This window comes from Flavonifractor sp. An10, from assembly GCF_002161215.1.
GTDB lineage: Bacteria > Bacillota > Clostridia > Oscillospirales > Oscillospiraceae > Flavonifractor > Flavonifractor avistercoris.
Window position 1 is genome coordinate 55230 of record NZ_NFMB01000005.1, and the last position, 111833, is coordinate 167062.

The window sequence follows — 111833 nt, forward strand, 5'->3', positions numbered from 1 at the left end:
ACCACCTGATCCCCGGCGTAGGAGACGTCCCGCTGAATAAGCTGACCCAGGCAGACCTCCAGATCTTCTTCCGCACCGTGAAAGAGACCGGCCGGAGAATCCATATAGACCAACGTGGAAAGGGGATGGCGGACCGCTCGGTGCGCAGCTGTCACGCCGTGTGTCAGATGGCGCTGGACAAGGCAGTGGAGGAGCGGCTGATCCACAGCAACCCGGCGGTGGGATGCAAGCTGCCTCCACTGAAAGGCAAGGAGATGAAGGTGCTGACCCAGGAGGAGATCCAGTGGTTCCTCATTCAGGCCAAGGCGGAGGGGATGTATGAACTGTTTCTTCTGGAGTTGACCACCGGGATGCGGCGGGGAGAACTGCTGGCCCTTCGCTGGAGTGACCTGGACTTTGCCACCGGGAAACTGCACATCGACAAACAGATCTACCCAGTGGGCGGCAAGCTGGTCATCAGCGAACCCAAGACCAAGGCGGCCAACCGCACCATCATCCTGCCGCCCGCCATGGTGGAGGTGCTGGCGGAGTATAAGAGGGGGATCTTCTCTGACCTGATATTCCCCTCCCGCACCAAGCCAGAACAGCCCATCGACCCGGGCTATGTCCGCAAGCGGCTCCAGGTGATCCTGGGCCGGGCAGGGTGCAAGCGAGTCAGATTTCATGATCTGCGCCATACATTTGCCACCATGTCCCTGGAAAACGGGATGGATGTGAAGACACTCTCGACGATCATCGGCCATGTGTCGTCGGCCACGACGCTGAATACCTACACCCACATTACCGACGAGATGCGGCAGAAAGCGGCGGTGAACATCGACCGGGGGATCGCAAAGGCGGAGGTACAGTCGGAGCCGGAGCAGAAGACAGAGAAGTCCCATGCACAGGAACCATTCACTCCTGTCCTTCCGGCCCGCCGCAGGCCGGGGACCGGATATGTCAAGCAGCTCAACGACCACCTCTGGGAGGGCAGATACTCCCCGGTGTGGCCGGACGGGAAAAAACACTCCCGGAATGTCTACGGCCACACAGAGGCGGAGTGCGAGGAAAAGCTGGCGGAACTGATCCTACAGATGAAGGCGGAGATCGCTGCCCTCCGCTCCGGGGCCAGCACGGAATATCCGGACGGGGTGAGCCCCAAGAAGAACGCCATCGCCGCCTACCTGCGTGAAAATCCCGGCGTGAACAATAAAAGCTATCTCGCAAGGCAGCTGGGCATGGCCATTACCACCGTGCAGAAATACTATGATGAGGTTCGGGCGGAACTCAGGGGCGAGGAAAGTCCGGTACCGCAAACGTAAAACACAAAAATGCCATCTCAGATTTTGCGGGACAGTAAACAAAAAAGAAACCCAACCAGAACAAGAGATCCTCTATTGAGCCATACTGTAGCGAAACAGAAAGCAGGGCCCGCCGATCCGGGAGATCCCGAATCGGCGGGCCCTGTCTGCAATATCATCAGCTTGGGGCCTTATTCAGCACTGTCATCCAGCCGCTCAATTTTGAAGATTACCGGCCTTGTGCCGTCGGAGCAGCAGGTGATCATCACGTTCTCCTGATTCATCCAGCCCCTCATGATAGAGCCGCCCTGCAATCCGGTGTAGATGTACCGGGCAATAGCGTCCCACGCCTCAGAGCAGTGGGGCATCTTGGGGCCGCCGGCTATGGTGTCCGGGTCGGCGCTGGTCTTGACCAGGGTATTCAGGCCCATGTGCCAGAAGTCATCCCGGTCTCCGTCCCGCTCAAAGATGAACTCGTCCCCCACGTTGTAGCAGGAGCAGGCTCCGGCGTTTGGGTCGGCGCAGTACTGCCGCTGCAGCTCCGGGTACAGCTTCTTGTCGATCACGGTGAGCTTCACTCTGTGTTTCATGGATCGTTCCTCCTGTTTGCGGCGCCGCGCATGGAAAAAACGGTTTCCCCGTGGTATAATCGATCCAACCCATTGGAGGACGAGGTAACCGCCATGCTGACGCCAAGATATTATTTTGCGGATGACTTCCGCGCGTTCCACGATTATTTTCTCGCTCAGCCCCACAGGAAAACGGTATTCCACAAGGGGGGCTTCCTGTGGAAGCCCGGCCAGCCTCACGACCGCATCCACTACTTTCTCTCCGGCGCGGCGGTGCATTTTACCCAGCATGAGACCGGCCGGCGAAGGATCATCAGCTTTCACGGCCCAGGGACGGTGTTCCCGGGCTACCATACCACGGATTTCCGGATCGAGCTGTCCCTGACCACGGCGGCGCTGTCGGAGATTCGCGTACTGGAGTTTACCATCCCGCAATTCCAGGCCATGTTCGAATCCAATGCCGCCCTCGCGGAACAGGTGGTCAAGTGGTACGCCATGTATGTCAACCGTTTTCTCTTTGAGACGGTCCACCAGGAGTTCAACTCCTCCCGGGTCAAGCTGTGCAACCTGCTGTATCTGCTGGCCATGAACCAGCCGGCAAACTCCGGCCTGGTCATCGAAATGACCCAGGAGGACCTTGGAGACATCCTGGGGATCAGCCGGGTCCATATCACGCGGGAACTGACCGAGCTGCGGCGTATGGGAGTCCTTGCCACGACACGGGGCCGGCTGACCATCACGGACTTTCCGGCCCTGGCTGGCCTCTGCACGAATGAAACCGTGTAGCGGGGCTGCCATTTGCTTTTATTCTAACCGCTCCGGCTTTTTCTGTCTGCTACCAAGGTTACACAAGTCCACTCTGCTATATTTTTTCTGGGAGGTCTGCGCCGCTGCCAAGATCCTGCAGTTGGAACGCTCTATTCATAGAGAGAAATTTGCAGAAAACTCAAATCCTGCGGGGTAATAAAACAAATAAAGGGCACTCCTTCCGAAAAGGAGGTGCCCTTCCAGTGGTCAAAATAGGAATCTGTCTGTGGTATTTCTGTGGTCAAACGAGAAATCGCCGTGGTTTTTACCACGGCGATTTCCATTTTGGTGGACCTAATCGGGATCGAACCGACGACCTTACGGATGCGAACCGTACGCTCTCCCAGCTGAGCTATAGGCCCATATTACTTGGTATCCAAGGGAATTCATCCTGCCTGGATCGTAACACGTACTTAAATATTATAGCATAATTTTTTGAATTGTAAAGCTTTTTCAAAAAATTTTTCCGGGCATTATTCCGGGCACTTCTGCTGGCGGTAGGGCTGCCGCAACACCGGCCGGAAACCTCGGCGTGCAGGCCATTTTCCGGGATGCCGCCTTCCGGCTGCTCCCGGCGGGCTCGCCTGGGTGCCGGCGAAAGCCGTGAAAAAGCCACCAGCCCTGTCTGTCCAGGGCTGGTGGCTCGGAAAACGCTGCGGACGCGTGATCCGGTTCAGGGCAGGCCGGCTTTACCGCTTGCCCTTGTCGTAGGGGATGCCCTCCGCCTTGGGGGCCCGGGACTTCTTGGAGGTGAAGGCCAGAACCACCAGGGTGACCAGATAGGGCAGCATCCGGTAGATATGGGGGCTGATGCCCAGCTGGGCCAGGAGGAATACCCCGTCGCCGTTGATATCGATGCTGGTGTAGGAGGCGGCGATGCACTTGAACAGGCCGAAGAGCAGGGCCGCGCCGGCGATGTTCAGGGGCTTCCAGTTGCCGAAGATCATAACGGCCAGGGCCAGGAAGCCGAAGCCGGCCACCTCGCCGGTGGAGGCGCAGTTGGCGGTAGTGAGGGCGTAGACGAAGCCGCCCATGCCCGCCAGGGCGCCGGAAATGGTGGTGCCGGCGTAGCGCATCTTATAGACGTTGATGCCCAGGGAATCGGCGGCCTGGGGATTCTCGCCGCAGGAGCGCAGCCGCAGGCCGAAGCGGGTCTTGTAGAGCAGGATGGACAGCACCACGAAGAGGATAATGCAGATGTAGGTGGCCAGGTAGGTCTTGTCGATGAAGGTGGAGCCGAAGAAACCCATGTCATCATTGCGGCCGTAGCCGAACATGCTCTTTTTGATCATGAACCAGCTGGCCGCGTCGCCGGTGTACATCTGAAGGGTGTTCTGGTTGGCGACAATGCGGATGAAGAACAGCACCAGGGCGGGGGCCATCAGGTTGAGGGCGGTGCCGCCGATGGTCTGGTCGGCCTTCAGGTTCACCGACGCGAAGGAGAGCAGCAGGGAGAACAGGGCGCCCAGAATGGCCGCCACCAGCATGGCCAGCAGCATGAAGCCCTGCAGGGCCAGATAGTTGTCGTTCGCCTTGGCGGCGTCAAAGACGCCGGCCTGCTGGGTCAGGTTGACAAAGAGCACGCCCGCGAAGGCGCCGAAGATCATAATACCTTCCAGGGCCAGGTTGATGATGCCGCTGCGCTCGGCAAACACGCCGGCCAGGGCCACGATCATCAGGGGGACGGCATAGATCAGGGTCTGCTGAATGAGGAACGTCATGCCTGCTCCCCTCCTTTCTCCGGGGTTCCATCTCCGCCGTCCGGCGGGGCCGTGCTCACCGGGGCGGGTTCCGCCGCCTTCCTGTGCTTCCGGTGGCTGCCGCTGATGGCCAGCTTGATGACCAGGGAGAAGGCGCTCAGATAGACGATGATGGAGATGATCACATCGGTGATATACTCGTTGTAGGCCGTCAGATTGGTGAGCTGGAGGCCCACGATGTCCAGCATGGACATGAAGCAGCCGGTAAAGATCACCCCGATGGGGTTGCACACCGCCAGCAGGGCCACGGGGATGCCGTTGAAGCCGGTGGCGGGCAGGCTCTGATAGGTAGACCAGAAGAACTCCGTGTTGCCCGCCAGGTAGTACAGGGAGGCCGCCGCGCCGGACAGGGCGCCGGCAATGGCCATGGACAGCACGATGTTCCGCTTGTCGGAAATGCCGGCGTACCGGGCGGCGTGGCGGTTGGCGCCGCAGGCCTTGAGCTCATAGCCCAGGGTGGTCTTGTTCATGAGGATATACATGAGGATGGCGATGACGATGGCGATGAGGATGCCGCCGTTGACCTGGGAGTTGGGGAAGATCAGATCCAGGCCCATCTTGGAGGTCTCCACGCCGTTGAAGCTGGTCTTGTAGATATAGGCGGTCTTGGTGTTCTCCACGGTGTTCTGGAGGTTCTCAAACAGGCTGCCCCTGTCGAACATCCAGGTCACCAGGTTGGCGGCGATCCAGTTGGTCATGATACAGGCCAGCACCTCGTTGATGTTGAGGAAGGCCTTCACCAGGCCGGGGATGCATCCCCACACCGCGCCGGCCAGGCTGCCGCCCGCAAAGGCGATCACCCACACCAGGGGGGCGGGCACCGTCTCGGTGGGGATGGACAGGGCCAGGATCAGGGTGGCGGCGGTGCCCATCAGGTACTGCCCCGGCGCGCCGATGTTGAACAGGCCGGTCTTATAGGCCACGGCCACCGACAGTCCGGTGAGGATCAGCGGGGTGGCCCGGAAGAGCATGTTGCCGATGTTGGTGGGATTGAAGCCGAAGGTGAGCTGGCCCGCGGCGTCGCGGCCGGTGCTGAACAGGCCGCCGAACACCAGGCGGACGCCCTCCCACATGGTGCCCAGGCCCATGGACGGGTTGAGCAGGCCCACCAGCACCACAATCAGCGCGCCCACGGCCATGCCGATGACAATGGAGATCAGCGAGGCCAGAACCGACTTGGTGCCGTCCTTGCCCCAGAGAATGGATAGCTTCTCCTTCATGCGCCCTCGCCCTCCTTTGTCATGCGCTTTGCGCCGGCCATGTAGAGGCCCAGCTCCTGTACGGTGGTGGCCTTGGGATCCAGCTCGCCCACGATCTCCCCCTCGTACATGACGAGGATGCGGTCGGACAGGCTCATGACCTCATCCAGCTCCAGGGAGACCAGCAGCACCGCCCTGCCCTTGTCCCGCTCGGCCACCAGCTGGCTGTGGATGTACTCGATGGCGCCCACGTCCAGGCCGCGGGTGGGCTGCACCGCCACGATCAGCGGCTTCTCCCGGTCTACCTCCCGGGCGATGATGGCCTTCTGCTGGTTGCCGCCGGACATGGAGCGGGCGACGGTCACCGGCCCCTGGCCGGAGCGCACGTCGTACTGCTCAATGAGCCGGTCGGCGTACTCCCGCACGGCGGCGGGCTTGATGAAACCCATGTGCTGGAACCGGGGCTCCCGGAACCGCTGGAGCACCAGGTTCTGCTCCAGGGTGAAGTCCAGCACCAGGCCGTGCTTGTGCCGATCCTCGGGGATGTGGCTCATATTCTCCCCCCGCTGGCGGATGGTGGCGTGGGAGATGTCATGGCCGCAGAGGGTCACGGTGCCGCCGGAGCACTTCTCCAGGCCGGTGAGGCCGTAGACCAGCTCGGTCTGGCCGTTGCCGTCGATGCCGGCGATGCACAGGATCTCCCCGGCGCGGGCCTCGAAGCTCACGTCGTGGACGGCGTCCTTCTTGTGGGTGTGGGAGGGCACGCTCAGATGCTCCACCTTCAGCACCGTCTCGCCGGGACGGGCCTCGTCCTTCACTACCTCCAGCTGCACCGGACGGCCCACCATCATGTTGGACAGGGACTGCTTGTCCGTGTCGCAGGTGTTTACCGTACCCACGTACTTGCCCTTGCGCAGCACGGTGACCCGGTCGGCCACCTCCATGATCTCGTTGAGCTTGTGGGAGATGAACAGGATGCTCTTCCCCTCTTTGGCAAACTCCTTCATGGTGGCCATCAGCTCTTCAATCTCCTGGGGGGTGAGAACTGCGGTGGGCTCGTCAAAGATCAGGATCTCGTTGTCCCGGTAGAGCATCTTGAGAATCTCCACCCGCTGCTGCATGCCCACGGTGATGTCCTCCACCTTGGCGTCCAGATCCACCTTGAGGCCGTACTTCTCCGACAGCTCCTCCACCTTTTTCCGGGCCTCCTTCTTCTGCAGGAAGCCGAATTTGGTGGTCTCGGCGCCCAGGATGATGTTGTCCAGCACGGTGAACACGTCAATCAGCTGGAAGTGCTGGTGCACCATGCCGATGCCCAGGGCCGTGGCGTCGTTGGGGTCGTTGATCTTCACAACCTGGCCGTTTTTCCGGATCTCGCCCGCCTCCGGCTGGTACAGGCCGAACAGTACGCTCATCAGGGTGGACTTGCCCGCGCCGTTCTCCCCCAGAAGGGCGTGGATCTCCCCCCGCCGGAGCTGAAGTGTGATGTCATCGTTGGCGATGATGCCGGGGAACTCTTTGGTAATGTGGAGCATCTCAATGATGTTTTCCGCTTCCATAGTCCTCATCCCGCCTCCTCCGTAAAGATGTTACTATTATATAATAGCCATGGGTAAATTACAAGAAATTTGTCCCTGTCCGCCCGCACATAAAACTTCATGCGCATTGGGCGCACCACGAAAATACGCAAAGATTCGGGCGCATGAAGTTTTTGCGCATGTGGGCCGTCCCGGCCCGCGCGCTGTGATCTCATGGCCGTGCCGCTGCAAGCGGCACATGGCCAATTTTGCTATGCTTTTGCATAGCAAAACAGGGGGAGCGCTTCGGCGCTCCCCCTGTGCAAGGGACATGCGGATGGTTTTAGATGACGGTGAGGGTCAGGTTGCTCCAGTCGGTGGTATCGAGCTTGGTGTAGTCGTCGTCCACCACCAGGGTGCCGTCCACCATCTGCTGGTACAGGGCCTCGTACTTCTCCACAGTGAAGGTCTCGAAGCGCCAGGCGTCGTCGCTGGTGGGCAGGGCAACGGCGTTGTCATTCACGCCCAGGGAGGTGGCGGTGCCGCCGATCTCGTCCCAGGTGCCGTCATAGACATGGCCCACAGCCCACTGCACCGCGTCGGACAGGCCCTTCATGGCGGAGGTGATGACGGTATCGGACTCGCCGGACTGGTCCACGTCCACGCCGATGACATAGCCGTCATTGGCGGAGGCGGCGGCGGAGATGGACTGGAACATGGAGCCGCCGCAGGCGAAGACGATCTGGGTGCCGTTGGCGTACCAGCCGCTGATCATGGTCTGCAGCTCACTGGAGGGCTGGAAGGTGGAGCCGTACTGCCAGGAGTAGTTCATGTCAACGGTGACGTTCTCCTCGGCAGCCGCGGCGTTGGCGCCCTGGACATAGCCATAGCCGAAGCGGCAGCAGGCGGGGTTGGTGCCGCCGCCACCGCCGGAGAAGCCCAGCTTGGTGAAGCCGTCCTTCACGGCGGCGTAGCCGGCCAGGTAACCGGCCTGCTCCTCCTTGAAGGCGATGCCGGCCACGTTGGTCAGAACGTTGCCGCTTTCGTCGCTCAGGGGATAGCCGTCCACGAAGACGAACTTGGTGTCGGGGTTGGCAATGGCGGCGCGGGTCAGGGCAGCCTCCTGCAGATAACCGGCGCACACCACCACGTCGGCGCCGCCGTTCACGGCGGCCTGCATGGCGTCAAAGCGGTCGTCGTCGGTGGCCTCGTTGCCGTTGGCGGGCTGATAGTACTTGTAGCTCAGGTCGTTGGCGGCGGCGTACAGCTTCACGCCGTCATAGGTGCCCTGGTTGAAGGACTTGTCCTTCAGCTGGCCCACGTCGGTGACGAAAGCCACCTGATAGGTGTTGTCCGCGGAGGTCATGTTGTCGTCGATGGAATCGGGGTCGGTGGCAGCCTCACCGGCGGGCTCCTCCGTATCGGCGGGAGTGGTCTCACCCGCGGGCGCGGTGCTCTCAGGCGCGGGGGAATCGCTGGTGCCCTGAGTGCCGCCGCCGCAGGCGGCCAGACCGGCCACCATGCCCAGGCACAGCAGCAGGGCAAGGAGCTTCTTTGTCTGCTTCAATGTAATCTACCTTCCTTTCGCAAAAATAGCACAGTTTGGTTCAGACATGTGATCCGCTCCGCCCTGCGCTTACGGCACCATTATACCTTATCCCCTCTCAAAGGGCAACCATCTTTTACGTAAAATCACAAATTTTTTTACAAAAGTGTTACATGCAAACAAGAGGACTGGCCCCGGGGGCCAGTCCTCAGCGTGTCGAAAAAGTCTCGCAGAGTTCGCGCCCGCAGGCGCGAAAAAATGGGAATCTGTTTTCTCCGGCGACATGTGCGTCGGAGAAAACACTTCTCAGGCCGCAAGTGTGGGATTTGTCCGCCTGAAGCGGACAAATCCTGCGCGCGGCGGACTGCAGCCTGTCGAAAAAGTCTTTTCGACAGGCTGCCGAACTTTTTGAAACTTCAAAAAAGTTTCAAAAAGTTGTTTGATCCAACGCGAAAGGGAACCCTGACGGTTCCCTTTCACACTATCCCTCCCTCCGAATCCTTTGGCTGGAGGGTTTATCGACAACCTGAAGAGGACTGGCCCCTGGGGCCAGTCCTCTTGTTATAGATGGATGCTGTTTCCCGGGCCGCCGGGCTCAATACCCGCTGGCCTGCTCCCCACGAGCCAGCTTCACAATCCGGGAGGTGCCCAGGCGGTCGGCGCCCAGATCCAGGAAATCCTGGGCGTCCTGGAGGGTGGCGATGCCGCCGGCGGCCTTGATCTTTACGCCGGGCCCGATGTGCTGGGCAAAGAGGGCCACGTCCTCCTTGGTGGCGCCGCCGGTGGAGAAGCCGGTGGAGGTCTTGATGTAGTCCGCGCCGGACTCGCTGACCAGCTGGCACATCTTGATCTTCTCCTCCTGGGTGAGCAGGCAGGCCTCCACGATCACCTTGAGGATACGCCCCTGGCAGGAGGCCTTGATGGTCTTGATCTCCCCCAGCACGTCGTCCCAGCGCTTGTCCTTCACCCAGCCGATGTTGATGACCATGTCGATCTCGTCGGCGCCGTTGCGGATGGCGTCCTCGGTCTCAAACACCTTCACCTCGGTGGTGGAGTAGCCGTTGGGGAAGCCGATGACGGTACAGATCTTGAGATCGCTGCCCACGTAATCGTTGGCCTGCTTCACGTAAGAGGCGGGGATGCACACGCTGGCGCAGCCGTACTCCAGCCCCTCGTCGCAGATGGCCTTGATCTGCTCCCAGGTGCTCTCCGGCTTGAGCAGGGTGTGGTCGCAGTGGGCCAGGATGTTCTTCACGTCCATTTGAATCCTCCCTTTCGATTTCTATGGGTTTATTTTACCTCAATCAGCTCGTAGGTGCGGCTGCCGACGCCGATCTTCTCACAATGGGCCAGGCACACCCGCCAGTCGGTGTCGGGCATACTGTTGATGAAGGGGTCGTGGTGGTCGCAGAAGCCCTCCCGGCGGAGCTGCTCGTCCAGATGGGAGCCAGGGATGGGCTGCTGCCGCAGGCAGGCGTCGGCGCAGGCCTGATCCAGGGCCACCGGGTCTGCGGAGGCGAACATGCCCACATCGGGCAGGATGGGCACGTCGTTCTCCCCGTGGCAGTCGCAGTAGGGGGACACGTCGATGACCAGGCTGATGTGGAACTGGGGCCGGCCGTCCACCACCGCCTTGGCGTACTCCGCCATGCGGCAGCCCAGCTCCTCCATGGCGCAGTCGTTTCCGGCCCGGATGGCATCGGTGTTGCACACGGCGATGCACCGGCCGCAGCCCACGCACCTGTTCCAGTTGATGGAGGCCTTCCCCCCATCGTCGAAGGAGATGGCGTCGTGGGCACACTGGGTGGTGCACTTGCGGCAGCCCACGCAGCGGCTGGCCTTCACCTTGGGCTTGCCCTCAGCGTGCTGCTCCATCTTCCCCCGGCGGGAGCCGCAGCCCATGCCCAGGTTCTTGATGGCGCCGCCGAAGCCGGTCTGCTCGTGGCCCTTGAAGTGGGACAGGGAGATCACCACGTCCGCCTCCATGATGGCCTTGCCGATCTTGGCGGTCTGGATGTACTCCGCCCCCGCCACGGGCACCTCCACGTCGTCGTTGCCCCGCAGGCCGTCGCCGATGATCACCTGGCAGCCCGTGGACAGGGGGGTGAAGCCGTTTTCATAGGCGGCGTCCAGGTGCTCCAGGGCGTTCTTCCGCCGGCCGGGGTAGAGGGTGTTGCAGTCGGTGAGGAAGGGGATGCCCCCCAGCTCCTTCACCACGTCGGCCACCGCCTTGGCGTAGTTGGGCCGCAGGAACGCCAGGTTCCCCGGCTCGCCGAAGTGCATCTTGATGGCCACCAGCTTGTGGTCAAAATCGATCTCCCCGATGCCCGCTCTGCGGATGAGCTTTTTCAGCTTGTCCAGCAGGCTCACGCCCGGACGGCACCGGAGGTCGGAGTAGTAGACCTTCGCCTGTTCTGACATGTGTGTATGCCTCCCGTGAAACAGAGTTGTTAAGCGGGTCTTATTTTATACCGCTTTCGCCCCCGCCGCAAGTGTTTTTCCGCCGGAACATCAGCAAAAATGCCGCAAAAAGCAGCAGGCTGGCGGCCAGCACCGCGCGCCGGCCCCACGCCCCGCTGCACCAGGCCCCCAGGGCCGCTCCGGCGCAGAAGAACACGATGATGCCGTAATACCGCCCCGCCCGGCGGAGGTCTTCCCGCTCCCCGGTGAGCCAGCCGCGGTAGAGGGCCTCGGTGCCGCTGCGCAGGTTGCCAGTGCACATGGTGGTGGCAAAGGCGCTGCCCGCCACCTTCCGGAAGCTCTGCACCTGGACGGCACACACGTAGGACACCAGCACGTTGGCCCCGCTGTCCGCCCACCCGGGCAGAAGGGCCACCGCCACCAGCAGGATCATCTCCGCCGCCACGGTGAGCTGCCGCCAGTGGAGCCGCTCCCACCTGCCGCAGCGGGCGTGCACCAGCTCGGCGGTCAGCACCCCGGCGGCAAAGGCCAGGATGGGCACCAGGTAGTGGCCCGCGCCGGCCCAGTCCCCCTCCATCAGCCGTACGCCCAGCAGGACGATGTTGCCGGTCTGGGCGTTGGCGAACACCCCGCCCCGCACCAGGTAGGTGTATGCGTCCAGAAAACCGCCGGCCAGGGCCAGGACGGCCCCCAGCCGGAAGCTCTCCGACATCTGCCGGGTTTCCACCTGCTCCATACGCCTCCTCCTTTCTCCCGCGAAACAGCCTCGCAGAGTTCGTGCGGCCGCAGCCGCGCGAATCCTGTTCAAATCGTTTTCCCCGGGGACATGCGCCTCGGGGAAAACACTGCTCGGCCCGCAAGTGTGAGGCCCGCCCGTCTCAGACGGGCAGGCCTTGCGCGCGGCGGGCCGCAGCTCTTTTCAAACCGGACGGCGGGGCCTTTAAGGAAGGCCCCGCCGTCCGGTTTGCGTTTGACTAAAAGGGCAGGTTCAGCCCGCCGGTGAGCTGCTGCATGGAGGAGGCGGAGTCGCTCTCCGCCGCCCGCAGGGCCTCGTTCACCGCCGCCACGATCATGTCCTGGAGCATCTCCACGTCCTCCGGATCCACAGCGTCGGGGTCGATGACGACCTCCTTGACCTCCCGCTTGCCGGTGACGGTGGCGGACACCACGCCGCCGCCCGCCGCGGCGGTATAGGTCTTGTTCTCCAGCTCCTGCTGCATCTTCATCATGTCCTGCTGCATCTTCTGAACCTGCTTCATCATGTTCATGTTCATGCCGCCGCCGAAGCCGCCCATGCCGCGGCTGTTGAAACCCTTTGCCATCGGTCGCACTCCTTTTATTCCTGAATAATAATGTTGTCAAACTGCCTGCCGAAGGCCAGCAGATCGTCCAAGTTGTCGTGTTCCGCCGGGGCCGCCTGCGGCGGCGGGGCCTTGCCCACCTTCACCGCGCAGCGCACCTCCCCGCCGGTCTGGGCCGAGGCCAGCCGCCCCAGCTCCTCCAGAATGTGGGGGCCGCCCACCATGGTCTTGGTGAACTCGTCCTGCACCCACAGGGTGAGCACGCCCCCCTCCAGCCGCCCCTCCACCGCAGAGGGGTTGCACAGGAAGGGGTAGACCGCCGGGAACTTCTTCCGCACCGCCGCCACCAGCCCGGGCCACAGGTTTATGGAGACTCCGGTGTCAGCCGTACCAAAATCCCCGCCGGGAGGCCGGAGGGGGGCCTCCGGGGGGAACTGGTTCCCCCCGGAAGGCGCATCGCCGGACGCAGTCCGGCCCGTTGTTTCCGCAGAAACAACATGCGCCTTTGGCCCCGGCTCGTACCCCACCGGCTCGCCCGGTTCGTCGGGCAGGGGCGGGCGCTCCTCCTCCCAGGGGGGGCGCTCCTCCCTGGCCGGGGTGGACGGAGCCGCCGCAGGGGGCGGCGCCTGGGTCTGGGCCTGGGCCGGCCGCTTCAGGGGCTTCTCCGGCACCGCGCAGGCGGCGGGGATGCCCCCCGCCAGCAGCTCCTCCACCCGGCTCAGCCGGGCGTTGAGGGCCGCCGTGCTCTCGTCCAGCGCCGGGTCGCACAGGCGGATCAGGCACAGCTCCGCATCGGTGCGGCGGCTGCCGCTGCGGGCCAGATCGGCGATGGTGGTCTGGAGCAGGCCCAGCATCTGCACCAGCCGGACGGTCTGAAACTGGTTGGACAGGCGGCGCATGGTGGTCTCGTCATAGCCGCCGGTGAGCAGGGCCGCGCCCCCCTGGGGGGCGGTCTTGCGCACCAGGAGATCCCGGGTGAGGGCGGACAGCTCCCCCAGCAGGCTCCCCACGTCCTTGCCCGCGCTGTACAGCCGGGCCAGGGTCTCCAGGGCGCCGGCGGTGTCGCCGCCGCCGATGCGCTCCATCAGGCCGGCGGTCTCCAGGTTGCCCGCCAGGCCCAGGGCGTCCAGCACCTCCTGCTCCCCGATGGGGCGGTCGGGCCCGGCGCACTGATCCAGCAGGGACAGGGCGTCCCGCAGGCCGCCGTCGGCCAGCCTGGCCAGCAGCTCCGCCGCATCCCCCCGCAGCTCCATCCCCTCCTGCCGGGCCACGTAGGCCAGGCGGGCGGCGATGTCGCCGGTGGAGATGCGCTTGAAGGAGAACTGCTGGCACCGGGACTTGATGGTGGCCGGCACCTTGTGCAGCTCGGTGGTGGCCAGGATGAACATCAGGTGCTCCGGCGGCTCCTCCAGGATCTTCAGCAGGGCGTTGAAGGCGGCGGTGGACAGCATGTGAACCTCGTCCACGATGTACACCCGCTTGCGCACGGCGGCGGGGGTGTACACCGCCTCGTCCCGCAGGGCCCGAACCTGATCCACGCCGTTGTTGGAGGCGGCGTCCAGTTCCAGCACGTCCAGGATGGAGCCGCTCTCAATGCCCAGGCAGGAGGGACAGGCGTTGCAGGGGTTGCCGTCCACCGGGTGCTCGCAGTTCACCGCCCGGGCCAGGATCTTGGCGCAGGTGGTCTTGCCGGTGCCCCGGGTGCCGGTGAAGAGATAGGCGTGGCTCAGACGGCCGGTGGCCACCTGCCGCTTGAGCGTCTCGGTAATATGGGCCTGGCCCACCACATCGTCAAAGGTGCGGGGCCGCCATTTGCGGTACAGGGCCTGGTACAAACCGGTCACCTCACATACAAATGAAAAATGGAGAGGGGCGGAGGATGCGGAAACGCCGCGTCGCTTCGCCCCTCTCCCGCCGCGTCCGGCGCGTGGCAAGACCGCACACCGGCCTTTGGAGACTGCGCTATGCCCGTTACCCAGGCAGCCGGCTCAGGAGCGGGAACCCCGCGGCACAGGTCGCGGTCCGCTTAGTGCTGCTCGGTTCCCCGCCTGACACGGTTCACGGTGCGGCCTTGCGCGGGACCGATCCATCATCGCTGCTTACCTGGGTCAGACGGCACAACGCAGTTCCGGGGGCCGGGATTCATCCCTGCTGTAGCGGGTTGCAGGTACAGGGCACCGCTAACTCCCCGACTAGTGCGGCCTTGCCGCGGGCCGGGCGCATTCGCGCCGTCCCCGGAAGGCTGGTTTTATTATCATACATCATTTTCGCCCGATTATCAATCCTGTTTTTTGATTTTCTGAAATCCGCATTGTAGGAGTACAATACATATTGGACAGAAGAATAAAAAAGGATGAAGGATAAGGCCTCATCGGTTAAAGTTGGAGTTGCAGACAACAACTTGACGAGAGGGGGCCATATCCTTCATGAGCAAGAGTATAACACAGGACATGGCATATCGGCAATCCCTGATGAAGTACGCGGAGAAATACGGCGTCAGCCGGGCAAGCCGGAAGTATAACAAAAGCCGGTCGTATATCTACTTTTGGAAGAAACGCTGGGACGGCAGAGCAGAATCCCTGGTTTGCCAGTCCCGGCGGCCCCACAGCCATCCAAACCAGCACACAGAAGCAGAACTAAAACTGATCCGGGATATGCGCCGCCGCAATCCGAATCTGGGTATGGTGGAGTTGTGGCACCGGCTGCGGCAGCGAGGCTACACCCGCCGCCCAGAGAGCCTGTTCCGGGTGATGAGAAAGCTGGGGCTGTTCTCACCTAAAGAGAAGAAAACGGCCTACAAGCCAAAGCCCTACCAGCAGATGACCTATCCCGGCCAGCGGGTTCAGGTAGATGTGAAGGTGGTCCCCCGCCGCTGCATCACCGACTCGGAACTCCGCCTGTTTCAGTACACCGCCATTGATGAGTTCACCCGCCTGCGCTTCCTGGCCGCCTACCCGGAGCAGTCCACCTTTTCCTCCGCTGACTTTCTGAAAAAGCTGTCCAAATGGTACGCCCGCCGGGGAATCCGCGTGGAATGTGTCCAGACGGATAATGGCTTTGAATTTACCAATCGTTTCTCCAACAGCAAGCGGGATCTCCCTACTCTGTTTGAGTCCGCCGCCGCCCAACTGGGTATCCGCCACAAGCTCATCCGGCCTTATACGCCTCGCCACAACGGCAAGGTGGAGCGCAGCCACCGTGAGGACCAGAAACGCTTCTATTCCTGCCACAGTTTTTACTCCCTGGATGACTTCGCCAGACAGCTCGCTGTCCACAACCGCCGCTCCAACAACTTCCCCATGAGACCGCTTAGTTGGCTTTCTCCGAACGAATTCACTGTCCAATATGTTTGACAAACCTACAGTTTTTTGATTTTCTGAAATCCGCATACCGGGGAGATCTCCGGTATTTTTTTGCACAAAACGAGCGGGCCGCCCCTCCGGCGGCCCGCTCGTCTGTCCTGTATCAGCTCTGCTCCTCCCGCTCCGTCCGGCCGCCGCGCTGGCGCTCCAGCCCCGGCCAGAAGTGGTTGGCGTCCATGATGTCCTTCAGGGCATCCACATACTTCTCCGACTTGTGAACCACAAAGGCATCGGCATCGATGGGAATGTCCAGCTCGTCCATCCGGCGCACGCTCCAGATATAGAGAATGTCCAGGGCGGGAATGAGCTGCTCCCCGCTGGGGGTGAGCACATACTCCACCTTGGGGGGAACGGTGTCATAGGAAATGCGGCGGATCAGCCCTGCCTCCACCAGCTCCCGCAGCTGCTGGCTGAAGACCTTCTCCGAGATGGGCAGAATCTTGAGGGTCTGATTGAAGCGGATACTCCCGGAGACATAAATCTCGTGGAGAATGGTCATCTTCCACTTCCCGCCAATGCAGTGCAGCACGTAGTGATAGGGGTTCATGGGGGTGTCAAAGCTCTCCGTTCGCAAAACACTCGCCTCGCTTACTGCTATTTAATAGGGATTGGATTGTGATAATTTTATCATACTTTCCCCTGTCCTACAAGTAATAACCTCTTAGTATGTACAGAATTCCACAATCTTTTTTTGCTTATTTTAGGCAGAAGGTACAGTTCAGTCTCCCAAAGTGTCTTACACCAAATAGTTTGCACAATTCCGGCCGCGCCGGTTTATCGGAAGTACACAATTTTCCGCAGAGTTACCGTTTGGTATGTGCAAACTATTTGGTTATCTACTTACTGAATTGTATGTATTGCACAAATTCCCCTTTTTCGTTACACTACGCATTGGAAACGGGGACTGGGAGCCCCCGATGTGAATGTAAATGTAAGAAGGAGCGGATTACAAATGGTCAAGCGTACTGTTGCAGATCTGAAGCCCTATGATGCGGCCGGCCACTTCAAGATGGTGGCCATGCGGATTCACGGCAAGGAGGAGACCGGCGCCCAGAAGTTCTGGATCGGCGTTTCCACCTTCCTGCCCGGCGGCGGCGCCGAGTGGGCCTACGAGGACAACCCGCTTGAGAAGGTCTACTACGTGCTGGAGGGCGAGATGACCGTCACCGATAAGGACGGCAAGAAGTATGTCATCCACAAGGACGAGTCCATCTCCTTCCCCCCCAACGAGGGCCGCGGCCTGCTGAACGAGAGCAACCTGCCCGCCCGCATGCTGGTCATCATCAACTACCCCGAGGCCTGAGCCCGACGGGCTGCATCATGTAAGGAGGAAGAATCGTCATGGTTCCTGTGAAAAAGGATTTTGTGGAGAATATGTTCTCCGTCAAGGGCAAGGTGGCCCTGGTCACCGGCGCTACCGGCGCGCTGGGCTCCGTGCTGTCCAAGGCCTACGGCTACGCCGGCGCCAAGGTCTTCATGACCGGCCGCAACGAGAAGAAGCTCCAGGCCCTGGAGGAGGAGTTCAAGGCCGAGGGCATTGACTGCGCCTACGCCGTGGCCGACCCCGCCGACGAGGAGCAGGTGGACAAGATGGTGAAGGCCTGCGTCGCCCAGTACGGCGAGGTCAACATCCTGGCCGTCACCCACGGCTACAACAAGCCCCAGAACATCCTGGAGCAGTCCGTGGCCGACTGGCAGTACATCATGGACGCCGACTGCAAGAGCGTCTATGTGGTGTGCAAGTACGTGGCCCAGCAGATGGTGGATCAGGGCAAGGGCGGCAAGATCGTGGTGTGCACCTCCCAGCGCTCCAAGCGCGGCATGGCGGGCTACACCGGCTACTGCACCTCCAAGGGCGGCGCCGATCTGATGGTGTCCTCCATGGCCTGCGACCTGACCGCCAAGTACGGCATCAACGTCAACTCCATCTGCCCCACCGTGTTCCGCAGCGATCTCACCGAGTGGATGTTCGACCCCGAGTCCGCCGTATACCAGAACTTCCTGAAGCGCGAGCCCATCGGCCGCCTGGCCGAGCCCGACGACTTCGTGGGTTACACCCTGTTCCTGTCCTCTGACGCCTCCAACTTCATCACCGGCGCCAACTGCGACTGCTCCGGCGGCTACCTGACCTGCTGATTGGGGAAGGAAGTCGAACAGCATGAAGAACATCAAGAACATCCTCATCTGCGGCGCGGGCATGATGGGCAAGAACATCGGCTATGTGTTCGCGTCCAACCCCGACTTCCGGGTGGGCATGTACGACCTGTACCCCACCGATGTGGAGGCCGGCATCCGCACCAACACCAAGCAGCTGCTGGACAAGGGCGTCATCACCGAGGCCGAGCTCAATGACCGCCTGTCCCGCATCTCCTTCACCACCGACATCGACAGTGATCTGGTGAAGAACGCCGATCTGGTGATCGAGGCCGTGTTTGAGGACATGAAGATCAAGCGGGAGACCTTCGCTAAGCTGGAGGCGCGCTGCCGCCCCGACACCATCTTCTGCACCAACTCCTCGGTCATGAGCCCCAGCGAGATCTCCGCCGAGCTCAAGCACCGGGAGCGGTTCGTGGGCACCCACTTCTGGAACCCCGGCCACCTGATCCCCCTGGTGGAGGTGGTCAAGTCCGACGCCTCCTCCGATGAGACGGCCCAGACCGTCATGGAGGTGCTCCGCTCCGTGGGCAAGAAGCCCGTGCTGTGCAGGAAGGACGTGCCTGGCTTCATCGCCAACCGCATGCAGCACGCCCTGTGGCGGGAGGCCATCTCCATCGTGGAGCACGGCATCGCCGACGCCGCCACCGTGGACGAGGCGGTGCGCTACTCCTTCGGCCTGCGGCTGCCCCAGTTGGGCCCCATGGAGAACGCCGACATGGTGGGCACCGACCTGACCTACAACATCCACGACTACATCCTGAAGGATCTGGAGGACTCCCACGAGCCCTCCCCCCTGCTCAGGCAGCTGCGGGACGAGGGCAAGATCGGCTTCAAGACCGGCGAGGGCTTCCAGAAGTGGACGCCCGAACAGGTGGCCCAGTCCAACGCCGAGCTCAACGAGTACCTCATCCGCATGCTCTACGGCAAGTAATCCATTCATCTGATACGTTCTAAAGGAGGAACTGACGATTATGGGCAAGAAAGTTTATGTCGACCTGACCCACCCCTTCAGCGCGGAGATTCCCCGCTGGCCCTACTTTGACAAGCCCGAGATCACCAACGCCCACACCATGGCCAAGGGCGGCGTGCTGACCTCCAAGATCACCTGCACCATGCACACCGGCACCCACTGCGACGCCCCCCGTCACGTGATGGAGTATGAGTTCGACGGACGCCGCGCCCGCTACACCCACGAGATGCCCATCGACGCCTACACCGGCGAGGCCGTGGTGCTGAAGCTGGACGTGGAGCCCTGGACTCTGATCACCGACAAGCACCTGGACGAGGCCTGCAAGAAGTGCGGCGTCAACCCCGACGATCTGAAGGGCAAGGTTCTGTGCCTGAACACCGGCATGCACCGTCTGTTCGACGACTCCAAGGCCTACTACCACTACTCCATCGGCACCGGCATCGACGCCGGCAAGTGGTTTGTCAAGCACGGCGTCAAGTGCGTGGCCATGGACTCCCAGGCCCTGGATCACCCCCTGCACACCGCCATGGGCAACAACGGCATGACCCGCATGAACCTGCTGGGCGCCACCGGCAAGCCCATCACCGAGGAGTACAAGGAGCTCTTCGGCGAGGAGGCCTATGCCGAGTTCGACAAGTTCGAGTACATCCGCATCCACGGCCAGGCCGCCTATGACGAGAAGTTCGGCGAGCTGGAGGATCTGGGCGTCTGGGGCACCTGGGAGCCCTGCCACAAGGAGATGCTGGGCCACGGCATCGTGGGCGTGGAGAACCTGGGCGGCGATCTGGACAAGATCCCCGCCGGCAAGGTGTTCCAGTTCTTCTGCTTCCCCCTGCGCTGGTACATGGGCGACGGCGCCATGTCCCGCTGCGTGGCCCTGATCGACGAGGACGAGATCGACAAGAGCGTGCCCGACCGCACCTACAAGTACGGCGGCACCGGCTACGCCGACGAGTCCGGCCACGGCGACAGCGGCCTGGAGTACATGCGCAAGCTGTTCAACCGCAACAAGAAGTAATCCGCACCTTCTATACCGCGCAGAGCGGCGGGCGCCATGCTCGCCGCTCTGCGTGGCGTTACACCATCGGAAAGGATCTGAATTCCATGAGCGATTTGAAGAATAAGACCATCATCACGGTAGCCACCACCGGCGCCTGGCCCACCAAGGCCAACAACCCCAACGTGCCCATGACTCCCGAGGAGATCGCCGAGGACGTGTACGCCTGCTGGAAGGCCGGCGCCGCCGTGGCCCACCTGCACATGCGGGACGACGAGGGCAAGGGCACCATGGACAAGGAGAAGTTCCGCAAGACGGTGGAGCTGCTCCGCGCCAACCACCCCGACTGCGACATCATCCTGAACATGACCACCTCCGGCGATCTCAACGCCACCGAGGAGACCCGCCAGATCCACCTGAAGGAGCTGCGCCCCGAGATGGGCTCCTACGACTGCGGCTCCATGAACTGGCTGCACACCTCCCTGTTCCTCAATCCCCCCTCCTTCCTGGAGGAGCTGGGCAAGAACATGCAGGAGTGGGGCGTCAAGCCGGAGATCGAGGCCTTTGACCCCGGCATGATCGCCAACGCCGCCTACTACCTGAAGAAGGGCGTTCTGAAGGCCCCCCTGCACTTCCAGTTCTGCATGGGCTGCGCCAACGGCATCCCCGGCTCCATGAAGAACCTGATCTTCATGAAGGAGACCATGGAGTCCCTGTGCCCCGGCTCCACCTGGAGCTGCTTCGGCGTGGGCCACTCCGCCATGGAGATGCTCTACGGCGCCGTGGCCCTGGGCGGCCACATCCGCGTGGGCATGGAGGACAACGTCATGTACTCCAAGGGCGTGCTGGCCGAGAGCAACGTCCAGTTCGTGGAGCGCGCCCGCCGCGTCATCGAGGAGTACGGCAAGCAGGTCGCCACCCCCGCCGAGGCCCGCGAGATCCTCAGCCTGAACAAGTAATCTGCTCCCTCCTGCGCAACCCCCCGGAGTCCGACGGACTCCGGGGTTTTTGCATGCCGTTCCGCGGCCCAGAGCTCAGGCATGTTCCGCACCCCGCCGGCATAAAAAATAGGACAGGAGGTGGGGGCATGGCGTGGGCGGAACGGCTGGGCAATTTCATCTGGAACCCCTGGCTGCTGGGGCTCTTTCTGCTGTGCGGGCTGTACTTCTCGGTGCGCACCGGCTTCTTTCAGATTTTCCGGGCCCCCCTGTGGCTGAAAACCACCCTGGGCGCCCTGCTCCGGCGGGAGAAGCGGCGGGAGGGGGAGGGCCTCACCCGGCTCCAGGCCCTGTCCACCGCCCTGGCCGCCACCATCGGCACCGGCTCCATCGCCGGGGTGGCCACCGCCATCTTCTACGGCGGGCCGGGGGCGGTGTTCTGGATGTGGGTGTCCGCCTTCCTGGGCATGATGACCGGCTGCCTGGAGAAAACCCTGACGGTGCGCTACCGGGAAAAAGACCCCGCCGGGGGCTGGCGGGGCGGGCCCATGTGCTACATGGAGAAGGGGCTGGGCAGCCGGGGCCTGGCCTGCCTGTTCGCCCTGTGCTGCGTGTGCGCCAACCTGGGGGGCGGCAACGTGGTGCAGGCCAACTCCATCGCCGCCGCGCTGGAGGCCTCCTTCGGCTGGGACCGGCTGGCGGTGGGTATCGTGACGGCGGCGGTCACCGGGATCGTGATCCTGGGGGGCATCGGCCGCATCGGCAAGGTCAGCGAGAAGCTGGTGCCCTGCATGGCCCTGCTATTCCTGGGGGGCGGCATTGTGGTGCTCATCGTCCACCGCGCCGCCCTGCCCGCCGCCCTGGAGCGGATCTTCACCGCCGCCCTCACCCCCAAGGCCGCCCTGGGGGGCGGCATGGGCTACGGCATGGCGGCGGCCATGCGCTACGGCGTGGCCCGGGGTGTGTTCACCAACGAGGCGGGCATGGGCACCTCCGCCATCGCCCACGCCGCCTCCAACACCAGAGACCCCGCCGAGCAGGGCATGTGGGGCATCTTCGAGGTATTCATCGCCACCATCTGCGTCTGCTCCGTCACCGCCCTGGTGATCCTCACCTCCGGGGTCTATCAGGAGGAGGCCGCCCTGGCCGCCATCCAGGCGGGCACGGTGACCCGGGCCATGACCGGCGCCCCCCTGTCCGCCGCCGCCTTTTCCACGGTGTACGGCCCCTTTGGCGGGGCCTTTGTGTCGGTGTGCCTGCTGCTCTTCGCCTTCACCTCCCTGCTGGGCACCAGCTACTACGGGGAGCGGGGACTCCAGTATCTCACCGGCTCCGACCGCTGGAAGCTCCCCTTCCGGGCGGCCTTCCTGGCCGCCATCGTGATGGGCAGCGTGGGGGACGTGGCGGTGGTGTGGCAGCTGGCGGACATCTTCAATGGCCTGATGGCCCTGCCCAACCTGTGCGCCCTGCTGGCCCTGTCGCCGGAGGCCCTGTCCCTGCTGAAACGCTGGACGGAGGCTAAAACAGGCGCAGCTGGGAGGCCCGGGCGGAGACACAATCAGCGTCGATGATCTCGTCCTCCGGGCCGGGGATTCCAACCAGCAGGGGGCTGTTGGGGGAGTGCCTGGAGCGCCGGGCGGCGGTGCGGCCTGGTGAGCGGTTGGCGTAGCAGTAGCGGCAGCCGGTAGGGCAGGTGTCATAGGCCCCGATGTCCACGCTCTCACAGCAGCCGCAGCCCGGCCGCTGTCCCCGATCCGGCTTCAGCTCCAGGGGGCAGCCGCACACCCGCTCCAGCCGTACCCGGTCGATGCAGGCGGCCCGGCCGATGCCATAGCGGGCATAGTCCCCCGCCTCACAGCACATCACCGGGGCGAGGCCGAACGCCCGGGCCGTCTCCCCGAAAAATTCCGCCAGCTCCGCCGCCTCCCGGTGATCCGGGGCCCGCAGGCCGTCCATGGGCCGGCCGGGGTAGGAATCCAGAAAGCTGAGGGTCACCTGATCCGTGTACGGCGACAGCCGCTCACAGAGTACGCGGAACCGTTCCCGGTGCCAGTCCACGCCGATGGCGCCGGTCAGCAGAACCGGGTCATACCGCCACAGCACCCGCTCCCGCCCCAGGCGGCGGCCCAGGGCCTGGAAGGCCGCCAGGATCTCCCCCTTGTCCCCCAGGCCGGGCTCGATGTCGGCGCCGTAGGGGGTGAGGGTGAACTGGAACAGTGCCCGGAAGCCCATTCCCTCCAGCTCGTCCAGATGGGGCAGCAGGGGCCGGGGATCTTTTGTCCAGAATACGACGGCGTCCACCCTCTCCGGGGTGAGGGCGTACCGGCGGAGCCGGTGGGGGCGGTAGGGCTCCCGCACCATCACCTCCCCCGCCCGCAGGCGGTTCATCAGCCACGGGGCGTACCAGCGGGGGATATCCGTGCGGCGGGATGCGGATACAATCATGGCAAATTCCCCTCCCAGGTGAAAAACAGGCGGACAGCGTCGCTGTCCGCCTGTGCGGGTTTCCCTTATGCGGCCGCCTCCGGGACGGTCTCCGTGCCGGTCTGGGTATCTGCGGGCTCGGTCTCCTGGCCGGTGACCGGCGGCGCGGGCTCCACCTCCGTGGGGGCGGACTCCTCCGCCCGCTGGTAGGAGGTGATGGTGCCGCCGCTCAGGATGTCGGAGGCGCTCTCCGCATCCGGCACGTCGTGCTCGATGGTGACGGAGTCGCCCGCGTCCAGGATCACCGCCGCGGGGCTCTGCGCCGCGGAGACGGAGTAGAACACATCCTCCCCCTCCAGGCGGAAGAAGTAGTAGGTGTTGCCGTCCAGCACGGCGGAGCGGATCTCGGCGATCACGCCGCTGGCCTCGGTCTGGGGCAGCTCCTCGGTGGTGGTGACGCCGCTCTCAGACAGAAGCTTGATATACTCCTGCTCACACTGGCTGACGGTGCCGCCGGTGGCCACGATCTGGTACTGGGCCACGTTGACCATGGCGTAGCTCTTCACCAGGTTGGTGTTGTCCTTCAGGGGGATGAAGTAGGTGGGCTCCCCGGCGATGTTGAGCAGCAGGGGGAAGGTGCCCTCATAGCCCAGATCCTGCACCTCGCCCTCGGCAGAGGCCTTGGCGGCGTACTCCGTGGCGCCGGGGGCGTCGTAGAACTTGGTCTCCTTGGTGCGCTGGTTGGACAGCAAGAAGCCCAGGTTGGACTGGTCGGCGTTGGCGGAGGTGACGCCGGTGTACACATACACGTCGTCGTTGAGGGCGATGTAGTTGTACCCCTGGGTGGTGACGGTCACGTCCCGCTGGCCGAAGATGGAGTTGATGAAGCCGTTGACATAGGTGCCGTGGTAGTCGTACTGCTGCATGATCAGCTCCGGGGTGAACACGTTGTCCACCCAGGTGGGGATTTCGGAGAGCTCACAATAGGTGCTCTCACCGGTGATGGCGTCGCACAGCACCGCGCCGGCGATGTCGGTGCCGCCGAACAGGCCGATGGTCTTGACCACCCGGGGGGCGATCCAGTAGGGATGGCCCTCCTCGTCGATCTCAAACTGGGGGGTGCCGAACATAAAGGTGGGGTACTGGAAGCGCAGATGGCGGACGATGTTGCGGTTGAGGGGCTCGGAGAAGGAGTACTTCATGCCCTCGCTGAGGCGCACCACCTGGGCCTCCTGGGTCACCATGTCCACCACCACGTAGGCAGGCAGGCCGCTGCCTCGGTTGGTGAACCACTTGATCAGATCGGCGTAGGCGATGGGGGCCACCCGGACGGGCCGGCCCTGGTAGTTGATCTGGGTGGAGTCGTTGGAGTACTCGAACTGGCTCACCATGTCGCTGAGCGTGCCCATCTGGCGGTCGCCCAGGTACTCGGCGGAGGAGCGATCCAGTGTGGGGATCTCATCGAAGGAGATCTGGCTGATGTCCTCGGTGAACTTCCCGTTCTCCACGGTGAGGAGATCCCGGTAGGCCGCCGCCCGGAAGATGGGGGCGGACAGGATGGCGCCCACCAGGGCCACGGCGATCAGGGCCAGAAACAGGATGCCCACGGGGAGGCACTGCTGCTTGATGAAGCGCAGGTAGTCCTTCACCCCGCCGCCGCTGGTGGCCACGTTCATGCCGGAGGTGACCAGGGCGCACAGGACATACACCACGCAGAGGATGCCCACGAAGGTGTAGAAGTCACTGGACTGGAGGTTGATGGGCGGCAGGGCCACATAGAAATAGACCAGGCCCACCACGGCGGTGATGAGCAGGCTGACCAGGATCTTGCCCAGCCGGCTCTTGGGGCCCTTTCCGTGTTTCGTCGGTTTTTGTTCCATAGCTTTGCTTCTCCTTTGCGTCGGTGGGGCGTGTTGAAGGTAGTATACCCTAAATTCCGGAATATGGCAAGGGGCTACCGCCCCACCACGGCCTTGCCCCGCCACCTGCCCCGCAGGTAGGCGGCGGCGCTGATGGCCAGGCCCACGGCCCAGCCGATGGGATAGGCCCAGTACAGCTCCTCCGGGCCGAGGAAATGGGCCAGCAGATAGGCCGCCGGCACCCGCACCACCCACAGGGAGAGGATGGAGGACACCATGGGCACCGTGGTGGCCCCGGCGCCCCGGAGGACGGCGTTGAAGATGAACATCATGGCCAGGATGAACATCATGGTCAGCACCCGGAGCAGATAGGCCTCTCCGGCGGCCACCACATCCGGCTCGGTGTTGAAGAGCATGAGCAGGGGCCGGCGCAGGGGGATCACCACCGCGGTGATGGCGATGCACACCAGCGTGCCCAGGGCCAGGGCCCGGCGGGCCCCCTTCTGCACCCGATCCAGCCGCTCCGCCCCGATGTTCTGTCCCACATAGGTGGTGGTGGCGGTGGAGAAGGACTGGATGGGCATGAAGGCAAAGGTGTCGATCTTGTTGGCCGCCCCGAAGCCGGCGGCAAAGGAGTTGCCGAAGCCGTTGATCAGGGCCTGCATGATCAGGATGCCCACGGAGAACTGGCACTCCTGGATGGCGGATGGGATGCCCAGGCGCACCACCTGGCGCAGCAGCCGGCGATCCAGCTTCATCTGGAAGAACCGGATATGGATGAAGGGGTACTTCCGGTTGATGAAGAAGATGCCGAACACCCAGGAGCTGAACTGGGCGATGATGGTGGCCAGGGCCACGCCGAACACGTCCCAGTGGAAGGCCAGCACGAACAGGAGATCCAGCGCCACGTTGATGCCGCAGGCCACCGCCAGGAAGATCAGGGGGGTCTTGCTGTCCCCCAGGCCCTGGAGAATGCCCGCGTTCAGATTGTAGCCCAGGGAGCCGATGATGCCGCCCAGTACCACCATGCAGTAGATCCGGGCCTGGTCATAGGCCTCCGCCGGCACCCGGATCAGGGTGAGCAGCGGGCCGCTGACCACCACCCCCAGCACCGTCAGCGGCACAATCACCGCCAGCAGGGCGCTGTAGATGGTATCCACCGTGCGGCCCGCCGTCTCCCGGTCTCCGGCGCCGATGTACTGGGCGATCATGATGGTGGCGCCTATGGAGAAGCCGATGAACAGGGAGGACAGCAGGTAGATGATGGGGAAGCCGGTGCTCACCGCGGTAAGGGCGGAGGAGCCCACAAACTGCCCCACCACCACCGAGTCCACCATGTTGTACAGCTGCTGAAAAATATTCCCCACCAGCAGGGGCAGGGAAAAGAGCAGGATCCGCCGGGTCGGGGAGCCGTGGGTCATATCCATGGCCCCGCGGCTCTGCCTTTCGATGTCGCTCATACGCCCTCCAAACCTTCCGTCTCAGTGTGCCGGCCCCTGTCCGGGACAGGGGCCGCGCCTTACCGGTTTTCCGTACTCCGGGCCCGCTCGTAGATGATGCGCAGGCCGTCCAGCACCAGCTGGGGGTCGATCACGTCGATAAGGTCGGTGTTCTCCGCCACCATGCGGGACAGCCCGCCGGTAGCCACCACCTTGACCTGCGGATCCCCCACCTCCTCCCTGGCCTTCCGGATGAGGTACTCAATGGCGCCGATGTAGCCCAGCACCGCCCCGGCCTGGATCTGTCCCACGGCCGTGAGGCCCAGGACGGTGTCCGGCTTCACCAGCTCCACCCGGGGCAGCAGGGCGGTCTTCTGGAACAGGCCGTCGATGGACACCCGCACCCCGGCGGTGATGCAGCCGCCCAGGTAGACCCCCTCCCGGCTCACCGCGTCCAGGGTGGTGGCGGTGCCGAAATCCAGGACGATGACGGGGGCGCCGTACTTGGCGATGGCGGCGATGTCCGCCGCCGCCCGGTCGGGGCCCAGCCGCTCGTCGCTGTCACACTCCACATAGGGCAGGCCGGGATCCAGATCCTCGTCCAGCACCAGGGGGCGCTTTCCCACATAGGTGCGGATGGCCCGGCTCAGGGTGTGCATCACCTGGGGCGCCACCGAGCCGATCACCACGTCCTCCACCTGCCCCAGCTCCAGCCCGAATCGCTGGAAATACTGGCACAGCCAGAGACCCAGCTCGTCGCTGGTGCGGTTGGCGTCGGTCATGAGGCGGAAGCTGCCGATCAGCTCCGCCCCCCGGTAGAGGCCGAACTCCATATTGGTATTGCCCACGTCGATGACTAACAGCACGGCGTTTCTCCCCTTTTCTCAGATGTTGGACAGATAGCACACCGCCCCGTCCCCCTCCAGGACGGCCACGGCGTAGGTGGGCCGGGCGATGCTCCCGGCGGCGCCGGGGTTGACGATCCACAGCCCGTTTTCAAACTCGCACAGGGCCTCATGGGTGTGGCCGAAGCACAGCAGCCGCGCCCCCGCCTCCCGGGCCGCCCGGACGGCCAGGGCGATGCCGGATTTCACATGGTAGGTGTGTCCGTGGGTCATGAAAATTTTGACCCCCTCCAGGGTGAACACCCGCTCCTCCGGCAGATCAGGCCGGCGGCCGTCGCAGTTGCCCGGCACATAGGTGACGGGCAGGTCGGGGAACCGGCGGGCCAGCTCCTCCGCGTCCCGGGCCAGATCCCCCATGTGGAGCACCCGGTCGGGCCGCTCCAGGCGCACCGCGTCCGCCATGTTTGCCACGTTGCCGTGGGAGTCGGAAAAAAGAAGCAGCTTCACGCTATCACCTTTCCCGGGAACGCACATAGAATGGAGCGAACCCTTCTATCAATCATGGAGATGGAGCTGATGGTATGACAGATATCCCGTCCAATCTGGACGAACTCAAGCGGGATCCCAAGGCGGCCGCCCTGCTGAAAAACCGGGAGCTGCTCCAGAGCCTGCTCTCCTCCCCGGACACCCGGCGGCTCATGGAGCTGCTGGGCCGGAACGGCGGGGCGGAGCTGAAAACCGCCGCCGCCAAAGGGGATACCAAAACCCTGGCCGGCATGGTGCGCCAGGTGATGGACACCCGGGAGGGGGCCGCCCTGGTGGAAAAGCTGGGGCGGGCGGTGCCGCCGGGCGGCAAGAAGTAACGTTCAGGAGAGGGGGCGGAGGCCATGGCCGAATTTGAGGATAAACTCCAGGCGATCCTCGGGGATCCCGAGGCCATGGGGCAGATCGCCTCCCTGGCCCAGGCCCTGTCCGGGGGACAGGGCGGGGAGGCCGCGCCGGCGGACGGCGCGGCGGCGGAACAGCCGGAGAGCGGGGCGCCCCCCTCCGGAGAGGATGCCGCCCCCGATCTCTCCGCCCTGCTGGGGGCCCTGGGCGGCGGGGACAGCCCCCTGGCCGGGCTGGATCCCCAGCTGCTCCAGACCGGGCTGCGGCTGTACGCCGAGTACTCTGCCGGCGACGACCGGAAGGCCGCCCTGCTCTCCGCCCTCAGGCCCTTCGTCAAGCCGGAGCGGTACGCCAGGCTGGATCAGGCAGTTCGGATCGCCAGGCTGGCCCGGGTGATCCGGGTGGCCTTCCGGCTCTTCCAGGACAGGGGAAAGGAGGACGCCGATGTATAACCGCTACATTCCCAACGGGGCCTCCTACACCCGCATCCCGGAGGAGGACGCGCCCCCCGTCCGCACGCCGCCGGAGCCGGAACAGGCCCCGGAGGCGGAGAAGAAGGCGGAGCACAAAGCCGCCGGCGGCCTGTCCGGGCTGCTCAAGGGACTCAAGCTGGAGGGCCTGGACACCGGCGACGTGCTCCTGCTGCTGATTCTGCTGTTCCTCTTTCTGGAGGGGGACGACATGGAGCTGGTGATCACCCTGGGTCTGCTCCTGCTGCTGGGGCTGGAGTGAGTCACTCCCCCGCGGTGTGGAGCACCGTGCCGTCGGGCAGCGCAAAGGCCGTGCCCGCCGGGGCGGGCCGCTCCATGGTGTAGGCCGTCATGCGGTAGGTCAGCGTGCCGTCCAGGGTGGTCTCGGCGCTCACCAGCAGGCCGCTGTCCACCGCCACCCAGTATGTCTCCACATAGCCCAGCGCGTCGGGCGCGGTCTGCGCCCAGACGCAGGCCAGGCCCCCCCGCTCCTCATAGCCGGCGGCGGCGATGTCCGCCGTGTCCAGGGAGAGGACGTCCTCATAGGTGGGGATGCGCTGGCCCTCCAGATCCGCCGAGCGGTCGTCAGCCGGGCCGGTGACCGGGGTGCGGTCTCCGTCGTACCAGAGCCAGAACTGCCCCTCCCCCACAATGGTGTGGCGGACGGCTCCCCCGGCCAGGGCGGACTCGGTCATCGTCCAGCCGCCGTCCACCCACACCTGGGCGGTGGTGGTGCTGCTCTCCCCCTCCCCCCAGAAGTCCTCGATGGTGACCTCCCGGAAGTAGCTCTCCGGCCGGGTGAGGGTCTGCCCGATCACGTCCTGCACCGTCTCCGGCGTCACGTCCACCCGCACCACGCCGCTGTCCGCGCCGGGCTCCGTCCCCGGCTGGGCCGAGGCCGCCGGGGTGGGCAGGACGATCTTGGCCGTGTCCGGCACAAAGAGCCGCAGCCCAAAGCTGGCCAGCATAGCCACCACGATGACCGCGGCGATGAGCACCACCATCAGATTGCGCTTTTTTCGCTCCAGGGCCGGACACCTCCTCCTGTGATTGCAGACGGCGCGTCAGGGACGCCGCGCCCTACGCCTGAAATTCGCCGGGCCGCTCCGCCCGCAGGCCGAACTTCCATTCTATCGCATCGGCGATGCGGCGGCAGGCCTGGCCGTCGCCGTAGGGGTTCACCGCGTGGGCCATGGCGTGGTAGGCCCTCTCGTCGCTCAGCAGCTCGGACGCCAGGGAGAAGATCTCCTCCTCCTCCGTGCCGGCCAGCTTGACCGTGCCCGCCTGGACGGCCTCGGGCCGCTCGGTCTCCCGCCGGAGGACAAGCACCGGCCGCCCCAGGGCGGGGGCCTCCTCCTGGAGCCCGCCGGAGTCGGTCATCACCAGATAGGCCCGGGCCATGAGGTTGTGCATCTCGTCGGCGGACAGAGGGTCGATGAGGTGGATGCGGGGGTGGCCGGACAGGTACTTCCCCGCCGCCTCCCGCACCACCGGGGACAGGTGGACGGGGTAGACCAGCTCCACGTCGGGGAAGGCGTCGGCCAGGCGGCGCAGGGCGGTCATGATGTTGGCCATGGGCTGGCCGTAGTTCTCCCGCCGGTGGCAGGTCACCAGGATGATCCGCTTCCCCGCGTAGTCCAGGCTGTTGAGGGCCTGGGTGGCAAACTGGTAGTCCGGCCGCACGGTGGTTTTCAGGGCGTCGATGACGGTGTTGCCCGTGACGAACACCCCGTCGGTGATGCCCTCCCGGGCCAGGTTCTCCCGGTTGGCGGGGGTGGGGCAGAAGTGGAGATCGGCGATGTCCCCCACCAGCTTGCGGTTCATCTCCTCCGGGAAGGGGGAGTACTTGTCCCAGGTGCGCAGGCCGGCCTCCACATGGCCCACCGGGATCTGGCGGTAGAAGGCTGCCAGGGCCCCGGCGAAGGTGGTGGAGGTATCCCCGTGAACCAGCACCAGGTCGGGCCCGGCCTGCTCCAGCACCCCCTCCATGCCCAGCAGGCACTTGGTGGTGATGGTGGACAGGGTCTGCCGGGGCTCCATGATGTTGAGATCGTAATCGGGCGTCAGGCGGAAGATCTCCAGCACCGCGTCCAGCATCTCCCGGTGCTGGGCGGTGACGCAGCAGATGGACTGGATGTCTGCCCGCTTTTGCAGCTCCAGCACCAGGGGGGCCATCTTGATGGCCTCCGGCCGGGTGCCGAAGATGGTCATGACGCGGATGGGCTTCACGGCTCCTCCCCCTCCTTCTCTCCGCCGTCCTCCGGCTTGTTCTTCTTATCCCTGCCGCTTCCCCCCATGAAAATCAGGGCGGAGATGGCCCCGGCAAAGCACAGGGCCAGCAGCAGCAGCATGGCCTTCACCGGCCCGCTGGTGGTGAGCACCACGGCGGACAGGCCCAGGATGGCGCTGACCACATAGAGCACCGCCACCGCCTGCTTCTGGTTGAAGCCCATGTCGATGAGGCGGTGGTGCACATGGCTGCGGTCGGCGTGCATGGGGCTCTGTCCGTGGGCGATGCGGCGGATGAAGGCGAAGCAGGTGTCAAAGATGGGCAGGCCCAACATGAGGAAGGGCACCGCGAAGGAGATGATGGTGTAGAACTTGAACAGGCCCTGGATGGACACCACCGCCAGGATATACCCCAGGAAGGTGGAGCCCGTGTCCCCCATGAAGATCTTGGCCGGGTTCATGTTGTAGGGCAGGAAGCCCAGGCACCCGCCGGCCAGGGCGGCCATGAGGATGGCCACATCGGCCTCGCTGACCACCAGGGCGATGACCAGCAGGGTCATGGAGCTGATGGTGGACACGCCGCAGGCCAGGCCGTCCAGGCCGTCGATCAGGTTGACGGCGTTGGTGATGGCCACGATCCAGATCACCGTCACGGGGATGGACAGCCAGCCCAGCTCCCAGTACAGGTCAGAGGAGAACACGTTGGGGTTGGAGACGGCCTCGATCACGTTGCCGGAGAACACTGCCACCAGGGCGGCCACGATCTGCACCACGAATTTGAACATGGCGGGCAGGGAGTAGATGTCGTCAAAGATGCCCAGCACCACGATGATCACGGCGCCCAGCAGCATGCCCCGCATCTGGGGGGTCAGCTCCAGAAAGAGCAGCACGCTGAGCAGGAAGCCCAGGAAGATGGCCAGCCCGCCCATGCGGGGGATGGGGTGGTCGTGCATGCGGCGGCCGTCCTTGGGCACGTCCACCGCCTTCACCCGGATGGCCAGGTTTTTCACCACCGGCGTGGACACCAGGGCCACCACCAGGGCCACCACCAGGGCGGCGGCCACCACGCCGATGAGGGGGAGATCCAGATTTCTTGGCATTGGAATTTGCTCCTTATCTCTTTTGAAGCCGGGGCCCGGAAGGGGCCCGGGCTTACCGCGCTAAAAACCCGACCTTCTTGTAGACCTTGCGCAGGGTCTTTTCCGCCACGTAGGAGGCCTTCTCGGCCCCGGCGCGGTAGACGCCCTCCAGATAGCCCTTGTCGGCCAGCAGGCGCTCGGTCTCCTCCCGGATGGGGCGCAGCAGCTCCACCACGGCCTCCCCCACGGCGGGCTTGAAGGCGCCGTAGCCCTTGCCGTCGAACTCCGCCTCGATGGTCTCAAAGCTCTTGCCGGTGACGGCGGAGTAGATCTGCATCAGGTTGGACACGCCGGGCTTGGCCTGGGGATCGAAGCGGACGCACCGCTCGGTGTCGCTGTCGGTGATGGCCCGCTTGAACTTGCGCAGGATGTCCTCCGGCTTCTCCATGAGGAACACGCACCCCTCGGGGATGGACTTGCTCATCTTGGTATCCGGCTGGTTCAGGCTCATCACCCGGGCCCCCGCCTTGGGGATGTAGGGCTCCGGCATCTTGAACACGTCGCCGTACACGTGGTTGAAGCGGTTGGCGATGTCCCGGCAGATCTCCACGTGCTGCTTCTGATCCTCCCCCACCGGCACAAAGTCGGGCTGATAGAGCAGGATGTCGGCGGCCATGAGGCAGGGGTAGGTGAACAATCCGGCGTTGATGTTGTCGGCGTGCTTGGCGGACTTGTCCTTGAACTGGGTCATGCGGGACAGCTCGCCGAACATGGTGTAGCAGTCCAGCACCCAGCCCAGCTCCGCGTGCTGGTGGACGTGGGACTGGACAAAGATGGTGTTCTTGGCCGGATCCAGGCCGCAGGCGATATAGGTGGCGATCTGGGTCAGGGTGCGGCGGCGGAGATCCGCCGGATTCTGCCGCACCGTGATGGTGTGCAGATCCGCCATGAACCAGTAGCAGTCAAACTGGTCGGACAGCTCCGCCCAGTTCTTGATGGCCCCCAGATAGTTGCCCAGATGCAGCTCCCCGCTGGGCTGAATGCCGGACAGGAGCACCTTTTTTTCGTTTTCCATGGTATGAACACACCTCTTGTAATGCGTGATTTTTACTTGAATGGGCATAACATCCCATATTGTAGTATCATATCATATTCAAACTCCCTTGACAATCCTAACCGAAAAAAATAGAATAGTAGCGCAAATGATGATAAAGGAGATTTTTCCATGGATCTGAACTGGTTTGCCGAGCTGGAGGCGCGTATTCCCAAGGGCGGCGTACGCACCCGCTTCGCCCCCTCCCCCACCGGCTACATGCACGTGGGCAACCTGCGCACCGCCCTGTACACCTGGCTCATCGCCCGGCACAGCGGCGGCACCTTCATCCTCCGCATCGAGGACACCGACCAGGGCCGCCTGGTGGAGGGCGCCACCGAGGTGATCTATGCCACCCTGCGCAAGTGCGGCCTGACCTGGGACGAGGGCCCCGACATCGGCGGCCCGGTGGGCCCCTATGTCCAGACCGAGCGGCGGGGCCTGTACGCCAACTTCGCCAGGCTGCTGGTGGAGAAGGGCCACGCCTACTACTGCTTCTGCGGCAAGAACGAGAGCGAGGAGGACAGCGGCGAGTTTGACCGGGCCGACGACCCCTGCCGCGCCCTCTCCCCCGAGGAAGCCCGGGCCCGGGTGGACGCCGGGGAGCCCTATGTGATCCGGCAGAAGATCCCCCACGGGGGGCAGACTACCTTCTCCGACGCGGTGTTCGGCGACATCACCGTGGACAACGACACCCTGGACGACCAGGTGCTGCTGAAGTCCGACGGCCTGCCCACCTACAACTTCGCCAACGTGATCGACGACCATCTCATGGGCATCACCCACGTGGTGCGGGGCAGCGAGTACCTGTCCTCCGCCCCCAAGTACAACCTGCTCTATCAGGCCTTCGGCTGGGAGGTGCCCACCTATATCCACTGCTCCCCCGTCATGCGGGACCAGCACAACAAGATGTCCAAGCGCAAGGGCGACCCCTCCTACGAGGATCTCATCGCCATGGGCTACCTGTCCGAGGCGGTGGTAAACTATGTCACCCTGCTGGGCTGGTCTCCCCGGGGCGAGTACTCCGAGCGGGAGTTCTTCACCCTGGCCGAGCTGTCCGAGATCTTCGACATCGGCGGCATCTCCAAGTCCCCCGCCATCTTCGACATGGAGAAGCTGACCTACTTCAACGCCCACTATATCCGTGAGATGAGCCCCCAGGACTTCCACGCCGCCGCCCTGCCCTACATCCGGCAGGCGGTGACCAACCCCGCCCTGGACACCCGGGAGATCGCCGGCCTGCTCCAGGCCCGGTGCGAGAAGCTCACCGACATCCCGGAGAAGCTGGACTTCTTCGACGCCCTGCCCGAGTACGGGGTGGATCTGTTCACCAACAAGAAGTCCAAGACCAACCCGGAGGTGTCCCAGAGGATGCTGGAGGCCGCCATCCCCGCCCTGGAGGGCCTGGCGGACTGGACGACGGACGCCATCCACGACACGCTGATCGGTCTGGCCGAGTCCCTGGAGGTCAAGAACGCCACCCTCATGTGGCCCGTGCGCATCGCCGCGGCGGGCAAAACGGTCACACCCGGCGGCGCGGTGGAGATCTGCCACATCCTGGGCCGCGACGAGTGCCTGCGCCGCCTCAACCTGGGCCTGGACAAGCTGAAAGAGAACTGAACCGGCAATCTTTCCCCGCATAAAATGCCCCCTTTTCCGCAAACCTAACGGAAAAGGGGGCATTTTTATATGGAGAAACGGCGGGTACGGGTGCTGGCGGCCAGCTTTACGGCGGCAGCCTTCGCGGTGAGTGTGGGGTTCGGGGTGCAGGGCCATGTCCAGGCGGAGGACTACCGGCGGCAGCTGGACAACGGCTACCGGCAGGCCTTCACCGAGCTGACCACCGCCGCCGGGGAGCTGGACGCCGCCCTGGAGAAGGTGACCTACGCCACCACCCCGTCCCTGTTCGCCTCCCTGTGCGCCCAGGCCTACGCCAAGGCCCTGGCCGCCCAGACCGCCCTGGGGGAGCTGCCCTACGGCAACGTGGAGCTGGAGCAGACCGCCGCCTTCTTCGCCAAGGCGGGGGACTACGCCATGGCCATGGCCCGGGGGGCCAACGGGGAGGGCGTGTGCACCGACGAGAACCGGGAGACCCTGCGGGGCCTGGCGGCGGCGGCCGGGGCGCTGTCCGCCACCCTCCAGGCGCTCCAGCTCCAGCTGGACGGCGGGGCCCTCCATCCGGAGGACGTGGCCGCCGTGGAGGCCCGGCTGGCCGCCGCCCAGGAGGACGGGGAGCCGGTCACCTCCGGCTCCGCCTTTCAGACGGTGGAGGCCGATTTCCCCCAGGTGCCCACCCTGATCTACGACGGCCCCTTCTCCGAGCACCTGTCCGGCCGCACCCCCCAGATGCTGGAGGGCCTGCCCCAGGTGACGGAGGAGGAGGCCCGCCGGGCGGCGGCGGCCTTCGCGGGGCTGCGGGCGGAGGTGTTCACCCGCACCTCCGACGGGGCGGGAGAGCTGCCCGCCTGGGGCTTCTCCGCCCTGGCGGACGGCGGGGAGCTGTACGTGGAGATCACCAAGCAGGGGGGCCAGGTGCTCCAGATGCTCTCCTCCCGGCCGGTGGGGGAGGCCGCTCTCTCCCGGAAGGAGGGGGTGGAACAGGCAGCCGCCTTCCTGGAGGAGCACGGCTACCGGGATATGGCCCCCAGCTACTTCCTGGAGGGGGACGGCATCCTCACCGTCCACTTCGCCCCCGTCCTGGACGGGGTGTACTGCTACCCGGATCTGGTGAAGGTAGGGGTGGCCCTGGACAATGGGGACGTGGTGAGCTTTGAGGCTCACGGCTACCTGATGAACCACGGGGCCCGGGAGCCGGCCGCCCCCGCTGTCTCGGCGGACGAGGCGGCGGAGCGGGTGGATTCCTCCCTCACCGTCCTCTCCCGCCAGCTGGCCCTGATCCCCACCGGCGGCGAGTACGAAGTGCTCTGCCACGAGTTCAAGTGCCAGAACGCCGACGGGGGCCACGTGCTGGTCTACGTCAACGCCGCCACCGGCCAGCAGGAGCGGATCCTCCTGCTGCTGGAGGACGAAAACGGCACCCTGGTAATTTGAAACAAGCAGTTTGGAACGAGCGGTTTTCTCCAAAGGGATTGACAACGGGATATGACTGTGCCATAATAAGCGCCGATGAATCGTTAAAGTTTTAACGATGTCAAATTCAACCGATTACGGAGGTTGCAGTCATGTCCCGTTTCACCCTTCCCAGAGATATCTATTACGGCGCCAATGCGCTGGAGAACCTGAAAACCCTGAAGGGCACCCGGGCGGTGCTGGTGCTGGGCGGCGGCTCCATGAAGCGGTTCGGCTTTGTGGACAAGGCCCTGGCCTATCTGAAGGAGGCCGGCATCGAGACCCGTCTCATTGAGAACGTGGAGCCCGACCCCTCTGTGGAGACCGTGCTCAACGGCGCGGCCGTCATGCGGGAGTTCCAGCCCGACTGGATCATCTCCATGGGCGGCGGCTCCCCCATCGACGCGGCCAAGGCCATGTGGGCCTTCTATGAGTACCCCGACACCACCTTCGAGGATCTGATCACCCCCTTCAGCTTCCCCGAGCTGCGCCAGAAGGCCAGGTTCTGCGCCATCCCCTCCACCTCCGGCACCGCCACCGAGGTCACCGCCTTCTCCGTCATCACCGACTACGCCAAGGGCATCAAGTACCCCCTGGCCGACTTCAACATCACCCCCGACGTGGCCATCATCGACCCCGCCCTGGCCGAGACCATGCCCGCCAGCCTCACCGCCCACACCGGCATGGACGCCCTGACCCACGCCATCGAGGCCTATGTGTCCACCCTGCACACCGTGTTCACCGACCCTCTGGCTCTCGAGGCCATCCACATCGTGGCGAAGGATCTACTCAAGTCCTACCACGGCGACATGGCCTGCCGGGAGGAGATGCACTACGGCCAGTGCCTGGCCGGCATGGCCTTCTCCAACGCCCTGCTGGGCATCGTCCACTCCATGGCCCACAAGACCGGCGCGGCCTTCTCCACCGGCCACATCACCCACGGCCTGGCCAACGCCATGTACCTGCCCTACGTGATCGCCTACAACGCCAAGGCCGACGGCGTGGCCGAGCGGTACGCCGACATCGCCCGCACCATGGGCGTGGTGGGCGACACCACCGCCGAGCTGGTGGAGGGCCTGCGCGCCAAGATCCGCTCCATGAACGACGCCATGGGCATCCCCAACACCCTGAAGGACTTCGGCATCCTCGAGGACGAGTTCAAGGAGAAGCTGGACGCCATCGCCGCCAACGCGGTGGGCGACGCCTGCACCGGCTCCAACCCCCGTCCCATCGATCCCCCCACCATGGCCAAGCTGTTCACCTGCATCTACTACGGCCAGGAGGTCGACTTCTAAATCCCGAGATCCATCCATCCTCCATACATACCAGAGGGGCGCGGTTCGTAAGAACCGCGCCCCTCTGGTGTTTTTTTCAGTTTTCCGCCCTGTCAGGGGGCGGAAGAACTCCGGCGGGTAGATGTCCCGCCAGCGGGCGTAGTCCGCCGAGGCGCGGCCCCAGTCAAAGGGTCTGCCGTGGTCGATGTGGGACAGCTCCACGGCTCACAGCTCCTTGGCGTAAAAGAAGTGGCCGTACTCCCCCACGGCGGGCTCCAGCGCGCCGACGCGGCGGTAACCCCGCTTCTCATAGAAGCCGGGGGCCTGGAAGGAGAAGGTGTTCAGCTCCACCCGGCGGGCCCCCTGGCGGGCGGCGGCGGCCTCCACCTGATCCAGGATACAGCCGCCCAGGCCGGTGCCCCGGCAGTCCTCCGCCACCCAGAGCACGTCCACAAAGGCCAGCTCCCCCATGCGGAAGGCGTCACAGCCCCCCACCACACGGCCGTCCGCGTCCTTCACCGCCAGGGACAGATCCCCCGTGTCGGGGACAAATTTCCGGTTGTAGGCCCGCAGGCCGGCGTGGACGGCATCGTTCTCCGCCTCGCCGGCGGGCTGAAACACATATTGCCGCACGATTATCTCCTCCTGACTGGCGGACAGGCTCACAGATCAAAGGGCGGGCTGTCCCGCTCCTGGGGGACGGCGTCCCCCTCGAAGGGCAGCTCGTCGGGCACCGGCTCGGCGGGCGCGGCGTCCACCATGCCCTGCTTGAACTGCATCTCCTGCCACTGCTCCTTGGTGATGAGCACCTGCCGGGGCTTGGAGCCCTCGAAGGGGCCCACAACTCCCTTCTCCTCCATCTGATCCACCAGCCGGGCGGCCCGGGAGTAGCCCAGCTTGAGCCGCCGCTGGAGCATGGACACGGAGGCCATGCCGGTCTCCACCACCACCTCGATGGCGGAGGGGAGCAGCTCGTCGTACTCCTCCCCCACCTCCTCGGGGGCGGAGCCGCCCACCCCCTTGGCGCCCTTGTCCTTCTCGGCGGCGTGCTGCTCGATGTCGTGGATGATCTCCTGGTCGTACTGGGCGGCGCCGCTGTTCTGCTTGATGAAGCCCACCACGGCGGCCACCTCCTCGTCGGAGATCAGGCAGCCCTGCACCCGCTGGGGCTTGCCGGTGCCCAGGGGGAAGTAGAGCATATCGCCCCGGCCCACCAGCTTCTCGGCGCCGGTGGTGTCCAGGATGATGCGGGACTCCAGGGAGGAGGCCACCGCGAAGGCGATGCGGCTGGGGATGTTGGCCTTCATCAGGCCGGTGATCACGTCGGCGGAGGGCCGCTGGGTGGCGATGATCAGGTGCATCCCCGCGGCGCGGCCCATCTGGGCTACCCGGCAGATGGACTCCTCCACCTCCTTGGCGGCCACCAGCATCAGGTCGGCCAGCTCGTCGATGACGATGACGATCTGGGGCATCTTCTCCAGCTCGTCGGAGCGGGCGGCGTGGGCGTTGTAGGACGCCAGGTCGCGCACGCCGATCTCGGAGAAGGTGCGGTAGCGCTTCATCATCTCCACCACCGCCCACTGGAGGGCGCCGGCCGCCTTCTTGGGGTCGGTGACCACGGGTATGAGCAGGTGGGGGATGCCGTTGTAGATGCCCAGCTCCACCATCTTGGGATCCACCATGATGAGGCGAACCTCCTCGGGGGTGGCCTTGTAGAGCAGGGAGATGATCAGGGAGTTGGTGCACACCGACTTGCCCGAGCCGGTGGTGCCGGCGATGAGCAGGTGGGGCAGCTTGGCGATGTTGCCCACCACGTTGCGGTTGCTGATGTCCCGGCCCACGGCGAAGGCCACCTTGGAGGGGTTGTCCCGGAACTCTTTGGAGTCGATCACGTCGTGGATGGGCACCGGAGAGACCAGCTTGTTGGGCACCTCGATGCCCACCATGGAGATCTTGTCCGGGATGGGGGCGATGCGCACCCCCGTGGCCCCCAGGGCCAGGGCGATGTCGTCGGACAGGTTGGTCAGCTTGTTCAGCCGCACGCCCTGATCCAGCTCCACCTCATACCGGGTCACCGACGGGCCCCGGGTGACGCTGACGATCTCCGCATCGATGCCGAAGGAGTGGATGGTGTCCGCCAGCCGGGCCTGGTTGGCCTGGAGCTCCCCGGCCACCTCACTGCCCGACACCCCCTGCCCCTCGTGGAGCAGGGACACCGGCGGGTACTGGTAGGCGGCGGGGAGGCCCTCCTCCAGGTTGCGGGCGATGTCCTGGGCCACCTCGGCGGCGGCCTGGGCGGCCTCCTCCTTCTTCACCTTGCCCACCGCCGGCTCCCGCTGGATCTCCGGCATGGGGGGCACGGGGGCGGGCTCCGGCACGGGGGCCTCGGCCGCCGGGGCGGGTGCGTCGGGGGCCTCCGGCTCCTCCGCGGCCTCGGCGGGGGGCTCCAGCCCCTCCTCCCCCGCCAGCACCTGGTCGGGGGCGGGCACGGAGGGCTTCCGGTTGAAGAACCGCTCCTTCTTCTCCACCGGGGGCGGCTCCACCTTCTTGCCCACCAGGGGGCCCTCGTCCACCGGGATGTCGATCTGGGGCGTCTGGCGGCGCTGGGCAGCGCTCTGGGCCTCGGCGGCCGGGGCTGATGCCTCCGGCTCCTTCCGGCGGCGCTCCCGGGGGCGGGGCTCGGGGAGCTCCTCCTCCTCGTACTCCGCCCAGGTGCGCGCGCGCAGCTTGTCCACCAGCTCCACCGGCGAGATATGGAAGGCGGCCATCAGCAGGATGAGGGCCACCAGCACGAGGATAATCCCTGCGCCGATGGGGCTGAACACGGCGCTCAGCCCCAGGGCGGCCGCCCCGCTGACCACGCCGCCGCTCTGGAGGGCCTCCCCCTGCGTCCACAGGGTCTTCACCAGCGCCGCGTTCCACTCATAGGGCCCCTTGGCCAGAATCAGGTGGAGCAGGCCGCCGGCCAGCACCGGGGTGAGCAGGGCGCACCACACCCGCAGGCGCACCGGCCGGCCCCGGTGGAACAGGAGGATGCCGCTGGCCACCAGCAGCATGGGGGGCAGCAGCCAGTAGCCGTAGCCGATGAGGCCCTTCACCAGCCCGCAGAAGAAGTCGATGAAGATGGCCTGGATGTGGAAATATCCGAAGGCGGAAAAGATGGCCAGCAGCAGACATACCACCGCCCCCACCTCCCGCCGGATGGGCCGGGGCGCGGGGGCCTTCTTCCGGCTTCCCCCGGAGCGGGAGGCGGTGCCGGAGCGGCCGGAGGCCGCCCGGCTGCCGCCGGTGGTTTTCTTCTGTGTGGTGGCCATGCGATCAAATCCTTTCCGGGGCGATTGTCAGAGGCAGGGCGGGGGCGGGGACATGGCATACGGCGGCCTGCTCCCGCCTCCCCATCGGGGCCGGCGGCGCTGAAACCGCCCTTATGCCAGGATGCCGAACTTGACGATGCCGGCGATCAGGCTCCCCAGGCCCACCGCCCAGCAGTAGTACGCAAACTTGCCGAACTTGCCCTTGTCGGACAGGCTCTTGACCAGGCGGATGGCGAAGTAGCCCACCACGGCGGACACCGCCACGCCCACTAAGTAGACCGGCAGCTCCTCCATGGGGAAGCCGGCGGCCACCGCGTCCTTGATCTCCAGAATGTTGGCCCCCAGCACGGCGGGCAGGGACATAAGGAAGGAGAAGCGGACGGCAAAGGCCCGGTCAAAGCCCCGCATCATGCCCACGGAGATGGTGGTGCCGGAGCGGGACAGGCCGGGGATCACCGCCAGGGCCTGCCCGCAGCCCACGATGAGGGCGTCCGCCACGGTGGCGTTTTTGGCGGTCTTGTGGCCCTTGGCCATGCGGTCGGAGAAGTAGAGGACAAAGCCGGTGGCCAGCAGGGCGCAGGACACCAGGATGGGGTTGGCAAACAGGGTGCTGATGGCGTCATTGAGGAACACCATGACGAACAGGGGCAGGGTGGCCACGATGATCAGCAGCACCAGCCGCCGGGCGGGGGGCGGGGTGACGCCGGTGTCCCTCCTGCCGCACAGGGCGGCAATCCCCAGGAAGAACTCCCGGATCATGTCCACGATATCCCGCCAGTAGACCACGCACACCGAGATCAGGGTGCCGAAATGGAGCAGGACGGTGAAGAACATGTGGTTGGCCTCCACGTCCTCCATGCCGAAAAAGGCCTGGAACAGGGCAAGATGGCCGGAGCTGGAGATGGGCAGGAATTCCGCGACTCCCTGGATCAGGCCCATCAGAATGGACATCAGATAACTCAATGCTGTTTCCCTCCGTGTTTCTGTTTGGACGTGCATGTCCGGAAGGCGGCCCGGCCGCTGTGGGGACATACAGATTTATATTATCACAACCGGCGGGATATTTCCATCCTTTTCTGCCGCCGGGCACTCCGGGGCAAAAAAAGCCCCCGCCCTTCGGGCGGGGGTGGAAAATACGGCTGTTACGCATAGAAGGCGTGGGCGCCGATGGTGGCCACATAGGGCCGGTTCCGGGAGGCCCAGCTTCCGGGCGAGGTCACGGGATTGACAAAGTACAGGGCGTTGCCCGCGGTGTTGGCGCCGTCCAGGCAGAGCTTGGCGGCGACCACGCTCTCGGCGTTGGGGGTGCGGCTCAGGTGGCCGCTGCCCGCCGGGGCGAACTGGTTGGGCTGATAGATCACGTCGGCCACGGTGTTGGGGAACAGCGGGCTGGCCACCCGGTTGAGCACCACGTTGCCCACGGCGATCTTGCCCTCCAGGGGCTGGTTGCCGCTCTCGGCGTAGATGAGCCGGGAGAGGAGATCCAGATCCTCCGCGTCATAGTAGCTGTCCCCGGAGACAATGGGGCCGGAGGCCGCGGTGATGTTCACCGTATTGGTGGCGCTGTCCCACACCGCCTCGGCCCCCAGGGCCTGGCACAGGGTGCGCACCGGCACCAGAATGACGCCGTCCTCGCTCCGCACGCCGCCGGGCACATACAGGCAGCGGCCGTTGGCCTCGATATACTTGGCGCCGGGCTTGAGGTACATGGTCAGACCCTCGGCGGCCACCTCCGCGCGGCCGTTGGCCCACACTGCGGTGGCGTCGGGATAGAGGGCAAACAAAATGGCCCCGTAAGAGACATAGGTGGTGCCGTCCTCCGCATAGCTGCGGACGTCTTCGGCCAGGGGCGTTCCGTTGACCGTGAAGCTGACGCCGCCTTCGGCCGCAGCCGCCTGTCCGGCCAGAGCAAAGCACAGGGCCAGGCAGAGCAGGGCACTCAGGGCTCGTTTCTTCATATCCAAGGTTCCTCCTGTTACAATCTGTTACGGTTTGTTCTCTGTTTTGTAACCGTATTGTAACCGATTCTGTACCAAAAAGTCAAGAAAAACTTTTGTCGAGTTCCCGCTATCCATTGTGGCTCTAAGGATATTTCTTCGTCCCCATTTTGGTTTACAGAACATTTTCCGCCTCTTTCGACCTTCCGGCGGCAACAAATAATAACAAAAAGAAACACGTCCGCACCCATCTGCGGACGTGTTTCCGGCGGCTATTTGTAAAACCAGTGGCTGCCGATGGTGACCACGTGGGTGCGGTTCTCCATGACCCAGTGGTTGGTAGCCAGGGCCGGGGCCAGGAAGTAGAGGCTCTCCCCCGCCGTGTTCGCCCCCGACAGGCACAGGCGGGCCGCCTCCACGCTCCGGGCGGACGGTTCCTGGTAGATGGTGCCGTTGCGCACCGGGGTGAACTGGCCGCCCCAGCGGTCGTCAAAGATCACCCCGTAGATGGTGTCGGGGAAATCGGCGGACGCCACCCGGTTGAGTACCACGTTGCCCACGGCGATCTGCCCCTCCAGGGGCTCCCCCCGGCTCTCGGCGGAGATGATACGGGAGAGCCAGTAGAGATCGTCTCCCCCCGCTGTCTCTGTGGTGTCGGCGGAGGCCCCGCCCACCACGGAGACCGCGCCGGTGGCGCTGTTCCAGTGCACCGAGGCCCCCATGGCCTCCGCCAGAACCCGCACCGGCACCAGGGTTCGCCCCGCGCTCAGATGCACCCCGTGGGGTGCGGCCAGCGTGCGGCCGTTGGCGCGTATGTAGGTATCCCCCGGCCTGGCGGTCACCTCCAGGCCGTCGGCCCGGATGGCCGCCCGGTCGGTCTCCCAGGCCACAACGGCGTCGGGCCGCAGGGCCTCCGCCACCGCCCGCAGGGGCACATAGGTGGTATTCTGGTGGACATAGCTGCCGGCGGCCTCCACCGGAGCCCCGTTGACGGTCAGGCTTCCCGCCGGGGAGGCTGCCGCCGCCTGGGCGGTCAGAAGGGCGGCCAGGGCCGCCGCAGCCAGGATTTTCTTCATAATTTCCACTTCCTTTCTAGGCTTTGTAACCAGATTGTAACCGGCGGGGGTGCGGCCTGGCAAGGCACAATATTTTCCTTTATTCAAACTTTTTTTACTTTCCCCCTTGACGAATCCGAAAAAACTGCTATAATAATCTACGCTGTCCGCCGCGAGGCGGATGAAAGTAGAGCAATCCGCCATGGAGAGATGGCTGAGTTGGTCGAAGGCGCACGATTGGAAATCGTGTAGGCGTTGATAGCGTCTCGAGGGTTCGAATCCCTCTCTCTCCGCCAAAACCGCAGTCCTTTGCTTGCAGGGGACTGCGGTTTTTTATTCTCGAAACTGCATGTGTGGGATCTCCGCAGGCGGGACCGCCCCCCTGGATGGCGTAGCTCTGCTCTCAGGGCGCAAATTCCCGTACAGGCGTCATATACAGAAAGGAAGAGAACGTGATTCCAGATCACGTTCTCTTCCTTAATATGTTATATACATATACTATATTTTTACTTTTTTATGGGTATCAGATCGTCCACTCGCTGTGAATCAGCCCGACCAGATACCAGTCCCCCTCACAGGGCGCCAGCACCACCTTCAGGGAGCACCAGTCAAAGCCCTCCTGGCTCTCATCCAGGCCGGGGAAATGATACTCCACAAAGCGGTCGTCCGGATAGGCGGTCAGAACGTTCTCCAGGGCGTTGCCCTGCATGAGCACCTCGTCCACCCCCTGCTCCGGCGCGGAGGCGTAGTCGGCGTTATAGACATAGCGGTCAAAATACTCCGTCCCGGTGAGGCGGATAGGCTCCCCGATGCCGTCCTCCAGGCCCCAGGTGTATACCTCCTCGTCCGATTCCAGGGAGGACACCTGCTGCGGGAGCAGCACCCGGTCGCAGTCGGAGACCGTGGAATAGGGCGTCAGGGTCACCCCCCGCTCCGGATGAACCAGGCGGGAGAGGGCCTGGAAATCTCTGTCCGCCAGGGTTTCCAGCACTCTGGCCGCCCGCTCCAGCAGGCGGTCGGTATCGGGCGCGGGCTGAGTCCCGGGCGTGCTGACAGCGGCAGACGGGGACGCGGGCACGGACGGCGCGGCGGCCAGGATCGCCTCGGCAGGCGTGGCGCCCCGGGCCATGGCCTGGGCCGCGGAGGATATCCCGCTGCCGAACAGGGCGCCCAGCGCCAGTCCGCCCAGCAGGGCGATGACCACAAACAGCACCGCTCTCTTCAAGCTCCGTCCCTCCTTTCCCACAGGGTATGCGTTTCCGCCTATTTATTTTAGAGAGATCCGGCGAAAAATGCAACAACAAAAGGTTACAAATTGGCCTCCGGTTTGTCTATCTTGCAAACAGAGCGAAAATCGGCTATAATAGACAGGTACTGCAAGCCAATGGCAAGGAGGATATTATGCACGAGCACGAACGGCAGTTTCATATTCAATGTAAGGCGGGCGACGTGGGGCGGTACTGCTTCCTGCCCGGTGATCCCGGCCGCTGTGAGAAGATCGCGGCCTATTTTGACAACCCGGTGAAGATTCAGAGCAACCGGGAGTACACCACCTACACCGGCACCCTGCTGGGGGAGAAGGTGAGCGTCTGCTCCACCGGCATCGGCGGCCCCTCCGCGGTGATCGCCATGGAGGAGCTGCACAACATCGGCGCGGACACCTTCATCCGGGTGGGCACCTGCGGCGGCATCGCCCTCCAGGTCAAGAGCGACGACGTGGTGATCGCCACCGGCGCCGTCCGCCACGAGGGGGCCAGCCGGGAGTACGCCCCCATCGAGTTCCCCGCCGTCTCCGACTACCAGGTGCAGGAGGCCCTGGTGCAGGCCGCCAAGAACCTGGGCAAGCCCTGGCACGCCGGGGTGGTGCAGTGCAAGGACTCCTTCTACGGCCAGCACAGCCCCGCCCGCATGCCCGTGGCCCAGGAGCTGCTCTACAAGTGGGAGGCGTGGAAGCGGCTGGGCGTCCTGGCCTCCGAGATGGAGTCCGCCGCCCTGTTCTGCTGCGCCGCCGCCCTGGGGGTGCGCTGCGGCTCCTGCTTCCACGTGATCTGGAACCAGGAGCGGGAGGCCGCCGGCCTGGATCAGACCGAGAGCCACGACCTCACCGCCGCCCTGGACGTGGGCATCGAGGCCGTTAAGCTGCTCATCCAGGCCGACCGGGCCAATCAGAACTGACACGACGAAAACGCCGGCACAGCTGTGCCGGCGTTTTTGCGTTCTTCTGTAACTTTCCGGCCGGGCCGGTGTTTTACCAGCAGAGAAAGGGGGCGGGCCGATGGAGGACTTTGGGGCGGTGTTCCGGGACTACTATCAGCGGGTGTACCGCTTTCTGCTGGCCCTGTCGGGCAGCCCTCACCAGGCCGAGGAGCTGGCCCAGGAGGTCTTTTACCGGGCCCTGCTGGCCCTCCCCCGCTACCGGGACGACGGACACATGTTCACCTGGCTGTGCACCATCGGCAAGAACCTGTGGCTCAACGAGTGCCGCCGGCAGCGGCGGCTGGAGCCTCTGGAGGGTCAGGAGGGAGCGGCGGACGGCCCCGAGGCGGAGGTTCTCCGCCACGACGCCCGACAGGCCCTGCGGCGGGCGGTGCTGGAGCTGCCGGAGGAGTACCGGGACGTGGTAATCCTCCATGTCTACGGCGGCGTGCCCCTGCGGGAGCTGGCGGAGCGCCGGGGCAAATCGGAGAGCTGGGGCAAGGTCACCTTTTACCGGGCCAAGGCGCTCCTGCGGGAAAAACTGGAGGGATGGACATGAGTCAAATCACCTGCGGCGTGGTGCGGGATCTGCTCCCGCTCTATGTGGACGGCTGCTGCGGCGCGGACAGCCGCCGGCTGGTGGAGGAGCACCTGGCCGGGTGCCCGGACTGCCGCCGGGCCAGGGCGGACATGGCCGGGGAGCTGCCGCCGGCGGAGGGGGCGCCTGTCCCGGAGGCGGAGCCCGCCCGGGCCATGAAAACCGGGCTGAAAAAACTGCGGCGGCGATGGGCCCTCTCTTTGCTGGCGGTGCTGCTCATCCCCCTGCTGGGGTGGCTCACCTGGAACCAGGTGCACGGCACGGGGCCCTGCTTCACCAATTTCCATGAGCGGATGCTGGCCGACGGCTTTGTACGAACCCTGGCGGCGGGCGACTACGAGGGGGCCTTCCACCGGCTGGAGCTTGACGAGCTCTATCAGGATTTTTCCGGTGACAGCCGGCTGGACAGAGCGGATCTGTCCGACTTCGAGTCCCGGGCCCAGGCCTTTTTCCTGGACAGTGCCCGGGCCCTGGAGGAGGCCGGAGGCATCACCAGCTGGCGGTATCTGTCCATCCAGCGGACTGGCAGCGGCTATACGGTGCAGTACGCCGTCACAACGGGGGGACAGGACTACTCCCTTTCCGTCGATGCCTCGGACAGCGGGGTGCGGCACTTCTCCGGCGGCAGCGGCTACATTCCGGAGCCGGATCCGCTCAGGGCCCTGAGCCTCTGGAGCGAGTCCCTGTGGCAGGACTATGCGGGCTGCTATCTGGATCCCGAGACGGGGCGGTATGTATGGGAAGAGGAATAGCAGCAGGGCCCGGAACCTCGGTTCCGGGCCCTTGATGTCCCAGGTTGGGGGCAGGCCCCCGCCCTACTTTCCGGCTTTCAGCGCCCGCATGGCGTTGAGGATGGCGATGACGGACACGCCCACGTCGGCGAACACCGCGGCCCACATGGACACCAGGCCCACGGCGCTGAGCACCAGCACCAGCAGCTTGACGGCCAGGGCGAAGACGATGTTCTGCTTGACGATGGACAGGGTGCGCCGGGCGATGCGGATGGCGTGGGCGATTTTAGAGGGCTTGTCGTCCATGAGGACGATGTCGGCGGCCTCGATGGCGGCGTCGGAGCCCAGTCCGCCCATGGCGATGCCGATGTCCGCCCGGGAGAGGACGGGGGCGTCGTTGATGCCGTCCCCCACGAAGGCCAGGGCCCCCTTGGGGGAGACCTCTTTCAGCAGCTTCTCCACCCGCTCCACCTTATCGGCGGGGAGGAGCTGGGTGTGCACCTCGTCCAGGCCCAGCTGCTTAGCCACGTCCTCCCCCACCGCCTGGGCGTCGCCGGTGAGCATGACGGTCTTGCGCACCCCCGCCGCCTTGAGGGCGGCCACGGCCTCCTTCGCGTCGGGCTTCACCTCGTCGGAGATGACGATGTGGCCCAGGTACACCCCGTCGGAGGCCACGTGGACGGTGGTGCCCACCCGGTGGCAGGGGTGCCAGGACACGCCGATGTCCTCCATCAGCTTGTCGTTGCCGGCGCAGACAGTGTGGCCGTCCACCACGGCCTTCACGCCCCGGCCGGCCACCTCCTCCACGCTGGACACCCGGGAGGAATCCATCTCCCGGCCGTAGGCCTCCTTCAGGGAGCGGGAGATGGGGTGGTCAGACCAGCACTCCGCCAGGGCGGCCAGCTCCAGCAGCTGGCCCTGGTCGCAGTGGTCGGGGTGGATGGCGGTGACGTTGAACACGCCCCGGGTCAGGGTGCCGGTCTTGTCGAAGACCACGATCTCCGTCCTGGCCAGCACCTCCAGGTAGTTGCCGCCCTTGACCAGGATGCCGTCCTTAGAGGCCCCGCCGATGCCGCCGAAGAAGGACAGGGGCACCGAGATCACCAGGGCACAGGGGCAGGACACCACTAGGAAGTTGAGGGCCCGCTGGATGGAGTCCACCCACTGGATGGAGGTGAACAGGGGGGGCAGGAAGGCCAGGGCCACGGCGGCGAGCACCACGATGGGGGTGTAGTACCGGGCGAACTTGGTGATAAAGTTCTCCGCTTTTGCCTTCTTGCTGGCGGAGTTCTCCACCAAGTCCAGGATCTTGGCCACGGTGGACTCCTCAAAGGCCTTGGTGACCCGCACCTTCAGCAGGCCGGACAGGTTGACGCAGCCGGAGATGACATCGTCCCCGCTCTCCACCTGCCGGGGCAGGGACTCGCCGGTGAGGGCGGCGGTGTCCACGGTGGAGCTCCCCTCCAGTACCACCCCGTCCAGGGGGATGCGCTCCCCGGCCTTGATGACGATGGTGTCCCCCACCGCCACGTCCTCCGGATCCACCTGCTCCAGCTGCCCGTCCGGGCCCTCCATATTGGCGTAGTCGGGGCGGATGTCCATCAGGGCGGTGATGGACTTGCGGGACTGATCCACCGCATAGCTCTGGAACAGCTCCCCCACCTGGTAGAACAGCATGACGAACACCGCCTCGGGGTACTCCCCGATGGCCAGGGCCCCCACGGTGGCCAGGGCCATGAGGAAGTTCTCGTCAAAGACCTGGCCGTGGGCGATGTTGCGCACCGCCCGCCACAGCACGTCCCAGCCGATCACTCCGTAGGGTGCCAGGAACACCAGCAGCCTGACCCAGCCCGTGAGGGGCAGCAGCATACAGACCACAAAGAGCACGGCGCTGACGATCACGCGGATCAGCATCCGCTTTTGCTTCTTGGACATGGCTTCTCTCTCCTTCAAAGGGCCGGAGGGCCGCCGGCTGCGGCCCTCCGGGCGGTTATTTCACCAGAATGGTGCAGTCGGGCTCCACCTTTTTGCAGATCTTGACCGCCTCCTGCAGGATCTCGTCAAACCGGGCGTCGTCGGCGTCCAGGGTGAGCTTCTGGGTCATGAAGCTGACGGTGGCGGAATTGACCCCGGGCAGCTTCCTGATGGCGTCCTCCATCTTGGCGGCGCAGTTGGCGCAGTCCAGATCCTGGAGCTTGAAGTGCTTTTTCATGGTGATCTCTCCTTTACAAATTATAAAACGTATCCGGATAACCGGGCTGTGTTACAGCACATGGAGGGGCAGCAGCTCCGCCACGTGCTCCATGCCCTGGCTGAGGATGGTGTGGACGTGGTCGTCGGCCAGGGCGTAGAACACCGTCTTCCCCTCCCGGCGGGCCTTCACCAGCTTGCTCTGCTTGAGGGAGCGGAGCTGGTGGGAGATGGCCGACTGGGTCATGCCCAGCAGCCGGGCGATGTCGCACACGCACATCTCCGACTCGTTGAGGACATACAGGATCTTGATGCGGGTGGAGTCGCCGAAGATCTTGAACAGCTCCGCCAGGTCGTAGAGCACCTCCTCGTCGGGCATGTTCTTCTCAACCTGGGCCACAATATCCTCATGGACGTGCATGAACTCGCACTGCTCCACGTCGCGGGGCTCCGGCATGATACCACTCCTTCCTTCAAACATATGAGCCATTGTTCATTTATTATTATATGCTTATATGTTCAAATGTCAAGAGAAAAATAAAATGGATTGACTACCTTTTTCTTAGAGGGTATGATACCAGTAAAGCATCATGAAGGAGTGTGACAGCCATGACCCCCATTGCGGAGGAGAGTCTGAAGTTCCACTATGAAAAAAAAGGCAAGATTGAGGTGGTCTCCACCGTCCAGGTGCGGGACGCCCACGATCTCTCCCTGGCCTATACCCCCGGCGTGGCCCAGCCCTGCCTGGAGATCCAGAAGGATGTGAACAAGAGCTATGAGCTGACCCGGCGGTGGAATCTGTGCCTGGTGGTCACCGACGGCTCGGCGGTGCTGGGCCTGGGGGACATCGGCCCCGAGGCGGGCATGCCGGTGATGGAGGGCAAATGCGTGCTCTTCAAGCAGTTCGGCGGGGTGGACGCCTTCCCCCTGTGCGTCAAGAGCCACGACGTGGACGAGATCGTCCGCACCATCCAGCTCATCTCCGGCTCCTTCGGGGGCGTCAACCTGGAGGACATCTCCGCCCCCCGGTGCTTTGAGATCGAGCAGAAGCTGAAGGAGTGCTGCGACATCCCCATCTTCCACGACGACCAGCACGGCACCGCCGTGATCACCCTGGCGGGGCTCACCAACGCCCTGAAGGTGGTGGGCAAGAAAAAAGAGGACGTGAGGGTGGTCATCAACGGCGCGGGGGCGGCGGGGCTGTCCGTGTGCCGGCTGCTGCTGGCGGCGGGCTTCCGGCACATCACCCTGTGCGACAAGAGCGGCATCCTCTGCCACGGCGTCACCCAGGGGATGAACCCCTACATGGCCCGGATGGCGGAGGTGACCAATCTGGAGCGGAAGACCGGCCTGCTCGCCGACGCCCTGGTTGGCGCCGACGTGTTCCTGGGCTACTCCGCCCCCAACCTGGTCACCGCCGACATGGTGCGCACCATGAACCGGGACGCCATCATCTTCGCCTGCGCCAACCCCACCCCCGAGATCTTCCCCGAGGAGGCCAGGGCCGGCGGCGCGGCGGTGGTGTCCACCGGCCGGAGCGACTACCCCAACCAGATCAACAATGTGATGGTCTTCCCCGGCATCTTCCGGGGGGCCTTCGACGTGCGGGCCAGGGACATCAACGAGGAGATGAAGATGGCCGCCGCTCAGGCCCTGGCGGGACTGGTCTCCGACGGGGAGCTCTCCCCCGACCACATCATCCCGCCCGTCTTTGACCCCCGGGCCGCCGCCGCCGTGGCCGCCGCCGTGGCCCAGGCCGCCCGGGACACCGGCGTGGCCCGCATCTGAGCCGCCGCATGGCGGAGGCCCCCGCCGTCCCTTCTGCAGGGGTCTGCGGGTATCGGCAGGGTCAAATTCGGTCGGAATTTTGTAAATTTTGGCCAAATTTAGGATGAATTTAGTTGCAGTGCATTCTTTTCCATGGTATAATTTTACAAGCTTTATGCCTGGCCGGAAGGGAGTGCATCATGAAGGTTAAACGCTCCAAGATCAACCAGTCCCTCGAAAAGACCATCCAGCTTGTGGAGACCATGGCCAGAGGGCAGGGTTCCATGCGCCTCCAGGACATCGCAAACCAGTGCGGCATGCCCCCCAGCACGGCCCTGCGGATGCTCAACACCCTGCTGGTTCACGGATATGTCCTCCAGGATCCGATAACCCAGCAGTACGCCCTGTCCCTGCGCTTTTCCCGGCTGGGCGTCCTGGTGCGGCAGCAGACCGACCTGCTGCAGCTGGCCCGGCCGTTCCTGCGTGAGCTGGCCGACCGCTGCCGGGACACGGTGTGCCTGATCGCGCCGGACGGGGACGACGCCCTCTGTGTGGAGACCGCGCCGGGCCCGGATGGCCTTCTCCTGGTTCACCAGCAGGCCGGTGCCAGGGTTCCCCTGCACACCTCGGCGGCGGGCAAGCTGCTGCTGCTCAATTTCAGCAACCAGAGGCTCAATGAATATCTGAACCGCTGCGGGCAGACCGCGGTCACCCCCCGCACCATCACCGGTCGGGAGGCCCTGCTGGAGGAGCTGGAGCGCACCCGCGCCCGGGGCTACGGCCTGGAGGATGAGGAGCGGGAGCTGGGGGCCCGGACGGTGTCCGCCCCGGTGCGGGACTTCACCGGCCAGATCGCGGCGGGGCTGAGCGTGTCCGCCCCCACCGCCCGGATGCCCGCCCGCCGGATGGAGGAGCTGATTCCCCTCCTGCTGGAGACGGCGGGCCGCCTGTCCCGGATCCTGGCCTGCGATACGCCGTAGGGCTGCCGCCCGCACCAACACGAGTTTGCAAAACAGCCGCCCCGACCGGGGCGGCTGTTTTGTGGTTTGGGTGCGGTTACCCGGCCCAGTGGAGCACCGCGTCCCGGAGGAAGCGGGCGCAGCCGGGCACGTCCTTGTCGTAGTAGGCGGCAAACCGCTCGTCCGCCACGTACAGCTCCGCAATGCCCCGGTGTTTGGCCGGGTCATAGGGGCCGCCGCTCATGGACAGCCAGCGGCGGTGCAGCTGGGTGACGGCCTGTCCCTCCGCCCCCGCCGGGTCGGCCCCGGAGCGGACGGCGGCCTCCAGCCTCCCCTGGAGCTCCTCCCCCAGGTTCTTCCACGCCTCGTATTTCTCCGGGGTCAGCTCCAGCACCGCGTGCTGGGCGGCGTCCACCATTCTGTCCCCGTACTTCTCCCGGGCCTCCCGGCCGTAGATCCGCTCATGCCAGTCCACGGCTCTCTGCTTGAAGGCCTCAAATTTCTCCGCGTCGTTCATGATCTCGCTCCTTTCCTGTTTCCGGATGGTAGTCTTCACCGACCGGATCAGCCCCTCCAGGCGCGCCCGCTCCCCCTCCAGGGCGGCCAGGTGCCCCCGCAGGGCCGCCAGCCGGTCGAAGGACGGGTCGTCCAGGCTGGCCTTGATCTGCTCCAGCGGCACCCCCAGGGCCCGGTAGTACAGGATGTCCTGGAGCCGGTCTACCTGGGCGGGGCCATAGTAGCGGTATCCGTTCTCCCCCACCCGGCCGGGTTTCAGCAGGCCGATGCGGTCGTACCACCGCAGGGTGCGCGGCGTTACCCCCGACAGCTCCGCCAGGGCTTGTACGGTATATTCCATGGCGCTTTCCCTCCTTCGCCTCCAGCATAGCCCTTGACGCCGCGTCAAAGTCAAGCATCTTTTTGCAGATTATGTTATACTAAATTTCAAAGGCGGGGGCAAGCCCCCGCCCTACAGAAGATAGGAAGGAGCTGTGCTATGGAATTTTCTTACTGCAAGCTGGAGATCTTTGTGCCGGAAAGCCACCTGGAGCAGATCCGGTCGGCCCTGCGCTCGGTGGACGCGGGGCACATCGGGAACTATGACAGCTGCCTGTCCTACCACCCGGTCACCGGCTGCTGGCGGCCCCTGGAGGGCACCCACCCCTGGCTGGGACAGGCGGGGGAGCTGTGCACCGCGCCGGAGCTGAAGGTGGAGGTCACCTGCCGGGCGGAGCAGGCGGAGGCCGCCATCGCCGCCGTCAAGGCCGCCCACCCCTACGAGGAGCCGGTGATCAACGCCATCCCCCTGTGGCGGACGGGGCTGTAGCCTCTCCCCCCGCCTTCGCCTTGACGGGGCGGCGGCGCGGGGGTATGATAGGGGAAAGGAATGGAAGAGGAGGATCCTGCCATGAAACGTGCGTCCCTGGCCGCCCTGGCCGCCCTGCTCCTGCTGCTCCCCGCCTGCGGCTCCCCGGAGCCGGAGCCAACCCCCACACCCACGCCCACCCCCGTGGCCACACCCACGCCGGAACCCACGCCCACGCCCTATAACGGCCCGGTGAGCCCCCTCAGCGGCCTGCCCATGGGGGAGGAGTGGGTCAACCGCCGCCCGGTTGCGGTCATGCTCAACAATTTGAAGGAGGCCCTGCCCCAGCTGGGCCAGTCCATGGCAGATATCATCTACGAGGTGCCCGCCGAGGGGGGCATCACCCGCATGCTGGGGGTGTACCAGTCCCTGGACGGGGTGGGCACCATTGGCTCCATCCGCTCCGCCCGGCCCTATTACCTGGAGCTGGCCCTGGGCCATGACGCCATCTTCCTCCACGCCGGGGGCAGCGTGGACGCCTATGACAAAATCCGCCAGTGGGGGGTGCCCGCCCTGGACGCGGTGAACGGCCCCTATCTGGGCAGCAGCCCGGGCTCCAACCTGATGTGGCGGGATCCGGAGCGCCGCAAGAGCTACAGCCTGGAGCACACGGTAGTCACCACCGGGGAGACCATTATGGAGCTGCTGCCCACCTACAGCCTGCGGCTGGAGCACGAGGAGGGCTACACCTACGACATGGACTTCGTGTCCGACGGCACCCCGGCAAACGGCGCCCCCGCCGGCACCATCACCGTCCCCGTGTCCCACTACAAGACCGGGGTGTTTACTTACGACGAGGACAGCGGCCTCTACCTGGTGGAGGAGTATGGCCAGCCTTATCTCGACGGCAACACCGGCGAACAGGTGGGGGTGACCAACGTGGTGGTGCTCAAGACCGCCTGCCGCTATACCGGCGACAGCCTGGGCCACATCACCGTGGATCTGGACGGGGAGGGCACCGGCTATTTCGCCTGCGGCGGCCAGGCCATCGAGATCGCCTGGAGCAAGGACGCCCCCTACGGCCAGTTGCGCTACTACGACCTGGGCGGCTCTCCCCTCTCCTTCGGCGTGGGCCGCACCTATGTGGTGATCGTCCCCCTGGACTGTGACATCTCCTTCTCCTGATTGAAAAAATCCCCCCTGGAGCTCTCCAGGGGGGATTGCTGCCTCAGCCGCAGCAGCTCTTGAGATCCCGGCAGTTGTCCGGGATGGGCGCGGGGCTGTTGGGCGGGAAGAACTCGTTGACCGGGAACTTCACGTGGCGGAAGATCTCGCAGGGATCGTCCTCGCAGCCGCCGCAGGTGCACTCCTTCTCCGGCATGCAGTAGTCGTACACCGGCATCAGCAGCTGGGCATCCCGCTCCAGCCGGACGATGGAGAACTGGCCCAGGGTGACGTAGATGCGCTTGCCGTCGCTGCCGAAGCAGAGGTCGCAGCCGAAGCAGGCGCACACGCAGGGGGGCAGCTCGGTGAGCTCGCAGTCGCAGGGGCGGCACTCGCACACGTCCACCAGCTTCATGTTGAGCACGATGGGATCCACCGCCTCCACTATCCGCACCAAATAGGTAAATGGTCAAAAGGTATCCAGGTCATCCAGTTTCTTTAGGACAATGCGGACATTTCCGTCTCTATTAACGCTGATATGGTCAATAATCTTGCGTAAATCCACATTTGTCACGGTTTCCAACTGCAAGAACCGCTCAATCTCCTGTATGTACTGTTCCACAAAACGGCCTGAATCCTCTTTGACCGCCAGGAAATGCTCATATTGCTTTAAGTCATAGTCCAGTGACTCCAATTCTTCAAGGATGCTTGCAGTGTGCTTTTTTAGTTCGTTCATTGTGATAATCTCATTGGCGTACATTTCCTGGTATCGCTCTTTTTTCGCCAGTAAAGATTTCTGCCGCCGTTCAATTTTGACCCTATCATCCGAAGATTGCCCACTGGAAAGACGCTTTTCTATGTCGGACAGTATTCCAGAAATGAAGTTGCCCTTGTCATGAATAAGGGATGTAAAATACACCTGTATCTCTGTTAGGAGTTCCGCTTCGTTCAGTGTTATATTGTTGTCGCACCGTTCAGCGGTGAACTGGTCATTTGTGGTGCATTTCCAATATATGCGAGTGTTCTTGTAGGTGTAATGTTTCTGGCAGAAAGAGCGTCCGCAGTGCTCACACTTGATAAGGGTGCTGAATAGGTGCTTCGTACTGTACCTGGCCCCTCTAAACGGCTCCCCGCTATCATACTGCGCCCGGCGTTGGTTTAGCTGTGCCTGCGCCTGTTCAAATACCTCCGGCGGAATAATGGCCCACTCCGGTCTTTCGTGGTGGAAGTGCTCTTCGGCTGGTATATGTACTTGTTTCCCGGTTAGGTAGTCCGCTATCTCATACTTATGATTGATATAATGGCCGCAATAGATGGAATTGGTCAGCACACGCCGAACTGCTCGGGGATTCCAGTCACACTTAAACTTGGTTTTGCGCTGGCTTTGATTTAACCGCAAGCTGATAGTCCGACACCCAAGCCCTTCTTCCAGGTAAAGCCGGTAAATTTCCCTTACCGTTTGTGCCTCCTGGCTGTTTATCACAAGGGTAAAATTATCAATGCGGTCATAGCCAAAAATCCTCTGCGGGACCCTGCCTTTTTGGGCATTTATCTTCTTTCCGAACTTTACCCGCTTGGATAGATTTGCGCTCTCCTCCTGCGCCATAGCCCCGAAAATGGTAAGAACAAATTCAGAATCCGAAAAAGTTTCCATGTTCGCTGTAATAAACATGGTATTGATACCTAATGCTTTTAACTCTCGGATACTTTGCAAAAAATCAACGGTATTTCTGGCAAAACGGGAAATGTCCTTCACGACTACGGCCTCAAACAATCCAAGTTTGGCATCTTTCATCAACCGCAGAAATTCACTTCGCTTCCGCAGACTTGTTCCTGTAATCCCCTCGTCTGCATACACTTTACGCAAATTGTGACCGTTTTTCTGCGCATACTCCCCGAAGAATTGCTTTTGGTGTTCCAGGCTGTCTACCTGTTCTTCTTTGTCCGTGGACACACGGCAATAAGCTACTATATTCAAATTGTTGGTTGCTCCTTTCATCAACCAACTCATATCCACATCGGATTATAGCATAAAAAGCAAAGGAGATAAAGGCTTGTCGGCCCTTATCCCCGTGGTATGAGTTAGTATTTAATTTTCACTTGCGCTGTGATAAGGTGAATCCAACATTGCCAGTAGCTTTTCAAAAATGATTTGCCGTAAAATATCTTCAACTGCCTTGTTTTCACTGTTTGGATTGACAAAGGTATACTTGACCTCCACGCTGTTCTTCCTCGTAGGATACGCCCCCTCTCTGGTAAGAGTATATGGGCGATATACCTCTATCATGCTAAAATAGCCTTTCAATCTGGTTATCACTCCAACCCGCTCTCCTGCCTTCGGCGAGGATACGTCCCACTTAACAGCGGCAAAATAAGTCAAGTGGTTCAAATGGTCAAAGCGATTTATTTTGCGCCAGCTTCCGGCGTGGCGGCTCTACACCCAATAATATGGGGGATTTCTTCATTTCTTCGGATAAAGCCTCAAAAGTCCTTAACCATCAGCATTTCTCTGGACAAAATCATTGATTTTCAAATTGATAAGCCGTTGTGGCACAATCATTGCTTGTCCAGAAAACAAAATGTTGACAGCTTATTCAAATAATTGAAAAGCCTCTATTGGATTAGATGCAACTACTTCCTGCGCCTTAATTGATTCCAAGACATTCTCTGTATAACTGCCGCTATTGTTTGAGCGCCATTTTCTCCGGTTATCTCTCATGGGCAATACTATATCTTTCCCCATAAAGGTAATTCGTCTATTTACGATACTGTTGAGGCATTTTACAAAAGTGTCAGCATCTTCACACCTGAAACGCTGGAGAACATCAAACTTCGGATTTCCAACAATCAGAGGTTTTCCACTTCCACCCAGCAGCCTATTTAGAACGCCTACCATAAGGCCACAAGTAACATTATGGCTCTCGTAATGTACCAGATAACGCCCATTAACGTAGCAAGCAACAATTGCAGATGGTTTTTCTACCCTTGCTGTTATATCGCTTTTTTGACTATTTGTCGTTCGTTTCATAAGAGACAGATTAAGCGTCGTATTATTCCTTATATGGTTGTCCAGATGGTCAGCACTAAGCCCATACCTTTCCTTAAACTCAAAGTAGCCTTGCATATCTTCAAGAAATGTTTCTGTATTAACCATTCCCATGTAACAAGCAATCGCTAAATCATACAGGTACATATTTTGGTCTGTTCCATGATTATAGATTTTTATCCTCAATCGGCCATCATCACGAAACGGCCTTAATCTGTCCAGGCACAAAATTTCATATAAAGTCTGGTTGTAAGTCAGATAATCCTGTACGCCATCCAGTTTTAGCGTGTAGATGATTTTCCCATCTACAATCTCAATCTTCCTCGTATTGCTCTCCTGTGAACTCGTGTTTTTTATCACATAGACACCTCTTTATTGACCTTATTTTTACTTGTTCTCTTATTAAGAAAACAGGCTAGAAAAGCTCATAACAAAGCCTTTTCTAACACCTTCTTTGTACGGGGGTGGTACAAAGCCTCGTCAAGCCCAAGCCAGCGAAATAGCAATCTTCTCATTCTGTACGATGGAATATATAGGTTAATTTTTTGTTCATTTCTTATAGCACTTCTCCAAATCCACTGCAATAATTCACTTATAGCAAAACATTCTTCGTCTATGGGGCTTCCCCTGCGTGAAAAGTACTTTTCTATTTCTGGGGGAAGGTAACGATTTAACAGATATATTAGCGTAGTGCGTTCTGAATAGTCATTTGTCGCTCTAGCCGTGCAGGAAACAAAGCATTGTAGTTTTCGCTTTTTTTCATCTGGTAATCTCCGCTCCTCGGCGGTAAGTTGTCGGATATACTTGAATCCTTTTGTCTTTTCCAACTTCTTATAAATATTGTGCTGTTTGGTGGTAGTCCACATTACGCTGTCGGTGGGGGCTTTCACCAGCATCTTGTAATTCCTCATGGCATTTTGAATTACTCGTATTTGTTCTGCACTTCTACCCTTTAGCCAACTCACAGAAAATGCGTTTGGTTTGCTCCCAATGCGGTTCAAGTTTCCGGAGTAAATATTTATAAGAGAGGCCAGCGCACTCTTGCGTTCTTCGCAATCATCGTATGGACACAACTGGAATTTATCGTCCTCGGTGCGTTCTGCGGAACACTTTGTATAGGGCAGACCATAGACATTCATATACGCCGCAAGCATACTGCCCTCGAAAAGATATGTGAGAATATATATGTGCTTAAATGCTGTAAACACTTCCACTGGATACTCCCAATACAGTGTATCGTCAATGCAACGCAAATTACCGCTTTTGGCAAGCCGCTCTACTTCTGAATAGTGAAAACCGTCTACTATTGCGCCGCTCCACTCCACATGGTAGTTATCAGATACGGCAATATAGCCCTCCTGCCTTAGCCAACGTACATCTTCTTTTGTAATTGCCTTGTTATCGAGAGATTTCACAACTTCGTTATATTCCTGGAAAATGTCAATGGCTTCATCCAGTATCAACGTATAATCTCCCTCGTGGATAAGCTGCACTGTTTCCGCCGTTGCCGTAAGAAAGAGGGCGTGTGTTGTAACAATACATTCCCCAGAAGCCAACAATTTATGGAAATTAGTTAGTTTTCCGCTTCCTGTATTGTAAGGCTGTTTGAACCGATGTTGTGTTCGTTCAATTACTCGGTCAATTTCGGATAAGTATGGCGTTACATAGATATAGTTGCCCTCCAAATCCTCATTGACTTTTTCCAGCATAGCGGTTGTCTTTCCGCTCCCCATAATGCTGTCCACAATTATTATGTCTGCGATAATCCCAACTCCCATCAATATAAAACTATGATTTGTTTGTGTGGTTACGATTCAAAAACGGCGTGGTTAAGCCATCCTTCTTACCAGTGCGTTATCCGTTTTGGCTTACCTGCTCGCTCAATAATGCGGTCATAAATCCAGTCCATACAATCGCCACATACATTCAGCGTTACCCGCTCGCCGTCATGCTTGGAACCACGGCTAGCTTCAAGTGTAATTAGGGATGGGCCATATATGTCGTCCTGGTCGCATATATCGCACTCAAAGCCAGACCATATAGAATCCATGCTTTCTCCTTCATTTTCCTCCGAAATCATTTTCAAAACATCGTCATAGTTCGTAAGCTCCATTTTGTTCCCTCCCTTCTGCGGCTCTGCCGCTTTTCTTTTTGGATGGGCATTGTTCCCGGCTCCTCGGCGCACTGCACCCTTGGGAGGAGAACATCAGCACGCCCTTTCCGCCCCTAACCACAGGGGGTGTACCCTGGGCGGCTGGGGAGCGGCGGGGCCGTCCCTGCACCCCTAACCGCAGAGGGGCAACCATCTTGTTAGCAACTCAATATCTCTATGTCACATTGTCAAGGTACACGCCATCCAGAACGAAAAAAGACACACTTCCCGCAAGGCTCTTATGGCCTCATGGGTAAGTGTGTCTTTAACTTCTGTCGGCGACATTTTCAACTTACGGCAACATTATAACAAACCGATTTAGGTAGTTCAACCCAATGATATAAACAAAACCGATTTAGATTTCCATTAGTCCAGAGGTAGAATCGGGCCGTGCTTATGTGGTGAACCGACTACTAAGAAATATCCTGCTGGACAACTTCGGAAATACCAAAACCACCCCCGGCCTGTGCCTGTTCCCGCTCCATACGTTCTCTAACAGCTTGCAGGACATACGCTTGTACTGACTGACCAGCATTAGCGGCGGCGGCTCGTATCGTTGCCCCTACCTCTTGTGTCGGACGTATCATTATATTGTCTTGTCTCCGATTGTAATTAGTGCTTGCCCTCTTTTGCGCTTCTGTTGACATGGTATCACCCCCATTAGATTTTACCATCTAATATAAATATCAGTAAACTGATATGTTTCACAAAAATATCAGTTAACTTTTATGCAATATTCCATCTTCCCAAACTATCAGTTAACTGATATACTGAAAGCACACCAGGGGAACACCCCGACAGGTCAAGCCAAGGTGGACGATAGAATCAAGACCACCAGATAAGACCGGAACCGGATACGGGAGATTGTGACGCACTTAGAAGAACGCTATGCCGTAAAGCCCTCCGGCGCTTGACCTAGAAGAATGAAAGGAAGGTTGAATATGTCCAGTATCGAAATCATTTCCAAAATTGAAGCCCTCAAGGAATGGGAAACCATTCTGGAAGAAGCCAAGGCAGAGGTGGAAAGTCTCAAAGATACCATCAAGAAAGAGATGGACAGCCGGGGCGTGGAGGAATTGGAGGCCGGTCAATATATCGCTAGATTTACCACCGTCATTTCCAACAGGCTAGATACCACCGCGCTTAAGCGTGAGAACGCCGCCCTTTATCAGCGGTATCTCAAACAGTCTACCAGCCGCCGCTTTTCTATCGCATAAAACAAGCCCCTTGCACAACACGCCGACCAAAGCAAGAGTGCAAGAGACTTGACCCACACTCACCAAAGAGGGAGCGGGTATATTCAGTATAGCCGCCCGCTCCCTCAAAATCAACAACAATTTATTTGAACAAAAGGGAGCGTAACCATGAAGGAATTAACCAAGTACAGCCGCCTTGCCGGTTATCTGGAAAAACTCTACGACAAACTGAATACTGACTTCTTCAATGGCGAACTTGACCGGCCTGTTATCACTATCCAGAGCAGTAGCCGTAGCTATGGACACTACACCCTATACGACGCATGGAGCGTCAAAGGAGAAGGGTATAAGGAAATTAACATTGCCGCCGGGACACTGAACCGCCCCATTGAATATACTATCTGTACCTTGCTCCACGAAATGTGTCACCAGTATAACAACGAAATTGCACACGTCCAGGATTGTAGCCGTGGAGGAACCTACCACAACAAATATTTTAAGCGAACAGCCGAAGCCCACGGCCTGACTGTTACCCGTTCAGAGAAATACGGGTGGAGCATAACAAGCCCGTCTGATGAATTGCTCGACTGGATATTGAACAACGATATTCAAGAAATCAAGTTGAACCGCAACGAGTATCACGGTATCCGCATTGCAGGGGGTAATGCCGCCGCCGAAGGTGGAGCGCCTACGCCCTCCGCACGGCCTAACCACAACCACCGCTATGTCTGCCCCCACTGTCACAATATCGCCCGCTCCGGCAAGCCTATCCGCCTTATCTGCGGCGATTGTCTGCAACCTATGATAGAGGGCTGACCCCATGCGGCGCACCACCAGACGCCGCTTGTACGTCCAGCAAAGGGCAATGGGGCTGTGCTTACTTCTGGTAAGCGGCCTCTTGCTCTGGCTGGCCTACTGCGGAAAAACACCCCTTGACCAGGATTGTACGGCGGTGCTGATAACGGCTCCGTTGGGTACATATCTGCTGACTACGAAAAAACTTGTGATTGTTTGAAAGGACGGTTTACCATGGGAAAATTTATCTGCTGTATTTTCATCTGCGCTCTTGCTATGGCGTGCGCTCCACTGGCCTTGCTCCTGCTGTGTCTTTGTGGATGGAAAGACTGAACTACATAAGGGCGGGGTGCAATATCCCCGCCCTTGTCGTTTGCCTATCCAACCAGTTTGTAAAACGTGCTTTTCTTCATGCCAGTCAGCCGCATGGCCTCTACGGCGGTTATTTCCCCTATATGCCACCGCTCTATTACTTCATTCCAGTTATCAGGCTTAACGGCTCTTGGACGGCCTAAGTGCTTACCTTTTATCTTTGCCGCCGCGATCCCCTCCGCCTGCCGCTGGCGTATCGTTTCCCGCTCCTGCTGGGCAATGGAGGATAAAACTTCAATCAAAATATTATTTACCATTTCAAGAACCCATTCTTGCCCAGCTGGATACTCAATCATCGTTGTGGGCAAGTCCAGCACCTTCAAACGGATACCATTTTCTTTAAAGTATTGCAACTCGTTTTTAATATCCGCTTTGTTCCTACTTAGACGGTCAAGGGATTTTACAACCAAAGTATCCCCACGGCGTAGTAAGGCCGTTTTAAGGGCCGTGTATCCCGCCCGGTCTAAGTTCTTACCTGATTCCTTGTCGGTGATTATGTCCCGCTCCTGCGCCCCTAGAGAGGCAAAGGCGGCAAGTTGGCGGTCAAGATTCTGTTCTTTACTGGATACCCTGGCATAGTAGTAAGTCCGATTTTCCATCAGAAAGCGCCCCTTTCCTGTTTCTGCTTATAGCTTAACAGGCGGGGCGCAATCTGCACACTTCAAGTTTCCAGAAAAGTCATTCAATTTTTGGATATGTCCAGAAAGTAAATCAGGGTATTTGATAGACGCTTAACAAGGCTACTTTCTTACCGTCTCCAAAGGTAGACTTTTTTAGTCTATCAATCCATAATGCTGATTGTAATTGCCTCTGCATCAGAACAATATACCATCCATTTAGTTGTCTCCCCTGGTTCTAACCCCTCTGCGCCAACGGCGTAAGTCCAAGCAGTATCAATTACTTTGTCGTTCTTGTCGTAAAGAGAAATTTTTACTCTGACAAATTCGACCGCTGTTTCTGAATTGTTCGTAGCAGTTCCTTCAACATAGGGGTTACTACCGGCGTGATATGTGCCAGTTATTTTCAGGCCATTCTGAGTGATAGCATCATTTCTCCCAATAGTTGGAATAGAGTGGTTTGCACTTTCGACGCTAACTGTACGTTCAAATTGAAGCATACCACCGTCTGGCTTTCCGACATCATCAAAATAACAGCTTAAGGAAACTTCACAAGCAAGACCATCCCTCCATGAACAAGAAAAATAATTTCCACTTTGTGCATCTTTGTGTAGTCCGTATTGCTCACTCCAGCAAGTATCTGTTCCAAGGAACGCTGATATTTCACTGTGTAGCTGATTAAACAAATCAGTTGTAAAATTCCCACCATCTTCAAACTTAAACACAATGGAAGATAATGTATCATTCCAATCAAAATTAAGAATAGCTGTTCCGGTACAACCTTGAACTTCAAGCAAGTTTTCAACTATCATCTTACTTTTGATATATGTTGACTCTGCACTTGCCGCCTCAAATGATTCTGTCGTTTGAAGTTTTGATTGCAAACAAGCAGACACGTTATCAGGTGTTGCATCTGGAACCAACACGCACCCAACAGGTAAACTGCCAATATAAGCTGGCTCATAGGTGCTCCAATCAGTCCCGTTGCTGGAGGCATCATTTTCATTATCGCTGACAACCTCAAAGCTACTATCCACTATATTTGACACCTGAAATTCGTTTTCTGCATCCTGCCTATTGGAAGAATCCGTTTCGTTGCTGGAAATTCCACAGCCAGAAAGTAGTATCGTCATGCACATACAGGCAATGAATATGCTTCGCTTCATTTCTGTAACAGCCCTCCAAAGTATTCTTTTTTAGATATTGCTTTTAGAATATAGTTTTAGCATATCAGAAAAGATACAATTTAGCAAGAGGGAGGGTAGCGGCGATATGGCAAAGTTTACACCCAGGAAGTTTGAAAAAGAAGTTATATCCATGCGGATTTCTTCGGAAGTCTTAGAAAAGATTGACGATAAAGCGGCTAAAATTGGTATATCTAGGAATGAACTGCTGAATCAGTGTATACAATTTGCGCTCGACAACATGGAGGACAATCCAAAGAACGATTAAGACCGCCCTGTTTGTTGCAGGACGGTCTTTTTCTGCCTACTTCTGGAAAACCAGCGTATAGGCCCGGTCATAGTGCTTTGCCCCAAAATCGCCGCATAGCACGGCGACTATCGTGCCTAACACACTGGATTCCGTATCGACTTTAACACACTGTATCCTGTCCAGGTACAAAACGTTTTTCCCTGACTTCAAGTAAAGTATGTTTGGATTCTCATATATCTCCATGGCCGGAAAGGCCATCTCGACCTTACAGGGGTCTGCACACTGATACCACTCCTGATTTTCACTGTGGTAGATAATACGGGTAAATTGTTCCTTTTCGCAGTATTTCTTGAAATCGCTGACGGTCAATGTTTTCTTCATCATTTCTCACCCCCTCTGCAAGTAATAGAAACAGGGGCGGAAAACCGCCCCCGCTCCTATGGTGGTGCTTGCGTTCTATGCGTCCGTCCATACTTTGATTTTACCATCCACCAATGCCAACGCACACTTCAAAATCAGCGGCTCAAACTTCAATTTTTCCTTGTCGGATAAAGTTCAAAAATCCGCAAATCGTGTTTGATTTGTGCTGATACCCCGTTGCTACAAGATGCGTCATACCGTGACACCAAAAGAAGCGCCATTTGCGGTATCTTTAGGGAGGTATACCAAAATGGCCTATTTGCAGATTGCGGCTCGGCTGAAACAGCTACGCATGGAGCGGGGCATGACACAGGCACAAGTCGCCCACCATGTGGGGGTGACCCGCTCGGCGTTCTCTGCCTATGAAAACGGCACACGCTATCCAAGTTATGATACCCTTATCAGTCTGGCGCACCTGTTCAGCGTTTCCACGGATTTCCTGCTTTGTGTAGATAACCGGCACTTTGTAGATGTTTCCGGTCTGACAGTGGAAGAAACAGCGGCAATCAAAAATATGGTCAACCTGTTACGCTCCAAAAAATAGGAAAGGTCGCTGTCCAATGAGAAGAAAATCCCTACTGTCGTTCATGCTCTCACTGTCCCTGTTGCTCTCTGCATTGCCCCTCACGGCCTACGCCACATTGGAAAATGATGCTCCACCCACTGACCCGCCGCCTGTATCGGAACCCACAGAAGATAGCCCACAGATACCGGAAGTTACTACCCTGGAAGAACTGCTTGCCGCTATTGATGCCGCTGAATCTGGAGATACAATAGCTTTAAACAACCAAATTTACATTGACCAAAATTGTGTTATCGGCGATACAGAAAAAGTGATTACGCTTATTCCAGGCGACACCTTTACCGCTGGAACTTTTTTGACCGTTTCCAGTTTTGCCGAACAGGACGTTACCATTCAAAATTTGAACCTTGACGGGCAGGGGGCGGCCCTCTCTGCCATTGTTGTAAACCACACATCACTTGACGATATTGTTGGACAATTTGAAATGTCCAATATCAATATCTCAAACTTTGCTTCCACAAACCGCCCTGTTATTCTGTCCGCTGTGACCGCCACAGTTAGCAACTGCACTTTCAGCGACAATACAGGCAGACGGACGGCGGGGATTGAATTATCTTCAAACAGCACGGCTATCATTGAAAGCTGTACCTTTACCGACAATACTTCTGCCGGAAACGGCGGCGCTATCCTCTGCATGGGGCAACTGGAACTTAGAAACAGCCAAATTTCCAATAATCAAGCTGGGGTGGAGGTTGACCGTCCATGTGTTGGTGGAAGTATTTATATCAGCAATACCGGTTCTGGACTACTATATAACTGCACGATTACAGGCAACAATGCTAATCTAGGCGGCGGTATTTCCACCGATGGAAAGTTAGAAATTGTTGATTCCCTTATCTTTGGGAATACGGGGGCAATGGGCGCAAGCGACATCTACGCCCCCAGCAACACGCCGCTGTCCATTTCCTATACAAACGGCATGGATTCTATTTATACGGAAAATGACCCCGTGGGGTATTATGCTGACTACTTTGAAAATGCTTTTGACCCGGAGAACAACGCAGTATTTTTAGGGGAAAGCCTCTCCATAGAAAAGGTTGATACCCACTTCGGAGCAAAGTTTGTGTTTGCCTCCGATTTGCCAGAAGAACCAGAACCCGAACCGATACCGCCGGAACAGGACACGCCGGATTCCTCCGACACTCCATCTGACCCCGAACCTGTTAAACCTTCTGACCCTGGTACCCCTGATAAGCCAGATATACCGGACAGCCCCGATGAATCAGATGAACCGGAAGAACCCGAACACTCCAAAGACCCGGAACCGGATACCTCCGATGAAGATACCCCCGCCCCTTCCAGGCCGCACCGGCCCAGCCACAGCGATACCCCGGCGATAGAAATAACGGAACCTGTTAAGCTGGTGCTGTCCTGCGGCGACGCTGTTCTTGACCCCGCTGTCCCTCTGTTCCTCGCTGGATATGGAGATGGGCAAGCACACGAAAATGACCTCATAACCAGGGCGCAAATTGCCGTTCTGCTGTACCGCTCCCTAACTCCCGCAAGCGTGGCTATGCTGTCCGGTGATTATGATACCTTTTCCGACGTGGAGCGGGGCACATGGTACTATGCTGCTGTTTCCGCTCTGGCCTCTGCGGGCATTGTAAGCGGCTATAACGGTTTCTTCCGTCCAGACGATACCCTGACCTCCGGGGAACTGATAACCATGCTGACACGCTTTGTAGAGGCGAAAACTGCCCCTATGCCATGGGTATCCTATCAAGGCCATTGGTCGTATCCAAGCATTGTAACCGCCGTTTCCTATGGCTGGATTGAAGATGTTTCGGAGATAGACCCTGACCGCCCCGTTGCCAGGGGAGAAGCAGTTGCATGGGTCAATTCAATTTTTGAACTCTGTTAATACAAGAGGAAGTCGGTGCATAGAGGCACCGGCTTTTCTCATGGGCAAAAGTATAGTATACTGTTATCAGTCTTTGATAGCTCAACGATTCATAACAATACGCTTAAAAGAACATTGGATATGAGTTGGTTGTTCTTATCTAATTGTGGGCGGTTATTTCCACCACCGCGGTGGGCAGGTTGGCGCGGTCAGCGGACTCCTCCTCCCCGCCGTGCCGGGCGTCGGAGGTGAACACCTTGGCGCTGCCCTCGCTGCCGAACAGGATCACCCGCTTGTCAAACACGCACAGGCCGCAGACCTCCACCGGCCGTGCGGCCCCCACGAAGGCGTCCGCCGTCACCTTGTAGTAATAGCGCACGTCCACCGTGTAGAAGCCCCGGTTGAAGCCGATGGGCTCCACGTCGATGTAAACATAGATCAGTTCCGCCTTGCCGGCCTTGATGCTGACGGCACGGTCGATCACCGCCTGGCAGTTCTGGGCGGGATAAAAGCGGAGATCCTCAATGCAGTCTTTATCTTTGCAGGAATCATAGATCTTCTTCGTGTGTATGCACACGGCCTCGCGGATACCGGCGGTATCGGGCACCGGGCCGGGCATGACCTTCTCAGGCATTGCAATACCTCCTAGCAGATTGGGGCCCTTCCTTCCCTCGAACCATCCTATGCGCCGCCCCGCCGTTGGTGCGCGGGCCGGGCGGGCACAGCAAAGGGCCCAGGCCATTCTATGGCCTGGGCCCCATTTCGGCGCCTGCCGCCTCAGCGCAGCGCCGCGGTGCGGCTCCGCCGGCGCGCCAGCACATCCCACAGCACCAGCCCCGCGCAGCAGGCCAGCAGCACCCCGCCGATGAGCAGAGCGCAGTTGCGGAAGAACACCTCCGGCATGACCAGGATGATCTGGTCTGTGGCGGGATCAAAGATCCAGTTGTCCTTGCCCGGGAAGAAGATGGCGTGGAACACCACAAAGGCCCGGTCGAAGTCCAGGGCCGCCAGGCCGGCCACCACCAGCACCGCCGCCGCGGCCCCGGTTCCCGCCCAGAAGGCCGGCCCCCGGCCGGCGAAGCGGTGGAACCTCAGCCCCTTGGCCTTATACAGCAGAAGGAAGCCCGCCGCAGCGGCGGCGGTCACCCCCAGCACGGCAAAATCCAGGAGAAAGAGCCCCCGCACATCGGCGAAGTGGCTGCGGCCCGACTCCGACCAGGCCAGCTCCCCCGTGCCGAAGGGGGCCCCGAAGACGCAGAAGTCCAGTACCTCGTCATAGGCCTCCCGGATCACCTCCGCCGACCACCCCGTCTGCTCCGGCAGATGCAGCGCGTCAATCTGGACATAGTAGAAGGGGCGGAACAGGATGGGCACGGAGATGGAGAAGCTGAGCACCAGCAGGGCCAGCACCAGGGACAGCAGGACGGACGCGGGCTTTGAGGGACGCATGGGTATCACTCCTTTGGGATGGATAGGACGATGAGCACCTGGGAGGGCAGGTAAAACAGCCACATGCCCACCTGGGCAAAGGCGGAAAGGGGGGCGGGCAGGCCGGCCAGATTGTGCAGGCCCACGCACACGTCGCACCCCACGAACAGCAGCAGGCCGAGGCCGAACATCCTCCCCCTCCGCCCCAGGGACAGGGCGGCGGCGGCGTTGCACACCAGCTCCGGGAAGTAGACCAGGGCCAGGGCGTTGAGGGGAGTGAGCAGGCCCAGCAGCGCGGCGGCCAGCAGGGCCGCCGCCGTCAGCCCCAGCCGGAGGGGCAGCCAAAGCCCCGCACCCATGGCGCGCAGACGGGCCAGATAGAGCCCCTGCACCCCGCAGAACAGGGCCACGCCCAGGGCGTACCAGGCGTCCAGCACCAGCAGGAAGAAATCCGCCGCCAGGGTGAGGGCCAGGGCGGCACACACCAGCCGCCCCTCCCTGTCCCCGGCCCGGAGCAGGGCGGACAGGAGGCACAGGGCGATGCCGGAATACTTCAGCGCCAGGCTCCATCCGCCCCCCGTGCCGGCCAGATCCAGGGCCAGGAAGCCGGCGTAGAGGGCCGCCTCCGCCCCCAGAAACCAGACGGTGCCCCGCCCCATAGACCTCCCCCCTTTTCATACAGGGCCTATTATACCTCCCGCAGGGCCGCAATGCAAGGCATTGCGCCCCCGGCGGCGGCATGGTAGAATGGGGGCACAGGAAGCTGGAGGGAGGCGCGTGTGATGGAGCTGGTGAATCTGCGGGAGCGGGGCGGCCTGGCCGCCCCGGCGGCGGCGTGGTTCCACGACAGGTGGGGCATCCCGGCCCGCTCTTACCGGGAGAGCATGGACGCCTGCCTGGCGGGGGCGGGCGCCGTTCCCCAGTGGTACCTGGCTCTCCAGGAGGGCCGGATCATCGGCGGCGCCGGCGTGATCGAGAACGACTTCCACCTCCGCAGGGATCTGCGCCCCAACCTCTGCGCCCTCTGGGTGGAGGAGGGCTTCCGCCGCCGTGGGGTGGCGGGCGCGCTGCTGGCGCACGCCTGCGCGGATATGGCCCGGCTGGGCTGCCCCACCCTCTATCTGGTCACGGAGCACACCTCCTTTTACGAGCGGTACGGCTGGCAGTTCCTGTGCATGGTTCCGGAGGCGGATTCCCCATGCCTGCTCCGGATGTACCGGCACCGCACATAAGACAGCGCACCCCCTGTCATACATGGGGAGGCGCTCTTTTTTACTGGGCTCCGGCCTGGTTCCCGCCCCAGGTCTGGAGAATGGCGGCCAGCTGGGCCCGGGTCAGGCTCTCCTGCGGGAGCAGCCTGCCCTGGCCGTCCCCTTTCAGGATCCCCGTGTCCGCCGCCCAGCGGACGGCCTCCTCCGCCCAGCCGGAGACCTGATTCCAATCGGGGAAGGCGGGCTCCGCCGCCGCCCCGGTATCCTGTCCCAGCAGCTGGGCGCAGCGGTACAGCGCCGTGACCAGCTCCTCCCGGGTAACGGGCTCCTCCGGGCGGAACAGCTCCCCCTCCAGGGCGGGGAACAGGTTGTTTTCCACCGCCCACCGGGCCGCCTGCGCATACCAGCTGCCCTCAGCCACGTCCTCCGGCAGGGCCGCGCCGGACACTGCCGGTTCCCCTGCCACACGGTAGAGCAGGCCGGCCGCCATGGCCCGGCTCACCTGGGCGTCGGGGGAAAAGGTGGTCAGAGAGGTGCCGGTGAGCATGGTATTCACATAGGTGTAGTACACCGCACCCGCGTACCAGGCATCCCCCGCCACGTCGGCATAGGGGCTGTACCACAGGGCGATCTCCGCGCACTCCTCCGCAGTGAGGGCCGCCGTATCCTCCGCGGCATTCACGCCGTTGGCCTGATCCGTCTGATCCGCCGCCTCCAGATATTCCCGGGCGGGGTGGCCCTCCATCCGGCAGGGGCGGCTCATGAGGCGCAGCTGACTTTCGGCGGAGGCGCCGTCCACAAAATAGTTGGAGGCGGTGCCCCGGGCGCCCTCCCCGGCCATCAGGATCTCATAGCCGGTATTTTCCAGCAGGGCGGCATCGCTCTCCGCACTTCTGCGGGAGTACGGGTACGCCACGGTGGTCGGGTTCTCACCCGTCCAGCCGCCCAGGCAGCTCACCATCAGCTCATAGTCCGCCCGGATTACGGCCGCATAGTCCTCCAGCGTTTCCCCCTCCAGCAGGGAAGCGCCGATGCGCCCTTCCCGGTTGTAGCGGTGGAGGGCATAGGTATGGGAGCAGAGGTTGATCTCCCCGCTGTCCTGCATCTCTATCAGCTCTTCCCATACACAGTAGGGCGCACTCTCCCCCAACCTGGTGCCGCCGCTGTCCACCGTCTCCCACGCGGCATCCACCTGCTCCCCGATGAGATTGAAGTCCGCCTTCATCCGGTATTTTTTCAGCAGAGGCCAGGCGTTGGTGTATACCCCCTGGGTGCCGTCATCAATGGAGATAATGAGCGCCTTGTCCGGCAGAGGCTTCTCCCCGTTGATGTAGGCCAGCAGATCCTCCGAGGTGATGGTGGTGTACCCATTGTCCCGGAAATACTGGAGATCCGCCTCAAAATCCGCCGGATCCAGGGAGTACTCCTCAAACTCCACCCCATTGGCGACATCTTCCTGCGTGATGAAATTGTGGTACATGAGCACCGTGACCTTGCTGAGGCTCTGGGAGTTGGTGCCCGCCTGCATGGGCTCGGACATTGCCCCCTTTGTCCCGTCCGGCGCCAGGGGGCATACCCGGTAATAGCAGCTCTCCGGCCATGCCGCCTCATCGTCCCGGAAGGAGCCGGAGGACGCCGTGCCGATGAGGGCATAGTCCCCGTCCCGGGTCTGGCTCCGATAGATCTCATAGGTTTCGCCCTCCCGGGCCGTCCACATCAGGATCACGTGATTGGGATCCTGCCAGGTGGCGCTGTCCAGCGTCCAGCTCTCCGCCGCGCCGGCGGTGCCGGAGAGAAGGCCGGTCATCAGAACCAGGCTCAACAGCGCCGCGCATACTCTTTTTCCCACAGAAACCTCTCCTTTCAGTCTCCAGCGGCCTTGTGTGTTACCCAGTCAGTATACAAAAAATGGGAGAGTATGGCAACCCCTTTCCCCAATTCCGGCATGGAGCGCGCAAAAAAAGGGCGGATCACCTCTTGGATGATCCGCCCTGTCGAAAAAGTGGCTTTGCCGCTTTTTCGAGAAGGATGCAGTCCGCCGCGCGCAGGATTTGTCCGCTTCAGGCGGACAAATCCCACACTTGCGGCCTGAGAAGTATTTTCTCCGACGCACACCCCCCAGGGGGCCCTCTCTTGCCCCTTCGGGGCAATTCACCTTGTGTCGCCGGAGAAAACAGATTTCAGTTTTTTCGCGCCTGCGGGCGCGAACTCTGCGAGGCTTTTTCGACAGCCTGAGGGCGGATCATCCAAGGGATGATCCGCCCTCTTCATGCGCTCACATCAGACGAACGGTATAGTAGACAGCCAGAATCAGCAGCCAGGCCACCAGCACGCCGTACAGCAGGGTCAGGGCCCCCAGCACCAGGGCCGCGATCACCACCACAGCCACCACGGCGCAGGTCACGTAGAGCAGGACGTAATTGGCGCTCTTGGGCAGGATCTCCACCCAGCTGCCGCCCAGCTTCAGCTTGCCCCCGGCGGTCTGCATGATGCAGAACACCACCACAGTGCCCACCAGAATCACGCCCAGCACGATGGCGTAGGTGTAGGCGATCTCCGGGAAGCTCACCCGGTAGGGCACCACCTTCACGCCCAGGATGCCCAGGGCGCTGAGAACGGCGGCAAAGAAGAACTCCCGCTGGTACAGATAGTAGATCAGCGCCAGCACCGCCACGGCGGGCACCGCCACGTAGAGCAGGCGGATGCCGCTCTCGTCAAAGACGCGGATGATCACCGCACAGGCCGCCAGGGCCAGGGCAATGATGGCCAGCGCGGCGGACAGGCCGGCGTGCTTTCCCGACTTGCGGGCCTTGACCGCCCAGATCAACAGCAGGACAAAGCAGATGGGCAGGGCGATGGCCAGGCCGGTAAACACATGCCGCAGGGCCAGAGCCAGGGGAATCTGCTCCGGGGTGTAATGGGAATAGACCTGATTGAGCAAAAGCAGCAGGGCCTCCAGCACCACGGCCCCCACGATCCACCAGAGGACTTTGGTCAAAATCGCGTCTTCCTGCTTGGCGCGCTGAATTTGTTGTTCTTTCTTGTTCATGTATCCATCTCCTGTGGCTGGGCGTCTGATTTGGAATGGTCTTGCGTGGACGCCACCAAGTCATCAATCTTCTTTATTCTAGCAGAAAATTCGCCGCTTTGCAAGCAAAGATTCGTTTTCTCTTTTCACTGTCCGAAAACTATGGTAGAATACCCTTGATCAAACCTGCGATTATTAAGGAGTATGCCATGAAACACCGGATTTCTTCCCTCCTTTTGACGGGTATTTTTTTTCTGTGCGCCGGCTGCGGCGCACCGGCCGCCTCCGGAGCGGCGGAGCCCGCCTCCCTGCAGTTTTTTTCCATGGACACGGTGATGAGCATCACCGCTTACGGCGAACAGGGTCAAGCGGGCGTTCAGGCCGCCCGGGAGGCGGTGAACCGGCTGGACGGCCTGCTCTCCCGCACCGATCCGGACAGCCAGATCTCCCGGCTCAACGCCCACGCCGGGGACGGCACGGCGGTGGAGGTGGAGCCCGACGTGGCGGAGCTGCTCTCCTTCGCCCAGTCCGTCTCCCAGCTGCTGCCCGGCGACTTTGACATCACCATCGCCCCGGTCATGGACGCCTGGGGCTTCACCACCGAGGAGCGGCACGTGCCCACGGAGCAGGCCCTCTCCGCCGCCCTGGCCCTGGTGGACAGCAGCCAGCTGGAGGTGGACGAGGCCGCCTCCACCGCCCGGCTGCTCCAGGCGGGCATGGAGGTGGATCTGGGCGCCGTGGCCAAGGGCTTCGCCGCCGGGGAGGCGGAGGAGGCCCTGCGGGAGGCCGGCGTGGAGCGGGCCACCATCGACCTGGGGGGCAATGTGACCGTGATCGGCACCCGGCCCGACGGCGATCCCTGGCGGGTGGCGGTGAAGGATCCCCGGAACACCGACGGCTACCTGTGCATCCTGGAGCTGGAGGACGTGACCCTGTCCACCTCCGGCGGGTATGAGCGGTATTTTGAGGAGGACGGCGTGCGCTACCACCACATCATCGACCCCAAGACCGGCTATCCGGCGGACTCCGGCCTGCTGTCCGTCACGGTGGTCACGGCCAACCACGTGCTGGCCGACGCCCTGTCCACCGCCCTGTTTGTGGCCGGGCCGGAGGAGGCCCTGGACTTCTGGCGGAGCCGGGACGACTTCGAGCTGGTGCTGTGCACCGATGACAGCCGCATCATTGTCACCCAGGGGCTGGAGGATGCTTTCCAGCTCTACGACCAGGACGGAGGCTACACCTATGAGATCGCCCGCCGCTGACCGCCGCCGCCCCACCCTGTGGGACGGGCTGCTGGCCCTGCTGGTGGCTGCCGCCGCCGCGGCGCTGTTCTTTTTTCTCCGGCCGGCGGAGAGCAACTTTTTGACCGCCTCCATCGTCTTAGATGGCGAGACCATCGGCACCTACGATCTCACCGGCCTGACGGAGCCGGTCACCCTCACGGTGGATCAGGCCGACTACCCCCTGACCATCCGGCTGGAGCCGGGGCGCGTCTGCATCGGGGAGAGCGCCTGCCCCAGCCAGGACTGCGTCCACACCGGCTGGATCAGCCGGGCGGGGGAGCAGATCATCTGCCTGCCCAACCGGCTGGTGATCTCCCTCACCGGAGGCCAACAGGAGTTTGACGCCGTGACCGGCTGAAAAGTTCCCTCATTTTTGGAAAAAGGAGGTGTCTCCCCTTGTCGTCCCCCCTGCGGCGGCTGACCCGCTGCGCGGTGCTCACCGCCCTGGCCCTGGCCCTCTCGGTGGCGGAGGGGCTGGTGCCCCTGACCATTCTCTTTCCCCTGCCCGGCCTGCGGCTGGGCCTGGCCAACCTGGTAACCACCTACGCCCTGTGCCGCCTGTCCGGGCGGGAGGCCCTGCTCATCCTGGTCTCCCGGTGCCTGCTGGGGGCCCTGCTGGGGGGCAACCTGATGGCCCTGGCCTTCTCCCTCACCGGCGGGCTGCTGGCCCTGGCCGTGATGGCCGCCCTGGTGCGCTGCCCCTTCCTGTCCCTGTTCGGGGTGTCCATCGCCGGGGCCGCCGCCCACAACACCGGGCAGATCCTGGCCGCCATGGTGGTGCTGCTCTCCCGGGCCCCCCTGGTGTACCTGCCCCCCCTGCTGCTGTGCTCCCTGGTCACCGGCGCGGTGACCGGCGCGGCCTCCACCCTGCTGGTTCACCGGGTTCCGTTTTTTGCCGACATAAAATCGTAAGAATTTTGTCACCCTTTTGTTGTTTCCTTTCCCCGTATCCCGTCGTAAGATAGTTCCATAGAGAAAACATGCAGGAGGAACCCCACCTATGAAACAGATACTCACGAGAGCCGCCGCCCTGGCGCTGGCGTGCGCCCTCATGCTCCCCATGGCCGCCTGCGGCGGCGGCACGGAAGCCGCCGACGATACCCGTGGCCGTGGCCACCCCACGCCCACCCCACGCCGGAGCCCGACCCTATGAGGCGGTGCGCACCTACTGGAGCGGGATCAGCTTGCAGGCCTGGGGCCCGACCAGGTGGTGGAGCACCTGTTCTTCCACCCGGTGATCGCCTACCCCGAGTTCGCCTTCTCCGACGCGGTGCCGGAGAACCGGCAGAAGGGCCTGGACGACTGGATGGTGACGGCGGACGAGTTCAAGAAGATCCTCCAGAGCGTCTATGACAAGGGCTACATCCTGGTGAACATGGGGGATGTGTGGAGCGAGGTCACCGGCGAGGACGGCGTCAAGCGCATGGAGCGCAACACCCTCATGCTCCCCGAGGGCAAGAAGCCCCTGGTCATCTCCTTTGACGACGTGAATTACTACGACTACATGCTGGCCGAGGGCTTCACCTCCAAGCTGGTGCTGGGGGAGGACGGCCAGATCTGGGCGGAGTGCACCGACCCCTTCACCAAGGAGACCTTCCTCACCCAGGAGCTGGACGCCACCCCCATTCTGGATCAGTTCGTGCTGGAGCACCCCGACTTCTCCCTCAACGGGGCCAAGGCCATCTTCTCCCTGACGGGCTATCAGGGCATCCTGGGCTACCGCACCCAGAACGACATCGACATCGCCGCCGACGACCCCGCCCGCCCCGCCTTTGACGCCAGGCGGCAGGCGGAGATCGAGGCGGTCAAGCCGGTGATTGAGCGCCTCAAGGAGACGGGCTGGACTTTTGGCTCCCACACCTGGGGCCACATCCGCCTGGACATGGACGACATGGACTGGATCCAGCGGGACACCGTCCGCTGGCAGGAGGAGGTGGGCAGCCTGGTGGGCCCCACCAACATCCTGTTCTACCCCCACGGCGGCCGGCCCGACGGGGACGACTGGCACTCCACCGGCCCCGCCTTCCAGTATCTCCAGAGCCAGGGCTTCCGCATCTTCGCCAGCGTGGGCATCAACTCCTTCTCCTATATCAAGAAGGACATCTCCGCCGTCATCTGCGACCGGCTCCACCCCGACGGCACCACCCTGCGCAACGGCAAGGCCCTGGAGTGGTACAAGCAGTTCTACGACGCCCGGGAGATCATCGATCTGAATGTGCGGCCCGATCTGGGCGTCACCTGGTAAGTTTCGTCCCCCTTGGCGCCCTGCCCGGCCTTCCGCCGGGCAGGGCGCCTTTTTCTCTTGACATTCCGCCGGCGGCGTGGTACAATGACTATCCTTTACCGCGGCTGGGAAAGGAATGAGTGTCTATGATCCCTCACTGGAAGCAGAAATTCGTCCTCCTCTGGACGGGGCAGGCCCTGTCCATCCTCAGCAGCATGGTCTCCCAGTACGCCCTGATCTGGTACCTGACCGATCTCACCGGCTCCCCCGCCGTGCTCTCTCTGGCCACCATGGCGGCCATGGTGCCCCAGGGGGTGCTCTCCCTGTTCACCGGGGCCTTTGCCGACCGCTTTGACCGGCGGATCATCATGATGGTCTCCGACGGGGCCATCGGCCTCATCTCCCTGGCGCTGGCCGCCCTGGCCTTCGCCGGGCCGCTGCCGGTGGCCCCCATCCTGGTGGTGGCCGCCCTGCGCAGCGTGGGCGGCGCCTTCCACTCCCCCTGCATCCAGGCCGTCACCCCCCTGATCGCGCCCCCCGAGTCCCTGACCCGGTGCGCCGGGTGGAGCCAGGGCATCCAGACCGTGTCCATGCTCCTCTCCCCCGCCCTGGCCAGCGTGCTCTACGCCCACGTGCCCCTGGCGTGGATTCTCCTGCTGGACACCCTGGGGGCGGTGTTCGCCATCGGCGGGGTGCTGCTGGCCCGGCTGCCCGTCCTCCGGGCCGGGGCGCACGGGGCGCCCCTCCGGCTGTGGCAGGACACCAGGGAGGGCCTGGCGGTGCTCCGCTCCCACCGCTGGCTGTGGGAGCTCACCCTGATCTGCGCCCTGTTCTCCGTGGCCTTCCTGCCCGTGTCCGCCCTGTTCCCCCTGATGAGCATGGACTACTTCGGCGGGGACTCCGCCTCCGCCGCCCTGGTGGAGACCCTGTTCTCCGCCGGGATGCTGCTGGGCTCGGTGATCCTGGGCCTGTGGGGCGGCACCCGGGACAAGATCATCACCATGACGGCGGCGGTGCTGGGGCTGGGGCTGACCCTGGTGCTCTCCGGCCTGCTGCCCCCCAGCGGCTTCTGGGCCTTCGCAGCGCTGTCCGGGCTGATGGGCCTGTCCGCCCCCTTCTTCAACTCGGTGTTCATGGCCCTGATCCAGACCCGGGTGGAGCCGGAGTACCTGGGCCGGGTACTGGGGTTGACAGGAGCCATCATGACCCTGGCCTCCCCGGTGGGGCTGGGCCTCACCGCCCTGTTCGCCGGGGCCGCCGGGCTCACCGTGTGGTTCCTCCTCTCCGGCGTGGTCACCCTGGCCTGCGGGGGGCTCATGCTCCTCCTCCCCGCCGTGCGCACCTGCTCCCGGTAGTTGCAGGCCATCCAAAAACGTGGTACAATGGGCTTCCAGACCCACTGTACCACGTTTCTGTTTGAAGGGAGGACTTTGGTATGATGACTGATCAGGAGCTGGTGGAGCTGGCCTTCACCATGCTGGAGCGCTCCTATGTGCCCTACTCCCACTTCCCCGTGGGGGCCGCCCTGGAGTGCGCCGACGGCACGATTTTTACCGGCTGTAATGTGGAGAACGCCGCCTTCGGCTCCACCATCTGCGCCGAGCGCACCGCCCTGGTGAAGGCGGTGAGCGAGGGGCACCGGGACGACTTCACCCGCCTGGCCGTGGTGGGCAACTCCACCGAGCCCTGCTGGCCCTGCGGCGCCTGCCGCCAGATGCTCTACGAGTTCGCCCCCGAGCTCACCCTGCTGGTGGCGCGAAAGGATCACAGCTTCGTGAAGCTGACCCTGGGGGAGCTGATGCCCCACGGCTTCGGGCCAAAGGGCATGGACTGAACCCGCCCGCCCCTCTTGACAGAGGGGCGGCGCTGTGTTATCTTAAACATACCGACGGTATGTATGAAAAGGAGGGGGCCCCATGGCCCGCAACAAGCATCCCGAGGAGACCGTGGAGAAAATTCTGGACGTGTCCATGCGCCTGTTCAGCGAGAAGGGCTACGAGCACACCACCATCCAGGACATTGTGGACGCCCTGGGCATGTCCAAGGGGGCCATCTACCACCACTTCAAGTCCAAGGAGGACATCATCGACCGCCTCAACGACCGCTACTACGAGGGGCTGGACTGGTTCCCCGACCTGTCCAAAATCCCCGGGGAGAACGGCCTGGAAAAGCTGCGCTACGCCTTCCACCACTTTCTCACCGACCCGGCCAAGCGGAAGGTTGACCGGCTGGTCATCGGCTACGTGGTGAAGAACCCCAAGATCACCCTGCTCACCCTGGAGTCCACCTTCCGGGACGCCGCCCCCTACGTGGAGAAGATCATCCGCCTGGGCATGGCCGACGGCTCCATCCAGGGGGTGGAGTACCCCCGCGAGGTGGCGGAGGTGCTCATGCTCCTGACCAACGTGTGGACGGGTATGTTCGCCGGCAGCCGGGAGGAGTTTGCCCGCAAGCTCCGCTTCAGCGCCGAGTTCCTGAAGCGCTTCGGCCTGCCCGTGCTGGACGAGGAGCTGCAGGCCGACGCCCTCAACTATTACGACCAGGTGATTGAGACCCTCTGACCCTCCGCGCCCCCACCGCCCTCCCGGCGAGGGCGGTTTTTCCGGCTAAGATACATACCAACCGTCGGTATTAAAATGAAAGGAGCTGTTTCCATGAAGTCAGCCCGCCTGTTCTCCCGCGACTTCACCCTCATGGTGATCGGACAGATCATCTCCCTCCTGGGCAACGCCGTCCTCCGCTTCGCCCTCCCCCTCCAGGTGCTGGACGCCACCGGCTCCGCCGCCGCCTTCGGCGGGGTGCTGGCCCTGTCCATGGTGCCGGTGCTCCTCTGCTCCCCTCTGGGGGGCGTGCTGGCCGACCGGGTGCCCCGGCAGAGGATCATGTGGGGCCTGGACTTCTCCACTGCCGCCCTGGCGGCGGGCTACGGCCTGCTCTTCGCCGGGGGGCACTCGGTGGCGGCGGTGGGGGGCATGATGGTGCTCCTCTCCGCCATCCAGGCCCTCTACCAGCCAGCCGTCCAGGCCAGCATCCCCGTCCTGGTTGCGGAGGAGCATCTCCCCGCCGCCAACGGGGTGGTGGCCCAGGTGCAGGCCCTGTCCAGCCTGCTGGGCCCCATCCTGGGCGGGGTGCTCTACGGCTGGGTGGGACTGGCCCCCATCGTATGGGTGGGGGCGGCCTGCTTCTTCGGCTCGGCGGTGATGGAGCTGTTCCTCCGCATCCCCTTCCGGCGGCGGGAGGACGGCGGCGAGCCCCTGGCCGCTGTGGGCCGGGATCTCCGGGACGCGGGGGTCTTTTTGGTGCGGGAGCAGCCCGGCCTGCTGCGGGTGCTGGCCCTCATCGCCCTCATCAACCTGTTTCTCTCCGCCCTGTTCATTGTTGGTCTGCCCTACCTGATCAAGATCACCCTGGGCCTGTCCTCCCAGCTGTACAGCTTTGCCGAGGCAGCCCTGAGCCTGGGCTCCATCCTGGGGGGCATGCTCTCCGGCGCGGCCCTGGGGCGGACGGGGCTGCGGGGGGCCTGGCGCTTCCTGCTGGGTACCGCCCTCTCCCTCCTCCCCATCGCCCTGGCCCTGGTGCTGGGCCTCCCGCCGCTGGCGGCCTACGGGGTGATCCTGGCCGCCGTGCTGGCGGGCATGGCCTGCGCCATGCTGTTTACCGTGGCCGCCCAGACCTACCTCCAGCGGGCCACGCCGCCCCACCTGCTGGGCAAGGTGGCCGCCTTCGTCTCCGCCATCTCCACCTGCGCCATGCCCCTGGGGCAGGCCCTGTACGGCGTGCTGTTCCAGGCCTTCCAGGTCCGGGCCTGGGTGGTGGTGCTTTTCGGCCTGGGGGCCAGTCTGGCGGTGGCCCTGGCCGCCGCCCCCGCCCTGAGAAAGCTCCCCGGCCTTGACGAAGCCCCCTCCGGCGGGTATACTGAGGAAAGTTTGAAGCCCTAGGAGGTCATTTGATGGAAGAAACTCAGGTCTACGCGGCGTCCTGCCCGGACTACAGCCAGGCGGAGACGTGTATCCGCGCCCTAGTGGAGCAGATGGGCGGCATGGGCCGGTTTGTCCGCCCCGGGGAGCGGATCGTCCTCAAGGCCAACCTGCTCCGGGCCGCCCCGCCGGAGAGCGCCATCTGCACCCACCCGGCGGTGGTGGAGGCGGTGGCCAAGCTGGTGAAGGAGGCGGGGGGAACGCCGGTGATCTGCGACAGCCCCGGCGGCGCCCTGCACAAGGAGGCCGTGCTCCGCAGTCTGTACGAGAAGACCGGCATGGCGGCGGCCGCCGCGGCCGCGGGGGCAGAGCTGTCCATGGATTCCTCCACCCGCACCGTGTCCCTGCCGGAGGGGAAGGTGCTCCGCCAGGCGGAGATCATCACCCCCGTGGCGGAGGCCGACGGGGTGATCGACCTGTGCAAGATGAAGACCCACGTGCTCATGAGCATGACGGGGGCGGTGAAGAACCTGTTCGGGGTGATCCCCGGCCTGTCCAAGGTGGGCTATCACGCCACCCACCCGGATCACGAGACCTTTGCCGACGTGCTGCTGGATCTGACCGGGTATGTGAAGCCCCGGCTCAGCCTGATGGACGGCATCCTGGCCATGGAGGGGGACGGCCCCGGCTCCTCCGGCACCCCCCGGCAGGCGGGGCTGCTGCTGGCCGCCGCCAATCCCCTGGCCCTAGACACCGCCGCCGGGGCCATCATGAACCTGCCCCGGCAGGACAACCCGGTGCTGCTGGCCGCGGAGCGGCGGGGACTCACCCCCTGCCGCATGGAGGACGTGGAGCTCATCGGCGGCACGGTGGAGGAGCTGCGCATGGCGGACTACAAATTCCCCGCCAGCACCAAGTCCAATCTCATGGACTTCCTGGGCCCTCTGGCCCGCCCGGCGGAAAGGCTCTGCAAGAAGGCCCTCTCCCAGACTCCCAGGATCGACGGCGCCAAATGCGTGGGCTGCGGCATCTGCGCCAAGTCCTGCCCCGGCCAGGCCATCGCCATGACCGCCCCGGGGAAAAAGGCCCGCATCAGCCAGAAGGCCTGCATCCACTGCTACTGCTGCCACGAGCTGTGCCCCCAGAAGGCCGTGGAGCTGCACCAGAGCTGGCTGGGGCGGCTTCTGACAAAATAAGCGCATAAATTTTGCGCACATGGAAATGCTAACGGCGTATCTCAATGTGAGGAGGAAGCGTTTCCATGTTTTTAGATAAGATTGCTCTGATTCTCGCCATCATCGGCGGGCTCAACTGGGGCAGCATCGGCATCTTCCGGTTTGACATCGTGGCCGCCCTGTTCGGCGGCCAGGACAGCATGGTCAGCCGGATCATCTACACCCTGGTGGGCCTGGCCGCCATCTGGTGTATTTCCCTGCTGTTCCGGGACACCAGGGGCAAGGAATAAATCCCCGGCGGGGCCCTCGTGGAGGGCCCCGCTCTTTTGCTTTCCGGTTAGTTGCCACAAATTTCTTCTGCAGGGGTCTTGACATTGGTTTGCCGTCGATCTATACTACACCCCAGGGGGGTGTTAAGCACCATGATGGCAGATGAGAAAAAAATCCTCCGCCTGTTGAAAACCGCCCGGGGACAGATGGACGGCATCATCCGGATGGTGGAGGAAAACCGCTACTGCATCGATATTTCCCAGCAGCTCATGGCCACCGAGGCCATCCTCAACCGGGCCAACAAGGAGATCCTCTCCGCCCACCTGAAGCACTGCGTCCAGGAGGCCGCCAGCGAGGAGGAGCGGAGCCGGAAGATCGACGAGTTCGTGACCACCCTGGGACACATTTTGAAGTGAGTCCCGCCGCTTAGAAAGAAGCATCCGTATGAAACAGAAATTCAACGTTACCGGCATGACCTGTACGGCGTGCTCCGCCCACGTGGAGAAGGCGGTCAGCGGCGTGGCCGGCGTGGAGAGCTGCAATGTGAACCTGCTGGGCAGCTCCATGCTGGTGGAGTACACCGACCAGACCAATGCCGAGGAGATCATCCACGCGGTGGAGGAGGCCGGCTACGGCGCCTCCCTCCCCGCCCCGGCGGGCCAGGCGGCCCCGGCCGCCGCCGCCCGGCCCGGCGACACCATGGCGGAGGAGGCCGCCGGCATGAAGCGCCGCTTCCTCACCTCCCTGGTGTTCCTGGTGCCCCTGTTCTACATCGCCATGGGCCACATGATGGGCTGGCCCCTGCCCGCCTTCTTCCACCAGAGCTCCAACGCCCTGGTGGTGGCGTTTATCCAGTTCCTGCTCACCCTGCCCATCATGTTCATCAACCGGAAGTACTACGCCGTGGGCTTCAAGACCCTGTGGCACCGCTCCCCCAACATGGACTCCCTGATCGCCCTGGGCTCCTCCGCCGCCGTGGTATACGGCGTGGCGGCCCTGTTCCTCATCGCCTGGAACCTGGGCCGGGCGGCCTACGGCGTGGGGGATGCGGCGGCGGCCCTGAGGCAGGTGGAGCACTGGTCTATGGATCTGTACTTCGAGTCCGCCGGCATGATCCTCACCCTGATCACCCTGGGTAAGTGGCTGGAGACCCGCTCCAAGGGTAAGACCAGCGAGGCCATCACCCGGCTGATGGACTTGGCCCCCAAGACGGCCATGGTGCTGCGGGACGGCCAGGAGGTGGAGCTCCCCGTGGAGGACGTGGTGGTGGGCGATCTGATCGTGGTACGCCCCGGCGGCCGCATCCCGGTGGACGGGGTGGTCACCGAGGGCTCCTCCTCGGTGGATGAGTCCGCCCTCACCGGCGAGAGCCTGCCGGTGGAGAAGCTGCCCGGCCACAAGGTGGCCGCCGCCTCCATCAACAAGTCCGGCTCCTTCACCTTCCGGGCCACCCGGGTGGGCGAGGACACCACCCTGGCCCAGATGATCCGCCTGGTGGACGAGGCGGCCTCCTCCAAGGCCCCCATCGCCAAGCTGGCCGACAAGGTGGCGGGGGTGTTCGTGCCCACCGTCATCGGCATTGCCATCGTCACCGCCATCGTGTGGCTCATCGCCACCGGCGGCGACGTGACCCGGGCCCTCACCGCCGGCGTGGCCGTGCTGGTGATCTCCTGCCCCTGTGCCCTGGGGCTGGCCACCCCGGTGGCCATCATGGTGGGCACCGGCAAGGGTGCGGAGAACGGCATTCTGATCAAGTCCGCCGAGGCCCTGGAGACCCTGCACACCGTCAGGACGGTGGTGCTGGACAAGACGGGCACCCTGACCCAGGGCAGGCCGGTGGTCACCGACTGCCGCCCGGCCCCCGGCGTCACCGAGGAGGAGCTGCTCTGCGTGGCCGCCTCCCTGGAGAAGCCGTCGGAGCATCCCCTGGCCGAGGCCATCACCGCCGAGGCGGAGGCGCGGAACATCCCCCTGGCCCCCATCGAGGGCTTCCTGGCCACCCCCGGCCGGGGCATCCAGGGCACCCTCCACGGCGAGAGCGTGCTGGCGGGCAACGCCGCCATGCTGGCCGAGGCGGGCGTCCCCCTGGGCGGCTTTGAGACCGCGGCGGAGGAGCTGGCCCAGGCGGGCAAGACCCCGCTGTACTTCGCCGAGGGCGGTAAGCTCCTGGGCGTGGTGGCCGTGGCCGACACCCCCAAGCCCACCAGCGCCGCCGCCGTACAGGCCTTCCAGGAGATGGGCATCGACGTGGTCATGCTCACCGGCGACAACCGGCGCACCGCCGAGGCGGTGGGCCGCCAGCTGGGGGTGACCCGGGTGGTGGCCGAGGTGCTGCCCCAGGACAAGGAAAAGACCGTGGCGGAGCTGCAGGCCCAGGGCCAGCGGGTGGCCATGGTGGGCGACGGCATCAACGACGCCCCCGCCCTGGCCCGGGCCGACGTGGGCATCGCCATCGGGGCGGGCACCGACGTGGCCATCGAGTCCGCCGACGTGGTGCTGATGAAGAGCGACCTGCTGGACGCGGTCACCGCCGTGCAGCTGTCCAAGAATGTGATCCGCAACATCAAGGAGAACCTGTTCTGGGCCTTCATCTACAACATCATCGGCATACCCCTGGCCGCCGGGGTGTGGTATCCCCTGTTCCACATCCAGCTCTCCCCCATGTTCGGCGCGGCGGCCATGAGCCTGTCCTCCGTGTGCGTGGTGTCCAACGCCCTGCGCCTCAAGTTCTTCCGCCCGGCGCGGCCGGAGACCCCCTCCCCCGCCCCGGTGAAAGATATGCCCCGGGAAATTCCCGAATCTGATGAAACGAAAGGAACGAGTACCATGACCAAGGTGATGAACATCAACGGCATGATGTGCGCCCACTGCCAGGCCCACGTGGAGAAAGCCCTCAACGCCATTGACGGCGTGGAGGCCAAGGTGAACCTGGAGGCCAAAAACGCCACCGTAACCCTGTCCAGGGACGTGCCCGACGACGTGCTGAAAAACGCCGTCACCGAGGCGGGCTACGAGGTGGTCTCCATCTCCTGAGCCGACTGCCAGAAGGGAGCCCGGCGGCAACAGCCGCCGGGCCCTTTTCTTTTGCCTATTCCATGCCGGTTTTTGCTTTTTGTGTACACAGGTGTGCCACTTTCCCCCTTTGGGATACAATAGGGAAAGGACTTTCAAGGAGGTTGAAACGTGGCTACCATTTACGGCTATATCCGCGTCAGCACGCGGGAACAGAATGAGGATCGCCAGCGCCTGGCCCTGTCGGCCCTCCCGGTGCCCCAGGAGAACATTTTCATGGACAAGCAGAGCGGCAAGGACTTCGCCCGGCCCCAGTACCGGCGCCTGGTGCGGCGGCTGCGGCGGGACGACCTGCTCTATATCAAGAGCATTGACCGGCTGGGCCGCAACTACGGCGAGATCCTGGAGCAGTGGCGGGTGCTCACCAAGGAGAAGGGGGTGGACATCGCGGTGCTGGATATGCCCCTGCTGGACACGAGAAGGGGCAAGGATCTCATGGGCACCTTCCTCAGCGACATCGTGCTCCAGGTGCTCTCCTTCGTGGCGGAAAATGAGCGGGTGAATATCCGCCAGCGGCAGGCGGAGGGCATCGCCGCGGCCAAGGCCCGGGGCGTTCGGTTCGGCCGGCCCGCGGTGCCCACGCCGGAAAATTTCCCCGCTGTGGTGGAGGAGTGGGAGCATAAGCGGATTGACTTCCAGGAGGCCCTGCGGCGCACCGGCCTGAGTGAAACCACCTTCTACCGCCGCCTGCGGGAGCTCCGCCTCGCCCGCGCCAGAGAATAACAATAGCTGGCAAAAAGTGTACTTTTTGCCAGCCGGTTTCTTGGCTCCATTGTAGCACGTTAGTTCAGTAATATCAATAACTTTAGCCTTTATTTTGCGTACATAATTTTTATTTTACATTACCATCCTCCGCCGCACCCACATTTGTCAATAAGTACACTTTTTGCAAAATGTGGGTCGGAAAGATGAGGAGGAAAACAAATGAAAAAGCGATTATTGGCAGGACTGATGGCGATGTGTCTTGTTTTGACGCTGCTTCCTGCCTCCGCACTAGCGGTGGATGGAAGCACAGAGCAGACGGACTCGTCCGTTGCAAAAGTTGGTGAACTGTATTACGACAGCCTGGCGGACGCTGTCGCAGCCATTGATACAGATACAGAAGGAATCGTGGAGCTGGTGGCGGATACAACAGTAGATAGAGTAGTTGAGATTGGTTCAGGGAAAGCTGTTACACTGGATCTGGGTTCCTACAAACTAACACCATCGGAAACATGCAGTAGCGGAAAGGTTTTGAAAAATTCCGGTACATTGACAATTACGGCGGATGACGGTGGGGCTATCGATGTCACGTATAAGGGAACAACATGGCACGCTATTGAGAATAGAGGTAATCTGACTATTACCGGCGGACAAATTATAGGATGTTATCAAGCAATTCAGTCAACAGGAAGTGGCACTACGGTTAAGATCTCCGGCGGAGAAATTTCTTCTACAGAGATATACAGTAATACGGACGGTGCTGTAAATGTCTATATGGGAACCGTCGAGATCTCGGGAGACGCCAAAATTACGGGAGCAAACACGGCTGTCCAGATCAAAGGCGGAAGCCTTACAATTTCCGACAACGCTGTTCTCAGCGGCAAGTTTGGTGTGACGCTGTTCAATGACGCTCAAGACAATGAATATGGGAAAACTCCTGCTAGCCTGAAGATGACTGGCGGCACCATCGAGGCTACGAGCGGTTTTGCCCTGTCCGGCAATAATCTGCAGTCTGCCGGATGCAGTGCGGAAATCACCAGCGGCAGTTTGCAACAGACCAGCGGTGAGACCTGCATCTACTGGCCCATGGAAGGAACCTTGACCATCGGCGGCGATGCCGTCGTAGAGGGCGGCAGCGGCATCGAAGTGAGAATGGGAACCGTCACCATTCAAGACGGCGCCACAATCCTGGGTACCGGAGCTTATCTGGACGATACGCCGGTTTCCGGCCAGTCTCAGGCGGACGGCTCGGCTATTCTGATCTCCACAGAGATGTATGGGGACGGCGAAAATCAGTTTGATGAGAGCCCCGATATCACCGTCAACATTGCCGGCGGCAAGCTGGAGAGCTCCAACGGCAATGCGGTTACTGTCTACAACTTGGAAACGACAGAGAAACAGGAAGCGAAAGTTAACATCACCGACGGCGAGCTCCAGGCCGCCAGCGGAAAAGCCGCCGTGCAGGTGAACATGATGGAAGATTGCCAAACAGAACTGACCACGACGGGAACCGGAGAAAATGCCATTCAGACATCTGGATCCAGTACAACGGTAACCGTCTCTGAGGACGCGTCCCAGGCCTTGGTGGGACAGGGTAGTGCTTCCTCCTATTATACAGACGTAAATGACGCCTTGGAGAATGTGTCGGCCAGTTCGGAGAATCCGGCCACAGTTTATCTTCTTGACAACGCCGAGGTGACGGTGACAGAGGGTATGACTCTGGTCACACCCGATGCCGTTTCCCTGACCGTCAGGCCCGAAGAAGGCAAGGTCATTGAAAAAGTAGAAAATCAAGAAGATGGAACAATATCCTACAAGGTTGTGGAGGCTTCGGATTCGACACTGCAGCCTCCCACTGTAAGCCTTACGGCCGACAAGACCAGTGCCTATGTGGGAGATAGTATTACTCTGACTGCATCGGCTGTCTCCGCAGAAGGCGCAACAATTACCTACAGCTGGTATAAAGACGGACAAAAAATCTCTGGAGCAACTGCCAGTACCCTTACGGTGACCAGTTCCGGAATCTATACCGTCGTTGTGACTGCGCAGAAAACGGTCAACAATAACGTTTATTCCGCTGAGGATGATGCCAGCATTTCCTGTACGTTTGTTGTCCGCGACGATGACGACGATAACGACAACAACAATTCCGGTTCCTCCAGTTCCGGCTCCACCAGCGTGCGGCGGTACAACATCGAGGCCGACGCGGGCCGGGGCGGCGACATCAGCCCGGACGGCCGTGTGCGTGTGCGCCGGGGCGAGAACCAGACCTTCCGCATCACCGCCGACGACGGCTGGGAGATCGCCGACGTGGAGGTGGACGGCGAGAGCGTGGGCGCGGTGGAGCGCTACACCTTCGAGAACGTGCGCACCGACCACACCATCTCCGTCACCTTCCGGCAGATCGTGACCGAGCCGGAGGAGCCCCAGACCCCCGCCCTGCCCTTCACCGACGTGTCCGAGGGCGACTGGTACCACGACGCGGTGGCGTACTGCTGGGAGAACGGCATCATGGACGGCACCAGCGGCACCGCGTTTGCGCCCAACATGATCCTCACCCGGGCCATGATGGCCCAGGTGCTCTACAACCTGGCCGGCGGCACACCCGCCGCCGCGGCGGGCTTCCCAGACGTGAGCCCCACGGCCTGGTACGCCGACGCGGTGAACTGGGCGGCGGCCAACGGCTATGTCACCGGCTACGACAACGGCCTCTTCGGCCCCGAGGACGACCTGACCCGGGAGCAGATGGCGGCGATCCTGTACCGCTATGCCGGCTCCCCCGCGCCCGCCGGTACCCTGGACGGCTTCGCGGACGCCGCGTCCGCCTCCGCCTACGCGGTGGACGCCCTGCGCTGGGCGGTGGGCGAGGGCCTGCTGACCGGCAAGGACGGCGGACGGCTGGATCCCACCGGCACCGCCTCCCGCGCCGAGCTGGCCCAGATCCTGGCCCGCTTCGCCGGGTAGGACTGCTGCCGCCCGCTGATTATGAAACGAGCCCGGCCCCGGAATTTCTTCCGGGGCCGGGCTCGTTTATGCGTCAGGCCCTTTGATCTCCTCCCAGTAGCGCCGGGCGGCCTGCTCATTCTTGTTGTCGCCGTACTGGTAGTAGCGGGTGCCCGCCAGGATGTCGGGCAGGTACTGCTGCCTGACCCAGTGGCGGGGGAAGTCGTGGGGGTAGAGGTAGCCCTGCTCCCGCTCCATGCCCGCCGAGTCGGCGTGGACGTTCTGGAGGTGCCGGGGGTAGTCGCCGGTCTTGCCCGCCCGCACGTCGGCCCGGGCGGCGGCGATGCCCATATAGACCGAGTTGGACTTGGGGGCGGTGGCCAGCAGGATCACCGCCTGGGCAAGGGGGAGCTGGGCCTCGGGCAGGCCCAGCTGGAGGGCGTTGTCCACACAGGCCTTGGCGATCAGCGCCGCCTGGGGATAGGCCATGCCCACGTCCTCGCTGGCGGAGCAGAGGATGCGGCGGATGGCGGTGGTCATGTCCCCCGCCTCCAGCAGGCGGGCCAGGTAGTGGAGGGCCGCGTCGGGGTCGGAGCCCCGCAGGGACTTCATCAGGGCGGAGGCGATGTCGTAGTGGTCGTCCCCCTCCCGGTCATATCGCATGGCGGAGCGCTGGGCCGCCGTCTGGGCGTCGGCCAGGGTGACGGTGAGGGTGTCCCCCTCCCGCCGGGCGGAGGTGAGGAGCAGCTCCACCGCGTTCATGGCCTTGCGCACGTCGCCGCCGCAGGCGGAGGAGATGTGCTCCACCACCCCGTCCTCACAGGCCACCTGGGCCTCCAGCCGCTCCCCCATAAGGCGGATGCCCCGCTCCACGGCGGGGCGCACGTCGGCGGCCTCGATGGGCTTGAACTCGAACACGGTGGAGCGGCTGAGCACCGCGTTGTACACATAGAAATAGGGGTTCTCGGTGGTGGAGGCGATCAGCGTGATCTTGCCGTTCTCCATGAACTCCAGCAGGGACTGCTGCTGCTTCTTGTTAAAGTACTGGATCTCGTCCAGGTAGAGGAGCACCCCGTCGGGGGCCAGCATGGTGCCGATGTCCTTGATGATGTCCTTGATGTCGGAGATGGAGGCGGTGGTGGCGTTCAAACGGTGCAGCGGCCGGTTGGTGCGCCTGGCGATGATGTTGGCAACGGTGGTCTTGCCGGTGCCCGAGGGGCCGTAAAACACCAGGTTGGGGATGGAGCCGCTGTCGATAATCCGGCGCAGCAGGCCGTCCTTTCCCAGGATGTGGCGCTGTCCCACCACCTCGTCCAGGGTCTGGGGCCGGATCTCGTCGGCCAGGGGCCGGTAGGTCATGTGGGCCGCCTCCTTCCGCATGCAGAAAAGTGGAGCGGAATCCCTTCCGCTCCACTTATTCTAACATAAGTTCGATCCCCCGTAAAGAGCTTACAGATCCGGGATGTTCCCCTCCCCCCGGCTCACCGGGGCGTTGGCGTAGAGCCGCAGGAGGGTGAGCACCGCCTGCTCCCGGGTGTAGGTGCCCTGGGGGTCAAAGGCGCCGCCGGAGCCCTGCATCACCTTCAGCTCCAGCACCGCCGCCGCATCGTCCCTGGCCCAGTCGGCCACGCTGTTCCAGTCGGACAGGGCGGGCGTGCGGTCAGCGGCCTCATAGGTGCCGCCGTACAGCCGGTAGCAGCGCATGAGGATGGACGCCGCCTCCTGCCGGGTGATGGGACTGTCCGGATCGAAGGTGGTGGCGCTGCGGCCGTTCAGGATGCCCAGGGCATAGGCCGTATTGCCGTAGCCCCGATCCTCCGGCTTGTGCAGGTCGGTAAAGGGGCCCCACTCGCCGCAGAATACGTTCCACCAGCTGACGGACGCGCCGAACCGGTTCCCGTCCCGATCCACCGTGGTGGGACAGTAGGCGCTGACAAAGCTGCTGTCGCTGGAGAAGCCGTGCTGGAAGGCCAGGAAGTGAACCACCATCTGGGCAAATTCGATGCGGGTGATGGCAAAGCGCCAGTGGTTCTGGAGATCCCACGGTACCATGCCCAGCACGATGGCCTGGTGCACCTCGTCATAGGCCCAGGGGGAGGGCACGTCATCGGGGAGGATCACCGCGTCCCCGTCCGCGTTGCTCTGGGAGTCGGCCCGCGCCGCGGGCAGCACCCCCACCACCAGCACCAAACTCAGCATCAGGGCCAGAAACCGCTTCATGTCCCCCACTCCTCTCCGGGTTTTCTCTCTGTGTTTACCATAACACGGCGGGCGGCTTCCGTCAAGGGCAAAAGCGCGTCAGTCCGGGGTGACGGTAAAAACTTCCTCAATGGGCACGCCGAACACCTGGGCGATGTTCCAGGCCAGCACCAGGGAGGGGTTGTACTTCCCCTTCTCCAGATTGCCGATGGTCTCCCGGCGCACCCCCACCAGCTTCGCCAGTTCCTCCTGCTTCAGGTTCAGGCGGGCCCGGTGCTCCTTGATCCGGTTGGTGATCATGGCCCGGCGTGCCTCCACTCCCGGAGGGAGGCCCAGAAGCTGGAGACGGCGTACACCGCCACCGACACGCCCCAGCCCAGGCCGGCCCCCAGATAGAGGGCCTCCGTCCGCCCCCCGCCCAGGGCCAGGGCTGCCAGCACCGCCAGGGCCGTCACTCCCATGCCGGAGAAAAAGCCCAGGGCCGCGGAGCGGAGGATCTGCCCCTCCTGCATCTCGTCCGGCCGGAGGAAAAAGTACTGAAAGTCCACGGCGAAGGCAAAGAAGCCCAGGAAATACCGCTCCGGGGTGAACACCCCCACAAAGCCCAGCAGAGACAAAAGGCCGATAAGCCCGTACCATCGTTTCCGCTTCATGTGGAAAACCTCCTCAGTTATGTGGTATATTTCGCTCTTTATGTTCGAAATATACCACAGTCCATTCCCCCTGTCAAGGGGAATTTTCTTGTCCGGCGGCGGGCGCTGTGCTACAATCAGGGGGCAGGAGAGGAGGGACACTCTATGAAAAAGTGCCGCATCACCGTGATGCGCATCACCCGGTATGAGGATCTGATGGCCCGCTATGAAAACCCCATCCCCCACCCCTGCGGGCTGGAGGAGGGCCAGGTGTTCACCGCCAACGGCTGGGAAAAGCCGGCGGGGCTGTGCCAGAGCGCATGGGACACCCTCTCCCCCTTCGTGATGGCCCTGTCCCACGGGGCGGAGGGGCTCTATGACGGGTGGATGAAAAATCCCCGCTCGGCCATGCTCTCCTGCAACGACGGCTTCCGGCCGGTGAGCTTCCTGGTGGAGGCCCTGGACGAGGAGGCGGACTGACCATGGCTCAGCCTCTCCCCCGCCGGTACACCGCCTTCGATGTGGAGACCCCAACCGGAACCGCGGCCGCATGAGCGCCATCGGCCTGGCGGAGGTGGAGGACGGGACCTCCCCGCTCCCCTTCCTTCGTACCTATGATCTGTGTGAGTTGCGCACCAGAAAAGCCCGGCCCTGAGGGCCGGGCCTTTTTGCGAAAAATTTCCGTATGAATCCCGCCAAAGCGGTTACACTATCACCAGCGAAAGCGAGGTGAGCTGGATGCAGAACCAGAATCAGGATCAGATGAAGATCCGCAATCAGAATGGCCAGAAGCAGACCGAGGGCCAGAATCCTCAGAACAAGAAAAAGGATCAGGCTCAGAACAAGAGCCGTCAGCCCAACCAGTTCTAAGGTGTTTTCAGTCGCGGGCCGGGGTACACGCCCCGGCCCATTTTTTCCTAAAATTTTTTCCTTTTTCTCTTGACATTCCCGGCCAATTTGGTATAATAGTATGCGTGCTCACGAGAGCACAGGGAAATAGCGGGTTTGTGTAAGGGTAGCACAGCAGACTCTGACTCTGTATGTGAGGGTTCGAATCCTTCACCCGCTGCCAAAGGATGACCACACCTTCGGTGTGGTCATCCTTTTTATTTTCCTGAAATCTGAGTTCTAAAAAAAGATATCTTCAAGGATCTGATGCAGTACATCACCAGCATAGAAAACATTAAATTCTCTTAGCCCGGCAATCCCCTGAAAGGCTATATGGATAGCTATCAGGGCTTGTTTAGAAGCCAAATATGTCGTCACCCCACCATTTGGCGAATCAGGCATACATACTTGCTCCATTGATTTTCAGGAGGCCGGGACTGGTAATTTGACCGCCGTCATGGTATGATGAAGGCGGTATATTCCACCACAGTCAGGAGGCCCGGCCCTTGAACTATCAAATCCTATTCTGCGATCTGGACGGAACGCTCCTCCGGTCGGACAAGGCTCTCGCTCCCGCCACCCGGGCGGCTCTGGAGCGGGCAGTCCGGCAGGGGGTGGAGTTTGTCCCCGCCACCGGGCGGTTTTTCAGCGGCATGCCCGCCGTGGTGCGGGAGCTGCCCTTCCTCCGCTATGCCGTGCTGATGAACGGCGCGCTGGTGTACGACCGGCTGGAGGACAGGGCCCTCCGCCGGGCGGAGCTGGCGCCGGAGACCGCTGTGCGCGTCATGGAACGGCTGCAGGACTTCTCCGGCACCCTGGACTGCTACATGGAGGACAGCCAGGGCTGGATGGAGGCCAGGTATCTGCAAGAGCTGGAGCACTGGATCCTGGATCCCCCCGCCCGGGAGATCGTCCGCGCCTCCCGCAGGCCCATGGAGGATCTGCCCGGCTACATCCGCCGCCGGGGAAGGCCGGTGCAGAAGATCCAGAGCTACTTCCGGGATCCCGCCGTCCAGCGGGAGGTGCTGAACACCCTGCCGGCGGAGTTCCCGGAGATCACCGTGGCCTGCTCCCTGCCCGGCAACGTGGAGATCACCCACCGGGACGCCACCAAGGGGGCGGCCCTGGAGTTTCTGTGCGGGCATCTGGACATCCCCGCCGCGCAGGCCGTGGCCTTCGGGGACGAGCGCAATGACTGCTCCATGCTGCGCGCGGCGGGGCTGGGGGTGGCCATGGGCAACGCCGCCCCCGAGGCCAGGGCCGCCGCCGATGTAGTGACCGCCTCCAACGACGAGGACGGGGTGGCGCAGATGCTTCTCCGGCTGCTGGAGGGGGAGGCGCCGTGAGCGAGCCCTGGTATCTCCGCCAGCTGGACAAGGAGGGCCAGGCCGCCTACCACGCCATGAAAACCGGCCTGGCGGAGCTGCGCCCCGCCTTCCCCGTCCCCCGGCTGGAGGGAAAGGCCCTGGGGGATGTGCTGGCACGGCTGCGGCTGGACTGCCCGGAGCTCTTCTACGTCACCGGCTTCTCCTGCCGGGTGCACCCGGCGGCCGCCACGGTGGAGTTCCTCCCCCAGTACCTCTTCGACAAGGGAAAGATCCGCGGCCACCAGAGGGCCCTGGCCGCCCGCATCGACCGGCTGTGCCGCCCGGTTCTGGACAAGGGCGAGGCGGAAAAGGAGCAGTATGTCCACGACTTCATCTGCCGGAACGTGCGCTATGACAAGCTGAAAAAGCCCTACTCCCACGAGATCCTGGGCCCGCTGGGCCAGGGGGTGGGGGTGTGCGAGGGCATCGCCAAGTCGGTGAAGGCCCTGTGCGACCGGCTGGGCCTGTGGTGCATCGTGGCCCTGGCGGAGAACAACCCGGAGAAGGGGATCAAGTACCGCCACGCCTGGAATGTGGTGCGGCTGGGCGGTCAGTACTACCACCTGGACGCCACCTTCGACAATTCTCTGGGCGGGGACGGGCTGGTGCGCTATGACTACTTCAATCTGGACGACAGGCGGCTCTTCCGGGATCACGAGGCCCTGGTCTACCCCGTGCCGCCCTGTGCCGACGGAAGCCGCTTCTATTATAAGCAGGCCGGGTGTTCCTTCACCCGGGTGGAGGACGCGGCCAGGCGGGCCGCCCAGGCCATCCGGAAAAAGCAGCCCCTGGTGTTCCACTGGCGGGGCGGCCCCCTGACCCGGGAGGTGCTGGGAGAGCTGGCCGCCGCCCTGGAGGCGGCCGCCGGGGCGAAGGGGCGGCACGCCGCCATCCGTCTGAACTGGCCCCAGGCGGTGCTGGAGATCCACTTTCCGGAGGCCCCGCCGGCGGATACCTGCGTGGCCCAGGAGGCCAACGAGGGGGAGGCATTGGAGTGAAGCTGGAGGAATATCTGCCCTTCTGGGATAAGCTGACCGGGGCGCAGCAGAGGCGCCTGACCGGCAGCGCCGCCCTCCGGCACTTCGACCGGGGGGCCATGGCCTACGGCGGCGGGGCGGAGTGCGCCGGACTGATCCTGCCGGTGGAGGGGCAGCTGCGGGCCTACCTGCTCACCGACGAGGGGCGGGAGCTCACCCTTTACCGCCTCTTTCCCCGGGACATGTGCCTGTTCTCCGCCTCCTGCGTGCTGCGGGGGATCCAGTTTGACGTGCTGGTGGAGGCGGAGCGGGACACGGTTGCCCTCTTTCTCCCGGCCCAGGTGTACCAGGGCCTGATGGAGGAGAGCGCGGCGGTTGCCAACTTCACCAATGAGCTCATGGCTGACCGGTTCTCCGAGGTCATGCGGCGGATGGATCAGCTGCTGAGCAAGAAGCTGGACGTGCGCCTGGCCGCCCTGCTGGTGGAGGAGAGCCGCCTGGCGGAGTCCTCCACCCTCCGCCTCACCCACGACCGGCTGGCCCGGCACCTGGGCTCCGCCCGGGAGGTGGTCACCCGCCTGCTCAAGGACTTCCAGGCCGACGGGCTGGTGAAGCTGAGCCGGGGCGGGATAGAGCTGCTGGATCTCCCCCGGCTGGAGGCTCTGGCGGCGGAGCTAGGGCTGGTTTGAAAATTGGCGATGTGTCCAGCGGCGAGGGATTTTGGGCCGCTGGCAAGCAATTTTTTCGCAGGAATCCTGACGGATTTCAAGGAAAAATTGCGCCGTCCAGGGGGCAAAAGGCCCGCCGATTGGGCATGTTGACATGTTTCAAACAAGCCCTAGGGTGATTTTGTCACAGAACTCCGGTTCCCTGTGTGGTATCCTCTCATCATACAAGAGAACCCACACGGGAAAGGAGCCTGCATCATGGGACTGTTTGATTGGTTTGCCCGCCGCCCAAGCCTGGCGGAGGGCCTGGAGACCTGGAAGAGCACGCCGGGGGCCGTCCTGCTGGACGTGCGCACGCCGGAGGAATACCGCGCCGGACACATCCCCGGCGCCCAAAACCTGCCCCTGAACCGGCTGAGCGCCGCCTCGGCGCCCGCCGGAGTTCCCCTGTTTGTCTACTGTCACAGCGGCGCCCGCAGCGCCCAGGCCCGGAGGATTTTGGAAGGGGCGGGCCGCACCGTCACGGATCTGGGCGGCCTGATGGGCTACCGCGGGCCGCTGGAATCATAAGGAGGAAACGGATATGAAGGTTGTCATCATCGGCGGCGTGGCCGGCGGGGCCACTGCCGCGGCCCGCCTGCGCCGCCTGGACGAGGAGGCGGAGATCATCATTCTGGAGCGCACCGGCTACGTGTCCTACGCCAACTGCGGCCTGCCCTACTTCGTGGGCGGGGTGATCACCGACCGGGATGAGCTGACCCTCCAGACCCCGGAGGGCTTCCGCCGCCGGTTCGGCATCGACGTGCGGGTGGGCCACGAGGCCCTGGAAATCAACCCGGCGGAGCACACGGTGGAGGTGCGCAGTCTGGCCGACGGCAGCACCTATACCGAGAGTTACGACAAGCTGATCCTCTCCCCCGGCGCCCGGCCCGTCATGCCCGGCCTGCCCGGGGAGGACGATCCCCGGGTGTTCACCCTGCGCACCGTGGAGGACACCTTCCGCATCCGGGACTATCTGGATACCCACCCCGTCCGCCGGGCCGTGGTGGTGGGCGGCGGCTTCATCGGACTGGAGGCGGCGGAGAACCTGCTCCACGCCGGGGTTGCCACCACCCTGCTCCAGAAGGGGAACCAGGTGCTGCCCCCGCTGGATGCCGACATGGCGGCGGAGGTGCACGCCTATCTCCGGGGCTGCGGGGTGGAGCTCCGCCTGGGCGCCCACGTCACCGGCTTTGTGCCGGATGGAGAGGGTCTGTCCGTCACCCTGGAGGGTGGGGAGGCCGTCCCCGCCGACCTGGTGCTGCTGGGCATCGGGGTGATGCCCGAGTCGGAGCTGGCCCGGAGCGCCGGGCTGGCCCTGGGCGTTAAGGGCACCATCGCGGTGGATGAGCACATGCGCACCAGCTGCCCCGACATCTACGCCGTGGGCGACGCGGTGGAGGTGCGCCACTTCGTGTCCGGGGCGAAAAGCCACATCGCCCTGGCCGGCCCGGCCAACAAGCAGGGCCGCATCGCCGCCGACCACATCTGCGGCATCCCCAGCACCTTCACCGGCTCCCAGGGCACGTCGGTGATCAAGCTCTTCGACATGACGGCGGCCTCCACCGGTCTCAACGAGAAGACGGCCCGCGCCGCCGGGGTGGACTACAGCAAGGCCGTCACCTACTCCGCCTCCCACGCCACCTACTACCCCGGGGCCCACAACATGACCGTCAAGACCCTCTACGATCCCGCCACCGGCCGCATCCTGGGGGCCCAGATCGTGGGCTTCGACGGGGTGGACAAGCGGATGGACGTACTGGCTGCCGCAATCCGGGCGGGCCTCACCGCCGCCGACCTCACTGAGCTGGATCTGGCCTACGCGCCCCCCTACGGCTCCGCCAAGGATCCGGTGAACATGGCGGGCTATGTGATCGAGAACCTCCGCGCCGGCCGGGTGGAGCAGCACCACTGGGACGAGGTGGCCGGCCTGCCCGCCGACGGGTCGGTGGTGCTCCTGGATGTGCGCACCCCCGGCGAGGTGCGGCGCCAGGGCCTGCTCCGCCCCGACGCGGTGAACATCCCCCTGGATGAGCTGCGGAACCGGCTGGGCGAGCTGGATCCGGCCAAGAAGATCTACGTCAACTGCTTCAGCGGCCTGCGCAGCTACCTGGCCTGCCGCATCCTGAGCCAGCACGGCTACCGCTGCTCCAACCTGGCCGGCGGCTGGCGGTTCTGGTCTTACAACGCCACCGACCGCGCCCACGACGCCGCGCCCACCCACCTGTGCGGCATCCCCACCGGCCAGGGGAAGTGACCGACCCCTTCTGACACAGAAAGCACCCCGCGCCGCCCATCAGGCGGCGCGGGGTGCTTTTGTCATTGCCGGGCCGCGCTGCCTCTACCGCTCCAGCAGGCGGCAGAGCATGGCGGCCAGCTCGCCGCGGGTGGCGGTGCGGGCGCCGCTGTAGGACTCGCCCACCATGCCCAGACCCTGGGCCAGGGCGGCATAGCCCAGCTCGCCGACGGGGATGGAGTCCGCGTCGGCATAGGCGCAGGTGTAGATGCCCTCCAGCCGGGCCGCCGGGCCGTAGCCGGCGCAGTCCAGCAGGCAGCGCACCAGCGCCCCCCGGGTGACGGGGCTGTCCTCGTCCCGCTCACTCCGGGTCAGAGCTCCCATGCGGTAGGCGGCGGCATAGGCCCCGTCCACCGTCTCCGCGTCGGCGTTGTCCGGGTCGATGCGCCAGCCGTCCAGGCTGGCCAGCAGGGCCACCATATCCCACTGGGTCAGGCTCTTGTCCGGCCGGAAGAGGCCGCCGTCGTAGCCCACGCCGTAAGAGGCCAGCTTCTCCACATCCGCCCGGGCCCAGGAGCCCTCCAGATCCGAGTAGGTGAGGGCGCCGCCGGCCGTCTCCGGCCAGACCGGCTCCCCGGTGGCGGCGTCGATGCCCAGGCAGTAGGTGTCCCGCTCCAGGGCGTAGGTCAGCCGCAGGCCGTAAAAGTGGGTGAGGCCCAGCTCCAGCAGCCTGGCCTCCAGGGGCTCGTCCCCGTCCAGGGGGCGGGGCACCAGCCGGTAGGCCAGCACGGCGTCATAGGTGTCCGCCCAGGCGGCCAGGGCGGAGGCTTCATCCACAATGCCCTCCGGGCTGGCAAAGGTCACGGCCTCGTCATAGACAGCGCGGAGGCGGTAGACGGAGCCGTCCCCCAGGTCGATGGCTATGGTATAGCGGTTCTCCGGGAAGGGGATGCCGTTGGCCTGCTGCACATAGGTAAAGGCGGCATAGGGCAGGCGGCTCTCCCCGCCGTCCGGACTGTCGTAGAGGGTGAGGGCACTCCACCGCGCCCCGCAGAACTCCGCCAGGAAGGCCTCGGCTCTGGCCTGGGCCTCCGACACGGTCAGGGCGGGGGACTCCCCCTCCTCCAGCCAGGGGGCCGAAGAGGACACGGACTCCACCGCGCCGGTGCGGGCGTCCACGGTGACGGTGCGGCTGCGGGTCTGCTCCCCGTCCGCCAGGCGGTAGGACAGGGTGCACAGTACCTGCTCCTCCTCCCCCTCGCCCGTCAGGGCATAGTCGGCGGAGGCCAGGGCATAGTCCTCCAGCCCGTAGGCCGCCTGGGCCCGCAGAGCCTGATCCAGCGTCTGGGCGGAGCGCACCCCCTCCAGCTTGGCAATGCCCTCCTGTTCGGCCTGGGTCAGGCCGCTCTCAGCCCCGCCCGCAGGGGACTCCGTGGCGGCGTCGCTCCCGCCGCCGTTGCCCATGCCGGCCATGAGCTCCTCCAGCTCCGTCATGTTGAGGGTCTCACCGGTGGCGGCGTCGATGTAGAGGGTGTCGGTGTCCTCCGGCAGCCAGCGGAGCACGGCGGCGGAGCTGCCCTCCTCCCTCACATACTCCAGCCGCAGGGCCAGATTGGCGGTCAGCAGCCCGGCGGCCTGGCTCTGGGACACGGCCGCCCCGGGCGCGGGCACGTCCCCCAGGAAGGTGCCCGCCGCCGTGTCCCGGGAGAAGGCGGTCACCGCGTTGTCCGACGCCCGAACGGTGACGGAGTAGTGCAGGGGCGAGGGCAGGCCGTTGAGAAGGAGCTGCCCGGAGAAGCGGAAGCTGTCGCCACCCAGGCGCTCCATGCCCTGCGGCTCCTCCAGCTCCACCGACTCGCCCTCTGCCAGCACCCTGTCCAGGAAGGCCCGGGCCGCCTGGGCGGCGGCGTCCGCGTCCCCCTGGGGGAAGACGGGGAAGTCCCCGCCGCTGGGCGACGTGTCGCTCTCCCCCAGATAGTAACCGGTGACGGTGCCGTCGTCCAGGGCGTCCACAGACAGCGAGCCCTCCGCCCCGTCCCAGCGAAGGCTCCACACGCCGGTCAGGCCGTCCTCGTAGCGGTCACCCTGGAACTGGTCATAGCCCGTGGTGTCCAGGGCCAGGGTATCCTTGACCGCCTGGGTCACCCGGGCCAGGGCCGCGTCGGCGGACTCCTCCGCGGCCGCCGCCGGCAGAGCCAGCCCCGACGCCAGGGTCAGGGCCAGCACAAAAGAAAGCAGCTTCTTCATGCTTCATCCCTCCATTGTCCTCTGTTCTGTGCTTTCCACTGGTTCAGCTGCCTCTATTCTATCTGATTTGACGAAAAATTTCCAGAGAAGTTCCGGATTCCTGTAAAAAATTCCACCCCGCGGGCCGGCGGCAGCATAGTTGCTATGGGGTATCAAAAGAAAAGGTCTTGCGGAGCTGCGGATTCCGCACTATAATGGAGAAAACAAAATCACCGCTCCGAGCGGGAGCGCCTGCAGGCTGCGGCTATGGCGCTTTCGCCAGGGCCAGAGGGGAAACGCTCTGACCTTCCGTGTTTGAAAAGGGGCCGCACCGCTTCTGGGGAAACTCTGTCCAGGAGGGCGCCGCCTTTTCGGGCGGCGCTCTTTTTATGTGCGGTCGCCCCAACCATCTGGAGGAGAGAACAGGCATGAAAACCGGACTGACGCTGGAGGAGGCACAGCAGGCGCTGTGTGACAATATTGACTGTCTGGGGACAGAAAAGCTGCCCCTGGGGGAGGCGCTGGGGCGGAGGCTGGGGTCGGACATCACGGCCCCTCTGGACCAGCCGCCCTTTGACCGCTCGCCGCTGGACGGGTACGCGCTGCGCGCGGCGGACACGGCCGGGGCGTGCCGGGAGCACCCGGTGTCCCTCACCGTGGCGGACACGCTCTACGCCGGGGACGCGCCCCGGGTGCCTGTAACGCCGGGCCGGGCGGTGCGGGTGATGACGGGGGCCATGCTGCCTCCCGGCTGTGACTGCGTGCTGAAGCAGGAGGACACGGACATGGGCTCCCCGGTGGTGGAGATCTACGCCGCTCTGAAGCCGGGGGACAACTACGTGTACCGCGGGGAGGACTACCGGGCGGGGACGTGCCTGCTGCCGGCCGGGAGCCGGGTGGACGCGGCGGCGGCGGGGGTGCTCTCCTCCGCCGGCATCACGGAGGTGCCGGTGCGCCGGCGGCCCCGGGTGGGGGTGCTGTCCACCGGGGACGAGGTGGTGGAGCCCGGCGTCCGCCCCCTGCCGGCCGGAAAGATCTACGGGGCCAACCTGCCCCTGCTGCTCTCCCGGCTGCGGGAGCTGGGGGTGGAGAACGTCACCGGACAGCTGGCCGGGGACGACCCCCAGGCCGTGGCGGAGGCCATGGCGCGGATGCTGGAGACCTGCGACCTGCTCATCACCACCGGCGGGGTGTCGGTGGGGGACAAGGACATCTTCCACCAGGCCCTGCCCCTGCTGGGGGCGGAGCGGGTGTTCTGGCGGCTGAGGCTGAAGCCGGGCTCCCCGGCCATGTTCTCCCGCTTTCAGGGCAAGCCCATCCTGTCCCTGTCGGGCAACCCCTTCGCCGCCTTCACCACCTTTGAGCTGCTGGCCCGGCCGCTGCTCGCCGCCCTGTCCGGGGAGCCGGAGCTGCTGCCCCAGCGGGAGAAGGCGGTGCTGGACACCCCCTTCCCCAAGGGCAGCGGTATCCGCCGGTTTGTGCGGGGAAAATGCGAAAACGGCCATGTCTCCCTGCCGGAGGGCCACTCCTCCGGGGTGCTGCGCTCCCTGGCGGGGTGCAGCTGCCTGGTGGACATTCCGGCGGGGGACGGCCCCCTGGCGGCGGGGGAGACGGTGGATATTTTGATGTTGTGACAACAGGGGTTGACGCGCCGGGGTCGTCGCGCCCCACGGGGTGTCGCCCATCCACACGGCGGGGGCGAGCCCCCGCCCTACATGAAAAAAGGTTGGATAGAAATATGGAAGCGAAATTGAATCACTTTGACGAGGCGGGCAACGCCGTGATGGTGGACGTGACCGGGAAGGAGCCCACCTTCCGGGCCGCGGTGGCGGAGGGGACGATCCGGGTGTCCCGGCCGGTGCTGGAGGCCATTGTGGAGGGCACCGCCGCCAAGGGGGACGTGCTGGGGGTGGCCCGTGTGGCTGGGATCCAGGCGGTGAAGCGCACCTGGGAGCTGATTCCCCTGTGCCACCCGCTGATGCTCACCCACGCCTCCATCGACTTCGACATCCTGGAGGCGGACTGCGCCGTCCGGGCCCGGTGCACCGTGAAGCTGTCGGGCAAGACGGGGGTGGAGATGGAGGCCCTCACGGGGGTGAGCGTGGCCCTGCTCACCATCTACGACATGTGCAAGGCCATGGACAAGTCCATGGAGCTGACGGAGATCCACCTGGTGCACAAGGAGGGCGGCAAGTCGGGGGTGTACGACCGTGGGTAAGGGGCCGGCCATCGCGGCGGTGTCCGGGGTGAAGAACTCGGGCAAGACCGCCCTGATTGAGGCCATGCTGCCCCATCTCACCGCCGCCGGGCTGCGGGTAGCGGTGATCAAGCACGACGGGCACCGCTTCCTGCCGGAGCCCCCGGACACGGACACGGGCCGCTTCCTGGCCGCCGGGGCCTGGGGCACGGCCATCTTTGACGGAGAGAAGTACAAGGTGGTGCGGCGGGAGGTTGTGGACGAGGCCGCCCTGATCGCCCAGTTCCCGGAGGCCGACCTGATTCTGCTGGAGGGGTTCAAATACTCCGCCTGGCCCAAGCTGGAGGTGGTGCGGGCTGGGAACTCGGCGGCCCCGGTGTCCGACCCGGCCACCCTGCTGGCCCTGGTCACCGACCTGCCTCTGGAGGTGCCCGGCGTGCCTATCCTGCCGCTGGGGGACGCAGAGGGTGCGGCGGCGCTGCTGATTCGATACGTCAAGGAGGCGAAGGCCCGTGAATGACCAATATGGACGGCGCATCCACTACCTGCGGGTGTCGGTGACCGACCGGTGCGGCCTCCGGTGCCGCTACTGCATGCCGGAGGAGGGGGTGGAGTGGGTGGAGCACAGCCGCATCCTCTCCTACGAGCAGATTGTCCGGCTGGTGCGGGCGGCGGCGGGCCTGGGCATCGACACGGTGCGCCTCACCGGCGGGGAGCCCCTGGTGCGGAAGGGCCTGGACAAGCTGGTGTGGGCCGTCAAGGCCATCGACGGTATCCGCGCCGTCACCCTGACCACCAACGGCGTGCTGCTGGCCCAGCAGCTCCCCGCCCTCTGCGCGGCGGGGCTGGACGGGGTGAACCTGAGCCTGGACACCCTGGACCGGGGGCAGTACGCCGCCATCACCCGGCGGGATCTGCTGCCCCGTGCCCTGGAGGGGCTGGAGGCCGCCCTGAACACGCCGGGGCTGAAGGTGAAGCTCAACTGCGTGCCCATGGGGGACAACGACGACCAGCTGGTTCCCCTGGCCGCCCTGGCCCGGGACCGGGCCCTGGACGTGCGCTTCATCGAGCTGATGCCCATCGGGCTGGGGAGCTCCCTGCCCCGCCGCACCCAGGCGGAGGTGCTGGAGAAGCTGGAGGGAGCCTTCGGCCCCGCCCTCCCCTGCGCCCAGGGGGGCGGCAGCGGGCCGGGCCGCTATGTGACCTTTGCCGGCTTCACCGGCCGGGTGGGGTTCATCAGCGCGGTGAGCCACCAGTTCTGCGAGTCGTGCAACCGGGTGCGGCTCACCGCCACCGGCTTTCTCAAGACCTGCCTCCAGTACGAGACGGGGGTGAACCTGAAGGCGCTGCTGGAGAGCGGCGCCGACGGGGCCGCCATCCGCGCCGCCATGGAGGGGGCCGTCTTTGCCAAGCCCGCCTGCCATCACTTCTCCGCCGCCGGCACGGCGGAGGACGAGCGGCGGAGTATGTATCAGATTGGAGGATGAGCGGCATGGGAAAGGTGCTTGCCGTGTGTATCAGCGAGAAAAAGGGAACCCAGAAGAAGAACGTGGGCTCCGCCCGGTTCGTGGAGGACTGGGGCATCCAGGGGGACGCCCACGCGGGGAAGTGGCACCGGCAGGTGTCCCTGCTGTCCCACGAGAAGGTGGAGGCCTTCCGGGCCAGGGGCGCCGTGGTGGACGACGGGGCCTTTGGGGAGAACCTGGTGGTGGAGGGGTACGACTTCAAGACCCTGCCCATCGGGACGAAATTCCGGTGCGGCGACGTGGAGCTGGAGCTGACCCAGGTGGGCAAGGAGTGCCACAGCCACTGTGAGATCTACAAGGTCATGGGGGACTGCATCATGCCCCGGGAGGGCGTGTTCACCCGGGTGCTCCACGGGGGCACCATCTCCGTGGGGGACGAGCTGACCATGGTGGAGGAGGGATGAGCATGCGCGTTGCCATCATCACCCTCAGCGACTCCGGCTGCGCCGGCCAGCGGGAGGACAAGAGCGGCCCGGTGATCCGGGCGCTGGCGGAGGCGGCGGGCTATACGGTGGCGCACACCGCCCTGCTGCCCGACGGGGTGGAGCCCCTGGCCTCCGAATTGAAGCGCCTGTGCGACAACGACCTGGCCGATCTGATCCTTACCACCGGGGGCACCGGGTTCTCCCCCACCGACCTGACGCCGGAGGCCACCCTGTCCGTGGTGGAGCGGCCCGCCCCCGGCATTGCCGAGGCCATGCGGTGGCAGTCCCTCCAGATTACCCCCCGGGCCATGCTCTCCCGGGCGGCGGCGGGCATCCGCAAGCAGGCCCTGATCGTCAACCTGCCCGGCAGCCCCAAGGCGGTGCGGGAGTGCCTGGAGTTCATCCTCCCCTCCCTGGCCCACGGGCTGGAGATTCTCAAGGGCACCGCGGGCAACTGCGCCTCGCCAGAATAAACTGCGCTCCGTTCCGCCCCGCGGATGCGGGGCATCCACTCCGCTTCGTTGATTCTGGCTCTCCTCCCGCGACCCGCTTTGCTGGGCTCGCGGGAGGGTTAGAGAAACGGGTACAGGCAGTGTGAGCCTGTCGGCTCATTTTATATAAATTCTTCGAGCCCGCCCGCCTAAGGCGCTGCTATGGCGTCGGGCCGGGGTGTGTCTGGAAACGGATGCGCCTACCATTTTGTAAAGGAGAATGTACCATGAAACGAATTGCAGCCCTGTCCCTTGCCCTGGCCCTCATCCTGGGCCTGGCCGCCTGCGGCGGCGGAAATGCCGGCACCGCGGACACCCCCGCGGCCAACAGCACCACCCCGGCCGCGGAGACCACCGCGCCCCAGGCCGAGCCGGTGGAGGTGGTGGTGTTTGCCGCCGCGTCCCTGGAGGCCACCCTGACGGAGATCGCCGACCTGTACAAAGAGGTGGCCCCCGAGGTCACCCTCACCTTCAACTTCGACTCCTCCGGCACCCTGCGCACCCAGATCATAGAGGGCGCGGTGTGCGACCTGTTTATCTCCGCCGGCCAGTCCCAGATGAACGACCTGGAGGCCGGGCAGAATGAGGACGGCGCCGACTTCGTGTACGCCGACACCCGCATCGACTTTGTGGAAAACAAGGTGGTGCTGGCGGTGCCCGACGACAACCCTGCCGGTATCGAGACCTTCTCCGACCTGGCCACGGACAAGCTGTCCCTGCTGTGCATCGGCAACGACGACGTGCCGGTGGGCTCCTACTCCCTGGAGATTCTGGACACCCTGGGCATCGACATCGCCCAGCTGGAGGCCGACGGCAAGGTGACCTACGCCTCCAACGTCACCGAGGTGGCCAACCAGGTGAAGGAGGGCGCCGTGGACTGCGGCATCATCTACGCCACCGACGCCTATACTTACGAGCTGACCGTGGTGGATCAGGCCACCGCCGACATGTGCAGCCAGGTCATCTACCCCGCCGCCGTCATGAAGAGCAGCAGCGGCGAGGCCGCCGAGGCCGCCGCCCAGGCCTTCCTGGACTACCTCCACACCGATGAGAGCGCCATCGCCGTGCTGGAGGGCGTGGGCTTCACCGTCCTGTAATGGCGGACGGCGGGGGCAAGCCCCCGCCCTACATACGCACAGGGGCGGGTTTCAACCCGCCCCTGCCACCATCATGACACAGGACGGTGAACAATCTTGGACTGGTATCCGCTATTCAACTCCCTGCGCATCGCCGCCGTGTCCACGGTGATCATCTTCTTCCTGGGGATTGCGGCGGCCTACTATGTGGCCAAGCTGCCCCGGCTGGTGAAGGGGGTGCTGGACGTGGTGCTCACCCTCCCCCTGGTGCTGCCCCCCACGGTGGTGGGCTATTTCCTGCTGCGGCTGCTGGGCCCCAAGCGGGTGCTGGGCCTGTGGTTTCTGGAGACCTTCGACCTGCGGCTGACCATGGTGTGGTACGCCGCTATCTTCGCCTCGGCGGTGGTGGCCTTCCCCCTCATGTACCGCACCGCCCGGGGGGCCTTTGAGTCCTTCGACCCCACCCTGGCCTACGCCGCCCAGACTCTGGGCCGCTCCAACACCTGGATTTTCTGGCGGGTGCGCATGCCCTGCTGCAAGCAGGGCATCATCGCCGGCACGGTGCTGGCCTTTGCCCGGGCCCTGGGCGAGTACGGCGCCACCTCCATGATCGCCGGGTACACCCCCGGCAAGACCGCCACCATCTCCACCACGGTGTACCAGCTCTGGCGCACCGGCGACGACGCCGGGGCCATGAGATGGGTGCTGGTGAACCTGGCCATCTCGGCGGTGGTGCTGCTGACCGTCAACATGCTGGAGAAGAAAGACCGCCGGCCCCGCCGCCGCGCGGCCCCGGTCACCGGGGAGGTGGGGGAATGAGGCTGTCGGTGGACATCCACAAGGACTTCGGCCCCTTCCGCCTGGACGCGGCCTTTGAGACCGACAGCGGCGCCGTCACCGGCGTGCTGGGGGCCTCGGGCTGCGGCAAGAGCGTCACCCTCCGCTGCATCGCCGGCATTGAGACCCCCGACGAGGGCCATATCGAGCTGGACGGGGAGGTGCTCTTTGACTCCGCCGCCCGCATCAACCTGTCCCCCCAGAGGCGGCGGGTGGGGTATCTGTTTCAGAACTACGCCCTGTTCCCCAACATGACGGTGGAGCAGAACATCGCCGCCGGGGTGCGGGACAGGGCCGGAAGGAAGGAGACGGCGGCGCGGCTGATGCGCGCCTTCTACCTGGAGGGGAACGAGCACAAGTACCCCCGGCAACTCTCCGGCGGGCAGCAGCAGCGGGTGGCCCTGGCCCGCATCCTGGCCAACAAGCCCCGGGCCCTGCTGCTGGACGAGCCCTTCTCCGCCCTGGACAGCTACCTGAAATGGCAGGTGGAGCTGGAGCTGCTGGATCTGCTGGGCAGATTTGAGGGCCCCGTGCTCTTCGTCACCCACAGCCGGGACGAGGTGCGCCGCCTGTGCAGCCAGGTGTGCGTGCTGGATCAGGGCCGCTCCCAGCCCATGCAGCCGGTGGCGGAGCTCTTTGAGGCCCCCCGTACCCTGTCCGCCTGCCTGCTCTCCGGGTGCAAGAACGTGTCCCGGGCCCGCCCCCTGCCCGGCGGGCGGGTGGAGGCCCTGGACTGGGGGATGACCCTGGAGCCGGGGGTTCCCCTACCCCCCAACCTGAGCCACGTGGGCATCCGGGCCCACTTCCTCCGGCCGGTGGACGGCCCCGGCCCCAACCGCCTGCCCTGCACCGTGGAGCGGGTGGTGGACGAGATGTTCTCCACCGTGGCCATGATGACCACACCAGGCGGGGGGCAGGGCTTCTCCCGGCTCCGCATCGAGCTGGACAAGGCCGCCTGGGCCGCCCTGGGCGACCCCAAAGAGCTGTGGGTGGAGCTGCCACGGGAGCATCTGCTGCTGCTGACCGGCGGCTGACCGCCCGTCATTCTGGAAAAAGGATGGTAACCCCATGAAGCTGATAGACACCAAGGACGCGGTGGGCCATGTGCTCTGCCACGACCTGACCCAGATCATCCCCGGCGTCACCAAGGACGCCCGGTTCCGCAAGGGCCACATTGTCGCCCCCGAGGACATCCCCGTGCTGCTGAGCATGGGCAAGGAGCACCTGTACGTGTGGGAAAAGACGCCGGGTATGCTCCATGAGGACGAGGCCGCCGAGCGCCTGCGGGCGCTGTGCCAGAACGAGCATATGCACCCCACGCCGGTGAAGGAGGGGAAGATCGAGCTCATCGCCGACTGCGACGGCCTGTTCCGGGTGGACGTGGAGCGGCTCAACGCCCTCAACGACGTGGAGGAGCTGATGATCGCCACCCGCCACACCAACACCGCCGTCCGCAGGGGGGACAAGCTGGCGGGCACCCGCATCATCCCCCTGGTGATCCAAGAGGAGGTGCTCCAGGCCGCCGAGGAGCGGGCGGGGAAGGAGCCCCTGCTCTCCCTCACCCCCTGGAAGCTGAAGACCTGCGGCCTGATCACCACCGGCAGCGAGGTGGCCAAGGGACTGATCCAGGACGCCTTCACCCCGGTGATTGTGGACAAGCTGGCCGCCTGCGGCATCACCGTCACGGAGCACTGCCTGCCCGGCGACGACCGGGCGGCCATCACCGCCGCCGCCCTGGATTTCCACGCCAAGGGGGTGGATCTGGTGCTGTGCACCGGCGGCATGAGCGTGGATCCCGATGACCGCACCCCCGGCGCCATCCGGGACACCGGGGCGGAGATCATCTCCTACGGCGCGCCGGTGCTGCCCGGGGCCATGTTCCTGCTGGCCTACTTCGCCGACGGCACCCCCATTCTGGGCCTGCCCGGCTGCGTCATGTACGCCAAGGCCACCGTCTTTGATCTGGTGCTCCCCCGCATCGCCGCCGGGGTGCCCATCTCCCGCCGGGAGCTGAAGGCCCTGGGCCACGGCGGCCTCTGCCTGGGCTGCCCCGAGTGCCGCTACCCCGTCTGCCCCTTTGGGAAATAGGCCCGCAGGCACCGGCAGCATGACGGTCGGGCGTGGAAACAAAATCTGATGCCCTCCTCCCCTCCAATCCGGGTTACTGACCAAAAAATCAGTATTGCCGTTGTACGCCGACGGGGATATACTGTTGGATCGTATGGAAAAACCCGGAGACGAGGGAAAGAGGGAGTGGTTTCATGCCGGCCTTGGTAAACGATCTGACCAGCGGCAGCGTCACACGAAAGCTGGTGCGGTATGCCCTGCCGTTGATGGCCTCCAGCCTGCTCCAGGCCACCTACAGCATCACCGACATCATCGTGGCCGGCCATTTTATCGGGGACGTGGGCATCACCGCCATCAACAACGGCAGCGTGGTCATGAATATGCTGACCCAGGTGGCCATCGGCCTGACCGTGGGCGGCAACATCCTGGTGGGCCAGTATTTCGGCTCCGGCGACCAGGAAAACCGCCGGAAGGCCGCCGGAAACCTGCTGACGCTGAGCCTGCTGCTGGGCCTGCTCTTCGCCGCGCTGGTAGTCCTGCTGGGCCGGCCCCTGCTCATACTGCTCCAGTCCCCCACCCTGGACGAGGCCACCGGCTATCTGACCATCTGCGGCGCGGGCCTCCTCTTTATCTTCCTTTACAACGCCCTGTCCGCCATTCTGCGGGGCGTGGGCAACTCCCGCATCCCCCTGTACTGCATCATCGCCTCGGTAAGCCTCAACGTGGTGCTGGACATCCTCTTCGTGGCGGTGTTCCGCTGGGGTGTGTCCGGGGCTGCCCTGGCCACCGTGCTGGGACAGGCGGTGTCCTGCCTGACCGCCCTGGTCTTCTGTCTCTGCCACCGGGCGGATCTGGGCCTGCTGCCCCGCTTCCTCCGCCCGGAGGGGGGCATGATCAAGCGCATCCTGAAGCTGGGCTTTCCCACCGCCCTCCAGTGGACGATCGCCTCTATCTCCTGGCTGGTGGTGCTGGCCCTGATCAACCAGCACGGCGTCACCATCTCGGCGGCCAACGGCGTGTCCAACAAGATCCGTGACTTCTGTCAGCTCTTTATCTCCGCCCTCACCACCGGCGGCGGCACCATGTGCGCCCAGTGCCTGGGAGCCCGCCTCTTCGACCGGGCGGAGCAGGTGATGAAGACCTGCCTGAAGCTGGCCCTGGCCCTGGCGGCGGTGATCATTGTGGTGGCCGAGCTCTTCGCCCCTCAGTTCTCCATGATCTTCACCCCCGACCCGGAGGTGCAGCGCTGGGCGGTGATCAACCTGCGCATCGAGATCATCTGCCAGCTGTTCTATGCCGCCATGTTCGCCTACAACACCCTGGCCACCGGCTCGGGCCACACGGTGTTTGTCATGTGGAACTCCTTCCTCAACTGCATCGTGGTGCGGCTGATCCTGGCGGTGATCCTGAACCACTTCTTCGGCATCTACGGGGTCTATGTGGCCTGCGGCATCGCGGTGTCCAGCTCGGTGCCGGTGTGTGTGTGGTTCTACCGCTCCAAGCGCTGGATGACCATGAAACATATCCGATAAGAAAAGAGGTCACGCTGTGTATTCCACAGCGTGACCTTTTTATGCTTCTGACTTCCGCCCCCGGCGGGCCAGCCAGGTCAGGGCCGCCCCCGCCGCCGCCAGGCTGAGCCACTGGGAGGTGGACAGGGGCCCCAGGAAGCCCCGGGCCGGATCCCCCCGGAAAAACTCCAGTGCAAAGCGCACCGGCGCGTAGAGGAGCAGGTAGGCCGCCAGGCTCTTCCCCGGCGGAGCCGCCCGGCGGCTGTACCGGAGCAGGAGGAGGAAGATCACCCCCTCCGCCCCCGCCTCCCACAGCTGCACCGGGAAGCGGACGCCGCCGGGGCCCACCGCCCCGGCGGGGACGGGGATCCCCCAGGGGGGATCCAGCTCCACACCGTAGCAGCAGCCGGTGAAGAAGCACCCCACCCGGCCCAGGGCGTGCATCAGGGGCACCGCCGGCACCAGTACGGGGCAGAAGGCCCCGAAGTCCGCCCGGAAATACCGGGCGGCCAGCCAAGCCCCGGCGATGCCGCCGAAGAGGCCGCCGTAGAACACCAGCCCGCCGGACAGCCACCGGGCGGCAAAGGCGGCGGGGCTCTCCCACAGCAGGGGGAGCTCCGCCGCCAGCTGGGGCAGCCGGGGCAGCAGGTAGAGCAGCTTGGCCCCCGCCACAGCCCCTATGGCCCCGAACACGTAGAGATAGGCGCAGTCGTCCCTCGACAGCCCGAAGGACGGGCACCGCGCCAGGGCGCACACCAGCCCCAGGCAGGCCCCCAGCACGCCCAGCAGGCCGTAGAGTGGCACCCCCCGGCCCAGCAGCTCAAGCAGGGGCATTACAGAAACATGCCGATGCCCACAAAGGCGGTGGTGCAGGCGACGCAGGCCAGCAGGAACAGGCCGCCCAGGACGATGGCTACCACAGAGAGCACGAAGCCCGCCAGGCGGAGGCCGTCGTCATAGCCCATGGCCTTGGATCTGGATGCGTAGTACAGGCCCGCCACGCCCACCAGCAGGCCCACCAGGCTGTTGACAAACAGGCTGGCCACCAGGCCCACAATGCCCAGCACCAGGGAAATAATGGCCTCATTCCGGCCGGGAATATTCTGGTTGTACATGGAACTCTCCCCTCTCTCCCGGCTCCTGTCGAACCGGGGCGAATCTGTCTCCAGTATACCCGCCGGGGGCCGCCGGTGTCAAGGTGTTTTACAGGTGGAAGCGCCGCCGAACCTCCTCCCGCAGGGAGGGCACCCGGCGGATGATGATCAGGGGGATCACCATGCCCACGCACACCACCAGCACCACCAGAGACCAGCCCGGCGCCCAGGTGTGGAACAGCCAGCGGTCTACCAGCAGCTCCACCCCCAGCAGGAAGATCCCCACGCTGCCGATGAGGATGGTGAGGGTGGTGATGGGGGAGCGGTGATAGACCAGCAGCACCAGCCCCAGCACAAGCAGCACCGCGCCCCCCCACAGGATCAGCGGCGCGGCCAGGCCCAGGAACCAGGTGCGCCCGTCCAGATCCACCGAGATCAGGTAGACGTACAGGAGCACCGCCCCGATGCCCACCGCCAGCCGGAGAAGCAGGTGCATCCCCCGGGCCAGCAGGGGCGGCACCAGCCACAGCCACAGCATGGCCGCCGCCCCGATGACGTACAGCGACCAGGCCCGCCCGGCGTGGAGGAACAGGTTGAGCACACCGCAGCACACCGCCACCGAGGCCAGCATGGCGGTGATCAGCAGGCCCACCTCCACCTTGGATACAGGGGCCACCTCCCCCCGCCGGGTGGGAAAGGGCTTGGGCGAATCGGTATCCACCGGCTGGCGGGGATCCGCCACCGGCGTATGGCACAGGGGGCAGAAGGACGCGGTGGGATCCAGCTCCACCCCGCAGTGGACACAGTAGGACATGGGCGTTGCCTCCTTTCGGTTATCAGGTGCGGTTGCTCTCCACCCTGACATGGATGCCCTCCCGCACCAGGAAGCGGAAAAACTCCCGCTCGGTGTCGGACTCCTGCCCCGTGCCGGCAAAGGTGATCTCCATGGTGTCGCCGTAGCT

General features: G+C 63.3%; 115 protein-coding genes, 3 tRNA genes, 1 other RNA gene and 2 riboswitches (2 of these 121 cut by a window edge). Of the genes, 63 read left to right on the forward strand and 56 right to left on the reverse strand.

Features of this window, described 5'->3' with window-relative positions:
• Positions 1–1301 carry the 3' portion of a site-specific integrase gene (locus tag B5E42_RS09940; RefSeq protein ID WP_087239201.1) on the forward strand. Its footprint begins 304 nt before the window's first position, so only the last 1301 of its 1605 coding nucleotides appear in the window; the start codon falls outside the window, past its left edge; the stop codon is at positions 1299–1301.
• Positions 1302–1471: 170 nt separating this feature from the next.
• Here B5E42_RS09940 and B5E42_RS09945 read toward each other — a convergent pair whose 3' ends face one another.
• On the reverse strand, positions 1472–1870 hold the full coding sequence (locus B5E42_RS09945; protein ID WP_087239203.1) for a TIGR04076 family protein: 399 nt from the start codon (positions 1868–1870) through the stop codon (positions 1472–1474).
• A gap of 93 nt (positions 1871–1963) precedes the next feature.
• Here B5E42_RS09945 and B5E42_RS09950 point away from each other — a divergent pair, with 93 nt between their 5' ends.
• Complete coding sequence (locus B5E42_RS09950) at positions 1964–2635, forward strand: Crp/Fnr family transcriptional regulator (protein ID WP_087239205.1); 672 nt, start codon at positions 1964–1966, stop codon at positions 2633–2635.
• Between the two features lie 307 nt (positions 2636–2942).
• Here the strand turns inward: B5E42_RS09950 and B5E42_RS09955 are convergent.
• From B5E42_RS09955 to ffs, 11 genes are all read right to left on the reverse strand, one after another.
• Positions 2943–3018, reverse strand: a tRNA-Ala gene (locus tag B5E42_RS09955).
• Positions 3019–3345: 327 nt separating this feature from the next.
• Positions 3346–4377 (reverse strand): ABC transporter permease, encoded by a 1032-nt coding sequence (locus B5E42_RS09960; protein ID WP_087239207.1) that lies wholly within the window; start codon positions 4375–4377, stop codon positions 3346–3348.
• Positions 4374–5636, reverse strand: a complete 1263-nt coding sequence (locus tag B5E42_RS09965; protein ID WP_087239209.1) for an ABC transporter permease — start codon at positions 5634–5636, stop codon at positions 4374–4376. The genes B5E42_RS09960 and B5E42_RS09965 overlap by 4 nt, the downstream gene beginning before the upstream one ends.
• Complete coding sequence (locus B5E42_RS09970) at positions 5633–7183, reverse strand: ABC transporter ATP-binding protein (protein ID WP_087239210.1); 1551 nt, start codon at positions 7181–7183, stop codon at positions 5633–5635. The genes B5E42_RS09965 and B5E42_RS09970 overlap by 4 nt, the downstream gene beginning before the upstream one ends.
• A gap of 292 nt (positions 7184–7475) precedes the next feature.
• Positions 7476–8699, reverse strand: a complete 1224-nt coding sequence (locus tag B5E42_RS09975) for a BMP family ABC transporter substrate-binding protein (RefSeq protein WP_087239212.1) — start codon at positions 8697–8699, stop codon at positions 7476–7478.
• A 574-nt stretch (positions 8700–9273) separates the two neighbouring features.
• Complete coding sequence (gene deoC / locus B5E42_RS09980; RefSeq protein WP_087239214.1) at positions 9274–9939, reverse strand: deoxyribose-phosphate aldolase; 666 nt, start codon at positions 9937–9939, stop codon at positions 9274–9276.
• 29 nt (positions 9940–9968) lie between these two features.
• On the reverse strand, positions 9969–11099 hold the full coding sequence (locus tag B5E42_RS09985) for a DUF362 domain-containing protein (RefSeq protein WP_087239215.1): 1131 nt from the start codon (positions 11097–11099) through the stop codon (positions 9969–9971).
• Between the two features lie 40 nt (positions 11100–11139).
• On the reverse strand, positions 11140–11835 hold the full coding sequence (locus tag B5E42_RS09990; RefSeq protein WP_087239217.1) for a YoaK family protein: 696 nt from the start codon (positions 11833–11835) through the stop codon (positions 11140–11142).
• 238 nt (positions 11836–12073) lie between these two features.
• Positions 12074–12421 carry a YbaB/EbfC family nucleoid-associated protein gene (locus B5E42_RS09995; RefSeq protein ID WP_087239219.1) on the reverse strand — a complete coding sequence of 116 codons (348 nt, stop codon included), beginning with the start codon at positions 12419–12421 and terminating at the stop codon, positions 12074–12076.
• A 14-nt stretch (positions 12422–12435) separates the two neighbouring features.
• Positions 12436–14235 carry a DNA polymerase III subunit gamma/tau gene (gene dnaX, locus B5E42_RS10000; protein ID WP_087239221.1) on the reverse strand — a complete coding sequence of 600 codons (1800 nt, stop codon included), beginning with the start codon at positions 14233–14235 and terminating at the stop codon, positions 12436–12438.
• A gap of 101 nt (positions 14236–14336) precedes the next feature.
• Positions 14337–14601, reverse strand: an RNA gene (gene ffs, locus B5E42_RS10005) — signal recognition particle sRNA large type.
• Between the two features lie 249 nt (positions 14602–14850).
• On the opposite strand from ffs, the gene B5E42_RS10010 reads away from it, so the two are divergent.
• Entirely contained in the window at positions 14851–15753 is a 903-nt protein-coding gene (locus tag B5E42_RS10010; protein ID WP_242966978.1) for a DDE-type integrase/transposase/recombinase, read from the forward strand.
• Positions 15754–15865: 112 nt separating this feature from the next.
• On the opposite strand, the gene B5E42_RS10015 is transcribed toward B5E42_RS10010, so the two are convergent.
• Complete coding sequence (locus tag B5E42_RS10015; protein ID WP_242967089.1) at positions 15866–16336, reverse strand: helix-turn-helix domain-containing protein; 471 nt, start codon at positions 16334–16336, stop codon at positions 15866–15868.
• Positions 16337–16714: 378 nt separating this feature from the next.
• Here B5E42_RS10015 and B5E42_RS10020 point away from each other — a divergent pair, with 378 nt between their 5' ends.
• The 6 genes from B5E42_RS10020 (at position 16715) to B5E42_RS10045 (ending at position 22395) form a co-directional block, all read left to right on the forward strand.
• A complete protein-coding gene (locus B5E42_RS10020; RefSeq protein WP_087239225.1) occupies positions 16715–17065 on the forward strand; it encodes a cupin domain-containing protein in 351 nt (116 codons plus the stop codon).
• A 38-nt stretch (positions 17066–17103) separates the two neighbouring features.
• Entirely contained in the window at positions 17104–17898 is a 795-nt protein-coding gene (locus B5E42_RS10025; RefSeq protein ID WP_087239227.1) for an SDR family oxidoreductase, read from the forward strand.
• Positions 17899–17920: 22 nt separating this feature from the next.
• The gene (locus B5E42_RS10030; RefSeq protein ID WP_087239229.1) at positions 17921–18850 is read left to right on the forward strand and encodes a 3-hydroxyacyl-CoA dehydrogenase NAD-binding domain-containing protein; all 930 of its coding nucleotides are present in this window, start codon (positions 17921–17923) and stop codon (positions 18848–18850) included.
• A gap of 40 nt (positions 18851–18890) precedes the next feature.
• On the forward strand, positions 18891–19907 hold the full coding sequence (locus B5E42_RS10035; RefSeq protein ID WP_087239231.1) for a cyclase family protein: 1017 nt from the start codon (positions 18891–18893) through the stop codon (positions 19905–19907).
• Between the two features lie 86 nt (positions 19908–19993).
• Positions 19994–20845, forward strand: coding sequence for a 3-keto-5-aminohexanoate cleavage protein (locus tag B5E42_RS10040; protein WP_343214186.1), 852 nt, complete (start codon positions 19994–19996; stop codon positions 20843–20845).
• Between the two features lie 128 nt (positions 20846–20973).
• Entirely contained in the window at positions 20974–22395 is a 1422-nt protein-coding gene (locus B5E42_RS10045; protein ID WP_087239233.1) for a sodium:alanine symporter family protein, read from the forward strand.
• Here B5E42_RS10045 and B5E42_RS10050 read toward each other — a convergent pair.
• From B5E42_RS10050 to B5E42_RS10070, 5 genes are all read right to left on the reverse strand, one after another.
• Positions 22343–23269: a DUF1848 domain-containing protein gene (locus B5E42_RS10050; protein WP_087239235.1), complete on the reverse strand. Its 927-nt coding sequence runs from the start codon at positions 23267–23269 to the stop codon at positions 22343–22345. The two genes, B5E42_RS10045 and B5E42_RS10050, sit on opposite strands and share 53 nt — an antisense overlap.
• A 65-nt stretch (positions 23270–23334) precedes the next feature.
• Positions 23335–25128 carry a CvpA family protein gene (locus B5E42_RS10055; protein WP_242967090.1) on the reverse strand — a complete coding sequence of 598 codons (1794 nt, stop codon included), beginning with the start codon at positions 25126–25128 and terminating at the stop codon, positions 23335–23337.
• Positions 25129–25202: 74 nt separating this feature from the next.
• Positions 25203–26567: an MATE family efflux transporter gene (locus B5E42_RS10060; RefSeq protein WP_087239237.1), complete on the reverse strand. Its 1365-nt coding sequence runs from the start codon at positions 26565–26567 to the stop codon at positions 25203–25205.
• 59 nt (positions 26568–26626) lie between these two features.
• Positions 26627–27412: a type III pantothenate kinase gene (locus tag B5E42_RS10065; protein WP_087239239.1), complete on the reverse strand. Its 786-nt coding sequence runs from the start codon at positions 27410–27412 to the stop codon at positions 26627–26629.
• An 18-nt stretch (positions 27413–27430) separates the two neighbouring features.
• Positions 27431–27898, reverse strand: a complete 468-nt coding sequence (locus tag B5E42_RS10070) for a metallophosphoesterase (protein WP_087239242.1) — start codon at positions 27896–27898, stop codon at positions 27431–27433.
• A gap of 74 nt (positions 27899–27972) precedes the next feature.
• On the opposite strand from B5E42_RS10070, the gene B5E42_RS10075 reads away from it, so the two are divergent.
• From B5E42_RS10075 to B5E42_RS10085, 3 genes are read left to right on the forward strand one after another with little or no spacing between them, the layout of a single operon-like run.
• A complete protein-coding gene (locus B5E42_RS10075) occupies positions 27973–28254 on the forward strand; it encodes a hypothetical protein (protein ID WP_087239244.1) in 282 nt (93 codons plus the stop codon).
• Positions 28255–28278: 24 nt separating this feature from the next.
• Positions 28279–28731: a hypothetical protein gene (locus tag B5E42_RS10080; protein ID WP_087239246.1), complete on the forward strand. Its 453-nt coding sequence runs from the start codon at positions 28279–28281 to the stop codon at positions 28729–28731.
• Entirely contained in the window at positions 28724–29011 is a 288-nt protein-coding gene (locus B5E42_RS10085) for a hypothetical protein (protein ID WP_087239248.1), read from the forward strand. The genes B5E42_RS10080 and B5E42_RS10085 overlap by 8 nt, the downstream gene beginning before the upstream one ends.
• A gap of 1 nt (position 29012) precedes the next feature.
• Here B5E42_RS10085 and B5E42_RS10090 read toward each other — a convergent pair whose 3' ends face one another.
• The 4 genes from B5E42_RS10090 to trpS all read right to left on the reverse strand — a co-directional run bounded on the left by B5E42_RS10090 (position 29013) and on the right by trpS (position 33132).
• Positions 29013–29753, reverse strand: a complete 741-nt coding sequence (locus B5E42_RS10090; RefSeq protein ID WP_242967091.1) for a hypothetical protein — start codon at positions 29751–29753, stop codon at positions 29013–29015.
• Between the two features lie 76 nt (positions 29754–29829).
• Positions 29830–30978 (reverse strand): UDP-N-acetylglucosamine 2-epimerase (non-hydrolyzing), encoded by a 1149-nt coding sequence (gene wecB / locus B5E42_RS10095; RefSeq protein ID WP_087239253.1) that lies wholly within the window; start codon positions 30976–30978, stop codon positions 29830–29832.
• A complete protein-coding gene (locus B5E42_RS10100; RefSeq protein ID WP_087239255.1) occupies positions 30975–32078 on the reverse strand; it encodes an MraY family glycosyltransferase in 1104 nt (367 codons plus the stop codon). The genes wecB and B5E42_RS10100 overlap by 4 nt, the downstream gene beginning before the upstream one ends.
• 52 nt (positions 32079–32130) lie before the next feature.
• A complete protein-coding gene (trpS, locus tag B5E42_RS10105; RefSeq protein WP_087239257.1) occupies positions 32131–33132 on the reverse strand; it encodes a tryptophan--tRNA ligase in 1002 nt (333 codons plus the stop codon).
• A gap of 150 nt (positions 33133–33282) precedes the next feature.
• Here trpS and gltX point away from each other — a divergent pair, with 150 nt between their 5' ends.
• The 3 genes from gltX (at position 33283) to B5E42_RS10120 (ending at position 37514) form a co-directional block, all read left to right on the forward strand.
• Complete coding sequence (gene gltX, locus B5E42_RS10110; protein WP_087239259.1) at positions 33283–34770, forward strand: glutamate--tRNA ligase; 1488 nt, start codon at positions 33283–33285, stop codon at positions 34768–34770.
• 69 nt (positions 34771–34839) lie between these two features.
• Positions 34840–36201: a PepSY1/2 domain-containing protein gene (locus tag B5E42_RS10115; RefSeq protein ID WP_087239261.1), complete on the forward strand. Its 1362-nt coding sequence runs from the start codon at positions 34840–34842 to the stop codon at positions 36199–36201.
• A gap of 131 nt (positions 36202–36332) precedes the next feature.
• Entirely contained in the window at positions 36333–37514 is a 1182-nt protein-coding gene (locus tag B5E42_RS10120) for an iron-containing alcohol dehydrogenase (RefSeq protein WP_087239263.1), read from the forward strand.
• Between the two features lie 204 nt (positions 37515–37718).
• Here B5E42_RS10120 and B5E42_RS10125 read toward each other — a convergent pair whose 3' ends face one another.
• The 5 genes from B5E42_RS10125 to B5E42_RS10145 form a co-directional block, all read right to left on the reverse strand.
• Positions 37719–38126, reverse strand: a complete 408-nt coding sequence (locus tag B5E42_RS10125) for a GNAT family N-acetyltransferase (RefSeq protein WP_162613963.1) — start codon at positions 38124–38126, stop codon at positions 37719–37721.
• 29 nt (positions 38127–38155) lie between these two features.
• On the reverse strand, positions 38156–40807 hold the full coding sequence (locus B5E42_RS10130; RefSeq protein WP_087239267.1) for a DNA translocase FtsK: 2652 nt from the start codon (positions 40805–40807) through the stop codon (positions 38156–38158).
• 111 nt (positions 40808–40918) lie between these two features.
• Complete coding sequence (locus tag B5E42_RS10135) at positions 40919–41770, reverse strand: undecaprenyl-diphosphate phosphatase (RefSeq protein ID WP_242967092.1); 852 nt, start codon at positions 41768–41770, stop codon at positions 40919–40921.
• A gap of 179 nt (positions 41771–41949) precedes the next feature.
• Complete coding sequence (locus B5E42_RS10140) at positions 41950–42765, reverse strand: cell wall hydrolase (protein ID WP_087239269.1); 816 nt, start codon at positions 42763–42765, stop codon at positions 41950–41952.
• Positions 42766–43016: 251 nt separating this feature from the next.
• Positions 43017–43820 carry a cell wall hydrolase gene (locus B5E42_RS10145; RefSeq protein ID WP_087239270.1) on the reverse strand — a complete coding sequence of 268 codons (804 nt, stop codon included), beginning with the start codon at positions 43818–43820 and terminating at the stop codon, positions 43017–43019.
• Between the two features lie 183 nt (positions 43821–44003).
• On the opposite strand from B5E42_RS10145, the gene B5E42_RS10150 reads away from it, so the two are divergent.
• A tRNA-Ser gene (locus B5E42_RS10150) sits at positions 44004–44095 on the forward strand.
• A 227-nt stretch (positions 44096–44322) separates the two neighbouring features.
• On the opposite strand, the gene B5E42_RS10155 is transcribed toward B5E42_RS10150, so the two are convergent.
• Positions 44323–45024: a hypothetical protein gene (locus B5E42_RS10155; protein ID WP_087239272.1), complete on the reverse strand. Its 702-nt coding sequence runs from the start codon at positions 45022–45024 to the stop codon at positions 44323–44325.
• A 176-nt stretch (positions 45025–45200) separates the two neighbouring features.
• Between B5E42_RS10155 and udp the strand changes: the two genes are divergently transcribed.
• The 3 genes from udp to B5E42_RS10170 all read left to right on the forward strand — a co-directional run bounded on the left by udp (position 45201) and on the right by B5E42_RS10170 (position 47345).
• On the forward strand, positions 45201–45974 hold the full coding sequence (udp, locus tag B5E42_RS10160; protein WP_087239274.1) for a uridine phosphorylase: 774 nt from the start codon (positions 45201–45203) through the stop codon (positions 45972–45974).
• A gap of 100 nt (positions 45975–46074) precedes the next feature.
• The gene (locus tag B5E42_RS10165; protein WP_087239276.1) at positions 46075–46554 is read left to right on the forward strand and encodes a sigma-70 family RNA polymerase sigma factor; all 480 of its coding nucleotides are present in this window, start codon (positions 46075–46077) and stop codon (positions 46552–46554) included.
• Entirely contained in the window at positions 46551–47345 is a 795-nt protein-coding gene (locus B5E42_RS10170; RefSeq protein ID WP_087239279.1) for a zf-HC2 domain-containing protein, read from the forward strand. The genes B5E42_RS10165 and B5E42_RS10170 overlap by 4 nt, the downstream gene beginning before the upstream one ends.
• 63 nt (positions 47346–47408) lie before the next feature.
• Here the strand turns inward: B5E42_RS10170 and B5E42_RS10175 are convergent, their stop codons facing one another.
• Genes B5E42_RS10175 through B5E42_RS10185 form a run of 3 tightly spaced genes read right to left on the reverse strand, consistent with a single transcriptional unit; the run spans position 47409 to position 49971 of the window.
• Positions 47409–49259 (reverse strand): heavy metal translocating P-type ATPase, encoded by a 1851-nt coding sequence (locus tag B5E42_RS10175; RefSeq protein WP_087239281.1) that lies wholly within the window; start codon positions 49257–49259, stop codon positions 47409–47411.
• A gap of 55 nt (positions 49260–49314) precedes the next feature.
• Positions 49315–49536: a cation transporter gene (locus B5E42_RS10180; RefSeq protein WP_087239283.1), complete on the reverse strand. Its 222-nt coding sequence runs from the start codon at positions 49534–49536 to the stop codon at positions 49315–49317.
• 51 nt (positions 49537–49587) lie between these two features.
• Positions 49588–49971, reverse strand: coding sequence for a metalloregulator ArsR/SmtB family transcription factor (locus tag B5E42_RS10185; protein ID WP_087239286.1), 384 nt, complete (start codon positions 49969–49971; stop codon positions 49588–49590).
• Between the two features lie 152 nt (positions 49972–50123).
• On the opposite strand from B5E42_RS10185, the gene B5E42_RS10190 reads away from it, so the two are divergent.
• Both B5E42_RS10190 and B5E42_RS10195 read left to right on the forward strand, forming a co-directional pair.
• Positions 50124–51302 (forward strand): malic enzyme-like NAD(P)-binding protein, encoded by a 1179-nt coding sequence (locus B5E42_RS10190; RefSeq protein WP_087239289.1) that lies wholly within the window; start codon positions 50124–50126, stop codon positions 51300–51302.
• A gap of 179 nt (positions 51303–51481) precedes the next feature.
• Positions 51482–52261, forward strand: a complete 780-nt coding sequence (locus tag B5E42_RS10195; protein WP_087239291.1) for an IclR family transcriptional regulator — start codon at positions 51482–51484, stop codon at positions 52259–52261.
• A 76-nt stretch (positions 52262–52337) separates the two neighbouring features.
• Here B5E42_RS10195 and B5E42_RS10200 read toward each other — a convergent pair whose 3' ends face one another.
• Positions 52338–53096, reverse strand: a complete 759-nt coding sequence (locus B5E42_RS10200; RefSeq protein WP_087239293.1) for a MerR family transcriptional regulator — start codon at positions 53094–53096, stop codon at positions 52338–52340.
• A gap of 138 nt (positions 53097–53234) precedes the next feature.
• Between B5E42_RS10200 and cutA the strand changes: the two genes are divergently transcribed.
• Positions 53235–53564 carry a divalent cation tolerance protein CutA gene (gene cutA, locus B5E42_RS10205; protein WP_087239295.1) on the forward strand — a complete coding sequence of 110 codons (330 nt, stop codon included), beginning with the start codon at positions 53235–53237 and terminating at the stop codon, positions 53562–53564.
• Positions 53565–53645: 81 nt separating this feature from the next.
• Positions 53646–54728, forward strand: coding sequence for a DUF3048 domain-containing protein (locus B5E42_RS10210; protein ID WP_087239297.1), 1083 nt, complete (start codon positions 53646–53648; stop codon positions 54726–54728).
• A gap of 43 nt (positions 54729–54771) precedes the next feature.
• On the opposite strand, the gene B5E42_RS10215 is transcribed toward B5E42_RS10210, so the two are convergent.
• The 6 genes from B5E42_RS10215 to B5E42_RS10230 form a co-directional block, all read right to left on the reverse strand.
• A complete protein-coding gene (locus B5E42_RS10215) occupies positions 54772–55143 on the reverse strand; it encodes a hypothetical protein (RefSeq protein WP_242967093.1) in 372 nt (123 codons plus the stop codon).
• 33 nt (positions 55144–55176) lie between these two features.
• A complete protein-coding gene (locus tag B5E42_RS10220; protein ID WP_162613964.1) occupies positions 55177–56706 on the reverse strand; it encodes a recombinase family protein in 1530 nt (509 codons plus the stop codon).
• Positions 56707–56796: 90 nt separating this feature from the next.
• Positions 56797–56928: a hypothetical protein gene (locus B5E42_RS19855; protein ID WP_255397009.1), complete on the reverse strand. Its 132-nt coding sequence runs from the start codon at positions 56926–56928 to the stop codon at positions 56797–56799.
• 369 nt (positions 56929–57297) lie between these two features.
• Positions 57298–58113, reverse strand: a complete 816-nt coding sequence (locus B5E42_RS18890) for a hypothetical protein (RefSeq protein WP_141242515.1) — start codon at positions 58111–58113, stop codon at positions 57298–57300.
• 65 nt (positions 58114–58178) lie between these two features.
• Positions 58179–59462 (reverse strand): hypothetical protein, encoded by a 1284-nt coding sequence (locus tag B5E42_RS10225; protein WP_162613965.1) that lies wholly within the window; start codon positions 59460–59462, stop codon positions 58179–58181.
• A 134-nt stretch (positions 59463–59596) separates the two neighbouring features.
• A complete protein-coding gene (locus B5E42_RS10230) occupies positions 59597–59866 on the reverse strand; it encodes a hypothetical protein (protein WP_087239302.1) in 270 nt (89 codons plus the stop codon).
• 980 nt (positions 59867–60846) lie between these two features.
• Here B5E42_RS10230 and B5E42_RS10240 point away from each other — a divergent pair.
• Entirely contained in the window at positions 60847–61122 is a 276-nt protein-coding gene (locus tag B5E42_RS10240; protein WP_087239305.1) for a hypothetical protein, read from the forward strand.
• Positions 61123–61269: 147 nt separating this feature from the next.
• Positions 61270–61917: a SprT-like domain-containing protein gene (locus B5E42_RS10245; protein WP_087239307.1), complete on the forward strand. Its 648-nt coding sequence runs from the start codon at positions 61270–61272 to the stop codon at positions 61915–61917.
• A gap of 356 nt (positions 61918–62273) precedes the next feature.
• Here the strand turns inward: B5E42_RS10245 and B5E42_RS10250 are convergent, their stop codons facing one another.
• On the reverse strand, positions 62274–62867 hold the full coding sequence (locus B5E42_RS10250; protein WP_087239309.1) for a recombinase family protein: 594 nt from the start codon (positions 62865–62867) through the stop codon (positions 62274–62276).
• Positions 62868–63049: 182 nt separating this feature from the next.
• Positions 63050–64051: an FxLYD domain-containing protein gene (locus tag B5E42_RS18895; protein ID WP_141242517.1), complete on the reverse strand. Its 1002-nt coding sequence runs from the start codon at positions 64049–64051 to the stop codon at positions 63050–63052.
• A gap of 106 nt (positions 64052–64157) precedes the next feature.
• Between B5E42_RS18895 and B5E42_RS10255 the strand changes: the two genes are divergently transcribed.
• Complete coding sequence (locus B5E42_RS10255; RefSeq protein ID WP_087239311.1) at positions 64158–64337, forward strand: ribbon-helix-helix domain-containing protein; 180 nt, start codon at positions 64158–64160, stop codon at positions 64335–64337.
• A 36-nt stretch (positions 64338–64373) separates the two neighbouring features.
• Here B5E42_RS10255 and B5E42_RS10260 read toward each other — a convergent pair whose 3' ends face one another.
• The gene (locus B5E42_RS10260) at positions 64374–64703 is read right to left on the reverse strand and encodes a hypothetical protein (protein WP_087239313.1); all 330 of its coding nucleotides are present in this window, start codon (positions 64701–64703) and stop codon (positions 64374–64376) included.
• A 286-nt stretch (positions 64704–64989) separates the two neighbouring features.
• On the opposite strand from B5E42_RS10260, the gene B5E42_RS10265 reads away from it, so the two are divergent.
• Together B5E42_RS10265 and B5E42_RS10270 are read left to right on the forward strand one after the other, a co-directional pair.
• Entirely contained in the window at positions 64990–65283 is a 294-nt protein-coding gene (locus tag B5E42_RS10265) for a helix-turn-helix transcriptional regulator (protein ID WP_087239315.1), read from the forward strand.
• A gap of 16 nt (positions 65284–65299) precedes the next feature.
• A complete protein-coding gene (locus B5E42_RS10270) occupies positions 65300–67183 on the forward strand; it encodes a right-handed parallel beta-helix repeat-containing protein (RefSeq protein ID WP_087239317.1) in 1884 nt (627 codons plus the stop codon).
• A gap of 139 nt (positions 67184–67322) precedes the next feature.
• Here B5E42_RS10270 and B5E42_RS10275 read toward each other — a convergent pair whose 3' ends face one another.
• The 3 genes from B5E42_RS10275 to B5E42_RS10285 all read right to left on the reverse strand — a co-directional run bounded on the left by B5E42_RS10275 (position 67323) and on the right by B5E42_RS10285 (position 69249).
• Positions 67323–67796 carry a hypothetical protein gene (locus tag B5E42_RS10275; RefSeq protein ID WP_242967094.1) on the reverse strand — a complete coding sequence of 158 codons (474 nt, stop codon included), beginning with the start codon at positions 67794–67796 and terminating at the stop codon, positions 67323–67325.
• Between the two features lie 143 nt (positions 67797–67939).
• The gene (locus tag B5E42_RS10280; protein WP_087239319.1) at positions 67940–68611 is read right to left on the reverse strand and encodes a TIGR01906 family membrane protein; all 672 of its coding nucleotides are present in this window, start codon (positions 68609–68611) and stop codon (positions 67940–67942) included.
• A gap of 5 nt (positions 68612–68616) precedes the next feature.
• Positions 68617–69249, reverse strand: coding sequence for a lysoplasmalogenase family protein (locus B5E42_RS10285; protein WP_087239321.1), 633 nt, complete (start codon positions 69247–69249; stop codon positions 68617–68619).
• Positions 69250–69372: 123 nt separating this feature from the next.
• Between B5E42_RS10285 and B5E42_RS10290 the strand changes: the two genes are divergently transcribed.
• Positions 69373–69822 carry a GNAT family N-acetyltransferase gene (locus B5E42_RS10290; protein ID WP_087239323.1) on the forward strand — a complete coding sequence of 150 codons (450 nt, stop codon included), beginning with the start codon at positions 69373–69375 and terminating at the stop codon, positions 69820–69822.
• Positions 69823–69862: 40 nt separating this feature from the next.
• Here B5E42_RS10290 and B5E42_RS10295 read toward each other — a convergent pair whose 3' ends face one another.
• Entirely contained in the window at positions 69863–71650 is a 1788-nt protein-coding gene (locus tag B5E42_RS10295; protein ID WP_162613966.1) for an S-layer homology domain-containing protein, read from the reverse strand.
• A 426-nt stretch (positions 71651–72076) separates the two neighbouring features.
• The gene (locus B5E42_RS10300) at positions 72077–72850 is read right to left on the reverse strand and encodes a hypothetical protein (RefSeq protein WP_087239327.1); all 774 of its coding nucleotides are present in this window, start codon (positions 72848–72850) and stop codon (positions 72077–72079) included.
• Between the two features lie 188 nt (positions 72851–73038).
• Here B5E42_RS10300 and B5E42_RS10305 point away from each other — a divergent pair, with 188 nt between their 5' ends.
• From B5E42_RS10305 to B5E42_RS10370, 15 genes are all read left to right on the forward strand, one after another.
• Positions 73039–74091 carry an FAD:protein FMN transferase gene (locus B5E42_RS10305; RefSeq protein WP_087239330.1) on the forward strand — a complete coding sequence of 351 codons (1053 nt, stop codon included), beginning with the start codon at positions 73039–73041 and terminating at the stop codon, positions 74089–74091.
• On the forward strand, positions 74072–74470 hold the full coding sequence (locus B5E42_RS10310; RefSeq protein ID WP_087239332.1) for a NusG domain II-containing protein: 399 nt from the start codon (positions 74072–74074) through the stop codon (positions 74468–74470). Before B5E42_RS10305 ends, B5E42_RS10310 begins: the two co-directional genes overlap by 20 nt.
• A 38-nt stretch (positions 74471–74508) precedes the next feature.
• On the forward strand, positions 74509–75024 hold the full coding sequence (locus tag B5E42_RS10315) for a Gx transporter family protein (RefSeq protein ID WP_087239334.1): 516 nt from the start codon (positions 74509–74511) through the stop codon (positions 75022–75024).
• An 88-nt stretch (positions 75025–75112) separates the two neighbouring features.
• Positions 75113–75265, forward strand: coding sequence for a hypothetical protein (locus tag B5E42_RS19610; protein WP_242967095.1), 153 nt, complete (start codon positions 75113–75115; stop codon positions 75263–75265).
• Positions 75266–75319: 54 nt separating this feature from the next.
• Positions 75320–76357, forward strand: coding sequence for a polysaccharide deacetylase family protein (locus B5E42_RS10320; protein WP_242967096.1), 1038 nt, complete (start codon positions 75320–75322; stop codon positions 76355–76357).
• Between the two features lie 125 nt (positions 76358–76482).
• Positions 76483–77691, forward strand: a complete 1209-nt coding sequence (locus tag B5E42_RS10325; RefSeq protein ID WP_087239336.1) for an MFS transporter — start codon at positions 76483–76485, stop codon at positions 77689–77691.
• Positions 77692–77774: 83 nt separating this feature from the next.
• On the forward strand, positions 77775–78170 hold the full coding sequence (locus B5E42_RS10330; protein WP_087239670.1) for a cytidine deaminase: 396 nt from the start codon (positions 77775–77777) through the stop codon (positions 78168–78170).
• A gap of 82 nt (positions 78171–78252) precedes the next feature.
• Complete coding sequence (locus B5E42_RS10335; RefSeq protein WP_087239338.1) at positions 78253–78897, forward strand: TetR/AcrR family transcriptional regulator; 645 nt, start codon at positions 78253–78255, stop codon at positions 78895–78897.
• Positions 78898–78990: 93 nt separating this feature from the next.
• The gene (locus B5E42_RS10340) at positions 78991–80274 is read left to right on the forward strand and encodes an MFS transporter (RefSeq protein ID WP_087239340.1); all 1284 of its coding nucleotides are present in this window, start codon (positions 78991–78993) and stop codon (positions 80272–80274) included.
• A gap of 11 nt (positions 80275–80285) precedes the next feature.
• A complete protein-coding gene (locus B5E42_RS10345) occupies positions 80286–81449 on the forward strand; it encodes a DUF362 domain-containing protein (RefSeq protein ID WP_087239342.1) in 1164 nt (387 codons plus the stop codon).
• 65 nt (positions 81450–81514) lie between these two features.
• Positions 81515–81718, forward strand: a complete 204-nt coding sequence (locus tag B5E42_RS10350) for a DUF378 domain-containing protein (protein WP_087239344.1) — start codon at positions 81515–81517, stop codon at positions 81716–81718.
• A gap of 132 nt (positions 81719–81850) precedes the next feature.
• Positions 81851–82114, forward strand: coding sequence for a metal-sensing transcriptional repressor (locus B5E42_RS10355; RefSeq protein ID WP_087239346.1), 264 nt, complete (start codon positions 81851–81853; stop codon positions 82112–82114).
• A gap of 28 nt (positions 82115–82142) precedes the next feature.
• A complete protein-coding gene (locus tag B5E42_RS10360) occupies positions 82143–84731 on the forward strand; it encodes a heavy metal translocating P-type ATPase (RefSeq protein ID WP_087239348.1) in 2589 nt (862 codons plus the stop codon).
• A gap of 150 nt (positions 84732–84881) precedes the next feature.
• Entirely contained in the window at positions 84882–85493 is a 612-nt protein-coding gene (locus B5E42_RS10365; protein WP_087239350.1) for a recombinase family protein, read from the forward strand.
• Between the two features lie 1026 nt (positions 85494–86519).
• On the forward strand, positions 86520–88436 hold the full coding sequence (locus B5E42_RS10370; RefSeq protein WP_242967097.1) for an S-layer homology domain-containing protein: 1917 nt from the start codon (positions 86520–86522) through the stop codon (positions 88434–88436).
• A 66-nt stretch (positions 88437–88502) separates the two neighbouring features.
• Here B5E42_RS10370 and B5E42_RS10375 read toward each other — a convergent pair whose 3' ends face one another.
• The 4 genes from B5E42_RS10375 to B5E42_RS10390 all read right to left on the reverse strand — a co-directional run bounded on the left by B5E42_RS10375 (position 88503) and on the right by B5E42_RS10390 (position 91267).
• A complete protein-coding gene (locus B5E42_RS10375; RefSeq protein ID WP_087239352.1) occupies positions 88503–89774 on the reverse strand; it encodes a replication-associated recombination protein A in 1272 nt (423 codons plus the stop codon).
• 90 nt (positions 89775–89864) lie between these two features.
• Positions 89865–90635 carry an S-layer homology domain-containing protein gene (locus B5E42_RS10380; RefSeq protein ID WP_087239354.1) on the reverse strand — a complete coding sequence of 257 codons (771 nt, stop codon included), beginning with the start codon at positions 90633–90635 and terminating at the stop codon, positions 89865–89867.
• A gap of 78 nt (positions 90636–90713) precedes the next feature.
• A complete protein-coding gene (locus B5E42_RS10385) occupies positions 90714–90914 on the reverse strand; it encodes a helix-turn-helix transcriptional regulator (RefSeq protein WP_087239356.1) in 201 nt (66 codons plus the stop codon).
• The gene (locus B5E42_RS10390; RefSeq protein ID WP_087239358.1) at positions 90911–91267 is read right to left on the reverse strand and encodes a DUF3796 domain-containing protein; all 357 of its coding nucleotides are present in this window, start codon (positions 91265–91267) and stop codon (positions 90911–90913) included. The genes B5E42_RS10385 and B5E42_RS10390 overlap by 4 nt, the downstream gene beginning before the upstream one ends.
• A gap of 144 nt (positions 91268–91411) precedes the next feature.
• On the opposite strand from B5E42_RS10390, the gene B5E42_RS10395 reads away from it, so the two are divergent.
• The 3 genes from B5E42_RS10395 to B5E42_RS10400 all read left to right on the forward strand — a co-directional run bounded on the left by B5E42_RS10395 (position 91412) and on the right by B5E42_RS10400 (position 92318).
• Positions 91412–91726 carry a TIGR04076 family protein gene (locus B5E42_RS10395; RefSeq protein ID WP_087239360.1) on the forward strand — a complete coding sequence of 105 codons (315 nt, stop codon included), beginning with the start codon at positions 91412–91414 and terminating at the stop codon, positions 91724–91726.
• Positions 91727–91984: 258 nt separating this feature from the next.
• Positions 91985–92116 (forward strand): hypothetical protein, encoded by a 132-nt coding sequence (locus tag B5E42_RS19860; RefSeq protein WP_255397010.1) that lies wholly within the window; start codon positions 91985–91987, stop codon positions 92114–92116.
• Positions 92117–92244: 128 nt separating this feature from the next.
• A tRNA-Gln gene (locus tag B5E42_RS10400) sits at positions 92245–92318 on the forward strand.
• Positions 92319–92374: 56 nt separating this feature from the next.
• Here the strand turns inward: B5E42_RS10400 and B5E42_RS19195 are convergent.
• On the reverse strand, positions 92375–92536 hold the full coding sequence (locus B5E42_RS19195) for a hypothetical protein (RefSeq protein ID WP_162613967.1): 162 nt from the start codon (positions 92534–92536) through the stop codon (positions 92375–92377).
• Between the two features lie 104 nt (positions 92537–92640).
• On the opposite strand from B5E42_RS19195, the gene B5E42_RS10405 reads away from it, so the two are divergent.
• The 5 genes from B5E42_RS10405 (at position 92641) to B5E42_RS10425 (ending at position 97442) form a co-directional block, all read left to right on the forward strand.
• A complete protein-coding gene (locus B5E42_RS10405; protein WP_087239362.1) occupies positions 92641–93480 on the forward strand; it encodes a Cof-type HAD-IIB family hydrolase in 840 nt (279 codons plus the stop codon).
• Positions 93477–94499, forward strand: coding sequence for a transglutaminase domain-containing protein (locus B5E42_RS10410; protein WP_242967098.1), 1023 nt, complete (start codon positions 93477–93479; stop codon positions 94497–94499). The genes B5E42_RS10405 and B5E42_RS10410 overlap by 4 nt, the downstream gene beginning before the upstream one ends.
• A complete protein-coding gene (locus B5E42_RS10415; protein ID WP_087239364.1) occupies positions 94496–95167 on the forward strand; it encodes a Crp/Fnr family transcriptional regulator in 672 nt (223 codons plus the stop codon). Before B5E42_RS10410 ends, B5E42_RS10415 begins: the two co-directional genes overlap by 4 nt.
• Positions 95168–95404: 237 nt before the next feature.
• On the forward strand, positions 95405–95716 hold the full coding sequence (locus tag B5E42_RS10420) for a rhodanese-like domain-containing protein (RefSeq protein ID WP_087239366.1): 312 nt from the start codon (positions 95405–95407) through the stop codon (positions 95714–95716).
• A gap of 13 nt (positions 95717–95729) precedes the next feature.
• Entirely contained in the window at positions 95730–97442 is a 1713-nt protein-coding gene (locus tag B5E42_RS10425; RefSeq protein ID WP_087239368.1) for an FAD-dependent oxidoreductase, read from the forward strand.
• A gap of 84 nt (positions 97443–97526) precedes the next feature.
• Here the strand turns inward: B5E42_RS10425 and B5E42_RS10430 are convergent, their stop codons facing one another.
• Complete coding sequence (locus B5E42_RS10430; RefSeq protein ID WP_087239370.1) at positions 97527–99668, reverse strand: S-layer homology domain-containing protein; 2142 nt, start codon at positions 99666–99668, stop codon at positions 97527–97529.
• Between the two features lie 203 nt (positions 99669–99871).
• Positions 99872–99990, forward strand: a riboswitch (molybdenum cofactor riboswitch).
• 85 nt (positions 99991–100075) lie between these two features.
• On the opposite strand from B5E42_RS10430, the gene glp reads away from it, so the two are divergent.
• The 11 genes from glp to B5E42_RS10485 all read left to right on the forward strand — a co-directional run bounded on the left by glp (position 100076) and on the right by B5E42_RS10485 (position 109798).
• Positions 100076–101281: a gephyrin-like molybdotransferase Glp gene (gene glp / locus B5E42_RS10435; RefSeq protein ID WP_162613968.1), complete on the forward strand. Its 1206-nt coding sequence runs from the start codon at positions 100076–100078 to the stop codon at positions 101279–101281.
• Positions 101282–101385: 104 nt separating this feature from the next.
• Positions 101386–101865, forward strand: coding sequence for a cyclic pyranopterin monophosphate synthase MoaC (gene moaC / locus B5E42_RS10440; protein WP_087239374.1), 480 nt, complete (start codon positions 101386–101388; stop codon positions 101863–101865).
• Positions 101858–102364, forward strand: coding sequence for a molybdopterin-guanine dinucleotide biosynthesis protein B (mobB, locus tag B5E42_RS10445; RefSeq protein ID WP_087239376.1), 507 nt, complete (start codon positions 101858–101860; stop codon positions 102362–102364). Before moaC ends, mobB begins: the two co-directional genes overlap by 8 nt.
• On the forward strand, positions 102357–103331 hold the full coding sequence (gene moaA, locus B5E42_RS10450) for a GTP 3',8-cyclase MoaA (protein ID WP_087239378.1): 975 nt from the start codon (positions 102357–102359) through the stop codon (positions 103329–103331). Before mobB ends, moaA begins: the two co-directional genes overlap by 8 nt.
• A gap of 5 nt (positions 103332–103336) precedes the next feature.
• Positions 103337–103774: an MOSC domain-containing protein gene (locus B5E42_RS10455; RefSeq protein ID WP_087239380.1), complete on the forward strand. Its 438-nt coding sequence runs from the start codon at positions 103337–103339 to the stop codon at positions 103772–103774.
• Positions 103771–104268 carry a MogA/MoaB family molybdenum cofactor biosynthesis protein gene (locus B5E42_RS10460; protein ID WP_343214187.1) on the forward strand — a complete coding sequence of 166 codons (498 nt, stop codon included), beginning with the start codon at positions 103771–103773 and terminating at the stop codon, positions 104266–104268. The genes B5E42_RS10455 and B5E42_RS10460 overlap by 4 nt, the downstream gene beginning before the upstream one ends.
• A gap of 139 nt (positions 104269–104407) precedes the next feature.
• Positions 104408–104521, forward strand: a riboswitch (molybdenum cofactor riboswitch).
• Entirely contained in the window at positions 104514–105383 is an 870-nt protein-coding gene (modA, locus tag B5E42_RS10465) for a molybdate ABC transporter substrate-binding protein (protein WP_087239384.1), read from the forward strand. (Overlaps the previous riboswitch by 8 nt.)
• Positions 105384–105479: 96 nt before the next feature.
• Complete coding sequence (gene modB / locus B5E42_RS10470; protein ID WP_087239386.1) at positions 105480–106181, forward strand: molybdate ABC transporter permease subunit; 702 nt, start codon at positions 105480–105482, stop codon at positions 106179–106181.
• Positions 106178–107233: an ATP-binding cassette domain-containing protein gene (locus B5E42_RS10475; RefSeq protein ID WP_087239388.1), complete on the forward strand. Its 1056-nt coding sequence runs from the start codon at positions 106178–106180 to the stop codon at positions 107231–107233. Before modB ends, B5E42_RS10475 begins: the two co-directional genes overlap by 4 nt.
• Before the next feature lie 34 nt (positions 107234–107267).
• On the forward strand, positions 107268–108287 hold the full coding sequence (locus B5E42_RS10480; protein WP_087239390.1) for a molybdopterin-binding protein: 1020 nt from the start codon (positions 107268–107270) through the stop codon (positions 108285–108287).
• A gap of 173 nt (positions 108288–108460) precedes the next feature.
• Positions 108461–109798 (forward strand): MATE family efflux transporter, encoded by a 1338-nt coding sequence (locus B5E42_RS10485; protein ID WP_087239392.1) that lies wholly within the window; start codon positions 108461–108463, stop codon positions 109796–109798.
• Positions 109799–109837: 39 nt separating this feature from the next.
• Here B5E42_RS10485 and B5E42_RS10490 read toward each other — a convergent pair whose 3' ends face one another.
• The 4 genes from B5E42_RS10490 to B5E42_RS10505 all read right to left on the reverse strand — a co-directional run.
• Positions 109838–110611 carry a prolipoprotein diacylglyceryl transferase family protein gene (locus tag B5E42_RS10490; protein WP_087239394.1) on the reverse strand — a complete coding sequence of 258 codons (774 nt, stop codon included), beginning with the start codon at positions 110609–110611 and terminating at the stop codon, positions 109838–109840.
• On the reverse strand, positions 110611–110892 hold the full coding sequence (locus tag B5E42_RS10495; RefSeq protein WP_087239396.1) for a hypothetical protein: 282 nt from the start codon (positions 110890–110892) through the stop codon (positions 110611–110613). The genes B5E42_RS10490 and B5E42_RS10495 overlap by 1 nt, the downstream gene beginning before the upstream one ends.
• An 88-nt stretch (positions 110893–110980) precedes the next feature.
• The gene (locus tag B5E42_RS10500; protein ID WP_087239398.1) at positions 110981–111685 is read right to left on the reverse strand and encodes a zinc ribbon domain-containing protein; all 705 of its coding nucleotides are present in this window, start codon (positions 111683–111685) and stop codon (positions 110981–110983) included.
• A gap of 22 nt (positions 111686–111707) precedes the next feature.
• Positions 111708–111833, reverse strand: partial view of a hypothetical protein gene (locus B5E42_RS10505; RefSeq protein ID WP_242967099.1) — the final stretch only. 1185 nt of this gene lie beyond the right edge of the window; only the last 126 of its 1311 coding nucleotides appear in the window; its start codon lies beyond the right edge, outside the window — the gene reads right to left on this strand; it ends in the stop codon at positions 111708–111710.

Excerpts from the sequence above, each read along its gene's own strand:
- B5E42_RS09945 (WP_087239203.1), bottom strand. The coding sequence starts at position 1,870 with ATGAAACACAGAGTGAAGCTCACCGTGATCGACAAGAAGCTGTACCCG.
- B5E42_RS09950 (WP_087239205.1), top strand. The coding sequence starts at position 1,964 with ATGCTGACGCCAAGATATTATTTTGCGGATGACTTCCGCGCGTTCCAC.
- B5E42_RS09960 (WP_087239207.1), bottom strand. The coding sequence starts at position 4,377 with ATGACGTTCCTCATTCAGCAGACCCTGATCTATGCCGTCCCCCTGATG.
- B5E42_RS09965 (WP_087239209.1), bottom strand. The coding sequence starts at position 5,636 with ATGAAGGAGAAGCTATCCATTCTCTGGGGCAAGGACGGCACCAAGTCG.
- B5E42_RS09970 (WP_087239210.1), bottom strand. The coding sequence starts at position 7,183 with ATGAGGACTATGGAAGCGGAAAACATCATTGAGATGCTCCACATTACC.
- deoC (WP_087239214.1), bottom strand. The coding sequence starts at position 9,939 with ATGGACGTGAAGAACATCCTGGCCCACTGCGACCACACCCTGCTCAAG.
- B5E42_RS09985 (WP_087239215.1), bottom strand. The coding sequence starts at position 11,099 with ATGTCAGAACAGGCGAAGGTCTACTACTCCGACCTCCGGTGCCGTCCG.
- B5E42_RS09990 (WP_087239217.1), bottom strand. The coding sequence starts at position 11,835 with ATGGAGCAGGTGGAAACCCGGCAGATGTCGGAGAGCTTCCGGCTGGGG.
- B5E42_RS09995 (WP_087239219.1), bottom strand. The coding sequence starts at position 12,421 with ATGGCAAAGGGTTTCAACAGCCGCGGCATGGGCGGCTTCGGCGGCGGC.
- B5E42_RS10010 (WP_242966978.1), top strand. The coding sequence starts at position 14,851 with ATGGCATATCGGCAATCCCTGATGAAGTACGCGGAGAAATACGGCGTC.
- B5E42_RS10020 (WP_087239225.1), top strand. The coding sequence starts at position 16,715 with ATGGTCAAGCGTACTGTTGCAGATCTGAAGCCCTATGATGCGGCCGGC.
- B5E42_RS10025 (WP_087239227.1), top strand. The coding sequence starts at position 17,104 with ATGGTTCCTGTGAAAAAGGATTTTGTGGAGAATATGTTCTCCGTCAAG.
- B5E42_RS10030 (WP_087239229.1), top strand. The coding sequence starts at position 17,921 with ATGAAGAACATCAAGAACATCCTCATCTGCGGCGCGGGCATGATGGGC.
- B5E42_RS10035 (WP_087239231.1), top strand. The coding sequence starts at position 18,891 with ATGGGCAAGAAAGTTTATGTCGACCTGACCCACCCCTTCAGCGCGGAG.
- B5E42_RS10040 (WP_343214186.1), top strand. The coding sequence starts at position 19,994 with ATGAGCGATTTGAAGAATAAGACCATCATCACGGTAGCCACCACCGGC.
- B5E42_RS10045 (WP_087239233.1), top strand. The coding sequence starts at position 20,974 with ATGGCGTGGGCGGAACGGCTGGGCAATTTCATCTGGAACCCCTGGCTG.
- B5E42_RS10050 (WP_087239235.1), bottom strand. The coding sequence starts at position 23,269 with ATGATTGTATCCGCATCCCGCCGCACGGATATCCCCCGCTGGTACGCC.
- B5E42_RS10055 (WP_242967090.1), bottom strand. The coding sequence starts at position 25,128 with ATGGAACAAAAACCGACGAAACACGGAAAGGGCCCCAAGAGCCGGCTG.
- B5E42_RS10060 (WP_087239237.1), bottom strand. The coding sequence starts at position 26,567 with ATGAGCGACATCGAAAGGCAGAGCCGCGGGGCCATGGATATGACCCAC.
- B5E42_RS10075 (WP_087239244.1), top strand. The coding sequence starts at position 27,973 with ATGACAGATATCCCGTCCAATCTGGACGAACTCAAGCGGGATCCCAAG.
- B5E42_RS10080 (WP_087239246.1), top strand. The coding sequence starts at position 28,279 with ATGGCCGAATTTGAGGATAAACTCCAGGCGATCCTCGGGGATCCCGAG.
- B5E42_RS10085 (WP_087239248.1), top strand. The coding sequence starts at position 28,724 with ATGTATAACCGCTACATTCCCAACGGGGCCTCCTACACCCGCATCCCG.
- B5E42_RS10090 (WP_242967091.1), bottom strand. The coding sequence starts at position 29,753 with ATGGTGGTGCTCATCGCCGCGGTCATCGTGGTGGCTATGCTGGCCAGC.
- B5E42_RS10100 (WP_087239255.1), bottom strand. The coding sequence starts at position 32,078 with ATGCCAAGAAATCTGGATCTCCCCCTCATCGGCGTGGTGGCCGCCGCC.
- trpS (WP_087239257.1), bottom strand. The coding sequence starts at position 33,132 with ATGGAAAACGAAAAAAAGGTGCTCCTGTCCGGCATTCAGCCCAGCGGG.
- gltX (WP_087239259.1), top strand. The coding sequence starts at position 33,283 with ATGGATCTGAACTGGTTTGCCGAGCTGGAGGCGCGTATTCCCAAGGGC.
- B5E42_RS10115 (WP_087239261.1), top strand. The coding sequence starts at position 34,840 with ATGGAGAAACGGCGGGTACGGGTGCTGGCGGCCAGCTTTACGGCGGCA.
- B5E42_RS10120 (WP_087239263.1), top strand. The coding sequence starts at position 36,333 with ATGTCCCGTTTCACCCTTCCCAGAGATATCTATTACGGCGCCAATGCG.
- B5E42_RS10130 (WP_087239267.1), bottom strand. The coding sequence starts at position 40,807 with ATGGCCACCACACAGAAGAAAACCACCGGCGGCAGCCGGGCGGCCTCC.
- B5E42_RS10140 (WP_087239269.1), bottom strand. The coding sequence starts at position 42,765 with ATGAAGAAACGAGCCCTGAGTGCCCTGCTCTGCCTGGCCCTGTGCTTT.
- B5E42_RS10145 (WP_087239270.1), bottom strand. The coding sequence starts at position 43,820 with ATGAAGAAAATCCTGGCTGCGGCGGCCCTGGCCGCCCTTCTGACCGCC.
- udp (WP_087239274.1), top strand. The coding sequence starts at position 45,201 with ATGCACGAGCACGAACGGCAGTTTCATATTCAATGTAAGGCGGGCGAC.
- B5E42_RS10165 (WP_087239276.1), top strand. The coding sequence starts at position 46,075 with ATGGAGGACTTTGGGGCGGTGTTCCGGGACTACTATCAGCGGGTGTAC.
- B5E42_RS10170 (WP_087239279.1), top strand. The coding sequence starts at position 46,551 with ATGAGTCAAATCACCTGCGGCGTGGTGCGGGATCTGCTCCCGCTCTAT.
- B5E42_RS10175 (WP_087239281.1), bottom strand. The coding sequence starts at position 49,259 with ATGTCCAAGAAGCAAAAGCGGATGCTGATCCGCGTGATCGTCAGCGCC.
- B5E42_RS10180 (WP_087239283.1), bottom strand. The coding sequence starts at position 49,536 with ATGAAAAAGCACTTCAAGCTCCAGGATCTGGACTGCGCCAACTGCGCC.
- B5E42_RS10185 (WP_087239286.1), bottom strand. The coding sequence starts at position 49,971 with ATGCCGGAGCCCCGCGACGTGGAGCAGTGCGAGTTCATGCACGTCCAT.
- B5E42_RS10190 (WP_087239289.1), top strand. The coding sequence starts at position 50,124 with ATGACCCCCATTGCGGAGGAGAGTCTGAAGTTCCACTATGAAAAAAAA.
- B5E42_RS10195 (WP_087239291.1), top strand. The coding sequence starts at position 51,482 with ATGAAGGTTAAACGCTCCAAGATCAACCAGTCCCTCGAAAAGACCATC.
- B5E42_RS10200 (WP_087239293.1), bottom strand. The coding sequence starts at position 53,096 with ATGGAATATACCGTACAAGCCCTGGCGGAGCTGTCGGGGGTAACGCCG.
- cutA (WP_087239295.1), top strand. The coding sequence starts at position 53,235 with ATGGAATTTTCTTACTGCAAGCTGGAGATCTTTGTGCCGGAAAGCCAC.
- B5E42_RS10210 (WP_087239297.1), top strand. The coding sequence starts at position 53,646 with ATGAAACGTGCGTCCCTGGCCGCCCTGGCCGCCCTGCTCCTGCTGCTC.
- B5E42_RS10220 (WP_162613964.1), bottom strand. The coding sequence starts at position 56,706 with ATGAAAGGAGCAACCAACAATTTGAATATAGTAGCTTATTGCCGTGTG.
- B5E42_RS10225 (WP_162613965.1), bottom strand. The coding sequence starts at position 59,462 with ATGCTGGAAAAAGTCAATGAGGATTTGGAGGGCAACTATATCTATGTA.
- B5E42_RS10230 (WP_087239302.1), bottom strand. The coding sequence starts at position 59,866 with ATGGAGCTTACGAACTATGACGATGTTTTGAAAATGATTTCGGAGGAA.
- B5E42_RS10240 (WP_087239305.1), top strand. The coding sequence starts at position 60,847 with ATGTCCAGTATCGAAATCATTTCCAAAATTGAAGCCCTCAAGGAATGG.
- B5E42_RS10245 (WP_087239307.1), top strand. The coding sequence starts at position 61,270 with ATGAAGGAATTAACCAAGTACAGCCGCCTTGCCGGTTATCTGGAAAAA.
- B5E42_RS10250 (WP_087239309.1), bottom strand. The coding sequence starts at position 62,867 with ATGGAAAATCGGACTTACTACTATGCCAGGGTATCCAGTAAAGAACAG.
- B5E42_RS18895 (WP_141242517.1), bottom strand. The coding sequence starts at position 64,051 with ATGAAGCGAAGCATATTCATTGCCTGTATGTGCATGACGATACTACTT.
- B5E42_RS10255 (WP_087239311.1), top strand. The coding sequence starts at position 64,158 with ATGGCAAAGTTTACACCCAGGAAGTTTGAAAAAGAAGTTATATCCATG.
- B5E42_RS10260 (WP_087239313.1), bottom strand. The coding sequence starts at position 64,703 with ATGATGAAGAAAACATTGACCGTCAGCGATTTCAAGAAATACTGCGAA.
- B5E42_RS10265 (WP_087239315.1), top strand. The coding sequence starts at position 64,990 with ATGGCCTATTTGCAGATTGCGGCTCGGCTGAAACAGCTACGCATGGAG.
- B5E42_RS10270 (WP_087239317.1), top strand. The coding sequence starts at position 65,300 with ATGAGAAGAAAATCCCTACTGTCGTTCATGCTCTCACTGTCCCTGTTG.
- B5E42_RS10275 (WP_242967094.1), bottom strand. The coding sequence starts at position 67,796 with ATGCCTGAGAAGGTCATGCCCGGCCCGGTGCCCGATACCGCCGGTATC.
- B5E42_RS10280 (WP_087239319.1), bottom strand. The coding sequence starts at position 68,611 with ATGCGTCCCTCAAAGCCCGCGTCCGTCCTGCTGTCCCTGGTGCTGGCC.
- B5E42_RS10285 (WP_087239321.1), bottom strand. The coding sequence starts at position 69,249 with ATGGGGCGGGGCACCGTCTGGTTTCTGGGGGCGGAGGCGGCCCTCTAC.
- B5E42_RS10290 (WP_087239323.1), top strand. The coding sequence starts at position 69,373 with ATGGAGCTGGTGAATCTGCGGGAGCGGGGCGGCCTGGCCGCCCCGGCG.
- B5E42_RS10300 (WP_087239327.1), bottom strand. The coding sequence starts at position 72,850 with ATGAACAAGAAAGAACAACAAATTCAGCGCGCCAAGCAGGAAGACGCG.
- B5E42_RS10305 (WP_087239330.1), top strand. The coding sequence starts at position 73,039 with ATGAAACACCGGATTTCTTCCCTCCTTTTGACGGGTATTTTTTTTCTG.
- B5E42_RS10310 (WP_087239332.1), top strand. The coding sequence starts at position 74,072 with ATGAGATCGCCCGCCGCTGACCGCCGCCGCCCCACCCTGTGGGACGGG.
- B5E42_RS19610 (WP_242967095.1), top strand. The coding sequence starts at position 75,113 with ATGAAACAGATACTCACGAGAGCCGCCGCCCTGGCGCTGGCGTGCGCC.
- B5E42_RS10325 (WP_087239336.1), top strand. The coding sequence starts at position 76,483 with ATGATCCCTCACTGGAAGCAGAAATTCGTCCTCCTCTGGACGGGGCAG.
- B5E42_RS10330 (WP_087239670.1), top strand. The coding sequence starts at position 77,775 with ATGACTGATCAGGAGCTGGTGGAGCTGGCCTTCACCATGCTGGAGCGC.
- B5E42_RS10335 (WP_087239338.1), top strand. The coding sequence starts at position 78,253 with ATGGCCCGCAACAAGCATCCCGAGGAGACCGTGGAGAAAATTCTGGAC.
- B5E42_RS10340 (WP_087239340.1), top strand. The coding sequence starts at position 78,991 with ATGAAGTCAGCCCGCCTGTTCTCCCGCGACTTCACCCTCATGGTGATC.
- B5E42_RS10345 (WP_087239342.1), top strand. The coding sequence starts at position 80,286 with ATGGAAGAAACTCAGGTCTACGCGGCGTCCTGCCCGGACTACAGCCAG.
- B5E42_RS10350 (WP_087239344.1), top strand. The coding sequence starts at position 81,515 with ATGTTTTTAGATAAGATTGCTCTGATTCTCGCCATCATCGGCGGGCTC.
- B5E42_RS10355 (WP_087239346.1), top strand. The coding sequence starts at position 81,851 with ATGATGGCAGATGAGAAAAAAATCCTCCGCCTGTTGAAAACCGCCCGG.
- B5E42_RS10360 (WP_087239348.1), top strand. The coding sequence starts at position 82,143 with ATGAAACAGAAATTCAACGTTACCGGCATGACCTGTACGGCGTGCTCC.
- B5E42_RS10375 (WP_087239352.1), bottom strand. The coding sequence starts at position 89,774 with ATGACCTACCGGCCCCTGGCCGACGAGATCCGGCCCCAGACCCTGGAC.
- B5E42_RS10380 (WP_087239354.1), bottom strand. The coding sequence starts at position 90,635 with ATGAAGCGGTTTCTGGCCCTGATGCTGAGTTTGGTGCTGGTGGTGGGG.
- B5E42_RS10385 (WP_087239356.1), bottom strand. The coding sequence starts at position 90,914 with ATGATCACCAACCGGATCAAGGAGCACCGGGCCCGCCTGAACCTGAAG.
- B5E42_RS10390 (WP_087239358.1), bottom strand. The coding sequence starts at position 91,267 with ATGAAGCGGAAACGATGGTACGGGCTTATCGGCCTTTTGTCTCTGCTG.
- B5E42_RS10395 (WP_087239360.1), top strand. The coding sequence starts at position 91,412 with ATGAAAAAGTGCCGCATCACCGTGATGCGCATCACCCGGTATGAGGAT.
- B5E42_RS19860 (WP_255397010.1), top strand. The coding sequence starts at position 91,985 with ATGCAGAACCAGAATCAGGATCAGATGAAGATCCGCAATCAGAATGGC.
- B5E42_RS19195 (WP_162613967.1), bottom strand. The coding sequence starts at position 92,536 with ATGCCTGATTCGCCAAATGGTGGGGTGACGACATATTTGGCTTCTAAA.
- B5E42_RS10420 (WP_087239366.1), top strand. The coding sequence starts at position 95,405 with ATGGGACTGTTTGATTGGTTTGCCCGCCGCCCAAGCCTGGCGGAGGGC.
- B5E42_RS10425 (WP_087239368.1), top strand. The coding sequence starts at position 95,730 with ATGAAGGTTGTCATCATCGGCGGCGTGGCCGGCGGGGCCACTGCCGCG.
- B5E42_RS10430 (WP_087239370.1), bottom strand. The coding sequence starts at position 99,668 with ATGAAGAAGCTGCTTTCTTTTGTGCTGGCCCTGACCCTGGCGTCGGGG.
- glp (WP_162613968.1), top strand. The coding sequence starts at position 100,076 with ATGAAAACCGGACTGACGCTGGAGGAGGCACAGCAGGCGCTGTGTGAC.
- moaC (WP_087239374.1), top strand. The coding sequence starts at position 101,386 with ATGGAAGCGAAATTGAATCACTTTGACGAGGCGGGCAACGCCGTGATG.
- B5E42_RS10455 (WP_087239380.1), top strand. The coding sequence starts at position 103,337 with ATGGGAAAGGTGCTTGCCGTGTGTATCAGCGAGAAAAAGGGAACCCAG.
- B5E42_RS10460 (WP_343214187.1), top strand. The coding sequence starts at position 103,771 with ATGAGCATGCGCGTTGCCATCATCACCCTCAGCGACTCCGGCTGCGCC.
- modA (WP_087239384.1), top strand. The coding sequence starts at position 104,514 with ATGAAACGAATTGCAGCCCTGTCCCTTGCCCTGGCCCTCATCCTGGGC.
- B5E42_RS10475 (WP_087239388.1), top strand. The coding sequence starts at position 106,178 with ATGAGGCTGTCGGTGGACATCCACAAGGACTTCGGCCCCTTCCGCCTG.
- B5E42_RS10480 (WP_087239390.1), top strand. The coding sequence starts at position 107,268 with ATGAAGCTGATAGACACCAAGGACGCGGTGGGCCATGTGCTCTGCCAC.
- B5E42_RS10485 (WP_087239392.1), top strand. The coding sequence starts at position 108,461 with ATGCCGGCCTTGGTAAACGATCTGACCAGCGGCAGCGTCACACGAAAG.
- B5E42_RS10490 (WP_087239394.1), bottom strand. The coding sequence starts at position 110,611 with ATGCCCCTGCTTGAGCTGCTGGGCCGGGGGGTGCCACTCTACGGCCTG.
- B5E42_RS10495 (WP_087239396.1), bottom strand. The coding sequence starts at position 110,892 with ATGTACAACCAGAATATTCCCGGCCGGAATGAGGCCATTATTTCCCTG.
- B5E42_RS10500 (WP_087239398.1), bottom strand. The coding sequence starts at position 111,685 with ATGTCCTACTGTGTCCACTGCGGGGTGGAGCTGGATCCCACCGCGTCC.